Below are 115,343 nucleotides of genomic sequence, written 5' to 3'. Positions count from 1 at the left end.
CTCCCATCAGCCTCCTGCTGGGAGTCTTTACGGCGGGAAACCAGCGGTACCGGGCGGCTCTTGCGGTGCTGTACTTCCTTCCCCTACTGCTGTCCTCAGCCGCCGTCGCCATTGCCTTCAAGGCCCTGCTGGACCCGAATTTCGGACTGGCGACAGGCTTGGGCCTGCCCTTCCTGGCACAGGACTGGCTGGGGGTGCCCCACTTGGCCCTGGGCCTGGTCATCTTCGTTATCGCGTGGCAGTTCGTTCCGTTCCATACCCTGATCTACCAAGGCGGCGTCCGGCAGATCCCCAAGTCACTTTATGAGGCGGCCCAGATCGATGGTGCCGGAACGGTCAAGCAGTTCTTCCACATCACCCTCCCTCAGCTGAAGTACACGATCATCACGTCGTCCACGCTGATGGTGGTGGGTTCGCTGACGTACTTCGACCTGATCTTCGTCCTGACCGGCGGCGGGCCCGGCAACTCGACGCGAATCCTTGCCCTGGACATGTACCTGCGAGGATTCCGGGCCAACCTCATGGGCCCGGCCAGCGTCATCGCCGTCATTCTCGTCATCATCGGCCTTCTTCTCGCCCTGCTGCTCCAGCGCCTCGGCGGCAAGGACAAGCAGGGCAGCCAACTGGAAGGTTTATAGGGTGAGTACAGTCCTGAAAAGCAATGCCCGGGAGGACCGGACCGGTTCTGCCGGCAGTCCTTCCGCCGCCCCACCGCGGCTCGGCACCCGGCTAAAACGCCTGAACATACCGGGCGGGCTGGGTGGCTGGATCTGGCTCGCCATCATCATCCTGCCGGTCTACTACGTGGTGATCACCAGCCTTAAGACGCAGGCAGGGTACTTCGGGCAGAACCCCTTGGCGGTGCCCGCCTCACCCACCCTGGAGAACTACCAGATGGTTCTAGAGGCCGATTTCGCCACCTATTTCACGAACAGCGCCATCGTCACCCTCGGTTCCGTGATTCCCGCAGTACTCGTATCATTCATGGCCGCGTTCGCAATCGTCCGTGGCAGCGGCCGGTTCCTCAAGCTCGTCAACGGGATGTTCCTGATGGGACTCGCCATCCCGCTCCAGGCCACGATCATTCCCATCTACCTGATGATCATCAGGCTCAACCTGTATGACAGCCTCCTGGCGCTGATGCTTCCATCCATCGCTTTCGCCATCCCGCTGACCGTCCTGATCCTGTCCAACTTCATCCGGGACGTGCCGAACGAACTGTTCGAGTCCATGCGGCTGGACGGCTGCAGCGAATGGCAGACCATGTGGCGGTTGGCCCTGCCCCTTACCCGTCCGGCCATCGTCACGGTTGCGATCTACAACGGCCTGCACGTCTGGAACGGTTTCCTGCTTCCACTGGTCCTCACCCAAAGCCCGGGCCTGCGGGTCCTGCCGCTGGGTCTGTGGACTTTCCAAGGGGAGTACAGCGTCAACATCCCTGCCGTGCTTGCCTCCGTAGTCCTGAGCACGCTGCCCATCCTCGTCCTGTACATCATCGGCCGCAGGCAGTTGCTCGCCGGCCTGACGGCCGGCTTCAGCAAGTAGAAAGGACCAATGCCATGACTTCCGCTAAACCCCTCCGCGTGGGCATGGTGGGCTACGCCTTCATGGGTGCCGCCCACTCCCACGCCTGGCGCACCGCGCCACGGTTCTTCGACCTGCCGCTGCAGCCACAGCTCACCGCAGTGGCCGGGCGGAATGCCGACGGCGTCCGCGCCGCCGCGGACAAGCTGGGCTGGGAATCGGTGGAGACCGACTGGCGGCGCCTGATCGAGCGCGACGACATCGACCTCATCGACATCTGCACGCCCGGCAACACCCACGCTGAGATCGCCATCGCGGCCCTCGAAGCCGGCAAGCACGTGCTGTGCGAAAAGCCGCTGGCCAACTCCGTGGAAGAAGCCGAGCGGATGACACTGGCTGCGGAGACCGCCGCCAAGAACGGCGTCCTCTCCATGTGCGGCTTCAGCTACCGCCGCACCCCGGCCCTGGCACTGGCCAAGCGGTTCGTGGAGCAGGGACGGATCGGCGACATCCGGCACGTCCGGGCCCAGTACCTGCAGGACTGGCTCTCCGACGCCAACGCCCCCATGACCTGGCGGCTGGACAAGGCCAAGTCCGGATCCGGGTCCCTGGGCGACATCGGGGCGCACAGCATCGATGCCGCCCAATGGGTCACGGGCCTGAACATCAGCGGGGTCTCGGCGCTGCTGGAGACCTTCGTGCAGGAACGCCCGCTCGCCGGGGACCTGGTGGGCCTGGGCGGCCACGGCGACGTCAGCAGCGAGGCCCCGCGCGGGAAGGTCACCGTCGATGATGCGGCGGTCTTCAGCGCAAAGTTCGACGGCGGCACCTCTGCAAGCGCGATCGGCGTCTTTGAAGCAACCCGCTACGCCCTGGGCCGGAAGAACGCCATGCGGTTGGAGGTCAACGGCACCAAAGGTTCCCTCGCCTTTGGTTTCGAGGAGATGAACGTCCTGTCCTTCTACGACGCGGCCGAATCGCCCGACGCCGGATTCCGCCGGATCTTCGTCACCGAGCCCGAGCACCCGTACGTCGGAAACTGGTGGCCCACCGGGCACGGCCTCGGGTACGAACACGGTTTCACCCACCAGGTGGTGGACCTCGTCACCGCCGTCGGCGAAGGCCGGCAGCCTGAACCGTCCTTCGCGGATGCCCTGCAGGTGCAGCGGGTCCTCGCCGCCGTGGAGTCCAGCGCCGCGAATTCCAGCCAATGGCAAAAAGTCTGAGCGATCCACAGCTTCAACAAACCAAGGAACACCCTATGACACGACCAATCACGCTGTTCACCGGCCAATGGGCCGACCTGCCCTTCGAGGAAGTGGCCCGGCTTGCGGGCGAGTGGGGTTTTGACGGGCTGGAAATCGCCTGCTGGGGCGACCACCTGGACCCCCGCCGGGCTGCGGAGGACGACAACTACCTCCAGGGCCGGCTGGACATCCTCGAGAAGAACAACCTCCAGGTCTTCGCCATCGCCAACCACCTGACCGGCCAGGCCGTCTGCGACGACCCCATCGATGAGCGCCACCAGGGCATCCTGTCGGCGGAAGTCTGGGGCAACGGCGAACCTGAAGGGGTACGCCGCCGGGCAGCGGAAGCCATGAAGGACACCGCGCGGGCGGCCGCACGGCTTGGCGTCAAGACCGTGACGGGGTTCACCGGCTCCTCCATCTGGAAGGCCGTCGCCATGTTCCCGCCGGCCTCCCAGGCAATGATCGACGCCGGATACCAGGACTTCGCGGACCGGTGGAACCCCATCCTGGACGTCTTCGACGAGGCAGGTGTCCGGTTCGCCCTCGAAGTCCACCCGTCCGAGATCGCCTACGACTACTGGACCGCGAAACGGACCCTTGAAGTCATCGGGCACAGGGAGAATTTCGGCCTGAACTTCGATCCCTCCCACTTCATCTGGCAGGACCTGGATCCCGTGATGTTCCTGCAGGACTTCGCGGACAGGATCTTCCATGTGCATGTCAAGGAGTCAGTCCGGCAGCTGGATGGCCGCAACGGCCGGCTGGGTTCGCACCTCGCCTGGGCGGATCCCCGCCGGGGCTGGGACTTCGTCACGGCAGGGCACGGAGACGTGCAGTGGAACCGGATCTTCCGGACCCTGAACGCCATTGGCTACGACGGCCCCACCAGCATCGAATGGGAGGATGCCGGAATGGACCGCCTGGTCGGGGCCCCGCAGGCGCTTGCCATGGTCCAGAAACTGGCCCGCATCGCCCCGCCCGCAGCCGCTTTCGACGCCGCCTTCGCCAGCCGGTGACCAATGCTCTTTCCGGCCTGCAAAGCCGGTAGCCAAACAAAGGAAGTTCAATGACAGAACGCAAGAATGCACTGGTGGTCCGCGGCGGCTGGGACGGGCACCAGCCCTACGAGGCCACCGAGCTCTTCATTCCCTACCTCAAAGACAATGGCTATGACGTCCGGGTGGAGGAATCCCCCAAGGTCTACGCCGACGCCGCCTATATGGCCGGGGTGGACCTGATCATGCAGTGCATGACCATGAGCACCATCGAAAAGGACGAGTTCGCCGGACTCCGGACAGCCGTCGAGAACGGTACCGGCCTGGCCGGCTGGCACGGTGGAATCGCCGACTCCTACCGGAACACCTCCGACTACCTTCACCTGATCGGCGGCCAGTTCGCCTGCCACCCTGGAAAGCACGCGGACGAGTGCGTCGGCGAGCAGTCCGACAACTACGTGCCCTATACCGTCAACATGCTGCCCGCGGCCGCCGAGCACCCCATCACCCAGGGCATCACGGACTTCGACCTGGTCACCGAACAGTACTGGGTCCTCTCCGACGATTACATCGACGTCCTGGCCACCACCACCCAGAAAGTCCGCGAGTGGGACCCCTGGACCAGGGAAGTCACCTCCCCGGCCATCTGGACCCGCCAGTGGGGACAAGGCCGGATCTTCGTCTGCACCCCTGGCCACCGGGTGGAAATCCTCCAGGACCGGAACGTACGAACCATCATCGAAAGGGGCCTGCTGTGGGCAAGCCGTTGAACGTGGGGATTGTTGGCTGCGGAGCCATCATCGCCCAGTACCTCACCAATTTCCGCCGGTTGGACGGCATCCGGCTGGTCGCCGTCGCGGACCTCGATCCGGCGCGTGCGCAGGCCGTTGCGGATGATTACGACGGCGTCCGCGCCCTCACCGTCGAGGAGCTGCTCAGTGCCGGGGACGTGGACCTGGTCCTGAACCTGACCATCCCCGCCGCGCATGCGGAAATCGCCCTGAAGGCCATTGCTGCGGGCAAGTCGGTCTATGGGGAAAAGCCCCTTGCCGCCACCACTGCCGAGGCACGCCAGGTGCTCGACGCGGCGAAGGCGGCCGGCGTCGTCGTCGGCTGTGCCCCCGACACCGTCCTGGGCACTGGAATCCAGACCGCACGCAAGGCCATCGATGACGGCCTGATCGGCGCACCTATCTCGGCCACCGCCACCATGGCAACTCCCGGGCACGAACGCTGGCACCCGAACCCGGACTTCTACTACCAGCCCGGCGGCGGGCCCCTCCTGGACATGGGGCCCTACTACGTCACGGCCCTGGTGACGCTGCTGGGACCGGTGGTGTCCGTAGTCGGTGCCGCCAGCCACACCCGGAACCAGCGGACCATCGGGTCCGGACCGCGGCAGGGCGAGCAGGTACCCGTGAACATCGACTCCCACGTCACGGGGGTCCTGGTCCACGCCTCCGGCGCACTTTCCACGCTGTTCATGAGCTTCGACGCGGTAAAAACCAAGAGCCCCAACATCGAAATCCACGGCGAACGCGGATCGCTGGTGGTGCCCGACCCCAACCACTTCGATGGCGACGTCAAGGTGTTTGCCCTCGGCGCCGAGGACTGGGAGACCCTCCCGGCCTCCGCCGGATACATCGAATCCGGGCGTGGTTACGGCATCGCCGACCTCGCTGCCACCCCGCCGCACAAGGAACCACGCGCAGGGGGCGCCCTTGCCTTCCACGTCCTGGAGGTCATGGAATCAATCCTCGAGTCGGCTCACAAGGGGACTGCGGTGGCCATCCAGAGCACCGTCAACCGACCGGAAGCCGTGGCCCTGACCCTCCTTGCCGGCCAGGCCGACGCCCTCCAGCCGCACTGACCGGTTGTCCGGAGCCGCGGCCGCCCTACAGCATCTCGTCGCTGCGGGCGGCGCGGTTCCTGCCCAGCGACTTGGCCCTGTAGAGGGCGGCATCTGCCGAGGCGATGAGGCTGTCCACGCTGGAGGTGCCGGCGTCGTAGACGGAAATCCCGTAACTTGCCGTGGGCAACTCCAGTCCGCCCGGCGCGGCAGCATCGGCCAGCCGCCTGCTGATTTCCTCGGCAATTGCCTCCGCCCGCTCGGCGCTGGCCCCGGGAACCAGGATGACGAACTCCTCCCCGCCGTACCTCCCGGTCAAGTCCGTGGAGCGCACGGTAGCCACGCAGGCGTCGGCGAACGCCTTCAGGGCGAAGTCCCCTGCAGCGTGCCCGTAGGTGTCGTTGACCGTCTTGAAGTGGTCCAGGTCGGCAAGGATCAACGCCCCGGATCCGCGGGTGATGGCACGGTCGGCGAGCTGCTCGGCAGCAAGGTCAAGGAACGCCTTGCGGTTCAGGAGCCCGGTGAGGTCGTCGCGGGTGGCCACCACGCGGAGGGCGCGCGTCTGCTGTTCGCTGCTCAGCGCCGCCATGCTGAACGAGACCACCACCAGCAGCACCATGGTCACCATGGTGGTCACGGCGGAACCGAAGACCGTGACGAACACCGGACCATCCTGGCCGTCCAGGAGGAACGCCGCCCAGCGGAACAAGTAGAAGACCGAAAGCCCTCCCGCGGCCACGGCCATGGGGATGCGGACCCTCGAGTAGCCCGGTTCCAGGCGCCAGAGCTCATGGGATGCCAGCCCGATGGTGGCGCTCATGGCGGCGAGGAACACGGCGCCGCCGGACCACGTGTTGGTGGCCGGGTGGTCCAGCAAGGAGGCAACCAGCGTGACCAGGGGGATCCCCGTAAAGGCCCACTTCGGCGGCCGCGCCGTACGCAGGGAACGTGCCCCGGCCCAGACCGCCACCGCACCGTACACCAGCACCGCGTTCCCCAGCGGGTTGGCCCATGCCTGGTGGGGGGTGCCGTTCAGCAGGAAGCAGCCCGACCCCGCCAGGAAGAACACCAGGGCAACGCACCACCAGCCGCTGTACGGCGAGCGCGTCACCCGGTAGGCGGAAAAGTAGAAGAGGACCACCAGCGCAAGGGCCATCAGGCCAAAGGCGATGCGCAGGGTTGCGGTGTCCAGAACCATATGCAGGAAGTCCCCCCGAAAAGCCCGAATGCTGCCGCAGCCAGTATCACATCCCGCTGCGCCGCGCAGAAGAACCCGCGCCGTGAATAAGCGCTGCAGGCCACACTGGACGGCAGCTGGAACCCCGCCGGGAACTTCGCCGCAGGCAGCGGAGTTGAACCGGTTATGGACGACCCTCCTTCACATATGCCCTGGCCCCTCTGCCGCCTGACCGGATCACCGGCCACCACAGGAGAGGGGCGCCCCAATGTATGAATGGATCATGCTGGGCATCGGCCTGGTCCTGACCGTCGGTACCGGCTTCTTCGTCGCTTCCGAATTCGCCCTGGTGAATCTTGACCGGCACGACCTCGAGTCCCGCCAGGCCCGCGGCGAGAAGCGCTTGGGTCCCACCATCAAAGCGCTGCGGATCACCTCAACCCACCTTTCAGGTGCGCAGCTGGGCATCACGCTGACCACCCTCCTCACCGGCTACACCTTTGAACCGGCCATCAGCCGGCTGCTCAGCGGGCCGCTCACCTCGCTCGGCGTTCCCCAAGCGGTGGTCCCCGCCGTCGGCTCCGTCGCCGGGATCTTCCTGGCCACGGTCTTTTCGATGGTGGTGGGAGAGCTGGTCCCCAAGAACTTTGCCCTGGCGCTGCCCCTGGCCACCGCCAAGGTGGTGGTCCCGTTCCAGGCCCTGTTCACCGCCGTCTTCAAGCCGGTGATCCTGCTCTTCAACAACACAGCCAACCGGATCATCCGGGGGTTCGGGATCGAACCGAAGGAGGAGCTCTCCGGTGCCCGCAGCGCGGAGGAGCTGAGTTCCCTGGTGCGCCGCTCCGCCGTCGAAGGTGTCCTGGACCTTGACCATGCCACCCTGCTGCACCGCACCCTGCGTTTTTCGGAGTACAGCGCAGCGGACGTCATGACCCCGCGCGTGCGGATGGCGGCTGTCGGTGCCGGCGACACCGCGGAGGACATCGTGGCCCTGGCCACCGCCACCGGCTACTCCCGCTTCCCCGTGATCGGCCGCGACCGGGACGAGGTGCTGGGCCTCCTGCACGTCAAGCAGGCGTTCGCGCTGCCCCTGGAACGGCGCGCCAAGACCACCGCGGCCGGGCTGATGGTCGAACCGCTGCGGGTCCCGGAGTCCATGGGCGTGGACACCCTCCTGGGCCTCCTCCGCCGGCAGGGGCTCCAGGTGGCAATCGTGTCCGACGAGTACGGCGGTACCGCCGGCATCGTCACGCTGGAAGACCTGGTGGAAGAGATAGTGGGCGAGCTGGAGGATGAACACGACCGCGCGCGGGCCGGCGTGGTCCGGGTTGGCCGGTCCGTCACCTTCGACGCCGGGCTGCGCCCCGATGAACTGCTGGACCGCACCGGCATCGAGGTTCCGGACGGTGAGGAGTACGACACTGTTGGCGGGTTCGTCACGGACCAGCTGGACCGCCTGCCGGAGCTGGGCGACGACGTGGCGGTCGACGGCGGCACCCTCCGCGTGGAGCGCGTGGCGGGGATGCATGTGGAGCGGCTCCGCTTCACCCCTGCCGGGGCCGCCGAACCGCCGCGGAGCCCGCATGACCGGATTATCGACAACCTGACCCAGGAGCTGTCCCATGAGTGACTACCTTCCCGGCATCATCTGGCTGGCGGTGCTTCTGGTGGTGAACGGCTTCTTCGTGGGTGCCGAATTTGCCGTGATTTCGGCCCGCCGCTCCCAGATTGAACCCAAGGCGGAGGCAGGGAGCAAGGCGGCCAAGACCACCCTGTGGGCCATGGAGCATGCCACCCTCATGCTGGCCACCAGCCAGTTGGGCATCACTGTCTGCTCGCTGGTGATCCTGAACGTCTCCGAGCCCGCCATCCACCACCTCCTGGAAATCCCGTTGGGCCTGACGTCCCTGTCCTACGAGGCGATCAGCATCATCGCGTTCGTTGTGGCGCTTCTGCTGGTGACGTTCCTGCACGTGGTGGTGGGGGAAATGGTGCCCAAGAACATCTCCTTCTCGGTCCCCACCCGGGCGGCCCTTTTGCTCGCTCCCCCGCTGGTCCTGGTGGCCCGGGTGTTCAAACCGGTGATCTGGTCGCTGAACGGGATTGCCAATGCCGTCCTCCGGCTCTTCCGGGTGGAGCCCAAGGATGAGGCCACCAGCGCATACACGCTGGACGAGGTCGCCACCATCGTGGAGCAGTCCACCAGGGACGGGATGCTGGCTGACACCAGCGGCACCCTGACCAACGCGTTCGAATTCACGGCCAAGACGGTGGCAGATGTCCAGGTCCCGATGGCGGAGATGGTGTTGCTGCCGGAGTCGGCCACGCCTGCGGATATCCAGCAGGCAGTGGCCGGGCACGGCTACTCCCGGTACATCCTGACCAACGGGGCCGGGGAGCCTGACGGCTACCTCCACCTGAAGGACGTCATGGACCTGACCACGGCCGCAAAGTTCCACCAGCCTGTGCCGGCCAAGCGGATCCGGCGCCTCGCCTCGGCTTATGCCGGCGCCGACCTTGAGGACGCACTGGCCGCCATGCGCCGGACGGGGGCCCACGTGGCCCGGGTGTTCGACGCCGATGGCAGGACCACCGGGATGCTCTTCCTTGAAGACATCATCGAGGAACTGGTGGGCGAGGTACAGGACGCCACCAGCGCCTAGCGTGCCGCGAGGGGGTGCGGATCCACGGGAATCCGTGCCCCTTTGCGTTCCTGGCCTCTGGTGCCCGACGCCGGCGGCCACTAAAGTGGGTCCCGGCCCCGTCCTGCCGTTCCCAGCAGGGTGACGGGACCCGCACGAGGGAGAGGAGGTGGTTTTGATGACTGCAGTTGCCGCGCGCCGTGAGCGCCCCGCATTAACACCATCAACCATCCTTTCCCGTTGCACGCGCCTTTCCTGAGATACCTGCCCGGTACCTCGCGCCTGCCCTGGGAATCTTTCCGAGGAAACCAACGTGCATATTCCTTCAGGCAACGCCCTGGACAACCCTGGCATCAACAACCCTGCAAAAGCTGAGGGCCCTTTCGCCTACGGCTACACACCCGCCGTCGCCCGCCATTTCGCCGCGCACCCCAACCCCGGGGCCACCGGCACCGGCCGGGTGGTGCGCGTGGACCGAACGCTGCTGCTTGTCGCCGTCGCTGACGGGCTGCTCCACCTGCCCTACCCGCTCACCGGCGACCAGCCCGTCACCGGTGACTGGGTCTGGATCGGCCCCAACCGCGCCGGCGGGCGGCAGATCCTGGCCATCCTGCCCCGCAGGTCCGAACTAAGCCGCAAACGTGCCTTCGAGGACTCGTCCGCCGAGCAGGTCCTTGCCGCCAACATGGACACCGTTGGCGTGGTGGTGCCCGTGGACCGGCCGCTCACCCACAACCGGCTGGAACGGACCCTGGTGGCGGTATGGGACTCGGGCGCCACTCCCCTGGTGATCATCACCAAGGCTGACCTTGCGCAGGTGGCGGACGACGTCGTCGGGAAGGTGGTCCTGCAGGCGGCGGGCGTGGACGTGGTGACCACCTCGGCCGAAAACGGCGACGGCATCGACGAATTGATCGGCCGTATTCCGGCCGGAGGCACCATTGTGCTCCTGGGTCCGTCCGGAGCCGGCAAGTCCACCTTGATCAACGCCCTGGCGGGGCGGGAAGTCCAACAGACCGGTGCGGTGAGGTCCGGCGACTTTAAAGGCAAGCACACCACCACCGCGCGCGAACTGGTGCCGCTGTCCAACGGCACGGTGCTGATGGACACCCCAGGGGTCCGCGGCTTCGGACTCTTCGACGCCGGGGAGGGGCTGGGCGGGATGTTCGGCGACGTGGAGGAACTGGCCGCCGGCTGCCGGTTTGCGGACTGCGCGCACGGAAGTGAGCCGGGCTGCGCGGTACGGGAAGCGATTGACGGAGGCGTCCTGGAGGAGCGGCGCTGGAATTCGTACCTGAAGATGCAGCGTGAACTCGCAGCCCTTGCCCGCCGCTCCGACGTTGCCGCCCAGCGCGCTTACCACCGGGAGTGGCAGCAGAAGGTGGTGTCCGCGGGAAAGTCGCAGCGCTCCGCTGAGCGCGAGGCTTTCGAACGCGGCAGCCGGAACGCCGGGAAAGGCCGGAACCGGAAGCAGTAGCGAGCGCCCGCTACTGAATCGGCGTAACCCTTGCGCACGGCACATCCACCTCCCATAATAAATGAATGTCATTCATTTATCCGACTGCCGTTGGGGCCACCGCAGCCCCCAACCACGTTTCCCCGACCGCCGCCACCTGGATGCCCGCCGAATGGGAGGCCCACCAGCGCACCTGGATGGCGTTTCCGCCGCCCAACGAAACCTTCGGTTCCGCCGGCAGCCCTACCCTTGACCGCGCCCGCGCCGCGTGGACCAGGGTGGCGCAGGCCATCGCCAGGTACGAGCCGGTTGCCGTGGTGGCCGATCCCAGGGACGCCACCGCCGCTAGGGAGTGGCTCGGCGCGGGCATCGACGTCGTGGAGGTCCCCCTCGACGATGCCTGGCTCCGGGACAGTGGACCCACCTTCGTGCACCAGCCGGACGGTTCGCTGGCCGCCGTGGACTGGATCTTCAATGGTTGGGGCGCCCAGGAATGGGCGGCCTGGGGCAAGGACGAAGCCGTGGCAGGCGCCGTCGCCGCCGCAGCGGGTGTTCCCGTCCGGGAAAGTTCGCTGGTGAACGAGGGCGGCGGATTCCACGTGGATGGTGAAGGGACGGTGCTGCTGACCGAGACCGTCCAACTCGATCCCGGCCGCAACCCCGGGGCCACCAAGGAATCGGTCGAAGCGGAGGTTTCCACGGCCCTGGGGACCAGCAAGGTCATCTGGCTGCCGCGCGGACTCACGCGCGATTACGACGAATTCGGCACGCGCGGCCATGTGGACATCGTGGCAACGTTCGCCGGACCCGGAACCATCCTGCTTCACCGCCAGGACGACCCCGCACACCCGGATCACGCCGTCTACCTGCAACTGAAGGCGGTTCTGTCCGGCCAGGTGGACGCCCAAGGCCGGCCGCTGCGGATCATCGATGTTCCCGCACCCACCACCCTCAAGGACGATGAAGGCTGGGTGGACTGGTCCTACATCAACCACTACGTGGCCAACGACGTGGTGGTGCTGTGCAGCTTCGATGATCCCAACGACGCCATTGCCGCAGGCATCCTCGAACGCGCCTACCCAGGCAGGACGGTGGAACTGGTGGATGCCCGCGACATTTTCGCCTTCGGCGGCGGCATCCACTGCATCACCCAGCAGCAGCCGGCCCCGAGGGAGGAAGCCGCGTGAAACTGGTCGAGGAGCAGAGGCGCGCACCCGCGGCCCGCCCGTTCAACGTCGTCGAGGCCGGCATCAGCCTGCTTCGTGCCGCTCTCGAATCCGGCGAGGTCACCAGCGAGGAACTGGTGGGGCTGTATCTTGAGCGGATCCGAAAATATGACTCATCGGGCATATGTTTGAATGCCCTGGTGGTTATGAACCCGGAGGCGGTGGCAGAGGCGCAGGCGTCCGACCGGCGCCGGGCGGCCGGCTTCACACTGGGCCCGCTGGACGGCATCCCGTACACGGCGAAAGACAGCTACCAGGTCCGCGGCCTCACCGTGGCCGCCGGCTCCCCGGCGTTCAGAGACCTGGTGGCGCAGCAGGACGCGTTCACCATTGAACGCCTCCGGGCCGGCGGCGCAATCCTGATCGGGCTTACCAATATGCCTCCCATGGCCAACGGCGGGATGCAGCGCGGGGTCTACGGCCGGGCAGAGAGCCCCTACAACGCGGACTACCTTACGGCCGCGTTCGCGTCGGGGTCATCCAACGGCTCCGGGACCGCCACCGCCGCCAGTTTCGCGGCGTTCGGCCTCGCGGAAGAGACCTGGTCCTCCGGTCGCGCCCCGGCGTCCAACAACGCCCTCTGCGCCTACACCCCCTCGCGCGGGGTGATCTCCGTCCGCGGGAACTGGCCCCTGGTGCCCACCATGGACGTGGTGGTTCCGCACGCCCGGACCATGGCCGACCTGCTCGAAGTCCTGGACGTCGTGGTGGCGGACGACGCCGAGGCACGCGGGGATTTCTGGCGCGTCCAGCCGTGGATTGCGGTGCCCAAGGCATCAAGTGTCCGCCCGCCGTCGTACGTTGACCTGGGCCTGCGGGACGCTTCAGCGGCCGCCGAGGTCCTCGCGGGCAAGCGGCTGGGTGTTCCGCGGATGTACATCAACGCCGACCCCGACGCCGGAACGTCGGCCCATCCGGGCATCGGTGGTCCCACCGGGCACCGGATTGATACCCGCGCATCGGTGCTGGACCTCTGGAACGCCGCCAGGCGCGACCTCGAAGCCGCGGGTGCGGAGGTCATCGAGGTCGACTTCCCCGTGGTCTCCAACTACGAAGGAGACCGGCCCGGCGCGCCCACCATCGCCACGCGGGGATTGGTGTCCCCGGAGTATCTGCGGCGGGAGATCGTGGACCTGTCGGCCTGGGCGTGGAATGACTTCCTTGATGCCAACGGTGATCCGCAGCTGAACCGCCTTGGCCACGTGGACGGCTCCGCCATCTTCCCCGCCCCCCAAGGTTCGCTCCCGGACCGCTACGACGGGTTCGATGACGACATCAGCGACTATCCCGCCTGGATCCGGGAGCACGGCATTCCCGTCCTGGCCGACATTCCGCACCTGCCCGAAGGATTGGCGGGACTGGAAGAAACCCGCCGCGTGGACCTGGAGGAATGGATGGACCGGCTGGGCCTGGATGCCGTGGTGTTCCCGGCAGCCGCCGACGTTGCACCCGCGGATGCCGACACCAATGAGGCCTCTGCAGACGTCGCGTGGCGCAACGGCGTGTGGGTGGCCAACGGAAACCTGGCCCCCCGGCACCTGGGCATCCCCACGGTCACGGTCCCAATGGGAATCGCGGCTGACCTTGCCATGCCCGTGGGCCTGACAATCGCCGGCAAGGCTTACAGCGACACGGACCTGCTCCGCCTGGCCGCGGCCTTCGAAGCCACGGGCAGCCGCCGTGTTCCGCCGCCGCGCACCGCGCAGGCAGGAGTAACAGAGGCCTCCTGACAGAGCATCGCGGCAGTAGGGATGCCGGGCACCGCCCCTGGCTGTTTCGGCGCCAGGCCGTCAGCCAGGGGCTGTTCCGAGGGAGCAGGCGGCCGCCGCCCGTACAGCGGAAGTGCCTTGACAGCCCACTTTGTTAGCGCTGACAGTGGGATGACCCCAATACCAAGCGAAAGCCACTCAATGAAGAACTGGGCAGGAAACCTCGAATACTCCTCCGCCGATGTCCGGCGGCCGGAATCGGTCAGCGAACTGGCGGCCATCGTCGCCGAATCGACGCGGGTCAAGGCCTTGGGGTCACGGCACTCCTTCAACAGCGTCGGCGACACGGACGGTGTACACGTCCTCCTCGATGCACTCCCCCAGCAGGTGGAGGTGGATTCGGACCGTTCAACGGTCCGGGTCAGCGGCGGGGTGAGCTACGGGGCCCTGTGCCGGAAGCTGGAAGAGGCCGGCGTTGCCATCCACAACCTGGCGTCACTGCCGCACATCTCGGTTGCCGGCGCGGTGCAGACCGGCACGCACGGTTCCGGCGTCAACAACCCCGCACTGGCCGGCGCCGTGGAATCGATTGACCTGGTTCGGGCCTCGGGCGAGCAGGTCACGCTGTCCCGGAAGGACGGGGACGATTTCCTGGCCAGCGTGGTGGGCATCGGTGCCCTCGGCATCGTCACCGGCCTGGAACTGGCGGTACGGCCAAGCTTCACCATGCGCCAGCGCGTCCTGGAAGACCTTCCGTGGGACGCCGCGCTGGAGGACTTCACCGCCGTCGTGTCCAGCGCCTACAGCGTCAGCCTCTTTACGGACTATGCCGGTGACACCGTCAACCAGGTCTGGCTCAAAGCCCTCGCCGGGGAAGAGCCGCTGGCCAACCTGTACGGTGCCACGCCGGCCCTGCGCCCGCGCCATCCACTGCCGGACATGTCCGCCGAGAACTGCACCCTCCAGCTGGACCAGCCCGGGCCCTGGCTGGACCGGCTCCCGCATTTCCGCCATGAATTCACGCCGAGCAACGGGGACGAACTGCAAAGCGAGTTCATTCTGCCCCTCGAGCAGGCCCCCGCGGCCCTCCAGGCGGTCCGGGCCCTCGCGGACGGGCTCGCACCCCTGCTCTTCGTCTCGGAAATCCGCACCGGCGCCGCCGATGAGTTCTGGCTCAGCCCGTTCTTCCGCCAGCAAAGCGTGGCCCTGCACTTCACCTGGAAGCCGCTGCAACCCGAGGTGGAGGCTTTCCTGCCGGTCCTCGAGGAAGCCTTGCGGCCCTTCGGGGCAAGGCCGCACTGGGGCAAGCTGTTTACCGCGGACGGTTACAACTGGGAGAAGTTGTATCCGCGCTTCGCCGACTTCCGGGCCTTCGCCGCCGGGCACGATCCGGAGGGCAAATTCCGGAATGGGCTGCTGGACGGCATCCTGGGGGTTCCCGCCCGCCGGTAGGCTGGAACCATGATCCGCCGCCACGCAGCCCTCACCGCCGTCCTGTCCGCAGCTTTATTGTTGACCGGATGCGGCGCGGCAGGGGACGCGGCAGGCAACGCGGCCAGCGCCGCCGCTTCCCAGGCCGCCTCCGCCGTCGCCCAGGAGGTCACCAAGCAGATCTGTGCCAGGGTCCAGGACGGACTTGTCAGCGTGGACGATAAGAAAGCGCTGGCAGGGTTGGTGTCCGCGGCCCGGGAGGCCGGGGTCCCTGCGGAAATCACGACGCCGCTCGGCGAGGTGGCAGCTTCCGGGGACCAGGTGCCGGCGGACTCGGTCAAGGCCCTCAAGGACGCCTGCCCGGCCTGACCAGCAAGAGGGTTCCGCGGACGTTCAGCACGCTCCCCGCGTGTCGTCAGTTCTGCCGGGGCTGGTCCCAGCCGCGCATGCCGCCGGCTCGGCTGGCCTGGCCGCGGTGTCCCGTTCGGTGTTCGGGCGGCGCGAAGGGAACCACTCCGGAGTCGTGGCCCGGCGGGACGGCGTGGACGAACTTCGTCAGCTCCTCCCGAAGGGCTTTCCACGAAATGTCGGAGTCGTGCGGGTAGGCGTTGACCTCCGCTTCCCGTGCGGCTTCGACCGCCGCACTGCCTGCGTCTGTCAGTTCCACCATTAGCTGCCGGCGGTCCGTGACCTGGCGGGTCCGGGTAATCAGGCCGGCGGCTTCGAGCCGCAGGAGGACCCGGCCCAGCGTCTGGCTCTGGACCCTGATTTCCTCGGCTAGTTGTTCCTGGTTCAGCGGGCCGTCCGTCAACCCTTCCAGGGCAATGACGGCGGCACGGGTGAGGCCAAGGTGGGCCAGGGCATCGTCCTGGCGCCGCTGGATCAGGCGCGCCGCCAGCGCAATCAGGCGGTAACTGCTCCGGGCATCAGGGTCGAGGTTGCTGGTCATCGGGCCGCGGCCTTCCTGCAGGTGGCAAGGTGCTGGTCACCCCGCGTCGCTACCCTCCTACAATAAGCATGCTTAGCAACATATTCGCAAGTAGACTTATTATTTGCCCGCCACGGACCCGTAAGTGGTTATCTTTGGCCTTTTTTCCGCGAGCCCCTGCCACGGCCCTTGTCCGGGTTGGGAGCATAGCGCTGGGCCACTTTAGGGGCCTTTTTGGTTCCGGTTCCCCGCCGGTCCGGCTTGGGGGCCTTCTTCTCCTTGACCGGCTGGGCAGAGGGCTGCCGCGAACTGTGGGCAGTGCGCCCGCGGACGATGCCGATGAACTCCTCAAGGACCTCGTCCGTGGCCTCGGCGGGCCAAGCCAGCGCGATTTCCGTTCCGTCCATGCCGGTCAGCCGCCGCGCCACCGTATCTTTGACGTTGAGGTGGCGCGCCACCGGCGTGGGGATAATCACCAGCCCGGCGCCGGCGGCAACCACCTGGAGCGCCGCCTCGGGTCCGCCCAGTGCGGCCACATCCAGGATCGATTCCTGTTCCAGGTCGGCAAGCGCCACTTCCTCGAACACGGAAATCTCGTGGCCTTTGGGGGCCACCACCACGGGCTGCTCCTCATACAGCGGGATGACGCTGAGGCCGTCCCGGTCCACCGGAAGCCTGACGAAGGCCATGTCGGCCCTGCCGTCGCGGAGCACCTCAAGCTGGTCGCCGTCGTCCACCATGGAGGCCAGCAGCGGAATATCCTGCATCCGCTCCTCCCACCGGCGGATCCACTTACCGGGCGTCACTCCTGCCACGTAGGAGATGCGAAGCATCCGCGGCTCTGCGCCGGCAACGGCATCCGGGGCGTCAGGGGAAGGGGTATTGTCGGCGGGCACGTCTTCACAGTACCCGCCGCCCGGATACCCTTGAAGCATGACCTCTGCAAACTCCCAGTCCATGAAGCCGGCCACCGTTGCCCAGAAACTTGGCATCTACCTGCCCGCTGCGCCGCAGGAGTTCCAGGATTCAACGATCACCCGCGAGGAATTCGCCGAGCTGCAGGCCAACCCGCCGGAGTGGCTCGCCGAACTCCGCCGTAACGGCCCGCACCCCCGCCCGGTGGTGGCACAGAAGCTGAACGTGTCCATCAGCGGCCTGGCCCGCGGCGGCGTGGAGGAAGCGCTCACGACGGCGGAGATCACCGCCCTGCTGCAGGCACCGCCGCAATGGCTGGTCACCGAGCGTTCCACGCACGCAGCCGTCCGAGCCGAGGCCCAGCGGGTCAAGGACGAGGCCACGAAGAAGCAGGCCAAGAAGGACCGCGCGAAGGCGGAGTAGCCCTCAGTCCTGGTGGATCTGGATGTAGTTGCCGCAGCCGTCGTCGAACACGGCACTGGTGCCGAACGGATCCGTGGTGGGCGGCGTCTTGAAGGTGACGCCGGCAGCCGTCAGCCGTTCGAATTCGGCCTGCACGTCCTGCACGCCGAAGACGATGGCGGGCAGCCCCGCTTCACGCACGGCGTTCATGTAGTCCGCGCCGATCGGATTGTCGCTGGGCTCCAGGAGCAGCCCCGTGGAACTGTCGTCCGCACCGGGGTCTTTGATGATGTAAAGGTTGTACTCAGGCATGGCCATGAGTGTGTCGAAGCCCAGGGTCCCGGTATAGAAGGCATGGGCGGCGGCGGGATCCTGGACGTGGATGCTGCACATTTTGATACGCATGGGTCCACGCTACCCATGTCCTAACGCTTCCCAGTACCCCCTGTGGCCATTCCCTGACGCCATTGACGCTGTGCCCGGAAGAGGGTGCAATGGAATGACCAGCCCGGGCGTTCCGGCCCGGGGCCTGCGGGCGCTGGAGGTGCAAAATGTCAGCCATGGCCGAAGTCCTGCTCCAAGGACTGCATCAAGGTGCGTGGGCGGTCCTGTTGTGCGGTCCGGTCCTGGTTGCCAGCGTGGCCGCCACTGTTTTTGCCGTGCGACGCCGGGCGCTGGGCCGAAAGGGCCGCGCGGCGGAGGTGCCGGACCAGCTGTTCTGGGACCTCTTCCTCGGCTCGTGCGTTGCACTTCCGGCCTTGATCATTCCTGCGATGCTGTCCCCGTGGTCCGGGCTGGTCATGGCGGGCGCGGGTGTGGCCGCGGGCTTTGCCGCCCACCATGCCACCCCCCGGTACCTGGCATGGCATGCGGGCCGCCGTGAGCACCGGCAGCAGCACTCAGCCCATCAGGCCGCCACGGCGCGCCACGACGAGCTCTTGCTCCGCTGGCGCCGCTATGAGCTCGATCCGGCCAACACCATCGACTACCCCGCACTGACCGACGTGCGCCTGCCGGAGACCTCGGCACTGATCAAGGCGATGCGCACCGCGGACCAGCTGCGCACTGCCGCGCACGCCGCATACCCGGACGCCGTCGGGAGCCTGGCGGCAACCCTGGTGGCCGCCGAACGGGCTGCGGGAATTCCGTCCCGCCAGCCGGCCGACCAGGCAGGCTGACGTTAACTGCTGTGTCGTGTGCGGTGGATCGGCCGCAGCACCGGCGATAGCATCCGAGGATGAAGCCTGAGGAAGTGCCGGTCCATGACAAGTTCGGCCGACTGTTGGAGGACCGTGGAGTCTGGCGCCAAGCCACCACCCTTGAGGCCGCCGGGGAACTGACGGCCCGGTGGCTGGAGGGCGGGAGTTCCTACCAGCCCGGGCACTTTGCCCCGGGCTCCGACGATGAAACCAGGCCCATCGCCGGAGCCCTGGCCGAGCTGAACCGGCACGGGCTGTTCACCAAGGAATCCCAACCCGGCATCCGGGACGGCGCGGCGGCGCAACGGGAATACGTCACCGGGTTCTGCAGTGCCGATACCGCCGGTGAACTGCTGGCACTGTCCACACGCACCGAACTGGTGACCGTGGCACACGCACCGGGCGAGGCAAGCAGCGCAGCCATCCCCGTCACCCTCGCCGGATCGGAAGTGACCACGGTTCTGGGCTCCAGCGAAAACCCGGTGGAGGAGGAACAGATCCGGGACTGGGCCGTGGAAACCAACGATGCCCTGGCCCTGCTCCTCGCGGACTCCTGGTACGTGGAGATCCTGGATCCGCTGTGGGGCCGCAATGACGTGCTGCTGCCGGCCGTCCTGCAGGCACTGAAAAGGGCGGAGCAGCCGTAGCCGCTCCGCCCCGTCGTACTGCTAAAGTTCCACGGTTCCGCTCTCGCCAACACTCATTCGGCTGTTGGTGACCTTCGACTTCACCCACTGCAGCACGGTGGCCGCCCTGCCACCCGGGCTGGTCCAGTATTCCGCGGAGTCCGATTCGACCCGGAGCAGGCACACCTCGGGGGTGTCCGGACCGTCCGGGAACCATGCTTCGACCACCTGGTTCCACATTTCGTGGATCTTGGCCCGGTCCGTGACCACCTCGGCGGTTCCGGCAACGGAAACCCATTCGGTGTTCTTGCCAAAGGCGACGTTGATGCGCGGATCGGCCCGGACGTGCGCAACCTGTGAGGTGCCCAGGCCGGTGAAGAACCACATGTCGCCGTCGTCCATGACCTCCTGGACTGCCAGCGGCCGGCTGACGAGGGCGCCTGCTTCGTTGATGGTGGTGACCATCCCGATCCTGGCATCGTTGATGATTTCAGTAACCTTGCTGATGCTCTGGGCGTCAGTCATGCCTCACCTCGTTCGTCTGGAGTCGGGGACGCTCCCCGTCGCCAGCCTATTAGTAAGCATGCTTATTTACCAGCCGGCAGCGACCGGAACCTTCGCCACTTCAGTTATGCGCGCGGCGGTCAGGCGGCCCATGCGTACGGCACCGTCGACGTGCTGATAGCCTTCGGCAGCCAGGTCGGACGAGGACCAGTAGATAGGACCCACGGGGGCCAGCTGGTCCTTGCCGTAGCGGTGCAGGCCGCCCAGGTCGTAGCTGGCAGCATAGGCGCCCCGGGTCCACTCCTCCGAACCCCAGTCGGATTCGTAGTAGACCTCCGGAGCCAGGGCTTCGTCGCCAAGGAAGCCGGCAATGGATTCCAGGATGGCACGCTTGCGGTCCCCGGCACTGAGCTCGAAGAGGGCATCTGCCTTCTCATCGGAAACAAAACCCACCAGGGTGCCGCGGGAATCTCCGTGGTTGGTGTTGTCGTAAACCTCCTGCACCACGGCATCCGCGCCAAAGCCGGTACCCGAAAGCCCCTTGTCCCGCCAGAAAGGAGTGGCGTAGACGGCATGGACCTTGATGACCAGGCCCAGGGACTGGTGCTGGTGCATCTGGTGCTGGCGGCGCGGCAACGGCGGGTTGAAGGAGACGCGGGAGTAGAGGTTGGGCGGCACGGCCATGATCACAAAGCGGGCGTTGACGCTGGCGCGGTCCGACTCGACGGCGACCCGGTAACCGCCGTCGGCATCCGGCTCCCAGTTGATGGTGCGCACCGGGGAGTCCAGGACGACGTCGTCGCCCAACTCCTGCGCCTGGAGCAGCGAAACCTGCTGCATCCCGCCCACCACGCGCCGGTCCAGGATGAAGTCCTCGTCCGTCAGGTGGGTGAAGGAGCCGGCGGAGGCGGCCATCAGGACCGCCTGCAGGGCGGAGAAGGCGTGGGCCGGCTTGGTGAGCATGCCCCCTGCGATGAAGAGTCCGATGTTTTTGCAGGCTTCCTCGTTGGCGGAGTGTTGCCGCAACCAGTGATGGAAGGAGATGGTGTCCAGGTCACGGGCTTTCGGGTGGGCCCACGGCTCCGTGGCACCGATCTCGGCAGCCAGGCCGTCCAGGAGGGACACCAGGCGGTCCATTTCGACGGCGGTGTCCGCGTCCACGGGAAAGGAGTCTCCCGTGTAGCGCACGGGCGAACCGTCCGCACCGATGTAGATGGACTCGCCGTCGCGGTAGCGCGGGTAGGTCTCCAGGTTCAGTTCCCGGAGGAGTTCCAGAAGGGCGGTCTGGTCCGGGGAAACCCACTGGCCGCCAATCTCGAGCATGGCGCCGTCCACGGTGTCCGTCCAGGTGCGGCCGCCCACGCGGTCGCGGGCCTCAAGCACGGCGACGGTGAGGCCGGCCTTCTTCAGTTCACGGGCGGCGGTGAGTCCGGACGGCCCGGCTCCAACGACCACGACGTCGCGGTTCAGGTTCAGCATGATGTCCTCTCTTCGGCTTCCCTGGTGATGGAAACCACTAAATGAATGTCATTCATTTAGTAGAACTATAGCCGGTGGCATCGGGGAGCGGAAGTCCCGGATGGAATAATGCTGGAGACCACCGACGAAAGGGCAGGAATGCCGGCAGTATCAGCCGCACAGGGACGCACCGCCACCAGCGGGGGCGCGCAGAGGAGGCGGGCGGGCCGGCCGTCGGCGGCGGTGCTGGACAAAGCGGGGATTACCTCGGCCGCACTGAAGCTGGTCAGCCGCAAGGGCTATGACGGGTTGACCATGGCCGCCCTGGCCAAGGTGCTCGACGTGGCGCCGTCCGCCCTCTACAACCACGTGGCGTCCAAGCACGACGTCCTGCTCCTGGTGGAGGACCACCTGATGTCCCTGGTGGATGTTTCCGGATTCGGCGGCAGCAGCTGGGAAGACGCCGTGCGGACCTGGGCCTGGAGCTACCGGGATGTCTTTGCCGAACACACCCCGCTGATTCCCGTCATCGCCGTCCTGCCTGTGACGGATGCCCCGCAGACCCTCGCCATGTACGAAACCGTCAGCAGGGGATTTTCCGACGCCGGGTTCCCCCAGGACCGGATCGTGCCGTCCATCGTGGCACTGGAGTCCTTTATCTTTGGCTCCGCCTACGACGTCACGGCGCCCGAGGATATCTTCGACGCCGGTTCATTGGCGGAATCCACACCTTATTTCACGGCGGCCGTGCGAAGTTCGGCATCAGGGCAGGATGCGACGGCCGGGCAGGAACGTGGCCGCCCGGCCGACACCGCCTTCGGCCTTGGACTCGAAGCACTGATTGCAGGCTTTGGGGCAATCAGGAAGTAACGCCCCGCTGGCGGACTCAGGCGGTGTGATCCACCGCCACGATGATCTTGCCCCGGGTATGTCCCGACATGTTGATTCCTGCCGCGGCCGCGGAGTGGTGGATGCTACAGAGCCCACACTACTTGTAATACAAGTTTGTGACTTATATCCTAAGGGGGTGGGCGATGGAGCCCAGCCACGCCCCTAGGAGAATCAATGAGTACCGTCGACCTGATCCGGCACGTCAAGCTGTCCACTGCGCGCCTGCCCCTCACCGTTCCCATCAGCGACGCCAAGGTCTTCACCGGCCGGCAGAAGCCCATGACCGAGGTGGTCTTCCTGTTCGCCGAGATCACCACCGAACTCGGGCATTCGGGCATCGGCTTCAGCTACTCCAAGCGGGCCGGCGGACCGGCCCAGTACGCCCACGCAAAAGAGGTCGCCGAAGGCCTGATCGGCGAGGACCCCAACGACATCGCCAGGATCTACACCAAACTCCTGTGGGCCGGCGCCTCCGTGGGCCGCTCCGGCGTCGCCACCCAGGCCCTGGCCGCCGTCGACATCGCCTTGTACGACCTGAAGGCAAAACGCGCGGGACTGCCGCTGGCCAAGCTCCTGGGCTCATACCGCGACTCGGTGCGGACCTACAACACCTCCGGCGGCTTCCTCAACGCCACCCTCGACGAAGTGAAGGACCGGGCCACCCGGTCCATCGAGGAAGGGATCGGCGGCATCAAGATCAAGGTAGGCCTGCCGGACAGCAAGGAGGACCTGCGCCGGGTCGCCGGCATCCGGGAGCACATCGGGCCTGACGTTCCGCTGATGGTGGACGCCAACCAGCAGTGGGACCGCGCCACCGCCCTGCGCATGGGGCGCCGCCTCGAGGACTTCGACCTGGTCTGGATCGAGGAGCCGCTGGACGCCTACGACTTCGAAGGCCACGCCCACCTCGCGCAGGTCCTGGACACGCCCATCGCCACCGGTGAAATGCTCGCCTCCGTCGCCGAGCACAAGGGCCTCATCGCCGCCAACGGCTGCGACATTATCCAGCCCGATGCCCCACGCGTCGGCGGCATCACCCAGTTCCTCCGCCTCGCCGCCCTGGCCGACGAACGCGGCCTGGGTCTTGCCCCGCACTTCGCCATGGAAATCCACCTCCACCTCGCCGCGGCCTACCCCCGCGAGCCCTGGGTGGAGCACTTCGACTGGCTGGATCCGCTGTTCAACGAACGCCTGGAGACCAAGGACGGCCGGATGGTCGTCCCGGACCGCCCCGGCCTCGGCGTCACCCTCAGCGACCAGGCGCGCGCCTGGACTACCGAGAGCGTGGAATTCGGCGCGTAACCTTGACCCATGAGCCGGAACCTCACCGCGGATCTCGCCGCTGACCTTCGCAACCGCATCGTCGACGGCGTCATCCAGCCGGGCGAGAAGCTACCCAGCGAGAACACGCTCATCAGCGACTTCGGCGTCAGCCGGACGGTGGTCCGCGCAGCCCTGACCCGGTTGCAGGCCGAGGGACTCGTCGAAACCGAGCGGGGGCGCGGCAGTTTCGCCCTCACGCCGCCCTCGGACGCACCGCCGGCCACGCCGGGTGGACGGCCCGTGGCCAGCACGGAGGACAGGCTCCACCTGCTGGAATTCCGCATGGGCGTGGAGACGGAGGCCGCGGCATTGGCTGCCCGCAACCGCACGGACAGGCAGTTGCGGGCCGTCGGCACGGCACTGGAGGCCTTCGCCGGAAGCTCAGGACACCCTGCCCACGCCATGAAGTCGGACTTCGAATTCCACCGGGCCGTGGCGGCGGCATCCGGCAACCCCTATTACTCCGACTGCCTGGCAGCCCTGGGGCAGACCATGATCGCGATGCCGCGCACCCGCCTGATGACCGGCGTCGAGCATTATGCGCGGGACCATTTCGACCAGGTGGTACTGGAGCACCGCTCCATCCTGGAGGCCATCGCGGATGGTGACGGGGCTGCCGCGGCGGCCGCCATGCGGAGCCACCTGGCCAATTCACGACGCCGGTTCAAGGCTTCCGCGCGCCCGGCCGCACAGCGGGACGCTTCGCCGTCGGATTCCTAAGCTTGTTCGCGCCTCCGGTCTTTGTAGGGACGGATCCGCGAACCAGCCCATGATTGGCCAGGAACGCAGAAGAGCCCCGGTCCAAGACCGGGGCTCTTCCATTTTGCGTGCGCGAGGGGGGATTTGAACCCCCACGCCCTTTCGGACACTGGCACCTGAAGCCAGCGCGTCTGCCGTTCCGCCACTCGCGCGCAACTTCTTCCACTCAGCCGGCCCGGATTCCCGTTCCTGCACCTCGTAAAAGCAGCGAGATCAAGCATAACGGACATATACGGCAAATTACCAATTGACCGCCGGGCAGCCGCCTTTCCCACCCCGGAGCCGGTTGGCGGCAGCGCAAAAACAGCGCTGGAACGGGCCGGGGAAGCCACCGAAAGCCGGGTCGGCGGCGGGGACACCCGGTTGTGAAAACGAATCTTTGCCGGCGCCCGGCCGTTGTGGATTAAGGTCATTCACAGGGCTGGCCAGTAGTATCGGATACAGGAGTGGCTGCCGTGTGCGGCCACCCCACAATGCGGCGCACTGCACCGCAGGTGCTGGTCAGGAACTACCACTGCCCCGGAACCGGGGGGAAAGGAGAAGAACCATGGGTCTGCTGGACAAGGTCGAACGCGGCATTGAAAAGGCCGTCCGCGGTGTCTTCTCCACCGGTTCCAAAGCCCAGGTCGAGCCTGTGGAGATTGCCAGCAGGCTCCGCCGCGAAGTGGACCACAAGGCCCTCACCGTAGCTGCCGGCCGCACATTGGTGCCCAACGTTTTCGACGTCCAGCTCAGTGATGAGGATTTCCGGCGCGCACAGGAGTGGGGCACTCCCCTCGCCGAAGAACTTTGCGACGTCGTCATCAACCACGTCCGCAGCCAGGGCTACGTCCTCCAAGGGCCGGTCAGGATTTCCTTCCGACGGGAGTCCGGGCTTCGGGCCGGTGACTTCGAGATCGCTTCCTCGACCGAGAAATCCCAAGGCTCCCCGGCTCCGGCACCCGCCCAAGGGCGGCCCAATGTTCCGGCAGCACCGAGCCGGCAGCCGGCAAGGCTCCAACCGGTGCTCGATATCGACGGCCAGCGCTATTCGCTGAATGCCCCGTCCATCGTCCTGGGCCGGTCCTCCGAAGCAGACATCCACATCGAGGACACGGGCGTTTCGCGCCGCCACCTCGAAATCCGCACGGCCAACGGCGTAACGAATGCGGTGGACCTGGGTTCCACCAATGGCAGCTACGTCAACGGGCAAAGGGTCTCCGGAAGCACCGAACTCACGGACGGCTCCACCATCACGATGGGACGGACAAAGATTATCTTCCGCCTGCTTCCTGCCAACCCGGGTGGCCGCGCATGAGCGACCTCACCATCACCGCACTGCGGTTCGGCTTCCTGCTGCTCCTCTGGGTGCTCATCTTCAGCATCGTCTCGGCCATGCGCCGCGACCTCATGGTGGGCCGCAAGGCAGCGGCCGGCGCACCCACGGCACGCCAGGTCCGCCGGAACCCGGAACTGGCCGAGCCACCGCAACAGCCCGTGAAGCAGCAGGCCCGGCAACTGGTGGTGGTGGAAGGCCCCCTCAAGGGCAAGACCCTTCCCCTGGCCGCCAGCCCCATCCTGCTGGGACGCGCCCAGGAAGCCACCTTGGTCCTGGAGGACGATTACGCTTCCGGCCGCCACGCCAGGCTGTTCCCGCAGGGCAGCCGGTGGTTTATCGAAGATCTCGGCTCCACCAATGGAACTTACCTGGGAGACCAGCAACTGACCCGCGCCCTGCCGGTTGAGCCAGGGGTACCCGTGAGAATCGGCAAGACGGTCATTGAATTGAGGCCGTAACCGTGGCCGTGACTGACAAGCCCGCACCCGGATCCAATCCGGCCGAGCGGCCCCTCATCATGCGCTACGCAGCGCGTTCGGACGTGGGCCGGATCCGCTCAAAGAACGACGACTCCGCCTACGTGGGCCGCCACCTCGCCGTGGTCGCCGATGGCATGGGCGGGCATGCAGGTGGTGACGTTGCCTCCGCCGCCACCGTCCTTGACATGATCCACCTGGACCGGCCGGACTACGGTGACGATGCCGGCACCATCCTGGCCGACGAAATTCAGACCGCCAACTCCCTGCTCTCCGAGCTGGTGCACATCAACCCCAAGCTCGCAGGGATGGGCACCACCGTCACCGCCCTGCTGCTGGCCGGCGGGAAGCTGCACTTCGCCCACATCGGCGATTCCCGCGCCTACCGGCTCCGTGACGGCGAATTCAAGCAAATCAGCGTGGACCACACCTTTGTCCAGCGGCTGATCGACGAGGGCCGCCTCCGGCCCGAGGAAGCCGAAACACACCCGCACAAGAACGTCCTGATGCGTGTCCTGGGTGATGTTGACGCCAGCCCCGAGCTGGACCTGGACACCCTGGAAGCACGGCAGGGCGACCGCTGGCTGCTGTGCTCGGACGGATTGAACTACGTTGCCGGGCATGCCGTGGAACGGACTGTCAAGGAAACCAAGGACCTGCGCGAGTGCGCGGAAACCCTGGTCGACCTGACCCTTGAGGCCGGTTCCCCGGATAACGTCACGGTGGTGGTGCTGGACATCGTGCCGGAGACGCCCGACGACGTCAGCACGGCCGCCGTCGAGATCATCATGCCGCCGCCGGGCAGCAAGCCCGCTGCCGCCGCAGCGGCCGGCACCACCCCCAAGCCGGCAACCCCCGCTTCGGATCATGCCAAGCAGGCTCCCACACCAACGGATACCGGCACCGGCGACGCCGGTGAAGGCCCCGCATCCACCGAACCCGGAGGCGGCGGCGCTGCGGAACCAGGCTCAGGTTCCGCAGAGCCCGGCAGCACGGACCCGCACCTGGGCGAACACCTGTCCGCCGAGGTCCTCCGCGAAGAACTCGCCTCCCGCCCGCACGAACTGGTGGGCGCAGCTGCTTCCGCCGCGGAATCCGGGTCCATCCCCACGGTTGCCGGGCGGACGGTGGCCAGGCGCGCAGCAACGCTGCTCACCCACAAAGCGGACCCGGCGGGCGACACCGCAGACACCCTTGTTCCGCTTCGTCCCCGCCGCTGGATCGCGTGGTCGGTTGCGGCCGCAGTGGTGGTCGTGGTGGCGATTGGCCTCTGGCTGGGCTACGCCTGGACGCAAACCCGTTATTACGTGGGCGAGTTCGATTCCCGGGTGGCCATCTACAACGGGGTTTCCCAGCGGCTGGGCCCCATCCAGCTCTCCTCCCTCGAAGCCGTGACGGATATCCGGATGGATTCCCTGCCGCCCTTCTCGCAGCAGCGCGTCCGCCAGACGGTGCCGGCCAACGACCTCTACGACGCCCAGCGGATCGTCAAGAACCTGGAACTGACGGGCAGCACGTCTCCGGAAGAGGAGTGCCCCAAGCAGTCCGCGTCCGCGTCTCCGCCCGCACCAACCGACAGTGCGGCTCCCCCGCCGGCGTCAGGCGCACCTGCTCCGGCACCCGCGCCCACACCGACGGCACCGTCACCTTCACCCACACCCACCATCACCTGCCAGGGGGCTAAATGAGCCAGGTCAACACCGCCCCCAAGCCCCGCCGCAACGTTGAACTCATCCTGCTGCTGCTGGCCCTGACGGTGGGCATCGGCGCCAACATGTTGGTGGGCGTGGACCAGCAGAAGGCCTTCGACTCCGATTTCTGGTTCCAGTCAAGCCTCCTGGCCGTTGCATCCCTGGCGTTCCACGGCGTCCTGCGCTTCCGCGCGAAATATGCGGATCCGGTAATACTTCCCCTGGTGGTTGCCCTGAACGGCCTGGGCCTGGCCATGATCCACCGGCTGGACCCTCCCGGCGGTGACACCGGGAACAACCAGCTCCGCTGGACGCTGATCGCCATGGCTGTGGCAATCGCGGTCATCTGGTTCCTCAAGGACCACAGGGTGCTGCGTCGATTCACGTTTATTTCCCTGGCGGCCAGTGCAGTCCTGCTGGTGCTCCCGCTGGTTCCCGGCATCAGTGCGGGTGAGATCCTCGGTGCCCGCGTGTGGATCCGGATCGGCCCCATGACCTTCCAGCCCGGTGAGATCGCAAAGATCACCCTTGCCATTTTCTTTGCCGGCTATCTCTCCTCCAACCGGGACCTCATCCTGCTGGCAGGCCGCAAGGTGGGACCGCTGCAGTTCCCGCGCTTCAAGGACCTCGGCCCCATGATCGCCGCCTGGCTGGTGAGCATCGGCGTCCTTGTCTTCCAGAGCGACCTTGGCTCGTCCGTCCTCTTCTTCGGCCTGTTCATCGTCATGATCTATGTCGCCACCAGCCGCATCAGCTGGGTAGTTATCGGCATGGCGCTGTTCCTGGGCGGCGGCCTTATCGCCTCGCAGGTCTTCTCCCATGTGGGCCTGCGGATCGACGGCTGGTTGAACGCCTTCACCGATGAGGTCTACGGGCGGCAGTACGGCGGCAGCTTCCAGATCGTCGAGGGCCTCTTCGGCATGGCCAACGGCGGCCTGGTGGGTACCGGCCTGGGACAGGGGCGCCCCGACCTGGTTCCGTTCGCCAACAGCGACATGATCATTGCCTCCCTCGGCGAGGAACTGGGCCTGATTGGCCTCTTCGCGGTGGTCCTGATGTACCTGCTGCTCTTCACCCGCGGGTTCCGGGCCGCCCTGGGTACCCGGGACGCCTTTGGAAAGCTGCTGGCCTGCGGGCTGTCCTTCGCCGTGGCACTGCAGTGCTTCGTGGTGATCGGCGGTGTCACGCGGCTCATCCCGCTGACCGGCCTCACCACGCCCTTCCTGGCGGCGGGCGGCTCGTCGCTGCTGGCCAACTGGATCATCGTGGGGCTGCTCCTGATGATCTCGCACACGGCCCGGGGACCGGTGGATACCACTCCGCTGCCACCGTCGGCCGGGCCCGAATCCACTGGTATTGATACTCCAACCGAGGCGGTGAAGCACGCATGAACCAGGCAATACGGCACTCATGGGTCGCGGCCATCGCAATGTTCGCCCTGATCTTCGGGGCCATCAGCTACGTGCAGGTGGTGGGCGCCGACGAGCTTAAGGACAACCCGTGGAACAAGCGCGCCATCCTCCAGACGTACTGCAATGACCGGGGCTCGATCATTGTCGGCGGGACTCCGGTGGCGGAGTCGGTGGAGAGCAACTCGGAAACCTGCAAATTCCAGCGCACTTACACCCAGCCCGAGCTGTACGCGGGACTGACCGGGTATTTCTCCAAAAATTATGGCGCCACCGGGCTGGAACAATCCATGGGTGCGGAACTGGCCGGCAACTCAGACCAGCTCTTCCTCGACCGCGTGGGCCAGCTCTTCCTGGGCAACCAGCCCAAGGGCGCGTCGGTGGAACTGACCATCGACCCCCAGATCCAGCAGCTGGCTTACAACCTCATCCCCGATGGCCAGCGGGGCTCGATCGTTGTCACCAATCCCAAGACAGGCGCCATCCTTGCGATGGTGTCCAAACCGTCCTACAACCCGAACCTGGTGGCCACGCAGGATCCCACCGCGGAGAGCGCCAACATCAACGAGCTGGTCAAGGTGCCGGGCATTAACCTGAACCAGAACGTCAGCGGCCCCACCGGCGCGTTGCTCGCTCCGGGATCCGTCTTCAAGCTCGTGGACACGGCGGCCGCGCTTGCCTCGGGGAAGTACAACAAGGACAGTGTGCTGCCCAACCCCGCTGAGATGCCGTTTGACGGCATCCAGTACAAGTTGCCCAACTACGCCGGCGGCAACTGCTACACCCGGGACACCGCCACGTTCGCGTTCGCGCTCCAGCAGTCCTGCAACACGCCGTTCGCCAGCATCGCGTTGGACCTTGGCCGCAACGCCATCGCCGACCAGGCCAAGAAGTTCGGGTTTGGCGAGGACGTCGGGGACCAGCTGAAGCTTGGCCACGCCCAGGGCAACGTGTTCCCTGACAACCTGGACGCACCCGGCCTGGCCCAGTCGGCGATCGGCCAGAAGGATGTCCGCGCCACGCCGCTGCAGATCAACATGATGACGTCCGCGATTGCCAACGGCGGCGTGCAGATGCAGCCCAAGCTCGTCAAGACCCTGCGTTCTCCCGACCTGCGCGTCATCGATGAACCACAACCGCAGCAGCTGCGCACGTCCACCACGCCGCAGATCGCCAGCCAGATCACGGAATGGATGGCAAGCGCCGTCAGCGACGGCATCGCAAAGGGCGCCGCGGTTCCCGGTGTCCAGGTGGCCGGAAAGACCGGCACCGCGGAGCTCGGAAACGGAACGAACAATTCCTGGTTCACCGGTTTCGCCCCCGCGAACAACCCGCAGGTGAGTGTCACGATCGTCATGGAAGGCACCAACATCATCAACGGTGCGCAGCTGACCAGTCCCAACGCGAAGAAGATTTTTGAGGCGGTGTTGAATAAGTGAGGCCTACAACCGGAATCACCCTCGGCGGCAGATTCCAGCTGACCACGCGGATCGCGATCGGCGGGATGGGCGAAGTCTGGAAAGCCAAAGACCTCGTCCTGGGCCGCATCGTCGCGATCAAGGTGCTGAAGGAGGAGTACACCGGTGACCCCGGCTTCCTGCAGCGTTTCCGCGCCGAAGCCCGGCACACGGCCCTGCTGAACCACGTGGGCATCGCCAATGTCTTCGACTACGGCGAGGAGGAGGGCTCCGCCTACCTGGTCATGGAGCTGGTCCCGGGGCAGCCGCTGAGCAGCATCATCGAGCACGAGCACGTGCTCTCGCCGGACCGTACGCTCTCGATGATCGCCCAGACCGCCCGGGCGTTGGCCGTTGCCCACGCGCAGGGACTGGTCCACCGCGACGTCAAGCCCGGAAACCTGCTGATCACCCCCGACGGCCGGGTGAAGGTCACCGATTTCGGCATCGCCCGCCTCGCCGACCAGGTCCCCCTGACCCAGACGGGACAGGTCATGGGGACAGCGCAATACCTGGCGCCGGAGCAGGCCACGGGGCAGACCGCTACCGGTTCATCGGACATCTATTCTCTGGGCGTCATCGGCTACGAGTGCCTCACCGGCCACCGGCCTTTCTCCGGTGAATCGCAGATCGCCATTGCCCTGGCCCAGGTGAACGACGCACCGCCCCCGCTCCCGGAGTCCCTGCCCACCCCGGTCCGCGCCCTCCTGATGTCCATGCTGGCCAAGGATCCGAAGAACCGCCCGGCCAACGCCATCAAACTGGCCGAAGCCGCGGAGGCCATCCGGAACGGCGACATCAACGCAGCACGCGCCGCAGTGCCGGGCATGCTGCTGTTCGATGCCGAGGCCGGACCCATCACCGCCCCCGTGGACACGGCTACTGCTCCCACCGGCGTGATCGGCGCGCAGCGTGATTCAGCTCCCACCGCAACGTCGGCATTGCCTGTCCTGGGCGCCGGTGCCGCCGGTGCCGCGGCCGGGGTGGCTGCGGGCGCAGCGGCGGCAGGCGGGGATGGCCCGCAGGGGCCGCTCGCCCGAGCCAACGCGCTGGCGGCGGAGCGGAACTGGGACCAGGAGGAGGAAACGTACGACGACGGCCCCGCGGACGAGCCACGGCGCAAGGGCCGCAGCCCCTGGACCTGGCCTTTGGTCGCCTTGATCCTGCTGCTCCTGTTTGCCCTGGTGGGTTTCCTGCTGAACCAGGTGGGCCTTTTCTCGCCCGCCGGCAACCCGACGTCCGGCACCAGCACCACCGCCAGCAGCAGTCCTTCCCCGTCGGCCACACCCACCCGCACCACGCCGTCGGCCACGCCCACGCAGACCCGCAGCACACCGACTCCCACCCCCACACCCACGCAGGACACGGTCAATGTGATCCCCGCGGCCTACCTGGGCAAGGATTACCGCCAGGTCCAGGCTTCCCTCGCAGGCCTGGGACTCCAGGTGACGGTCCTTCCGCAGGAGAGCACCGCAACCCCGGGTACTGTCCTGGAGCTGAACCCCACCGGAACCGTGCCCAAGGGTTCGCTCATTACCGTCATCTACGCCACCGCTCCTAAACCCGCCCCCACCACGGCGGCACCGACGCCTGCGCCCACCACCTCGCCCGTGGCGGGGCCGACGCCCATCTCACCGCTGCCAACCTGTGCGGCCGGCCAGACGCCCGGAACGCCCCCAACCTGCACTCCCTGACCGCCGGGACCACCAGTGAATGAGTCATCGCGCACACCGTTGCACCGGGAGGACAACCTTCCGGTGGATAACCGGCGTGTCCTGAGCGGCCGCTACGAGCTCGGCGGCCTCATTGGCCGCGGCGGCATGGCTGATGTCTACCGGGGAACCGATACGCGCCTCGGCAGGACGGTTGCCATCAAGCTGCTCCGCCCGGACATGGCCAGGGACCCCCAGTTCCAGGCACGCTTCAAGCGCGAGGCCCAGGCGGTGGCTGCCTTGAACCACCCCTCCATCGTGGCCATCTTCGATACCGGCGAACACTTGGTCCACGACGGCTCGGCCGAGGACGTGCGGGTGCCCTACATCGTGATGGAATTCGTTGAGGGCAAGACGCTGCGCGATATGATCCGCGCCAAGGAAGTGACCATCGATCACGCCATCGATTACTGCCTTGGCGTCCTGGGGGCCCTGGAATACAGCCATAAAGCCGGGATCGTCCACCGGGACATCAAACCGGCCAACGTGATGTACTGCCCGGGAACCAATTCCGTGAAGGTGATGGACTTCGGCATTGCCCGGGCCATCGCCGATTCGTCCGCCACCATGACCCAGACCCAGGCGGTGGTCGGCACGGCGCAGTACCTGTCTCCGGAGCAGGCCAGGGGCGAAACCGTCGACGCCCGCAGCGACCTTTACTCCGCCGCGTGCCTGCTCTACGAAATGCTGACCTCACGGCCGCCGTTCGTCGGGGACAGCCCGGTCTCCGTGGCGTACCAGCACGTTCGGGAAATTGCCGATCCACCCAGCAGCCTGAACCCGGACGTTTCTCCGGCCCTGGATACGGTCATCGCCAAGGCCCTGCAGAAGAACCGCGACGACAGGTTCCAGGATGCCGCAGCCTTCCGGCGCGCCCTGCGGGCCGCGAAGGCCGGCGTGGCTGTGCCCGCCGTGGCGGCGTCCGAGGCGCCGACGGACCCCAACGACCACGTTCCGGACGCCCAGCCACGCACCGAGGCTTTCGCGGCAACGGGCGCAAGCTTCCTTGATGACGCTCCCACCGGACGGCTGGCTGCCGCCGGCCTGTACCACGACGACGGCGGGGCCGGTCCGCTGGACGTGGCGGACGCGCACACGGCAGCTGAGCCGCTCCCGCTTGTCCTCCCTCCCGAACGCGAGCCCAGCAGGCGGCAGAAGTCGCGTCGTCGTGCGTGGATTGCCACCCTGGTGATCTTCACCCTGCTGGTCCTGGCCGGGGCCGGCCTTTGGCTTTACGAAACGGTCAACCGGCCGGCGCCCGTGACCAAGGTGCAGATACCCTCGGTGGCGGCAATGACGGAGAGCGCCGCGCTGCAGACGCTGTACAACGCAAACCTGCGTCCCAAGATCACCAGGCTGCAGAACGATACCGTCGCCAAGGGAACGGCCATCGGCACAGACCCTTCGGCGGGGGCCTCAATGGATCCAGGTGCCGAGGTGGTCCTCAATGTCTCCGATGGGCCCAGCGCGGTGAAGATTCCTGACAGCCTCCCGGGCAAGACCGAGGCCGCCGCACGGGACATCCTTCGCCAGGTGGGCCTGGTGGGTGCTCCGTCAACCACCACGGCCAACAGCGCTACGGTGCCGGCCGGAATTGTCATCACGTCGAACCCGGCCCCGGGACAGAGCGTCGGCGTGGGCACCAGCGTCGAGCTGGTGGTATCCACGGGCAAGGTGGTGGTTCCTGAACTGCGGGGCCTGACACGCGAAGAAGCCGAGGCCGCGCTGAAGGGGGTCGGGTTGGTCCCCCTGGTGGTCGAGGTGGAGAACTCCCAGGTGGAGCCGGGCAAGGTGACGGATCAAAGCGATCCCGTCAACGCCGCCGTCGAGCAGGGGAAGACCATCACGGTGGTGGTTGCCAAGGCTCCCGCCCCGGCGCCGTCTCCGACGCCGACCCCCACCGACACGCCCACGCCCACGCCCAAGCCCACCAAGAAGGGCTGAACCCGCCGCCTGGCGGGTCCGGCTAGTGCTGGATGAGCGGGCTTAGCTTCGCCGCACGCGCGGCGGCGCCGTTCATGCCCAGGGACTCGAGCCAGTTGCCAAGCATCTGGTACCCGCCCTCGGTGAGGACCGATTCGGGGTGGAACTGGACGCCGCAAAGCGGTGCGGTCTTGTGCTGCAGTCCCATAACCACCCCGGAAGCGGTTTGTGCCGTGACTTCCAGGACGTCGGGAATGGACTCCCGGACCGCTGCCAGCGAGTGGTATCGGGTGGCCGTGATGGGGGAGGGGAGGCCGGCGAACACGCTGGTGCCGCTGTGCTCCACCTGCGACGTCTTGCCGTGCATCAGCTCCGGGGCGTGGGTGACCGTTCCGCCGAACGCTTCCGCCAGTGCCTGGTGGCCCAGGCACACGCCGAACATCGGAACACTGTGTTCACCGCACCACTTGATCAGCTCGATGCAGACCCCTGCCTCCGCAGGGTTGCCGGGTCCGGGTGAGATCAGGACGCCATCCCGGGCGCCGGCGAGTTCGATCGCCTCGGCCAGGGTGACGTCGTCGTTGCGGACCACCGTGGTCTCGGCGCCGAGCTCCTGGAGGTAGCCCACCAGGGTGTAGACAAAGCTGTCGTAGTTATCCACTACGAGGATCTTGGTTGTGGTCATGGCTGGTCTGCGGAACCAATCGTCGAGTCGGTGAATTGGGTGAAATGGGACATCCAAGGGAAGAGGAACTGGACCATCAATACCAGGGCAATGACGATCAGTGCCATCGAGAAGGCAATCCGCAGCCAGAGCGGGCCAGGGAGGTGGCGGAAGATCCAGGCGTACACGGTCAGCCCTTCCCTGTGGCGGCTGCTACCTGTGCCGCGATCTCAGCCGGCGGGCCGGCAGACGCCGGACGCCAACTGTCCAGCAGGGCGTAGGCGATGATGCGTTCTTCGGCGCCGAAGCGCGGGTTGCAGCTGGTCATGGTCAGGTAACTTTCCGTGGGCGCCACGCCCGGCTGGGTGGGTACCGGCTCCAGGACGTCGGTGCGGGAGGGCAGCACGATCTGGTTGTTACGGAAAACGTAGACATAGTAGCCATCCCTGGTCTGGACGTAGATCTTGTCGCCAGGCACCAGCGTGTGAATGTTGTCCAGCACGGCGCCGTGCGTCTGGCGGTGGCCGGCCACGGCGAAGTTGCCCACGGCACCGGGCATGGCCGTGTTGCTGTAGTGGCCCAGCCCCAGGGTGTCCAGCACATCCTGGCTGGTCCCCTGCACGATCGGACGGGTGTAGGTGGCGCCGAACCGGGGGATGTACATGATGCCGATCGTGCCTGCGTGGCCCGGGGCCGTTGCCACGACGGGCTTTCCGAAGCCGTCACCGGCGGCCGGTGGCGTGGCAGGTGCCGTTGCTGCCGGGGAGGGCGCGGCGGTGCTGAGGTCCTGGGCAAATTCCTTGATGACCTGGGTCTGCTTGGCGTCGGATTCAACATTGGTCCACCACAGCTGCCACGCCACAAAGAGCAGGAGGATGATGCCGGCGGTAATCAAAAGTTCGCCAATGACCTGGATGGTTCCACGTAGCAGGGAGCCACGGGGGGCGGGCGGGGCCACTGGCCCGGCCTTCTCCTGCAATACCACGCGTTCTCCTCCGGGCGTCCACCCCGGGCACCGGGTGCCCATCAACTGCGGCTAGAATTGGCTGCTAGTAAGTATCCAGATTTGACCAAGATCGCGCAGGCCGCTGGCAATTTCCTTCTTGCAGGATATCAAGCCCGGGCCGCCGAGCTTGCCCAGCCTGCCAAGGAGAGCCAGTGCCCGAGTCGAAACCTCGCAAGAAGACCGCCAGCACCTCCCAGCCGGCTTCCACGGAGGCCTACAAGCCCAACCCCGTATGGTTCAAGCCGGTGATGTTCGGCCTGATGATCATTGGCCTCTTCTGGATCATCACGTTCTACATCAGTGAGGGACGCTTCCCGGTCCAGGCGTGGCAGTCATGGAACATCGTGGCGGGCTTCGGCATCGCCATCGTGGGGTTCCTGATGACCACCCGCTGGCGTTCCTGACGCGTTCGTAACGCTTCTTTCGAGGAGGATCCAACTGTCTCCCGATTCCGCCGGCGTGATTATTGGCGACGACGGCCTGGCCCGGCCCGCGTGGGCATCCACAGATCCGTTGATGCGCGCCTACTACGACCAGGAGTGGGGGCTGCCCGTCATCGACGAGCAGGGCCTCTATGAACGCATTTGCCTGGAGGGATTCCAGGCCGGGCTCTCCTGGGCCACCATCCTGCGCAAGCGTCCCGGCTTCCGTGCGGCCTTTGCCGGTTTCGATCCCGAGGCCGTGGCCTTGTTTGGCGACGCCGACGTGGAACGGCTGATGCAGGACCCGGGTATCATCAGGAACCGCCTGAAGATCCATGCCGCCGTCAAGAACGCCCGGGCCACCTTGGAACTTCGCAACGACGGCGGGCTGGTGGACTTTGTCTGGAGTTTCCGCCCGGCGAGCACGCCGCGGCCCCGTGTAGCCGCGGACATCCCCACCCAGTCCGCGGAGTCGGTCGCGTTGTCCAAGGCTTTGCGGAAGCGGGGCTTCTCGTTCGTTGGCCCCACCACCATGTTCGCCCTGATGGAAGCCGTGGGAATAGTGGACACGCACCTTCTGGCGAGCCACCGTCGGGGTTCCTCCGGGATCTGGGCCGACTAGCCCCGCACCGGCGGCTGCGGCTTTCCCCAGCTGTTGGCAAGGTTATCCACAGTGTGGATAACGTTGGCGACATTCACCATCACCGGTCTCTTGTGGCGCGCGGCAGCCCAAACGGGCGGAAATTTGCCCGGCAGATGTGGTTATTAACAGTGTGGAATACCTGTGGATAACCATCCTTGCGGCTGGACCCGATGCTACGGACGGGTGCGCCTGACGGGGTGGTGGCTGGTGATGGACACCCGGTTGAAAGCGTTCATGGTGACCGCCACCCAGCTCACCGCGGAAAATTCATCCGCCGTGAGGTATTGCCGCGCAAACGCTTCTTCCCTTTCGCGCGATTCCTGGTCGGGGAGTTCGGTAATGCTTTCCACCAATGCCAGCGCGGCCCGTTCCTTGTCTGTAAACAGGGCAGTGTCCCGCCATGCCGGCAGCACCGCGACCCGCTGGGAACTCTCGCCTGCCTCGGTGGCCTTCCGCACGTGCAGGTCCAGGCAGTAGGCGCAGCCGTTGATCTGCGAGATCCGCACATTGAGGAGCTCCACCAGGCCAGCCCCAAGACCGGCGGCTTCCGCTGCTTCCTGAACCTTCAGTCCGAGCCCGCTGATCGCCCTCCACAGGGCGGGATGTTGTTTGTCCAGGTACAGGTGCTCGGTGACGCTCACGGGAGTCCTTCTTGGTCGAACGGCTGGGCAGGCAACCATCATAGGCGGAGTCGCCGGAGCGGCCCGCCGGCCCGGTTATGCACTTAACAACATCCGGATACCCACAAGTTATCCACAACTGTGGGTAACGGCGTGGAAATCGCGGTCCGTCGGGCTGTTTGCCCTACTCGCGCCGCAGTTCCGGTGCGGGAAACTACAGGGCTGTTACTTATTAACAGTGTGCATAACGCTGTCAATAAGTGCGGACAAAGCCCCCGACTGGGCATCCCAGGTGCCCTTTTGGGGACGGTTATCCACATGGGGGCCCTCAACCGTCCGCTTATCCACTTACACACACCCCTATCCCCACAGGTTATCCACAGGTGTGGAAAAATCAGGGTTGTTCGGGGTCGTGATGGAAATTGAAGGCCAAGGGGCGGGAAACAGCGTCTGAACTACACGCATGTAAGTTACCAACACTGTGGATAAGGTCTGTGGAAAACACAAAATGCCCGGCACCGTGGGTGCCGGGCATTCAGCGTTGCTGGTGGGCCGCAGGGGCTACAGGGTGACCCGTACCCACGCCAGGCCTACAAGCAGGACCACGACCGCAGCGAGCCCTGCGGCCTGGATCAGGCCCTGCCGGGGTCCGCGCGGAGTGTAGGCAAGGACGGCAGCACAGAGCCCGCCGGTGATCAGTCCGCCCAGGTGCGCCTGCCAGGCGATCTGGGGGACCAGGAAGCCGATGACGCCGTTGATGGCAATCAATACCCAGAGCTGGCGGGTATCGCCTCCGCGCTGGCGCTGGACCAGCAGCATGGCGCCGAAGAGGCCGAAGATTGCACCGGACGCCCCCACCACCCCAGAGAGTTGCTGGCCGGGAACGTAGAGCGGTGTCAGCAGCAGGTATCCAACGGAACCGCCCAAGGCCGAGACAAGGAACAGCGCGAGGAACCGCAGCCGGCCCAGCATTGGTTCCAGGGCCTGGCCGAAGATCCACAGCGTGTACATATTGAGCAGGATGTGGAGGAGGTTGCCCGGCGAGTGCAGGAATGCCGAGGTGAGCATCCGCCACGGTTCAAACTCGCCGTATTTCGGTTCTGCATAAATGTTGGCAAAGGCCAAGGCCTGGTAGACGCCTTCATTGGGGATGATGGACTGCAGGAGCTGGAGGACCGCGCAGACCGCAATGATGGCAAACGTCACCATCGGCCTGGCGGTGGCCACGGCCCCGCCGTATACCGTCCGCACTTCGGGCGTCGTTCGTCGTGTTTCGTTGACGCAGTCAATGCACTGGAATCCGACGGCGGCCGCCCGCTGGCAGTCCGGGCACGCCGGGCGGCCGCAGCGCTGACAGCGCACATAGGAGGGCCGGTCCGGGTGCCGGGGGCAGACCGGAACCTGCGCGGACGGCTCAGCCGACGGAATCCCGTAACTCATGCTGTGGTGTTAGAGCTGTTCGATGTCGATGCTGTTGATGGTGACATCCTCCACGGGGCGGTCACCCATGCCGGTGCGGACACCCTCGATAGCGTCGACGACCTTCTTGGAGTCCTCGTCCGCCACCTCACCGAAGATGGTGTGCTTGCCCTGCAGCCAGTCCGTGGGAATGGTGGTGATGAAGAACTGTGAACCGTTGGTGCCCTTGCCCATCTGGATGCCGGCGTTGGCCATGGCGAGCTTGTAGGGCTGGTTGAAGCTCAGTTCCGGGTGGATTTCGTCATCGAAGCGGTAGCCGGGGCCACCGGTTCCGCGGCCCAGGGGATCGCCGGCCTGGACCATGAAGTCCTTGATGATGCGGTGGAAGATGGTTCCGTTGTACAGCGGAGTACCGGTCTTGTCCTCGCCGGTTTCCGGGTGGGTCCACGCCTGCTCGCCGGTGGCAAGGCCTACGAAGTTCTTGACCGTCTTGGGCGCGTGGTTGCCGAAGAGGTTAACTACGATGTCGCCGAGGCTGGTGTGGATGGTTGCTTTTGCAGTTGCGATGGCAGTCATAAACCTCATTCTTCCATGTCCCCTATGGGCGGGAACGGCTGCGGCAGCAGTTCCGCGCTGGGTGAAATCGGCCTAAAATCCGCAGAGTGAATAGCCCGGGGTGGTCCGGGCACGTAGGCTAGCGACAGAACCGTCACATTAATCGGGAGGTAGTTGTGAAGAAATCGGATCGTATTGCCCGTGACCTTGAGCAGTCGGTCACCAGTGCGGTGGAGAATGCCAAGGATTGGGCGGCCCCCCGGGTGGAAGCAGCGGTGGACTGGGCTGTTCCCCGGCTCCAGCACAGCCTGGATACCGCATCTCCCAAAATCCAGGAAGGCCTGAAGACCGCAGCGCACAACCTGGCCGACGGTGTTGCCACCGTGACGCCCAGGATCCAGGATGGTCTGGCCCAGCTGGCGCCCAAGATCAACGACGTCGTGGAAAGCGCATCACCCAAGCTGCACGACGCCCTGGACAAAGCCACTCCGGTGGTCCTGAATGCCCGTGACCGCGTGGTGGTGGATTATCTGCCCAAGCTCTCCGACCAGATCGGTGTGGCTTCGGAGGCCGTGCACCGCACCCTTGAAAGCGCACCTGCCCGTGTCGACGCCGTCGCCCAGAAGCTCGGCGACGCGGGAATCGTGCATGCCATCCAGGAGCAGGCACAGGCCACCGGCACGCAGCTGAAGGCCGCCGCGACCGAGGCCGGCCGCACGGTTGGCATCCAGCTGTCACAGCCCGAGCCCAAGAAGAAGCGCGGCTGGCTGGTCTTTGGCGTGATTGCCGCCGCAGTGGCGGCGGGCGTTGCCGCCTGGAAGGCTTCCAAGCCCGTGGAGGACCCCTGGAAGACTCCGTCGCCGGTTACCCCCACGCCTGCTCCTGTCCCGGCAACCACCGTAAGCGAGGTCAAGGAGCACGTCGCGGACGCCGCCGGTAAGGCTGCAGATGCCGCCGGTTCCGCAGCGTCCGCCGTCGCGGACAAGGCAGCGGACGCCGCCGAGGCAGTCCAGGACAAGGCTGCAGACGCCGCTGACAAGGCCAAGCACGTGGCCGACGACGCCGCGGATGATGCATCCACCGCCGCGACCGACGCCAAGACGGCCACCAAGAACATCGCTTCGAATATCGGCAACGACGGCAAGGGCACCACCCAGGCCTAGTTCTTCGCCATACACGGGGGCTCCGTTTTCGAACGGGGCCCCTTTTGTGTGCCGGCACAGGCCCTGGGCCCGGCCGCGGCAGGACGCTGCATGGATGCTAGATTTGAACTGATGTCAGCCGATCGATCCTCTGGGGATGCCTTGAACGACGCAGCCGAACAGCTCCGCGTGTCCATCGTTATCCCGGCGTACAACGAGGAAAGCGTCATCAGGCAGTGCCTCATCGCCGCGATCTACCAGTCGGTTCCGGCCCACGAGATCATCGTGGTGGACAACCTCTCGAGCGACCGCACGGCCGCGATCGTCAGCCAGATGCAGCTCGAATACCCGGAAAGCCCCATCATCCTGCTCAGCCAGGACCGGGAACAGGGCCTGATCCCCACAAGGAACTTTGGGCTCGATCACGCCACGGGAGATGTGCTTGGGCGGATCGACGCGGATTCCATCGTCGAACCCGACTGGGTGGAGCAGGTCCAGAAGGCCTTTGCGGATCCCGTCGTCCAGGCCGCCACCGGGCCTGTGGTGTATTACGACATGCCCATGCGCCGTTTTGGACTCAAGGCGGACGACAAGATGCGCCAGCTCATGCTGAAGCTGGCCAAACACCAATACCACTTCCTGTTCGGCTCCAACATGGCCCTGCGCGCCAGTGCCTGGGAAACCATCCGGGCCGAGACCTGCCGGGACGAAAAAGACGAGATGCACGAGGACATCGATTTGTCCTTGCACCTTGCCGACCATGAGCTGCCAGTCCGCTACTGGCCGCAGATGGTGTCCGGCATGTCTGCCCGCCGGCTTGAGGACTCTCCGCGGGACTACCGCTACTACGTCACCCGGTTCGACCGTACCTACAAAGCCCACAATGTGCGCAAGATGGCATTGAAGGCCCCCATGGTGGTCTTCTTTTCGGTGTACTTCCCGGCGAAGCTCCTGCGGGCCATCCACACCGTCAACACAGCCCAGCCTGTCCGCCGCGGCGGACAGGCTGGGCCCAGCGGGGGCAGGCTTCCTGTCAGTCCGTTCCCAGTTCGGCCAGCGGACGGCCCGACGGCGGTTCCTCTCCCGGCGGCAGTGGCCGCTTTCCCGCCCTCCCGGACCGTTGCCCCAGGACGACGACGGCGAGTCCCACCAGGATGAGGCCCAGCCCCGCGTAGGTGCCCGCCGGAAGGGTCTCGTGCAGGAAGACGGCGGCCAGCAGCGCGGCCCCTGGGATTTCCAGCAGGATGATCATGGAGACGATGAGGGGACTCATGGTGGCCAGCAGGTGGTTGAAGGCCGTATGGCCCACCAATTGGGCGCAGACGGTGATGGCCGCGATGCCCAGCCACCCTGCCGGCTCGAACCCGGCCAGGGGCTGGCCGGTCACCAGGGCCAGCACCGCCACGAGGGCCGCGCACATCCCATAACAGAGCGTGGTGTACGTCCCCGTGGTCATGCTCTGCCGTGCCTTGCCGCCTGCCAGCGTGTAGAGCCCCGCCAGGGCGCCGCCCGCCATCGCCAGCAGGTCTCCGGTCAGTGCCTGCGGAGACGTTCCCAGGTCAAAGCCGGTTATCGCGACAACGCCGCCGAAGGCAATGCCCAGGCCGGCAAGGACCTGCCAGCGGTGCCGGGTTCCCCGGATGAGCTGGAACACGGCAATCCAGGCGGACTGCAGGCACACCAGGGCTGTGGCGGCCGCGACGGAGGTCAGCTGCAGCGAGGTGATAAAGCAGGCAAAGTGCAGGGCGAGGGCGACGGCGGCCAGCAGGGACCAGCGGAACTCACGGGCAGTTATGCTGCCAAACTGGCGGGGCTCCCGGATGAGCGTGGGCGCAGCCATGACCACGGACCCGATGGCGTTGCGCCAAAAAGCGATCGCGAGGGCGCTGACGCTTGTGGCGCCCAGGGTGGCCGCGATGAGGGGCCCCGACGAGGCGACTCCAAGGACACCCAGGGCCGCGAAGAAGAAGTTCATTGAATACCCCCTGGGGCCGTCCCCGGAGGGAAAAGAGAATAAAAAATCCCGGCCCGCGTTTCCGCTGACCGGGATTTTCCTATGGTGGAGGCACGGGGACTCGAACCCCGAACCCCCTGCTTGCAAAGCAGGTGCGCTACCAATTGCGCCATGCCCCCATAAGAAGCAACCCGTCCATCATACCCCAGGAACCGGGAGGCCTTGACGGCTTCCGGGCCTGGCGTCCAGGCTAGTCCACCGTATCGGTGGACTTGCTCCAGACTGTTTTCCGGGCTTCGGATTCCTGTGCTTTCCGGAAGACCAGGAAGCCTGCGATCGCCGCTGCGAGTACCAGCAACTTCTTCACATGCTCCCCGTTCCGGCCGGGTACCGGATGAATCCGGACCAAACCTCCGTTTGAAACCTGCACAGGTTCCGTGGGCGTACCAGGACTTGAACCTGGGACCTCTTCGTTATCAGCGAAGCGCTCTAACCGCCTGAGCTATACGCCCCGATGCCTCATCGGGCCGAGATATGACTTTACAGCACACCCCGGCCCGATCTCAAATCGGGCATTTCCACCGGATTACCGCCGGCGAAAACGGGTTCTTAATCGTCCGTCAGGGTGACGCCGATTCCGCCGACCAGTGTGGCGGAAATGTTGTAGAGGACGGCGGAGAGCATGGACAGCGCCGTCAGCAGCACAACGTTGACCACGGCGATGATGGTGGCGAATGAGGCTACCTGTCCCAGCGATGCCACCTTCTTCAGTTCAAAGCCGCCGCTTTCGGAGCCCGCGAGCGTTCCCAGCAGGCTGTCCACCTGGTCGAAGATTCCGGTCAGGTCCAGGACCGTCCACAGGACGATTGCTGCCACCACCGTGACGATGCCAAGTGCCACGGAGAGCAGGAATGCCATCTTCAGCACGGACCAGGGGTCCACTTTGCTGATCAGCAGCCGTGCCCGCCGGACCTTTGCCTTTGGTGCAGGCTTCACCAGGCCGGGGTTGCCCTGTCCCTGGGATCCCTGGGCCGGACGCTGGCCGGGGGCTGCTGCGCGCTGTCCGGGCTGCCCCTGGAAGGGACGTTGGCCGGGCTGCACCGGGCGGTCGCCCTGTTGCGGGCGCTGGCCCGGAACAGCGGGACGCTGGCCGGGGGCACCTGCGGCCGCTGCCGGTCGCTGCTGCGGACGGACGGGGGCGTTCACGCGGGGCGCCGTTGAAGGGCTGTTCCCGTCGGGAACAGTGCTGTTCGGCTTGGGAAATGAGTCGGAATTACTCACTCGTTACCTCCGTGTTGTCTTCGTTCGGCCCAGCGTCGCCCGAGGCGTCCTCTGACTCAACGGCCGGTGATTCTTCTGCCATTACTGGCGCGGCGGAATCCCCAGCGGGCCCGCCATCTTCAGCCAACGTTACGTCATCCTCGGCGGATTCATCGTCCTCGAGGCCCCGTTCGCTGTTGCGCGCCACCTCAATAATCCGGTCATTCTTGTCCGGCTTGGCGAAGATGACGCCCATCGTGTCACGGCCCTTCGCCGGAACACCCGCCACGGAGGACCGCACAACCTTGCCGCCCTCCATGACCACCAGGACTTCATCCTCTTCCTGGACAATAAGGGCTCCCACGAGGTGGCCGCGTTCTTCCTGGTACTTGCCCACCTTGATGCCGAGCCCGCCACGGCCCTGGAGGCGGTATTCCTCCACCGCCGTGCGTTTGGCGTAACCGCCCTCCGTCACGATGAAGACGAACGAGCCGTCAGTCACCACATCGGCGGCCAGCAGTTCATCATCCTCGCGGAACTTCATACCGGTAACGCCGGAAGTTGCCCGACCCATGGGGCGCAGGGCGTCGTCCGTTGCCGTGAAGCGGATGGACTGCCCCATGCGGGAGACCAGGAACAGGTCGTCGGTTTCCGAGACGAGCTGCGCCGATACCAGTTCGTCACCGTCGCGCAGGTTGATCGCAATGACGCCGGCTGAACGGTTGGTGTCGTAGTCCTCGAGCCTGGTCTTCTTCACCAGGCCCCGCTTGGTGGCGAGCACCAGGTACGGCGCCTGCTGGTAGTCCTTCAGGTCCAGCACCTGGGCAATATGTTCGTCGGGCTGGAACGCCAACAGGTTGGCCACGTGCTGGCCCTTGGCATCCCGGCCCGCTTCCATCAGCTCATACGCCTTGGCACGGTATACGCGGCCGAGGTTGGTGAAGAACAGCAGCCAGTGGTGGGTGGTGGTGACGAAGAAGTGTTCCACGACGTCGTCGCCGCGAAGCTGGGCACCCTTGATGCCCTTGCCACCGCGCTGTTGCGAGCGGTAGTTGTCGCTGCGCGTGCGCTTGACATAGCCGCCGCGGGTGATGGTGACCACCATTTCCTCTTCGGGAATCAGGTCTTCCATGGACATGTCGCCATCGAATCCCATGAGGATCTTGGTGCGGCGGTCGTCGCCGTGCTTGTCCACGATTTCGGCCAGTTCGACGCTGATGATCTCGCGCTGGCGCTGCTCGGAGGCCAGGATTGCGTTGTACTCCGCGATCAGGGCCTCAAGTTCGGTGTGCCGGTCCTGGATCTTCTGGCGTTCCAGGGCGGCGAGGCGGCGCAGCTGCATGTCCAGGATGGCGCGCGCCTGCAACTCGTCGATATCCAGCAGTTCCATCAACCCGTCGCGTGCGGCTTCTGTGGTGTTGGAGGCACGGATCAGGGCGATGACCTCGTCGAGCATATCCAGTGCCTTCAGCAGGGCGCGGAGGATATGGGCTTCCTCCTCGGCCTTGCGCAAGCGGTACCTGGTGCGGCGCGCAATCACGTCCATCTGGTGGGTCACCCAGTGCCGGATGAACGCATCGAGGCTGAGCGTCCGGGGTACGCCGTCAACGATGGCCAGCATGTTTGCGGAGAAGTTGCTCTGCAGTTCGGTGTGCTTGTAGAGGTTGTTCAAGACCACCTTGGGCACGGCGTCCCGCTTCAACACGATCACCAGGCGCTGGCCGGTGCGTCCTGAGGTTTCGTCGCGAAGGTCGGCGATGCCGGAGATCTTGCCGTCCTTGACCAATTCGGCGATCTTGATGGCCAGGTTGTCAGGGTTGGCCTGGTACGGCAGTTCCGTTACCACCAGGCAGGTGCGTCCCTGCAGTTCCTCCACGGCAACCACTGCACGCATGGTGACCGAACCGCGGCCGGTCCGGTAGGCGTCTTCAATGCCTTTGTGTCCCAGGATGGTGGCGCCCGTGGGGAAGTCCGGGCCCTTGACCCGCAGCAGCAGTTCTTCGAGGAGTTCCTCGCGGGTGGCGCCGGGGTTCGACAGGTACCACTGGACCCCGTCCGCCACTTCACGCAGGTTGTGCGGCGGAATGTTGGTGGCCATGCCGACGGCGATACCGGAGGAGCCATTGACCAGCAGGTTCGGGAACCTGGCCGGCAGGATGGTGGGCTCCTGGTTCTTGCCGTCGTAGTTGTCCTGGAAGTCGACCGTTTCCTCGTCGATGTCGCGGACCATTTCCATGGCCAGGGGCGCCATCTTGGTTTCGGTATACCGGGGTGCGGCGGCCCCGTCATTGCCCGGTGAACCGAAGTTGCCCTGTCCGAGCGCCAGCGGGTAACGCATGGTCCAGTCCTGGATCAGGCGGACCAACGCGTCGTAGATGGCGGTATCGCCGTGGGGGTGGTACTGGCCCATGACCTCGCCCACCACACGGGCGCACTTGTTGAAAGAACGGTCGGGGCGGTAGCCGCCGTCGAACATCGCGTAGAGCACGCGGCGGTGCACCGGCTTGAGGCCGTCGCGGACGTCCGGGAGGGCGCGTCCTACGATGACTGCCATGGCGTAGTCCAGGTAGGAGCGCTGCATTTCCGTCTGCAGGTCCACCTGCTCCACGCGGTCGACCAGCACGTCGCCTTCAAGAACGGTGTCCGGTTCTCCGGCCTCGGGGGCGGGAATCTCGGGGGTTTCGTCGCTCATTCTTTATTTTCCGTTTCAGGTATATGTCTGGTTCCGAATACTTTGGAGCGGGTCCTTAGATGTCCAGGAACCTGACGTCCTTGGCGTTCTGCTGAATGAAGTTGCGCCGTGACTCCACGTCTTCGCCCATGAGGACGGAGAAGATCTGGTCGGCGGCGAGGGCGTCATCCATAGTCACCTGCAGCAGGGTGCGGTGGTCAGGGTCCATGGTGGTGTCCCAGAGTTCGGTGTAGTCCATCTCGCCCAGGCCCTTGTAGCGCTGGATGCCGTTGTCCTTGGGGATGCGGCGCCCGGCAGCCTGGCCCGCCACCAGTTTGGCGTCGCGTTCGCGGTCGCTGTACACGTAGTCGTGCGGCGCGTTGGACCATTTGATCCGGTACAGCGGCGGTTGTGCCAGGTAGACGTAGCCGTTCTCGATCAGGGGCCGCATGTAGCGGAACAGCAGGGTCATCAGCAGGGTGGTGATGTGCTGGCCGTCCACGTCGGCATCGGCCATGAGGACGATCTTGTGATACCGCAGCTTGGCGAGGTCGAATTCCTCGCCAATCCCGGTTCCGAAGGCGGTGATCATGGACTGGACCTCGGCGTTGCCCAGGGCTTTGTCAAGGCGGGCGCGCTCCACGTTCAGGATCTTGCCGCGCAGGGGCAGGATGGCCTGTGTTTCGGGGTTCCGGCCGCGCTTGGCGGAACCACCGGCGGAGTCACCCTCCACGATGTAGACCTCGCACTTTTCCGGGTCCTTGGAGGAGCAATCGGAAAGCTTGCCCGGCATGCCGAACGATTCCAGCGGGCTCTTGCGCCGTGCGTTGTCGCGGGCCTTCCGCGCAGCCATGCGTGCCTGGGCCGCCGAGATGGCCTTGCGAATAACGTCTCGGGCGGGTCCCGGGTTGCGCTCCAGCCAGTCGCCCAGGCCGTCGGTGACCACGCGCTGGACGAATCCCTTGACCTCGGAGTTGCCCAGCTTGGTCTTGGTCTGGCCTTCGAACTGGGGCTCGGCAAGCTTGACGGAGATGACCGCGGTGAGGCCCTCGCGGATGTCGTCGCCCGTGAGGTTGTCGTCCTTTTCCTTGATGATGCCCTTTTCCCGGGCATACCGGTTGACCAGGGACGTCAGTGCGGCACGGAAGCCTTCTTCGTGGGTTCCGCCTTCATGGGTGTTGATGGTGTTGGCGTAGGTGTGCACGCTCTCGGAATAGGCGCTGGTCCATTGCATCGCCATTTCCAGGGCAATCCGGCGTTCGGTGTCCTCGGTTTCGAAGGCGATGACGTCTTCATGGACCACCTCCACCTTCTTGCCCGAGTTCAGGTGCTTGACGTAGTCCAGCAGGCCTTCGTCGTACTGGTACACCACGGTGCGGTGTTCTGCGCTGATCTCGCCGTCGGTACTAAGGTCGTCAAGGTCGAGGTCGCCGTCGGCTTCGTCGCCCTCGGCCGCACGCTCATCCGTCAACGTGATGCGCAGTCCCTTGTTAAGGAAGGCCATCTGCTGGAAGCGGGCGCGGAGGGTCTCGAAATCGAATTCCGTGCTTTCGAAGATTGCCGGGTCCGGATAGAAGGTCTGGGTGGTGCCGGTGGCATCGGTCTCTTCGCCCTGGACCAGGCTGCCCTGCGGCTTGCCGCCGTCGGCAAAGGACATCCGCCAGACGTGGCCCTGGCGCCGTACCTCGGTGTCCACCCTGCTGGAGAGGGCGTTGACCACGGAAATACCCACACCGTGCAGGCCGCCGGAGACCGCATACCCGCCGCCACCGAACTTGCCGCCGGCGTGCAGGATGGTCATCACCACTTCGACGGTGGGCTTGTGCTCGGTGGGGTGCATGTCCACCGGAATTCCGCGGCCGTCGTCGACCACTTTGACCCCACCGTCGGCCTGCAGGACCACCTCGATATGGCTGCAGTAGCCGGCGAGAGCCTCATCCACGGAGTTGTCCACCACCTCATAGACCAGGTGGTGGAGTCCGCGGGGACCCGTGGAACCGATATACATGCCCGGGCGCTTGCGGACAGCTTCGAGGCCTTCAAGGACAGTGATGTCGCTGGCGCCGTACTCCCTTGGGCTGGTTGACGCAGCCGGGGTGTCAGGGGTCCGGCCATCTTCGACCGCTGTATCTGCTGCCAGAATATCTGTATTGTCGTTAGCCACAGGCGCTGCGACTCCTCTGTTCTCGATGATGGCCGGCTGATTTCTTTTCGCAGGGAAAAGTGACCCGCCAACAGGCACAAACTTATGGCGCCGGTGACTCGATGACGGTCGGTGATCCGCGCTCTGCGTGCGGGACGCGCGCGGAGAACGGACTGAAGTCAACGTTTCATCCGCGCCCAGTTATCTCGGTCAATTCTACCGCGAACACGCCCATATCCCCGCATTCCAGGGGCGTGGGCGGACGGTGAATGTGCCTGTGCGAGGCTCTTGGCCGCGCCTAGGGCGGCCCAGTGGTACGCCCTCCGGGTGCCTATACACGCCGCAGTCCTTACCGGCCTCTATACGCCTTTGGGCGAAGTTTCAAGAGCTGTGGCCCGGCTATCCGTACGTGTCCCGGGGGCCGCGGCCGTTGACGCTGCGTCCGCCCTTGCGCCAGCTGGGCGCTGTGGGGCCGAGGACCTGGATCCTGGTGACCACGCCGTCACCCAGTTCCCGGCGGAATTTCTCCAGCAAGCTGTTGCTCAGCAGCCTGAGCTGGGTGGCCCAGGCCGTGGAGTCACACCGGACATGCAAGGTTGTGTCGGTGAAGCTTTCGGGTGTGCAGTGGGCTGAAATCTCCGGGCCCACCAAGGTGGCCCATTCCGCCATGACGGAACCTACCGCTACCGGCGAGGTCCAGCCGCGCTCAGCAACCAGCCGACCAACAACCTTGCCCAGGCCGAGCGGGTCCCGGCCGGTGGCGTGGAACTGGCTGAAGCCTCGGGTGTCACGGATGCTGCCCTTGGCCTTCTGGGAACCGGGCCGGGGCGCCTTCCTGCGGACTTCGCCGCGGGCGGCGGCCGCCTCCCGCATCCGGTTCAGTGCCGCCTGCGGGGCATCGATGTGGTCAGGTTCGCGGCCGGGCTGCAGCCCGGCATCCTCGTCACTGCTCATCGATTCCTCCCGGGATGACCTTCACCCGCCGTCCGGACAGCTCTTCCGGAATATCGGCGTCGACGGCGGCGGTCACCAGGACCTGTTCCGCGCCGGAGACTATAGCCGCCAGTTTACGCCGCCGCTGGACATCGAGTTCGGCAAAGACGTCGTCCAGGATGAGGATGGGGGCGGAACCTCCGGTGCGGGCGTCATCGAGCATCACGTAGTACGAAGCCAACCGCAGGGAGAGGCACATGGACCAGGTTTCCCCGTGCGAGGCATATCCCTTCGCAGGTGCCTGGCCGAGGATGAGCTCCAGTTCGTCGCGGTGCGGGCCGACGAGTGAGATGCCCCGTTCCAGTTCCTTCTTCCGTGATTCCGCGAAAGCCTGGATGTAGCGCTCCGTCAGCTGTTCGACACTGAGCAGGCGCAGGTCCTCCTGCCCGGCGGAGGAAGCCCCGGCCGTGGTGCGCTGGGCAGGTGCGGCCGGAAGGCCGTCGTCGTCCATCTGGTTTTGAAGCGTTGAACGGTAGGTGGCATCGGCGGGCTTGGAAGCGTCCGTCAGCTCGGCGTAGGCACGGGCGAGGTGCGGCCGGAGCCGTTCCACCAGTTCCAGCCGGGCGTGCAGCAGCTGTGCTCCGGCGCGGGCCATGTGCTGGTCCCAGACATCCAGGGTGGCTTCATGGGCAGTGGTGAACCGTCCGGCCCGCGCTGATTTGAGCAGGGCGTTGCGTTGTTTCAGGACCCGGTCATAATCGCTGCGGGTAGCTGCATGGTGCGGGACGAGGCTGGCGAGCAGTTCGTCCAGGAAACGCCGGCGGTTGGAAGGATCCCCCTTGACCAGTGCCAGGTCCTCGGGTGCGAAGAGTACGGTCTGGCAGATGCCCAGCAGGTCACGGGCACGGACCGGGTTGCTGCGGTTGATCCGGCCGCGGTTGGCCCTGCCGGCGTTGATTTCCAGCTCAAGCACCGTGGTCTGCTCTCCGCGGACCAACCGGGCACGGACCAGGGCGCGCTCCGTGCCGAACCGGAGCAGGGGGCCGTCGGAGCTGACGCGGTGGGAGCTGAGCGTTGCCAGGTAGCCGATGGCCTCCATCAGGTTGGTCTTGCCGATGCCGTTGTATCCCACCAGGACGGTGACGCCCGGGCCCAGGCTGAGGTCAACCTGGGCGTAGCTGCGGAAGTCTGTCAGTGAAAGATGTTCAAGGTACACGCGGTGGTCGGCAATTCTGGAACCCGTAGCGGCTCCCGGTGGGTGCTACTTGGCGGGACGGGTTGCATGGCCGCCGAACTGGTGGCGCAGCGCAGAAACCATCTTCATCGCGGGGGACGTGTCCTCCCGGGAAGCAAAACGGGCAAACAGTGCGGCCGTGATGGCCGGGGCCGGAACCGCATTGGCGATGGCCTCTTCAACTGTCCAGCGGCCCTCGCCCGAATCTTCCACGTAGTCGTCGATGGACTCCAGACCTGGATCTTCATCCAGGGCCTTGACCATGAGGTCCAGCAGCCAGGACCGGACCACGGTTCCCTTCTGCCAGGCGCGGAACGTGCCCGGCAGGTCCGTGACGATGTCCTTGGCGGCAAGCAGTTCGTATCCTTCGGCGTACGCCTGCATCAGGCCGTATTCGATCCCGTTGTGGACCATCTTGGCATAGTGTCCTGCGCCGATACCGCCCACGTGGACAAAGCTGTCAGCCCTGTCGCCTTCGGGCCGCAGGGCATCAAAAACCGGCATGGCGCGTTCAATTTCGCCGGCGTCCCCGCCTGCCATCAGGCCGTAGCCGTTCTGCAGGCCCCAAACGCCGCCGGATACCCCGCAATCGGCGAACCGGATGCCCTTGGCGGCAAGCACCTCACCGTGTTTCTGGTCTTCCGTGAACCGCGAGTTTCCGCCGTCGATCACCAGGTCGCCGGGCTCAAGTTTGCTGGCCAATTCGGTGATGACGGCGTCCGTGACGGGGCCGGCCGGGACCATGACCCAGATGATCCTCGGCGCCGGGACGGCCGTGATCAGGTCATCGACGCTTGCGGCATCGGTGACGTCGGGATTCCGGTCATAGCCGGTGACCTCCACGCCGCCCTTGCGCAGGCGTTCACGCATGTTGAAACCCATTTTGCCGAGGCCAATCAGTCCAATGTGCATGGTGGAACTCTTTTCTGCGCTGGTGGGAGGGTGGGTACCCCAACTGTCTGGGCCCACACCGCCAGGGTTCCCCGGCCGAGATTGCGGCTGAGGGTGGCGGTGGGGACTAGTTGGGCAGGCGGACAGGCATCACCAGGTAGCGGTAGTCATCCTGGTCTTCACCGTCGGCATCTGCCTGTGCCGTGATCATGGCGGGCTTGGGTGCCGTGGTGAACGAGAAGCGGACAAACTTCGTCTCGATGACGCTGAGGCCTTCGATCAGGTAGTGCGGGTTGAAGGCCACCGTGATGTCTTCGCCGGACAGCTGCGCCTCAAGCTCCTCAGACGCCTGCGCGTCTTCGCCGGTACCGGCATCGAGGTTGAGCAGCCCACTGCTGAACGCCAGGCGGACCGGGGTGTTGCGTTCGGCGACCAGTGACACGCGGCGGACGGCTTCCACCAGCTCCTGGGTTTGGACCGTGGCGTGGATCGGCGTGGACTCCGGGAACAGGGACCGGATCTTCGGGTAATCACCGTCCACCAGCAGCGACGTGGTGGTGCGGCCGCCGCTTTCGAATCCGATCAGCCGGCTGTCATCGTCGGAGAGGGCGAGGTTGATGTCGCCGCTGTTGCCGAGGGTTTTGGCGACTTCGTTGAGGGTTTTTGCCTTTACCAGGGCGCTGGTGGAGATGCCCGGGGTCACAGGCTTCCAGGGGACTTCGCGCATGGCGAGCCGGTAACGGTCGGTGGCCAGGAGGGTGATCAGGTCATCCTCGATCTCCATCCGCACGCCCGTGAGGATGGGCAGGGTGTCATCCTTGCTGGCGGCGATGATCACCTGGGAAACAGCCTGTGCGAAAGCGTCGCCGGGCACGGTGCCGCTGATGGCGGGAAGGGCAGGCAGCGGCGGGTACTCGGCTTCCGGCATGGTGGCCAGGTGGAAGCTGCTGCGACGGCAGGTGAGAGTGACCTTGTTGCCGTCGGTTTCGACATCCACCGGTGCCGAGGGCAGGCTGCGGCAGATGTCCGCGAGCAGCCTGCCGGAAACCAGGATGGTGCCTTCGTCCCTGATGTCGGCGGCGATCTCCAGCCGTGCGGAGGTTTCGTAGTCAAAGCTCGAGAGGCTGACGGTTCCGGCTTCGGCCTTCAGGAGCAGGCCGGAAAGGACGGGCACCGGCGGCCGCGGAGACAACGAGCGGGCTGTCCAGGTGACGGCTTCTGCCAGGACGTCCCGATCGACTCTGAACTTCACGGAAGGGTGCCGCCTTTCATTGCTGCTGCCATGTGGACCCGGGAACTTCGCAGTGAAACTCCGGAAGATGTTGCGCGCGCCGCGGCCGGTGCATGGTCCGTGGAGACGGAAACCACACGAAACCCGGGGATGGGAGCGCTGCTGACAGCTTAGCCGGAAGATCCGCGATTAACCCATCCCCAAGACCCCGGCCCGGCCCTTCCAGGGACCGGAGGGCCCGCCCGGTGGACGTGCGGATGGATCTTGTTGTTTGAGGGAATTCAATTTTTTGGGATTCGTAGTGTTAATAACTGCTGTGGAAACTGTGGATAACCCGATCCTGACCCGCGTTTCCGGGGTTAAGCCCTGTTCACGGACTGTGCGTTACCTGGGTTTTAAACAGGGTGTGGATGGGGACAACCCAAAGGGCCATTTTTGATGATCCACAGACGCCTTAAGGGTTTTAAGCCCATTAATCACGCTTGTCCCCTTAAGTATCCACAGGCTTATCCACATGCCCCTGTTAATAAGGTATAGAGTGCGCGGCCCGGTGTGGATTCAGGAGTCGCGTTGCTGCTGTTTGATCCGGTTGGTCAGTTCCGTCACCTGGTTGTAAATCACACGGCGCTCGGCCATCAGCTCACGGATCTTGCGGTCGGCATGGATCACCGTGGTGTGGTCGCGGCCGCCGAGTTCCTGGCCGATCTTGGGCAGCGACATGTCCGTCAGCTCCCGGCAGAGGTACATGGCGATCTGGCGGGCGGTGACCAGGGTCCGGGTCCGGGACTTGCTGCAGAGCTCTTCCATGCTGAGCTTGAAGTAGTCAGCCGTTTGCTGGAGGATCTGCGCGGACGTGATTTCCTGTGCGCCGTCATCAGTGATCAGGTCCTTCAGGACCATTTCCGCCAGCGCAACATCCACCGGCTGCCGGTTCAGGCTGGCGAAGGCGGTGACGCGGATCAGTGCACCTTCAAGCTCGCGGATGTTGCTGGAAATCTTGGACGCGATGTATTCCAGGGCGTCATCAGGCGCAGACAGTCCCTCGCTGAGCGCCTTCTTCCGCAAAATCGCGATACGCGTTTCAAGTTCTGGCGGCTGGATGTCCGTCAGCAGTCCCCACTCGAAGCGCGACTTCATGCGGTCCTCGAACCCGGCGAGCAGCTTGGGCGGCTGGTCCGAGGTGATGACCACCTGCTTGTTGTTGTTGTGCAGCGAATTGAACGTGTGGAAGAACTCCTCCAGCGTCCGGTCCTTGCCGGCCAGGAACTGGATGTCATCGATCAGCAGGACGTCCACGTTGCGGTAGGTGGTCTTGAAGCTTGCGCCTTCGTCGTCCCGGATGGAGTTGATGAAGTCGTTGGTGAATTCTTCGGAGTTGACGTACCGGACCCGGATGCCGCTGTACAGCCGGCGGGCGTAGTGCCCGATCGCGTGCAGGAGGTGCGTTTTGCCGAGGCCGGAGTCGCCGTAGATGAACAGCGGGTTGTAGGCCTTGGCTGGCGCCTCGGCCACCGCGACGGCGGCTGCGTGGGCAAAGCGGTTGGAGGAACCAATCACGAACGTATCGAAGACGTACTTGGGGTTCAGCCGGCCGAATTCATGCGAAGTGCTGGGCAGCATGGGCTGCGGCTTTTGTTCGATCAGCTGGTCCGGCGCGAAGGCAGGTTCGACGACCGGCTCGGGCTCTGCGTGGATGGGCACCAGATCGGTGTCGACGTCGATGGCGCAGCGGATGTCCTCGGAGAAGACGTTGTGCAGTGCATCGTCAAGGGCGTCCTTGACTTGGGTCTGGAGCACTTCACGGGTGAGTTCGTTGGGGACAGCCACCAGGAGGGTGGAGCCGATCAGGCCCTGGGCCTGGGCGAGGATGACAAACCCACGCTGGCGCGGTGAAACACGGTGGTCCTGTTCCAGCAGGCTGACAACCCGGCGCCAGGAACTTCCGACAGTATTGGCGTGGTTGGCTTCGTCTACTGTCATCAATCGGTTCCCTCAAAACTTGCTATGCCTGCATTGCCTGCAGCCCAAGTCCGGAACCAGGATGCTGGTCCAACTTAATCCACAGGGTTATGCACAGTCCGTGGATAATCGGCTACTGGGACACTCTAGGGGATCAAAAGCCTAGAAGATAGCTGGCTATCCGGCTGTGGATAATTACATGGTTGTGGTTCCCGGGGAGCCCCTGTGAGCCACTTCATCCACAGCCTGTTGGGGATACTTAGGCACAGCTGGGGATAGCACCGCAGGGGCCTCCCGGTTTGACTCCGGGCGTTGGATTGCCCTAACGTTGTGAAGTCCTTTGTGTCCGCTTTTTGGCCCCATCTGAACTTCCAGGCGCACTGCGCTTGGACAGCCGGGGGAAGCGTGCATATACAAAACTTAGCGTCGGCCAGTTCTTCCCCATATTGATCGGGTGGGCGCACCTTTGATCCACTGGAGTAACTAACGTGAGCAAGCGGACTTTTCAGCCGAATAACCGCCGTCGAGCCAAGAAGCACGGCTTCCGCCTTCGTATGCGTACCCGTGCCGGCCGCGCCATCCTGGCAGCCCGTCGTGGCAAGGGCCGTACCGAGCTTTCGGCCTAAATAACTGACTTGTCGGTAGACATCCCTTTGCGAGTTTAAGGTGCTGGCCGCCCGCAACCGCCTGAGGACTGCAACCGATTTTTCAACAACCGTACGTTCCGGTGTCCGCAATGGACGCCGGAACGTAGTGTTATATGCGGCAGCCATCGCTGCCGACGAACCCAGCCGGATCGGGTTCATTGTTTCCAAGAGTGTAGGGAACGCCGTGGTCAGGAACCTCGTTAAGAGGAGACTGAGGGAAGCGGCTGCCGCCTCACTGAGCGAACACGCAACTGGACTCGCCATCGTGGTGCGGGCACTGCCCGCCTCCGCGTCTGCCAGTTGGGATCAACTGCGGGCGGATTACAACGCAGCACTGGAAACAACGCAGAACCGGCTGGCCGGACGGCCATCACGGCCAGCCGCCAAAGGTTCGGCCGGTACAACACGGGAGGGGACAACGCGTGCCTAACGCCACTGCCGTCGTCGCCCGTATCCGGCACGTGGCTGCCGCCGTTGCAACGTTCCTCTGGAACCTGCCCCGGAACATCCTCATCCTCCTGCTGATGGCCTACCGCAAGGTGGTTTCTCCCTTGTACGGCCCCGTCTGCCGATTCTTCCCTTCATGCTCGGCCTATGCCCTTGAAGCGGTCACCGTCCACGGCGCTGTCAAGGGATGCTGGCTCGCAGTCCGCCGCCTTGGCCACTGCCACCCATGGAATGCCGGCGGAGTGGACCACGTCCCCGCCGGCGGCCGGGAATGGCCCGCGGGCCGAACCCCCACAATTGTTGTGCTGAACAATCCGGACAAGTACCTGGTTGCTCGGACTGATGAAGAAGGCCGCAGTGCGGCCTGACGAATAGGGATAAGTATGGACATCTTTGGAGCAATAATCGGCCCGTTCAAGTGGCTGGTTTCGTTCATCATGGTGGCGTTCCACGACGGGCTGAGCAGCATCGGCATGCCCGCCGCGAACGGCTGGACCTGGACGTTGGCCATCATCGGGCTGGTGCTGGTGATTCGTGCCGCGCTGATCCCGGTATTCGTCAAGCAGATCAAGGCCCAGCGCGGCATGCAGCTGCTGCAGCCGGACCTGAAGAAGCTGCAAGAGAAGTACAAAGGCAAAACCGACCAGCTGTCCCGCCAAGCCATGGCCCAGGAACAGATGGCCATGTACAAGAAGCACGGGACCAATCCGTTCTCGGCCTGCCTCCCCATGCTGATCCAGATGCCGTTCTTCTTTGCCCTGTTCCAGGTGCTCTCGGGCATTTCCCAGGCGAAGGACCAGGGTGCCGGCATCGGTGCGATGAGCCACGAACAGGTGGTGGAGTTCGATGCCTCCAGCATCTTCGGCGCGCCGCTGTCCGCGTCCCTGCTGCACGGCGGCGGCGGCGGAAATCAAACCGCGGTGTGGATCCTCTCGATCGTCATGATCCTGGCCATGACAGCCTCGCAGTTCATCACCCAGAAGCAGATCATGGCCAAGAACATGTCGGAAGACGCCATGGCCAGCCCGTTCATGCGCCAGCAGAAGATGATGCTCTACATCCTGCCGCTGGTCTTCGGCGTGGGTGGCATCAACTTCCCCATCGGCGTCCTGATCTACTGGACCACCACCAACCTCTGGACCATGGGACAGCAGTTCTTTGTGATCCGCCGCATGCCGACGCCGGGATCCCCCGCTGCCAAGGCCCTCGCCGAACGCCGCGCCGCCAAGGGCCTGCCGGCCCTGTCCGTCCTGACCGGCAAGCGGGATGAAGCAGCCGACGCTGCCGAGGCTGCCGCAGTGGAAGCCAAGGGACAGCGCGTCCAGCCCCAGCGCAAGAACAGGAAGAAGAAGTAATGTCAGCCGAGAGCACCGAGCACGTCCTTTCCGAAGAAATTGCAGACCAGGACGAGTCCGTGAACCAGGACGCTTCCCCCACCAAGGCCTCCGCCGCCAGCCGCCTCGAAGAAGAGGGCGACGTCGCCGCCGATTACCTGGAGGAACTGCTGGACATCGCCGACATCGACGGCGACATCGACATCGAGGTCCGCAACGGCCGCACCTACATCTCAATTGTCGCGGAGGATGAAGCCGAGGGACTTGAGGGCCTGGTAGGCGAAGACGGCGAAGTGCTGGAGGCTCTCCAGGAGCTCACCCGGCTGGCCGTACTCTCCGCCACAGAGAACCGTTCACGGCTTGTGCTGGACATCAACGGCTACCGCCAGGAACGTACCGGCCACCTGCAGAAGATTGCCGAAGACGCCGCAGCATCCGTCAAGGAAACCGGTAAGCCGGTTGCCCTCGAGCCGATGAGTGCCTACGAACGCAAGATTGTGCACGACGCCGTGGCTGACCTCGGATTGGTCAGCGAATCCGAGGGCGAGGGCTCCGGGCGCCACATTGTTGTTTCCGCAGACTAGAGAATGCCAGCACGATAACCATGGTTGATATCACGGCAGCAGAGCTTCGCGCTGCTGAGAAGATTTTTGGCGACCGCCTGGACCTGGCCAAGCGCTATGTGGAGCACCTGGCCACTTCCGGGACCGAGCGCGGGCTGATCGGGCCCCGCGAGGTGCCCCGCCTGTGGAGCCGTCACGTGCTCAATTGCGCGGTCATCGAAAGTGAGATCGCCCAGGGAAGCCACGTGGCCGACGTCGGAAGCGGGGCAGGCCTGCCTGGACTGTGCCTTGCGATTGCCCGCCCAGACCTCGAACTGACACTCATCGAACCCCTCGAACGCCGGGTTATTTGGCTCCAGGAAGTGGTGGATGACCTGGGCTTGGACAACGTCACCGTCATGCGCACCAGGGCCGAACTGGCGGTGGGGCAGGTGGACGCTGACGTGGTCACGGCCCGTGCCGTCTCGGCCCTGACGAACCTTGCAGGCCTGACCATTCCGCTCCTTGCCGGACACGGTGAAGTGGTGGCGATCAAGGGCCGCAGTGCCGGGGAAGAGATCGAAAAGGCTGCGAAGGTCATCCGCAAGCTCGGCGGTGTGCAGACATCGGTGGTCACCGTTGGTGACAACCTGCTCGAGGAGCCCACCACTGTGGTGCGCATCGTAGTGAACAAGTCCCAAAAGAAGTCCTAAAGTGGGCCCGCTGACGGCGGTCAGACGGGTGGAGCAGTTAGGCTAGACAACGGCAGCAAAATTGGCTGAACGAGAGTGAGTGTGCCCCAGTGACGAGTAGTGAAGCCTCCGCACAACGGATCCCGCCGTTTGTGTCTCTGGGGTCGGCACGTTCCGTCGCTGGATCCGGGTTGACCGGTTTGGGAATGGCCCCCGCCCGCGGAGGTAACCATCCACGGCCGGCCACTGGTGCAGTCGGAACCGGAGTTTCACGTGAAACAACCTCTTCCGGTAGGTCAAACGTTATCGATGCCATTGATGATTCGAGTCCTATCGCCCGTGAGCTCGCACACGAGACCAAGCGCCGGGAACGCCTGATGGGACGCGAGCTCCCGCGTCCGGAGCAGACCCGGATCTTCACCGTTTCAAACCAGAAGGGCGGCGTGGGCAAAACCACGACGACCGTGAACATTGCCGCAGCCCTTGCAGCTGCCGGACTCAACGTCCTGGTCATCGACATCGATCCGCAGGGCAACGCCTCCACCGCCCTGGGTATTGAACACCACGCGGATGTGGACAGCATCTACGACGTCCTGATCAACGACGTCCCGCTGGCAGATGTTGTTGCCCCCTGCCCGGACATTGGCAAGCTGATCTGCGCGCCCGCCACGATCCACCTGGCAGGTGCCGAGATCGAGCTCGTGTCCCTGGTTGCCCGGGAACAACGGCTGCGACGCGCAATCGACGTCTACGCGAAGACCCGCGAAAAGAATGGCGAAGAGCGGCTCGATTACGTCTTCATTGACTGCCCGCCCAGCCTTGGCCTCCTGACGGTCAACGCCTTCTGCGCCGCCAGTGAAGTGCTGATTCCCATCCAGTGTGAGTACTACGCCCTGGAAGGCCTCAGCCAGCTCCTCAAGAACATTGAGATGATCCAGAAGCATCTCAACGCGGACCTCGTTGTTTCAACGATCCTGCTCACCATGTACGACGGCCGTACCAACCTTGCTGCCCAGGTTGCCGCGGAAGTACGCCAGCACTTCCCTGACCAGGTGCTCTCCGCCGTCGTGCCCCGCTCGGTGCGGATCTCTGAAGCTCCCAGCTACCAGCAGACGGTCATGACCTACGACCCGTCCTCAAGTGGTGCCCTGTCCTATCTGGAAGCCGCTGCTGAAATAGCGGAACGCTAGAATCTTCAATACCGCAACGCATGGAGGCCTGGGTCATCCTGGCTTCACCACTGGAGGGATTTACCCATGAGCGAGAAGCGACGGGGCTTAGGCCGCGGTCTTGGCGCGCTGATTCCAAGTTCCGCCGCAGCCAATGGTTCTGCCAACGGTGCAGCGGTATCGCGGCCAGTGGATCTGTTTTTTCCGGAAGGCCGGAAGAAGACTGAACCCGTACAGCAGCCGGAACCGCCGGCCGCAACCAAGGCTCAGGAGACGGCAAACCCGGCTCCTGCACCCCGGGCTTCCGCAGCCAAGACAAGTACCGCCAAATCCGCAGGCAGCGACAAGCCCACCACTGCGGCCGCGGCCGCCAATGGGGCAGCCGGGAAGAAGGCTCCCGCCACGAAGGCTCCTGCTGCGCGGTCCAAGACGGCCGATACACCTGTGCCTACAGCGGTACCGGCCGAGGCCGTCCAGCCTGCTGAGGCGGAAGCTGTAGCGGCTGCGGTGGAACCCGCCGCGATCCCGGACTCCGGCGTCGAGTTGGTTGAAGTACCCGGCGCACGGTTCGCAGAACTGCCGGTGGGTGATATCCACCCCAACCGTAAACAGCCCCGAAACGTCTTTGATGAAGACGACATGGCCGAGCTTGTCCACTCCGTGCGCGAAATCGGAGTCCTGCAGCCCATTGTTGTCCGTACGTCAACCGAAACCGGTAGCGAACCCTATGAGCTGGTCATGGGTGAACGCCGCTGGCGGGCCGTCCAGGCTGCCGGACTGGAGACCATCCCTGCCATCATCCGCGACACCACGGATGATGACCTGCTGCGGGACGCCCTCCTGGAGAACCTGCACCGCAGCCAGCTGAATCCCCTCGAAGAGGCAGCGGCGTACCAGCAGCTCCTTGAGGACTTCGGGACCACCCACGAGCAGCTGGCAGACCGGATCGGCCGCTCCCGGCCCCAGGTGTCCAACACGCTGCGCCTGTTGAAGTTGCCCCCGCTGGTACAGCGCCGCGTCGCCGCGGGCGTGCTGTCCGCCGGCCACGCCCGCGCCCTTCTCTCGCTTCCGGATGCTGCTGCCATGGAACGGCTCGCCCAGAAGATCGTGGCCGAGGGAATGTCCGTGCGCGCCACCGAAGAGGCAGTCACGCTTTACCAGGATCCCGCCAAGCCGGCGAAGAACAATATCCCCCGTCCCGGCGCGCGGCATGAGCGCCTCGACTACCTAGCATCATCGCTTTCAGACCGGCTGGACACCAACGTGAAGATCTCCCTCGGTGTTCGGAAAGGCAAAGTCAGTATCGAGTTTGCCAGCGTAGAAGATCTCAACCGCATCATGGACGTGCTGGCACCGGGATCCACCAACTAGCGCTCCCAACTGACAATTCAACGAGAGGCCCGATTCACTGCGAATCGGGCCTCTTTTGGATTCTTGTCCAACCCCCAATCCTTGACGTTCTGCGACTTCACCGCGTTGATGGGAGTGGTCTTGCTTGGAGTGGGACTCGTCGTTGTCCTATCCCCTCTGTCTTAGCCCTGGTGATCCCTTTGCGCGGAACCATCGAGGGTGCAGCAGGCGAACCGAGCCCAAGGCCCGCATCACCGTAACCGGTCCCCTCTGAGGTTTATGGATGCCCGCATTTCTTCCCAGATTCACTACCTTCTAGCTGACAACCGCTGCTTGTCGTCGTTGGATGCTGGCGATTATGGGCAATCGACTAAGTCGGCGCCGTCTGCGGCCTCCTCGTAGGGCTGCAGGCCTCGCACGTAGGGGCCGAGACAGTGACGATGAAGTGTGTAGTTCGCCCCGCCAGGGGCTCTCCAGGCGGCACGGAGCGGATGTTCCGGGGCCTTCTGCGGTGTCCCCTGTCGATGACAGTTGAAGTGTAGCCGCTGGCCGCTTCGACTTGGTCTGCCAAGCCGGGATCCCCCTCCACAGACGCGTGTGTGTTTCACGTGAAACGAGCCTTCCCGGTGTTTCGGTGCCAACAATTCCACGGACGCTGGCTCCCGCATCATCTTCCGCGTGCGCATGCTGGGTGTTCCCCCAGCAAATTCCCGCCCCCAAGGAACTAAGTGGCATAGGAGCCTGCCTAATTGAAATCCCCGTGCCAAGTGGCGCGGTCCTACCAAGTGACAAATGATGTGCGTGCGGAACACTTGCCTGAGTGCGTCGGGCGGGAAAGTCTGTGGCCGTCGAAACGCGGATCCTCCCGAAATCCTATGTCACATCTTGTGCGTAGGGGCGATGTTGAACTGGGATTCGCTTCAACTAAGTGGCAGTCTCCGCTTTACTGACCCCCTCCCCATCGCATACGCTCGGCCACGGTGTTTTATGCTGGACCGTCATTCGGAACTACCGGGCACGCACTTGGCCTACCAACGGCGTCCCGCTACAAGCTCATGAATTACAGATCCGGCATCGAGGATAAACCAGCAGCCGCGGCACCGCTCATGCAGTTGTATCCAGGTGTTCTGCGGAGATTGCCTCCAAGCACGCGTCCATTGCACGGTCCGTGGCTCGCATGGTTCGTTCGTCGCCGCGAGATGTGAAAGGTCTAGAGAATGCTGGTCCGTCTCGTGGGAAGCTTCTGAAGATTGTGAATGTGCATGCACTGGAGTCTCGGAGGTTCGCTCCAGTCTTGGAGCGACATCTCACGTGTTTGGGGTGGACGCCTCGCAGTTGTCCGATGCTGCAGGGTCTCTGTTTCACGTGAAACATCGATGGTGACGGACGAGTCAGCCGCGGATGCCCTCCCGGCGGCGTATTGCCAGGGAGGACAACGGGGTTGATCTGGGTACCGAGTTGCATCGGTCTTAGGTCTATTTCACTGGCGTTCGCAGTCCAAGACCATAGTGCGTAGCACTGATCCCCCGGCCTCCGTTACCGATACGAACTTCTTAGGCGGAGGAATGCTTCGTTCCCGCCCGATCGAGCCGGCCGGCTTGGTGGATGTCCCCTGGGCATGAATTGGTACCGCTCTCGTATGGTGCAGCAACCTGCCTCATCGTCGGGCCCAATAATTCATCCGCGTCGATAGGACGGAATGGGTGTGTAAGTGACAACTAAGAGTCCCGGACGACGCCTAGGCAGTTGCACGCTTTTACGGCGGGGTACGCTGCGACGACCTGTCGGGGCATGCTCCAAGCCTGCCCACGCTGCCCCAGGGACAACCAGGGACCGGTTCGCCCTACTTATCCAAACTACCGACTACTCTCGTCAGAGCGCCCTTCGAGAATGCAGGCATGTGGCCGGCTACGTCCGCGCCGATCCGCAAGAGACAGGGCGTGTCGATAAATTGAAGCAGTGCACCGCCAGACCACCGGAGTGGGAGTCCGGATAGTTTGGGGCGATGGGGCAAACTTGATGTCTCCGCGGATCCCCGGGGGTCTCAGCGCCGCATGAATTGTGGCCCACCTCCAGCGTCAGTATTGCGGCCGGATCGGTCCCGTAATAGCTGCCCTGGAAACCCCGAAGCCGCCCCGCCTAACGGAGCTGTGGCCCGCGATGGTGCTGCAGCCCTCCCCAGCCAAAGGCTAGGTCGCGGTGGATATCGCTGTGGATAACTGTGTGCATAACCAAGGCGCGAAATCCACAGTTGTACGGAGATGTGGATGATCATCGGGCAGCATCCGATCGACGTCCTCTGGGCCAGTACGACTGCCGGGGCTGAGGCAGCTTATTATGTTTCACGTGAAACGTGATATAAAGGATCCGTTCAGCGGTAATAGTAATGGTTTACGTAGAAATTCGGCTGTTTCGCCCATCAATTTTGAATGTGGAGCACTGAAGGGCCGCCCCAATGGAGAACCAGGGTTGCCTCCCTGGAGGCTGGCAAGGGAAATGGGGCCCGCGGCTTGCTTGACGTGGACCTAGGGTTACGGTGCCGATCCCCCTTAGCCTGTGGATATCTGTGTGGAAAACAGGACGACTTCCCTGTGGATAAAGTGTGAACAAGTTCACCTTAGGGCGCAGCAATTCAGTTCGTATTCCCCTGGGGAACGGCTGGCGTGGGCGCTGGTTTGCACCGCCTGTGAGGCTGTAGTGGGTCCACCTGACTGCGTACGACTCCCAGGGAGGAGTCCTGCGTCCGTGACCTGGGTCTTCGTGTCTGCTGGTCCAGAAGGCGGGGATCCGGCTCCTACTTCTCTGGCTCACCCCGAAGTCCAGGTACTGTCTCCAGGAGGGTCCAGCCCCCTACAGTCGTGACTTCAACCAGGGCTTCGCCCCCCATGTCGCCATCTCCCAGCAATGAACTGAGATTCACATCGTTCTGAGTCTCCGAGCTCCCGTCGGCTCTCATCATCAGTCCCTCTCATTGTCAGCACTGGGACTGCTGGCGCACAGCTGCCACCACGCGGCGTCTAATACTCCAGGGAGGAGATGAGCGATTTAGTCTCGGGGAGTACCACAATGTGACATCAGCCGAGGGCCCATTACAGTCGACCACGAGCCGCGAAGAGCAGTAGGTAGCATCGAGCGTGGATGTTAGGCGGCAGCAGCGGTCAGCAGCTGCCCGGTGGGTTCTGGGGCCATCCCATCCCGGGCGACTGGATGGCCCGGTGTTGGACGGGCGTGGGATAGAGTCTGCCACTGTCTGTTTCACGTGAAACATGAATCCGACCCTGAAGGTGAAAGCGGCGATGCACCCGCCCGTCCTGAAGGCCTACAGTGTCCACAATCATCGATGCCGTTCATACTGTGGGTACGAGAACTGATCGCTGAGGTAGTCTGGGGTGCCCGGGTGCGGGAAAGGCACGGACCGACTAGCACATCGGCCGCTGAGCCGGGCGGCCTTGTTCGTACAGTCCGATGCCGTCCTCTATGTGGCCGGGGGTGAGCAAAACCCGAGCCAGGTGCGCTCGAAAGGTTCAGCCACAGCTAGACATGCGGCTTGTGCGCCGACGCACTGTTCCCGGAGAAGGCCTACTGGCCGAACTGTGCGAAACCGTCTACGGAGTCTCGACGTTGGGACTGTAGTGTCAGAGGGAAGCTTACGCGGGGACATCCGGCCTTGGACGCGGTGGGCTCCTCCTGCTTGGAATGGCCAGGGGCCTACTTGGCTGGTTGTTACTTCCAGCCCCTTGTTGCCGCTGCACAGCCGGATGGCAGTGCAGCCGAACAAGTATGGGGCTTCTGCGGTACTGGCGCGCATTGCGAGGAACTGCCGGCTCTTAGCTGCTGTCGCGTAAATATCCTGGTCTGTGAGCTCCTTTTTACGGAGCTACCAAAGCCACGTATGGTCCCCTGTTCCAGGGCCCTACGCACTCTTACCTTGCGACGGTGGCGTATAACGAGGTTGGGTACTGCGGGACGGATTGTGGGCAAGCCTCATCGGATCGAATCGGAAGCTTATGAACATACACACGGTCACGTCCCAGGACCAATAGAGCGCCGCACTGGTGGGCAGCCGAGGGCTGGTCAGCGGTGCGAGTGAATCTTTGAATCTACAGGCCCGTAGGGCGCAGAGGGCCCGCCGTGTTTCACGTGAAACACGTATCCCTTTGCGACGGAGCCGCCATTTTGTCCTGGGAGAGGGCCGGTCATCCCACACTGGAGGCTGCGGGCTCGTGTCATGGCCTGCTCGGCCCCGGGGTCATGTTGAAGGAACCCTGGGGGTAAATACATGAAGAGAGACGATCCGTCGAAGGGTTGCGATTTCATCTCCCCCGCGTATGTGCTGCCACCCAGCTGTCCAAAACTGATGGTCCAGGTCTGCAATCCGTGGGCGGGTGAGACGGGACGGTATACAAGGATGTTTCACGTGAAACGTACTTGTCCTCTGAAGACACCGGCCACCCCCTACAACGAATTTCGTTCACCTGGAGGCCGAGATGGCCACCGCCGTACATTTCCGCATCAAGAACGGCACAAAAAAAATGGCCCCCGCCTGGCGACGGGAGCCACTTCCAGCCTATCTCTTGTTCAGCACCAAGAGTGCCGCAGATCAGGACAGAACGTCAGAGAATTCCTTCTCAAAGAACTGCTTCGGCTTTGCACCGATGACCGTGCTCTTTACTTCGCCGCCCTGGAAGAGGTAAACGGCCGGAATAGAGGTAATGCCGTATTCGGCGGCAATTGCCGGGTTGTCATCCACGTTGACCTTGACCACGTCAACCTTCTCGCTGTATTCGACCGAGATCTCATCGAGGATCGGGCCCAGCTTACGGCAGGGGCCGCACCACTCGGCCCAGAAGTCTACGATAACCGGCTTGTCAGCGGACAGGACATCGGTGCCGAAACTTGCGTCAGTTACATCTTTTGCGTTGCTCATAACCTTGTCTTTCTCTTCGGATAATAGTGGCGCGGATTATGCGGGCAGGTCGGCCAGATAGTGTTCGACGTCGATAGCCGCAACACATCCGGAACCGGAAGCAGTGATTGCCTGGCGGTAGGTCGGGTCAACAACGTCGCCGGCCGCGAACACACCCGGAAGGCTTGTGCGGGAGCTCCGGCCCTCCACGGCGATGGTTCCCTCGGGCGTCAACTCCAGGACGTCCTTGACGAGATCGGTGCGCGGATCGTTGCCGATTGCGACAAAGACACCCGTGACGGCAAGCTCAGACTCGGATCCGTCCAGCAGATTCTTCAACCGCAGTCCGGTGACTTTGTCATCCCCGAGGACATCGTCCACGGTGCTGTTCCACGCAAAGGTAATCTTCTCGTGGGCGAGTGCCCGGTCCGCCATGATCTTGGAAGCCTTGAGCGAATCACGGCGGTGTACAACCGTTACAGATTTCGCAAACTTTGTGAGGAAGAGGGCTTCCTCCATTGCGGAGTCGCCGCCGCCAATGACGGCAATGTCCTGGTCCTTGAAAAAGAAACCGTCGCAGGTTGCACACCAGCTGACGCCATGACCGGACAGCCGCTTTTCATTCGGCAGTCCCAACTCCCTGTACGCCGAGCCGGTGGAAAGGATGACAGCCTTCGCCTTGAAGGTCTCCCCCGTGCCGATGGTGACTGTCTTCACCGGGCCTTGGAGGTCAAGCCCGGTGACATCCTCAAACTGGATTTCAGTGCCAAACCTGGCGGCTTGCTTCTCAAAGTTTTCCATCAGGTCCGGCCCCATGATTCCCTCGGGGAAGCCGGGGTAGTTCTCCACATCCGTGGTGTTCATCAACTCGCCGCCGGCAGTCACTGAACCTGCGAGCAACAGGGGCTTGAGGTTTGCCCGAGCGGTGTACACGGCTGCCGTGTAGCCTGCCGGGCCCGAGCCCACGATGATGACATCACGTACGTCGGACGCCGTGTTTTCTTCGATGGTCACTGGAACGTGAACCTCTTCCTTGTTCGACTCGCCTCCCCTTGGAGGCCGGCCACATGGCACAACCGTGCCCGCGTGCTGAATATTCCAGCGCCCGGACAAGGTGAACCACCGCAAAAGGTACAGGACTAGCCTTCGCAGGGCGCTCTTTCCAGACTACATTCCCCGCCTGGGACACCTGGCGCGGCTGTAACAACCGCGGTGTGGGGGCGGTTTACTGGACCTTGATTTCCGCCAGGCGGAGGCCGTAACCGTAACGGGTTTTCGGAGCCGCCAGCTTGGGAAGCGAATTGATGGAAACAATCACGTACTGCGCCTGGACCGGCTCGGGAAGCGGCATGTTCAGGTCCGTGGACGTGAAACTGCTGGTGCCAATGGACTTGGCGCCGTCCAGGGACGGCTGGTCGTTGGTGTAGACGGTGATGTTGCCGCCCGATCCGCCAAGCTGGGAGAGGGTAACGGAAGAAACAGTGGCCTTGCTCTTCAGCTTCACCACCAGCGGAACGCCCTGCGGGGCCAAGCCTCCCCAGTTTTCAGTGGCGAACTCCATGTCGGACCAGTAGCTGGCGTTGTTGCCGTCATATGCCTTGACCAGGTCGCCATCGAACGTGGCAGCAAAGTCGAAGTTCCCCTGCCGGGTCACACTTTCAATAGCGGGCGGCACCGCCGGCGGAGCTGACGGGGCTGCCTGCGTGGCCGGCGCGGACGCCTGGGGTGCGCTGGTGCTGGCGGCCGGAGTCGACTTGGCCTGGGGCTGGGATGGGGTGAAGAGGCTGCCAAGGTTGGTGACGGCGAAGATCAGGCCTGCAATCAGCACAACCGCCAGGAGGCCGCCAACCAGCCAGCGCATGGAACGTGGCTGGCTATCGGACTCATCACGGTCGTCGTCGTCATCGTCGCGGTCGGCAAATGCGGTGCCGGCGGCAGCCGGGGCCGCAGCACGGGCAAACAGGGCGGACCTGCCGCTGCCGCTGCGGGGCTCGTGCGGGGCGTCGCCGTCCTGGTGGTCGTCGTCGTCGCCCGATTGCGCGTAGTCGTCATCAGACCACAGGGAAACCTTCGGCTTGCCGTCCGAAACGGACTGCCGGGGCTGAGCCTGCGTGGTGTCGGTAGGGCCAGTGTCCGTGTCCGCAGTGTCTGCCGGCTCGAAGCCGGCGCCGCGCTCGGCTGCAGGCTGTACGGGCTGGGCGGCAGTGGCATCCGGATCAACGCTGGCGGGCCGTCGACCCGCTACCGCGGCCCCTGCACCAGCTGCTGCGGCACCTGCGGCCGCGGCACCTACAGCACCGGCGCGGCCGGAAGCCGGAGGCACCGAGGGTGCCTGGCCTGCGGGCCGGACCGTGGGCCTGGGCGGCGCAGCCGGCGCGGAAGGATAAGGATCAACCTGGCTCGGGTGCGAATCGGCGTAGTTGATGTACCCGGCGTCGACGTTGTCTTCCTCGTCGTAGGGCTCGGGTTCGCGGGAACGCGCCTGGCCGAAGATCTCACTGCCCAGCGTGTCCGTGAAGAAGGGTTCGACGTAGGGCGGATTGGACGCCACCACAAGGTCAAGGAGGTCTGCTGCGGAGGTGTGGTTGGTGATGAGGTAGGTGGTATCCTCCGTGACGCCGAGGTCCAATACCTGTACCGTGCCGGGGCGTTCGCCGGTGGCCACTTCGCGGGCGCTCTGGGCTACCTGCTCCGTGTTCTCCGGGCCTGCAACCAGGATGCTGACCGGCCGGTTGAGGACCTGGTCCACGCCGTCAAGCACCAGATCGTGGTCGTGGGAGGCCAACACCGTGGCTGTGACCTTGTAACGGCCGCCCAGTACTGATCCGACATCGATCGGGTTGGACACGTGTTCCTCCTAGACTGTCCGGGATTGCCGGCCTCAATGACGCAACCGCCGTTCAGGCGCCGCGCACGGCCGAACCCTGAATGCAACTACCCCTGTACCTGTTCGATCCTAGCCGATCAGCCCCGGACGGCCGTGGAGAAGACCGGCGCCAAACCGCAGCGGCATCACTTTTTCCGTGGGCGGCGGTTCTTGAAGTACGGGTTCTCGCCGGCCTTGCCTTGGTACGTCCGGCGACCGGGAAGGGGAATCTGTTCGCTGAGCAGGCCTCCGCGCGCCGTGGCGGGCTGTTCCTCACCGGGCAGGTAGTCGGCCGCCGGCGCCTGGTGGCTGCCGTCGTCGTTCAGGTCCTGGCGGCGCACTCCGCGCTCCGGATCCGGGCCGGCGCGGAAGGAGACGGCGTCGAACTCCCCGGAAATCCGGGGAATGAGGCCGGTGTCCACGGACGTGGTGGCCCGCTCCGGACGGTGAACGCGTTCCCCGTCCGTTCCCCCCGAGTCAGAGGGCGGCGGCGTGGTCCCCGTCGGCGGAGCACCGGCAGGGCCGCGGCCCAGCCGGCCCAGCAGCGGCCGGAGCATGTCGCCCAGTTCAGTGACCCGGAACAGCCGAAGAAGGACGAAGTAGACGGCGAGCATGACAGGCCCGACGACGACGACCGTCACCAGTGCAGTCCCCCGGTTCTGCCAGGCGAAGCCGTCCGGGTTGTAGCTGCCCATGAGCCACAGGCCGCCCGCACCGGCGATCGCCGAGCCCAATGCCGCGTACCCCATCCGGATGTAGGAGTTGGCGATCCGGGCGCCATCCAGGTGCCCCAGGAGGCGGCGCAGGAAGACCGCGCTGATCACCACCGAGAGGATGTTGCCCACCATATAGAGGACGGCGATGGCGTAGATGATCCGGCCGACCGGCAGGAACTGGATGGCGAAGGCGCCTGCCACGTATACGACGGCCAACAGCAGCTGGACGTAGAACGGCGTGCGTGCGTCCTCGTTGGCATAAAACACCCGGGACATCATGAAGTTGGCACTCATGAAGGGGGTGCTGAGGGCAAGGATGGTGAGCGTCTGGGCCAGCATGACGCCGTCCTGGCGCGAGCCGCCGGAGAAGAACATCCCCAACGGACCGGCCAGGGCAAAGAGCGCCAGGGCGCCAAACACAGTGGCCACCGCCATGGTGCGCAGGCCGTGCGAGAGGGCGTCGCGCAGTTCGGCGCGGTTCCCTTCCTGCGATGCGCGGGTCATCCGGTTGAACAGCACCGTGGCCAGGGACAGCGCAATGATGGAGTGCGGCAGCAGGTACAGCTGGCTGGCCACCTCCAGGACCGCGTTGCCCGGAAGGATGGACGCCGCGGGATCCCCCGCCTCCTGCAGCCGGATGCGTTCCGCGCCGGGAATGGTGGCGATGCGCATGACGTACAGGAACGCCAGTTGTCCGACGGCGGCCGTCAGGAGTGTCCACACGCTCAGCTTGGCAGCGTGCCCCAGTCCCACGCCCCGCCAGCCGAACCGGGGGCGGAGGCCAAGCCGCAGCCGGAACACCGGAACCAGCAGGATGGCCGTCTGGGAAAGCACGCCAATGGTGGAGAATCCGGCGACCAGCAGCGTCTGCGTGGAGCCCCAGTTCTCCAGCGTATGACCGCTTACTTCATTGCTGCCGAAGATCCAGATGAACATGCCCAGGCCCGCGATGGCCACCACGTTGTTCAGGATGGGTGCCCACATGGCTGGACCAAAAGCGCCGTTGGCGTTCAGCACCTGGGTGAGCAGGGCGTAGAGGCCGTAGAAGAAGATCTGCGGCAGGCACCAGAAGGCGAACGTGACCGCGAGGGCCTTCTGCTGCGGCGAATATCCCTGTGTGGTCAGCTCGATGACCCCCGGTGCGGCCAGTGTCACCAGCGCCGTCAGGCCGAACAGGAGCAGGACGGCGAGCGTCAGCAGCCGGCTGATGTAGTCCGCTCCCCTGTCCGGAGCCTTGCTTGCCTTGATGATTTGCGGAACCAGTACGGCGTTGAAGACACCGCCGGCCACCAGGAGGAAGATCAGGTTGGGCAGGTTGTTGGCATTGATGAACGTGTCGTTGACGGTCGAGCCAAGGCCCAGGGCGGTGCCGAGCATCCAGGTTTTGCCGAAGCCCAGGAAACGGGAAACGAGCGTCCCTGCGGCCATGATGGCGCTGGAACGGGACTCGCTGGGACCCGCGGCCGCGGGCTGCGCGGTCTCCGGTGCCGGCGCCTCGGCGGTTGCATCGCCGGGTGCGGCATCATCGGGCCGGCCGGGCCGGTCGGAAGGAAAGTTGGTAGCTGACATCGAGTTCATCGTCTCACCCACCGGCCCGTAACACCGCAATGACGACGGCGGCGTCCGGGCCTAGAGGTGTCCGGGCAGGACCTCGCGGGCGAGGTCCGCGATGCGGCGTTCGTTGGGGAAGGACAGCTTCCGGGCGAGCTCCTGGATGGGAACCCAGGCCACATCCACGGCTTCCTGGTCGGGATCGTTCTCGATGGTGAGCTCGCCGCCTGTGGCGCGAAGGAGGTAGTGGTGCACGGTTTTGTGGACCCGGTGGCCGCTGACCGTGAACCAATAGTCGATGCTGCCCAACGGCGCCAGGATGTCTCCCTCGATGCCGGTTTCCTCGGCGATCTCGCGGACGGCCGCTTGCTCGTTGTTTTCCTTGCCCTCCGGATGCCCCTTGGGCAGGCACCATTCCAAACGCCCGCCGCGATTGAGGCGGGCGATGATCGCAACCCTCAATTCGGCGTCGGACGTGTCCACCACAACGCCGCCAGCCGACACTTCCTCAACCGTTGGCAGCGAGGCCGGTGCCGATTGCTGGGCAGGGGCAACGTGCGCCCCGATTGCCGATGGCAATGGTGCGTTCGTCCTCCTGCCGGGAGCGCTCGGTACTGGATGGGCCATGGAGTCCACTCTAACGACTGTTGCCCGTTCGTGATGACCGGAACATGACACCAACATGGACGGGATGTGACGCAATTTGAGACCGGGAACGTCAATCAGCGCTGATCTTGACGCTTTTTTGGACTGCCGCGCCGCTGGTTTCTGCCAAGCTTAAGGAACTATGTCGCACGCACATCACAAGATTGATTCCCACACCGTTGACTTCAAGGTGGACCCGGTGGTCCTGGAGCTCGGACAGCGGTTCGTGGATGCCGGCCACGAGCTGTCCCTTGTGGGCGGGCCAGTGCGCGACCTTTTCCTGGGCCGGGTTTCTCCCGACCTCGACTTCACGACGGATGCCACGCCGGACCAGACGGTGGCACTGATCAAGAAGTGGGCGGACAACTTCTGGGAGATCGGGCGTGCGTTCGGCACGATCGGCATGCGCAAGGGCGGCTTCCAGATCGAGATCACCACCTACCGGGCGGAGGCCTACGATCCCGACTCCCGCAAGCCCGTGGTGGCGTTTGGTTCCTCCCTCACCGACGACCTGCTGCGGCGCGACTTCACCATCAATGCCATGGCGCTGAAACTGCCTTCCCTGGAACTGGTGGATCCGTTCGGCGGGGTGCGGGACCTACACGCCTCCTTGCTGGCCACGCCGGGGGCGCCGGAGGCCTCCTTCTCCGATGACCCGTTGCGGATGATGCGGGCGGCCCGCTTCGCCGCGCAGCTGGGCGTCTCGGTCCGCGACGACGTCCGGGAGGCCATGATCCACATGGCTGACCGGATCAGGATCATTTCCGCGGAGCGGGTGCGGGACGAACTGGTCAAACTGATTTGCGGTGCCCGGCCTCGCGTGGGCGTGGATCTCCTGGTGGACACGGGGCTGGCCGAGTACGTGCTGCCCGAGGTCTCCGCCCTCCGGCTCGAAGCCGATGAGCACCACCGGCACAAGGACGTCTACCAGCACTCCCTCCAGGTCCTGGAGCAGGCAGCGGAGCTTGAAACGGACGCCGAAGGTCCAGTTCCGGGCCCTGACTTCGTGCTGCGCTTCGCAGCGTTGATGCACGACGTCGGCAAGCCGGCGACGCGCCGCTTCGAACCGGGCGGCGCGGTGAGCTTCCGCCACCACGACATGGTGGGTGCCAAGCTCACCTCCAAACGGATGAAAGCCCTTCGGTTCGACAATGACACCACCAAGGCCGTTGCACGGCTGGTGGAACTCCACATGCGTTTCTATGGCTACGGCGATGCCGGCTGGAGCGACTCTGCTGTCCGGCGGTACGTCACCGACGCAGGCCCGCTGCTCGAACGGCTGCACCGGCTCACCCGGTCCGACGTCACCACCCGAAACCAGCGCAAGGCCGACAGGCTGTCCTTCGCCTACGACGACCTTGAGTCCCGCATTGCCGCGCTCCGCGAACAGGAATCCCTGGAGGCAGTGCGCCCGGACCTGGACGGAGCCCGGATCATGGAGCTGCTGGGGCTCAAACCAGGCCCCGTGGTGGGCCGCGCCTACAAGTTCCTCCTTAACGAACGGATGGAACACGGACCATTGCCCGCGGAAGAGGCCGAGGCGCGCCTGCTCCGCTGGTGGGCCCAACAGCCGGAATCAGCACCTGCCGGGCCCGCACCCGGAGCCTCTCCCGCCGTCGTCGAACCTTCACCCGCTGAGGAGTCCAAATGACCAACCCCGCCTTCGCTCCGCGCCCCCAGCTGTGGATCCTCCGTCACGGTGAAACTGAATGGTCCAAGAGCGGGCAGTACACGGGTCTCACCGACCTCCCCCTGACCGTGGAAGGCGAACAGCAGGCCGTGGAGGCACGCAAGGTCCTGGACGGCGTCGACTTCGACCTGGTGCTCACCTCGCCGTTGCGGCGTGCACGGCGCACCGCCGAGCTCGCCGGGTTCCCGGATGCCCGGCACGAACCGCTTGCGGTGGAGTGGAACTACGGGGACTACGAAGGCATCAGCTCGGACCTGATCCGCAAGGACAATCCCGACTACCTGATCTGGACCCACGGCGTTCCCAACGGGGAAACCCTTGATGAGGTGGCGGCGAGGGCGGACAAGATCATCGGCCGGATCCTGGAATCCGGGATGGACAACGTGCTGATCGTGGCGCACGGGCATTTCTCCCGGATCCTTACCGCGCGCTGGCTGGAATTGCCGCCCACGGAAGGCCGCCACTTTATCCTCGGCACCGCCAAAGTATGCACCCTGGGCTGGGATAAGAAGACGCCCGCTATTGTGCGCTGGGGCCTGTAAATCCCTTTTACCAGAAAACTTTTCCGCATTTCCCGGGAATTGCTGGCCTTTCCCGGATTCCTGGGGTACCTTTATTCCTGACCCCACGGCAATCTGCCCGGGTCCAAGACCGCATTGCACACCACGCAGCGGACAGCAGAAAAGGAGGTTGGGAAAATGATGACTTTGACTGGCGAATGGAACACCCCCATCAATGCGTTCCCGGCCTCTGCTGATGCTGCGCGCGTGGCTTCAATCGGTACCGGGTGGCGGTCTGCCGCTTTCCCCGGTTCTCCGCGGCGCCGCTAACCGGAACCAAGTCTCCCGGTAACCGGGCCCCCAGGGTCCGTTCCCGGGAGGGGCGCCGGTACGCCGCACATCCTGCGCTGATTCCCCGGAGCAGCACCTGCCCCAGCCGACGCTTCGCTGACGCCTGAAATTGCGTCCGCGCCATCGAGCGTTCCGGCCCTGCACCAGGTGCTTTTCCTCCGGAATTATCGGCGTCTCCTGGAATTGTATTCTTTCCTGCAATTCACCCTTGCCTAACCGTGAATTCACGTGCCCTTTTCCGCGCTTTTGCGCGCCGAAAAACGGCGCTAATTCGTCATGCACTTTTTGTGACCTAAGAGAGCGAAAGGAGGTGCCTTCTTTGATGCGAAAAATCCTGGGACTCCTGTCCCGCCCCCTGCAGCGACGCAGTTCGTTCAACAGCGACCTGTTGGAGCAGCATCGAAACGAAGTTTTCGTGCTCATGCACCAGCAACTCGGTGGCCTGCGCTGACTGCCGGCCCCCGCGCGTTGCGCAGGGGCCGGCTGTAAGCTCGACTCCATGCACGAGACCCAGCCGCCGGAGGGTGGACGACGGCCCCGAATCGTGGTGCCAAGCCGCAGCGACGCGCTGCTCCGGAATTTCACGGAGGTGATCGGCGGACCGCTCGGGACCAGGGCGGATCCCGGTGTTGCCTCCCCCGGTATCTACACCGTGGAACGGGTGCTGGTGGTCCTGACGGCAGTGGCGGCCCTGGTGGGCATCCTGCTCAAAGGCTATTGCCGGGTCAACGGCTGGGAGACACCGAGCCAGTTCTATGCCACCTGCTACTCGGACTTCCCGGAGCTGTTCCGGAACCGCGGCTTGGCACAAGGCGTCTTCCCCATCCTTGGCAGCGGCAGCCAGTTCGAGTACCCGGTGATCATCGGATTGATTGCGGGGCTGACGGCCTGGCTGGTTCCCGGTGGAGACGCCAACGCCCGGGCCCTGGCCTACTTCGACATCAACGCCGGGCTGCTGGCGGCCGTTGCCATGCTCACTGTCCTGGCAATTGCGCGCATGCCCGGCCGCCGTCCCTGGGACGCCGCCATGGTGGCGGCCGCCCCAGGGATTGTCCTTGCCGGAACCATCAACTGGGATCTCTGGGCGGCGTGCCTGCTGGCTGTCGGCATGTACTTTTTCGCCCGGAACCGGCCGGTGCCTGCCGGCATCCTGATCGGGCTGGCCACGGCAACCAAGCTCTACCCGCTCCTGGTCCTTGGGGCCATCCTGCTGCTTGCCGTGCGTACCGGGCGGTGGCGGCCGCTGCTGGTGACCGCCGGCAGTGCCGCCGCCACCTGGCTGGTGGTCAACCTGCCGTTCGCAGCGGCCAACCCCGCCGGCTGGGCCTATTTCTTCCAGTACAGCGCGGACCGGGGCGCCGGGTACAGTTCCCCCTGGTTCGCCTACAACCTGGTGGCCGGAAGGCTGGGCTGGTCCGGGCTGGCACCGGACGCCGTCAGCGTACTGTCAGCCGGGTTGTTCGTCCTGCTGTGCGCCGCAATAGCCGCCGTTGCACTGACCGCTCCCCGTCGCCCCCGCCTGGCGCAGCTCGCTTTCCTGATCGTCGCGGCCTTCATCCTCACCAGCAAGGTCTACTCGCCCCAGTACGTCGTGTGGCTGATCCCGCTGCTTGCCCTCGCCAGGCCGCGGTGGCGCGACTTCCTGGTCTGGCAGGGCATCGAAGCCCTGCACTGGGCCGCGATCTGGTTGTACCTTGGACAGGTGACCAGCGCAGGTTCGTCGCAACACAACCTGGACATGCCGTACTACGTCCTCGCCGTTGCCGCTCACATGGCCGCAGTGGCCTACCTCATGGCGCGCATCGTTTGGGACATCTACGACCCCGCCTATGACCCCATCCGCCGCCACCACATTGATGATCCGCACGGCGGACCCTTCACGAACGCGCCCGACTGGTTCCGGCTGGATCCCGCGCGGCCCTCGGAATCGGCTATCCCATGGAAAGCAGGGTCCCGTGCCTGACGTGGCGGTAGTAGGCTCCGGCCCCAACGGACTTTCTGCAGCGGCCGTCATGGCAAGGGCAGGGCTGTCCGTGGAAGTCTTCGAGGCAGCTCCGACCATCGGTGGTGGCACGCGCACCACCGAACTCATGCAGCCGGGATACTTCCACGACGTATGCTCCGCGGTGCATCCCATGGCGCTGGCGTCCCCGTTCTTCCGTGCCTTCGAGCTGCCCCGGAGGGTGGACCTGATTACCCCGGAGGTGTCCTTTGGTTCCCCGCTGGACGGCGGCCGGGCCGCCTTGGCCTACACTTCGCTGGAGCGGACTGCGACGGAACTGGGCCGGGACGGCGCGGCGTACCGCCGGCTCATGGAACCGCTGGTCCGGCATATCGGCGACATTATGGATTTCACCCAAAACCAGCTCCTGCGGATCCCCCGCAATCCGGTGATGGCGGCCGTTTACGGACTGCGGACGCTGGAACAGGGAACCGGTTTGTGGAACGCACGGTTCAAGGAAGATCTTGCACCAGCCCTCCTGAGCGGAGTTGCCGCCCACGCCATCTCGCATTTGCCGTCCCTGGCGGCGTCCGGGGCCGGCCTCATGCTCGGTGCCCTGGGGCATGCGGACGGATGGCCCATTCCCCGCGGCGGCTCCGCCTCCATCGCGGCAGCCCTCGCAGACGACATCCGTGCCCACGGCGGCGTCATCCACACCGATGCCCCTATCGACCGGCTGGAACAACTGCCGGCCACCAGGGCCACCCTGCTGGATGTGGCACCCCGCGGCCTGCTGGACATGGCGGGCGGCGCGCTGCCGGGCCACTATCGAAGAGCCCTCGAGGCGTTCCGGTACGGAAACGGCTCCTGCAAGGTGGACTTCATCCTGTCCGGTCCGGTGCCGTGGCAGGCCGCCGGACTTGCCGACGCCGGCACGGTCCACGTGGGCGGGACCAGGGCCGAGCTGGCGGCTTCGGAGAACGAGGTCAGCGCCGGCCGGCATCCCGAGCGGCCGTATGTCCTGGTGGCCCAGCCCTCCCGATTCGACCCCGGACGGGCGCCGGACGGGCGGCACACACTGTGGACCTACTGCCACGTCCCTGCAGGCTCCACGCGGGACATGACCGGCGAGGTGATGGCGCAGCTGGAACGGTTTGCCCCGGGATTCCGAGACCTCGTGGTGGACTCGCACGCCATCACCGCCGCGCAGCTGGCCCAGTACAACCGCAACTACGTTGGTGGCGACTTCAGCGCCGGCGTCATGGACGTGCGCGGCCTGGTCCAAAAGCCCGTGGTGTCCCCCGTTCCGTGGCGGACACCGCTGCTGGGCGTCTATCTCTGCTCCTCGTCAACGCCGCCGGGCCCGGGTGTCACGGGAATGCCCGGGATGCACGCGGCGACACAAGCCCTGAAGGACATCTTCAAGCTTCGGGTTCCGGACCTTTCCCTCAGCTAGGTCCCGGCGGCCGGCGGCCCTGCCACAACCGCCTGGCCTGCGACGGCACGGCGCAGCACGGTGCCGGGGCGGGGGATAATGGCCCCATGGGGAAATCAACAAAACTTTCGCTTGCCGTAGCTGCGCTCGTCCTGGGTACCTCCCTGGTGGCCTGCGACGACGGAAAGAGCGGGGCTGAAGCCGCCGCCCAGCAATTGGCCGGCGCGGTCTCATCGCTGGACGTTGGCTCGGTGGCCTTTGACGGCAAGGACGCCGCCGCGGCCAACGACCAGCTGCACCAGGTCTTCGCGGCCCTGGATCCGCAGAAGCCCGAGGTCCAGGCAGGCGGACTCACCCTCGACGGCGATAAAGCGTCCGCGCCGCTGAGCTACACCTGGAAGTTCGGCGACGCCGAGTGGAAGTACACCAGCTCGGCGAACTTCAAGAAGTCAGGGGACAAGTGGCTGGCGGTGTGGGACCCGGCCCTCCTGGCACCCGGCCTGACGGACAGCGAGATTGTTACCAAGGGCTCCCAGTCCCCCCAGCGGGCCGATATCCTTGGTGCCGGCGACGTGCCGCTGGTGACCTACCGTCCCGTGGTGAATGTGGGCATCGACAAGCCGCAACTCGGCGCCGCAGACCCCTCCGATTCCGCCGGCAAACTGGCCGCGCTGGTGGGCGTGGACCCGGCCGCCTACGTCCAGCAGGTCAAGGCTGCCGGCGCACAGGCCTTCGTTTCGGCCATCACGCTGCGTGAAGAAGGCCGGACCATCTCGGACCAACAGATCCAGGCCATCCCCGGCGCCCGCGGCATCCCCGCCTCCATCCCGCTGGCTCCCAGCAGGACGTTTGCCCGCGCCGTGCTCGGTTCGGTCGGCGAAGCCACCGCAGAGCAGATCGATGCATCCAATGGTGCGCTGGACGCCGGGGATGTCACGGGCATCGGCGGGCTCCAGCAGCAGTACGACGCGCAACTTCGCGGATCAGACGCCGTCGTCATCCGGGCGCAGCGGGCAGACCTGACGCGCGAACAGATCCAGTCCGCCGGGACGGACCCCCGGCGCGTCCTTTTCGAGGTGGCACCCAAGCCCGGCACGCCGCTGAAGACCACCCTCGATCCGCGGCTCCAGACCCTGGCAGAGTCCACCCTGGAGGGTGTAGGCCCGGCGTCGGCCATTGTGGCACTGCGGCCCTCCACCGGCGCCGTGCTCGCCGCGGCCTCCGGCCCGGGCAGCAACGGCTACAACACGGCCATGCTGGGCCAGTACGCCCCGGGCTCGATCTTCAAAATGGTTGATTCCCTGGCCATGTTCCGGAACGGCATGAACCCCGACTCCACCGTCCAGTGCACCCCCACCCTCACGGTGGACGGGCGCACCTTCAAGAACTCCGAGGGCTACCCCGCCACCTCCCTTGGCGCGGTGACCCTCCGGGATGCCTTTGCGCACTCCTGCAACACCGCCTTTATTTCCCAGCGCGACTCGGTATCGCAGAGCCAGCTCGAAGCCGCAGCCACCTCCATGGGCGTCGCGGTCGAAGCACCGAAACTCGGGGCGGAAGCGTTCCTGGGTTCCGTGCCGGGGCAGGCCCAAGGCACCGAACACGCGGCCTCCATGATCGGCCAAGGCAAGGTTCTGCTCTCACCCCTGGCCGCGGCGATCATGGCCGGCTCGGTTGCCAAGGGCGCTCCCGTTTCGGCGCAGCTGGTCCTCAACCCCGACGCCGCTGCCCCTGCGGCGGGAACCACCGCAGGGTCCACCGCTCCGGCTGCCGCACCAACGGCCACGGCCACAGCCGAAGCGCCGTCCACGGCATCGGACAAACCAATCACGGCAGCGGAGGCGGCATCGCTGGCTGACATGATGCGCGCCGTGGTCACCTCCGGCCACGCGGGATTCCTCGCCAGCGTCCCCGGGGCTCCCGTAGGTGCGAAAACGGGAACTGCCGAGTTCGGCACCGAGAATCCGCCCAAGACGCACGCCTGGATCGTGGCCGTGCACGGTGACCTGGCCGTGGCAGTGTTCGTGGAGGACGGCGGCCTGGGTGCCACCACCTCGGGTCCGCTGCTGAAGCAGTTCCTCACCGCCGCCGGCTAGGTTCCGCCGTGGGAGGATTGACGGCGTGGCCCATATTGACGTTTCCGGCATCGACTACTTCCTCTCCGACGGTACCCAACTCCTGAACGGAGTGACCTTCAAGGTCCCGGACGGCACCAAGACCGCCTTGATCGGGCCCAACGGCACAGGAAAAACCACGCTGTTCCGGATCATCGCCGGAGACCTGGTCCCGGATGAGGGCGCCATCGGGCGGTCCGGGAACATGGGCATCATGCGCCAGTTCGTAGGGCAGGTGCGTGACGGTTCAACTGTCCGGGATCTTCTGGTGTCCGCTGCTCCCCCGGCCTTGGCGGCCGCTGCCCGCGAGGTTGACGAGGCCGAGCTGGCCATGCTGGAGCACGACGACGAGCCCACCCAGATGCGCTACGCCCAGGCCATCGTGGACTGGGGCGACGCCGGCGGCTACGACGTCGAGACGGTGTGGGACGAAGTCTGCATAGCCGCGCTGGGACTGCCCTTTGACCGCGCACAGCACCGCGCGGCGTCGACCCTTTCCGGCGGGGAGCAGAAACGGCTGGTCCTCGAAGCACTGTTCGCCGGCCCGGACGACCTCCTGCTCCTGGACGAACCGGACAACTACCTGGACGTTCCGGGCAAGCGCTGGCTGGAGGAAAAGCTCAACGAGTCGAAGAAGACGGTCTTCTTCATCAGCCACGACCGCGAACTGCTGAACAACGCTGCCGGGCGGATCGTCACGCTCGAACCCGGGATCAACGGCGCCGCGGCCTGGATCCACGGCGGCGGGTTCGGATCCTACGTGGAGGCCCGCGCGGACCGGAATGCCCGCTTCGAGGAATTGCGGAAGCGCTGGGACGAGGAGCACATCAAGCTCAAGGAACTCGTCAACATGTACAAGAACAAGGCGGCCTTCCGCTCGGACATGGCCAACAGGTACCACGCCGCCCAGACCCGGCTGGCCAAATTCCTCGAAGTGGGGCCGCCGGAGGCGCTGCCGATCGAACAGAACGTCCAGATGCGGCTCAAGGGCGGCCGCACCGCCAAGCGCGCCATCGTTGCCGAACGGCTGGAACTGACCGGACTGATGAAGCCGTTTTCCACCGAGGTCTGGTTCGGCGACCGGGTGGGCGTTCTCGGCTCCAACGGCTCCGGCAAGAGCCACTTCCTGCGGCTGCTCGCCACCGGCGGCACCGACCCGGAACGCGAGCACCTCCCCGTCTCGGACGTTGAGATCGCGGAGGTCCCGCACGAGGGCACGGTGAAACTCGGCGCCCGGATTCGTCCGGGCTTCTTTGCCCAGACCCACGTCCGGCCCGACCTGCTGGGCAAGACACTGCTGGAGATCCTGCACCGCGGCGACGAACACCGCTCCGGCTTGGGCCGGGAGGCAGCCGCCGGCGCGCTGGACGGTTATGGCCTGGCAGGACAGTCGGAGCAAAAATACGAATCCCTGTCCGGTGGCCAGCAGGCGCGTTTCCAGATCCTGCTGCTCCAGCTCAGCGGCGCCACCCTGTTGCTGTTGGACGAGCCGACGGACAACCTGGACCTGCACTCCGCCGAAGCACTGGAGCGGGCCATTGACCACTTTGAAGGCACGGTGCTCGCCGTCACCCACGACCGCTGGTTCGCACGGACATTTGACCGTTTCCTGGTGTTCGGATCGGACGGGAAGGTGTACGAATCAGCGGAGCCGGTCTGGGACGAACAGCGGGTGGAACGAGTCCGCTGAGGACGCGGTGAGCAGCTTTATGAGCAAATGATCATCAATTGATAGCATTTGATCATGAAGACGGATGAGCGGCACAGGACCATTGCCGAAATCCTCAGGCGGCAGGCCGAGGTGACCGTCGAAGAGCTGATGCTGGCCTGCAACGCTTCCGGGGCCACGATCCGCCGCGACCTCGAGGCATTGGCGGGCAACGGCGTCCTCCGGCGGATCCACGGCGGAGCCAGGAGCCTGATCGGACAGGGACAGCACCCCGGCTACGGACTGCGGGAGCTGGAGGACCGGGACGCCAAGAGGCGCATCGCCGCCGCCGTCGCCGGGCTGCTGGTGGAACGCGAACATGTCTGGCTGGACAGCGGGAGCACGGCAACAGAGGTGGCCCGTGCCGTGGCCGGCCGGGAACTGACCCTGATGCCGATGTCACTGCCCGGACTCAATGCGGCCGCCGGCGGGGACGCCGCCGCGGGCTCGCGGCCTGCACTGTTGCTGCCAGGGGGGAGCCTGGTGCCCGGTGAGCTGTGTTTTCGCGGGCCCCTGGCGGAGTCCAACATCAGGTCGCTGCGCTTTGATACCGCCGTGCTCACCCCATGTGCCGTTGACTTCACTGATGGCCTCCTGGCCCACGACCTGGACGATGCCGCGGTCAAGAGGGCCGGCCTGGACGCGTCGGCGCGGGTGGTGGTTGCTGCCTCCGCGGCAAAGTGGCAGGCGCACGCGAGGGTCCTCATCGGCGGCCTGGACCGGGTGGACGTGATCGTCACCGACCGGCAATTCAATGGCCAGGAACAGGCCCAACTCGACCAATACTCTGTGGAAGTAGTGAACGTATGAGCATCAACGCCGGCACCGAACAGCATGCTGGACTGAAAGCAGCGGCCGCGGCCACGTTTGTGGTCTTCGGCATTAACGGGCTCGTGTTCGCCAGCTGGGCAGCACGGATCCCGGCCGTGACGCAGACGCTGCACATCACCTCCGGCCAGATGGGCACTCTGCTGCTGTGCACGGCCGTAGGGTCGCTCCTGGCACTCCCCACGGCGGGCATGGTGGTGGGCCGGATCGGAACAGCCAGCACCGTCTGCTTTGCCGGCCTGCTGGCTGCCGCCGCGGGCATCGGCATCGCCCTGTCGCTGTCAGCCACCTCCATACCCGGAACCGCCGTGTCGCTGTTCTTCTTCGGAATCGGCATCGGCCTGTGGGATGTTGCGCAAAACATCGAAGGCGCCGACGTCGAACACAAACTCCGCCGGACTGTCATGCCGCAATTCCACGCGGCCTTCAGCGGTGGTGCGTTCGTGGGCGCACTGGTGGGCGCCGGACTGTCCAGCCTGGGCGTGGACCTTCCCCTGCACCTGATGGTCATTGCCGGTGTGGTGGTACTGGTGGCCCTGACCGCGCCGCGGTTCTTCCTCCCCCACATTTCCAGCGCGGCCACGCCCGGGGAAACCAAACCCGCCAAGGGCCCCTCGGCATGGCGGGACAGCAGGACGTTGCTGATCGGCGTCGTGGTGCTGGGAGCCACCCTCACGGAGGGGGCCGGCAACGACTGGATCGCCAAAGCTTCCGTGGACGGCCTGGCCACCTCGGAGTCCACGGGCGCCCTCATGTTTGCCCTCTTCGTCCTGGCCATGACGGCCATGCGGTTCCTCGGCGGCCGCGTGATCGACAAGTACGGGCGGGTGGCCGTGCTGCGGGCCAGCATGGGTGCCGCAGCCGCCGGGCTGGGCCTCTTCGTCCTGGCGCCGAATATCTGGCTGGCCGGTATCGGTGCGGCTCTTTGGGGCATCGGCGCCGCCCTGGCCTTCCCGATGGGGATGTCCGCCGCATCGGATGACCCCAAACATTCGGCAGCACGCGTATCGGTTGTATCCACTTTGGGGTATATATCATTCCTGGCCGGTCCACCGCTGCTCGGCTACCTCGGCGACCTCACGGGCATCCACACCGCGCTGCTGGCGATCATGGCACCGATCCTCGTGGCACTCCTGCTGGCTGGCGCCGCCAAGCCCTTGAAGGGTGACGCCACCGAACCCTGACGGGAGCAAGGTCGCCGCGCAGGGAAAGACGGGGAGCCTCACGAGTAAGGGACCCGGGTTTAGGGTGATCACATGCAAAGCATCAGGCACCGCCGCCGGAGTTGGCCCAGCCGCGTCGACAGATACTTTCTCCAGCATGTTTCGAACCTTCCCGGCGGCAGCCACGACGCGTTCTTCCGGCGGCTTTCGGCCTCAGCGAACCAGGGCAAGCTCTGGATCGGCATCGCCGCCGTCCTGGCGCTGTTCCCCGGCAAGACCCGGCGGGCCGCCGTTCACGGGCTGATCGCCCAGGGCGTTGCCTCAGCCGTCACGAACCTGGTGTTCAAGACCCTGCTCCCCCGGGCCCGGCCGCTGCCGGAACACCTCCCGGTGTTCCGCTTCGTCCATCCCCAGCCACAGAGCTCCTCCATGCCTTCGGGCCATTCGGCTTCTGCCGTCGCCTTCGCGGTGGGCGCCGGTCTGGTCCAGCCCGCCCTCGGGGCTGCCTTGGCGCCCGCAGCCCTCGGCGTGGCCTACTCGAGGGTCCACACCGGCGCGCACTGGCCCTCCGACGTGATCTTCGGTTCGGTACTCGGTGCGGGCGCCGCCATGGTCACCCGGCACTGGTGGCCGGTCCGGCCTCCCATCCCGCAGACAACCCGGGCCTGGGCCGACGCGCCCGGGCTGCCCGAGGGCGAGGGCCTCAGCATCGTGGTCAATACGTTGGGGGGATCCTTCAAGGAGGAAACAGCCGCCGCCCTCAAGGAAGTATTCCCGAAGGCTCATATAAACACGGTTCAGCCCGACGATGACCTGGTGCAGCAGATCAACGCAACCGCAGACGTCCCCGGAATCCGTGCCCTGGGCGTGTGGGGCGGCGACGGTACCGTCGGCGCTGCGGCCGCTGCCGCCGTCCACCGTTCCCTCCCCCTGCTGGTGCTGCCCGGCGGCACCCTGAACCATTTCGCGCGGGACGCCGGGACGGGAAACCTCAAGGACGCCGTGGAAGCGGCAACCAGGGGCGAAGCCGCACTGGCAGACATCGGCCTGGTGACCGCGGAACGCGGCCTCGCGGGCAACCCGGAAGTGACCGAACTGGTCATGCTCAACACCTCCAGCGTGGGGCTCTATCCCAATCTCGTGCGGCGCCGGGAGCACCTGCAACCCGCGCTCGGTAAGCCGTTGGCCGGCGTCGTGGCCATGTTCCGCACGTTCGCCGCGGGAACTCCCATCACCCTGTCCGTGGACGGCATCCGGCACAAGGTGTGGATCGCCTACCTTGGACGCGGCCGCTACTACCCCCGGGACCACGCGCCGCTGATCCGGCCCGTCATGGATGACGGCGTATTGGACGTCAGGCTGATCACCGCCGACGAGTCCTTCGCCCGCGTACGGCTGCTCTGGGCCGTCCTGACCGGCACCGTGGCAAGCTCCAGGATTACGCACCTGCGTGAGGCCTCGGCGGTCACCATCGATGCCGGCGGCGCACCCATGGCCCTTGCCGTGGACGGTGAAGCACTGGCCGGGGTGCGCCGGGTTGCCTACACCGTGCGGCGCAAGGCGTTGATGTACTACTCCCCGCGCCGCTGAGCAGGGACGGCATTGTTCCGGAGCAACCCTGATTCTCCCCTGAATCATCCCTGAGTACGGCGAAAAGCGGAGACGGCCCCGTTAGCGTAGGGAGTGAACTCCCACAGAACGCCATCCGCAGCCGCGCGCTGCCGTCAAAAGGAATATTCATGATCGAGGCAAACGGGCTGACAAAGGTCTACGGGGCGAAGACCGCCGTAGCCGGTGTCAGCTTCACCGTCAGGGCAGGGCAAGTCACGGGATTCCTGGGCCCAAACGGGGCAGGAAAGTCCACCACGATGCGCATGATCATGGGACTGGACCGGCCGACGTCGGGCTCGGTCACAGTGAACGGCCTCCCCTACGTCAAGCACACGGCTCCGTTGCGGCAGGTGGGTGCCCTGCTGGATGCGAAGGCGGTCCATACCAGCCGCAGCGCCTACAACCACCTGCTGGCCATGGCCGCCACGCACGGGATTCCCAAATCCCGGGTGCACGAAGTGATCGAGATGACCGGCCTCGACGCGGTGGCTCGCAAGAAGGCCGGGGGTTTCTCGCTGGGCATGGGCCAGCGGCTGGGAATCGCTGCGGCGTTGCTCGGCGACCCGCAGACCCTGATCCTGGACGAACCCGTCAACGGGCTGGACCCGGAAGGCGTGGTCTGGGTGCGGAACCTGGTCCGCTACCTCGCCGGGCAGGGACGCACCGTGTTCCTCTCCAGCCACCTCATGAGCGAGATGGCCCAGACGGCCGACCACCTCATCGTTATCGGCCGCGGCCGGGTGATCGCCGATGCTCCCATCCGCGACATCATCACCGGCAAGGGCCAGGCCCGCGTCCGGGTCCGTACCGACCAGCCTGACCGGCTGCGCCAGTTGCTTGCCGGCCGCGGCGCCTCCATCGAGGTCCCGGAACGGGAACTGCTGGAAGTGACCGGCCTCGAGCCAAAGGCAATCGCCGCGGCGGCCCTGGAAAACCAGGTCATGGTCTATGAACTCACCCCCCTGACGGCCAGCCTCGAGGAAGCGTACATGGAACTGACCAAGGACGACGTCGAATACCACTCCCTGCCCGCCGCGGAGGTAAGCAAATAATGAGCGCCATGACCACAGAATCCACGGCTTCGCCCGATCCGGCATCATCCCCGGCAGGCCACGGCAACGGCCACGGAAGGTCCTTGCCCGGACCCACATTCTTCCGGGTGCTCAACTCGGAGATCATCAAGTTCCGGAGCCTGCTCTCAACGCTGATCCTGCTTGCGGCAACCGCGGTTGTGGTGGTGGGCTTCGGTGCGCTGTCCGCATGGGGCACCGGCCAGTTTGCCAACGCGGCCTCGCGGGATCCGCAGGCGGCTGTCAGGGCGGCTTCCCAGGGCGGGGACCTCGCGATCAGCGTGCCCACCTCCGGTATCGCCTTCGCCCAGCTGATCCTTGGCTCCCTGGGCGTGCTCCTGATGAGTTCGGAATTCACCACGGGCATGGCGCGGTCCACGTTCGCGGCTGTACCCAGGAGGCTGCCCGCGTTCACTGCCAAGCTGGTGGTGGTCATGGTGGTGTCCTTCGCGGTCACGGCCATCTCCACCTGGGTGGCAGGATTGGTGGCGGTTCCCATCCTGGACAACTACGGACTCAAGCTGGACCTGTCCAGTTCCGAATCCGTGAAGCTGCTCCTGGTCAACAGCATCTACGTGGCAGCCGTAGCCGCGATCGGCATGGCCCTGGGTACGCTGCTCCGGAACTCCGCCGGCGGCATCATGAGCCTGGTGGGCATCTTCTTCGTGGCACCCATCGCGTTCCAGCTCATTCCCGGCGACTTCTTCAAGGAAGCCCGGAAATACCTGCCCGGCAACACGGTTGAGCCGCTGACGGCCGCGCAGCACGTGCCGGACACCCTCGAAGCATGGCAGGCAGCACTGGTGCTGGGCGCATGGGTGCTGATCCCCGTCGTGGTCGCCGCCGTCCTGTTGAAGCGCCGGGACGTGTAAAAGGATTGCCCTGCGCCGGCCACCCGGCCGCGACCGGCGCGTGGTTTCCGGCACATTACAAAAGTGCCTGGCAGGCAACATTATTTGCCCTCGGTGGTTCCTGCTTGGAGTGCTGTCCTGTTGGACGCAACCAGATCTGTTGGAGTGCACAAAGCAAGGCGCATAATGGCGGACCTAGGGTGAAACGACGATGTGGTGCACCACACGGCCCGCCGGTGGTACATCAACTAACGTCGCACAACCTCTGCAATTTCCCAACAGGACGGCACTTCCATGCATGCTGACCAGCAACTCTCAAAGTCCCTGAAACCCAGGCACCTGTCCATGATCGCCATTGCCGGCGTGATCGGTGCAGGGCTCTTCGTCGGCTCGGGGGCCGCGATCCAGCAGGCCGGCCCGGGCATCCTCGTCGCATACGCAGCCGCCGGCCTCGTGGTCATCCTGGTGATGCGCATGCTGGGGGAGATGGCCGCTGCCAACCCGGAAACGGGCTCCTTTTCCACCTACGCGGACAAGGCCTTGGGCCGGTGGGCAGGGTTCAGCATCGGCTGGCTCTACGCTTGGTTCTGGATCATCGTCCTGGGCATCGAGGCCACCGCAGGTGCAGCCATCATGCACCGGTGGGTGCCAGGCATCGACCAGTGGGTCTGGGCCCTGGCCCTCATGGTGCTGCTGACCCTGACCAACCTCGGCTCGGTGAAGTCCTACGGCGAGTTTGAGTTCTGGTTCGCCTCCATCAAGGTGGCCGCCATCGTCCTCTTCCTGGTCTTCGGCGCCGCCGCCATCCTGGGCCTGGTTCCCGGCGTGCCGGCTCCCGGCCTGAGCAACCTGCTCAACAACGGAGGGTTCATGCCCAACGGGCCCGGCGCCGTCCTGGCCGGCATCCTTGTAGTCGTCTTCTCCTTCTTCGGCGCCGAAATCGCCACCATTGCGGCAGGGGAATCCGAAAACCCCGTGGACGCCGTGAAGAAGGCCGTGAAATCCACCGTATGGCGCATCCTGGTCTTCTACATCGGCTCCATCGCGATTGTGGTGACCCTGCTTCCCTGGAACTCGGCGTCCGTGGCCAAGAGCCCCTATGTTGCGGTCATCGAACTGTTCGGCATCCCCGGCGCCGGCACCATCATGGACGTCGTGGTCCTGACCTCCGTCCTCTCCTGCCTGAACTCCGGCCTCTACACCGCAAGCCGCATGCTGTTCTCGCTGTCCACCCGCGGTGACGCGCCGCGCTCATGGACCCGCATCTCCCGCCGCGGAGTCCCCGCCGCCGCCGTGCTGGCCTCCACCGTGGTCGGCTTCGTCACGGTTGGCCTGAACTACATCGCCCCGGACACCGTGTTCCTCTTCCTGGTCAACACCTCCGGCGCCATCGCCCTCTTCGTCTGGCTGGTCATCTCCGTGTCCCAGTTGATCCTCCGCCGCCGGATGGGCGCTGCCGCACAGGACCTGCAGCTGAAGATGTGGCTCTTCCCGTACCTCACCTGGGCAGCCATCGTCAGCATCGTGGCACTGCTCATCGGCATGGTGATCGTGGAATCAACCCGCGAATCACTGCTGCTCTCCATCGCGTTGGCTGCGGTGGTGGTTGCTGTTGGCGTGCTCCGCTACCTTCGCAAGGACGCGGCCACGGCGGCTGGACCGGCCGTGGCATCCGAGGCTGCCGCGGCACCTGTGGAGTAGCCCGCACTAGACTCGGGACCATGCCTTTGACTTCCTCTGCCGCAGACCACATCCAGGACCTTGGCGCGTATGTCAGCGCATCGCCGTCGAGCTTTCACGCCGCCCACGAAGGCGGCCGGCGGCTGGAGGAAGCGGGCTTCCTCCGCCTGGACGAGCTGCAGCCGTGGGAGGGCGGGCCCGGCTCCTTCTTCATGATCCGCGACGGCGCACTGATCGCCTGGGTGGTTCCCGAAGGAGCCGGACCTGCCACCGGCTTCAATATCCTTGGCGCGCACACCGACTCGCCATCATTCAAACTCAAGCCGAAGCCCACCACCGGCGCCCACGGCTGGCTCCAGGCCGGGGTGGAAATCTACGGCGGGCCGCTGCTCAACTCCTGGCTGGACCGGGAGCTCCGGCTCGCTGGCCGACTGGTGATGCTCGACGGCACGCAGCACCTGGCCGCAACCGGGCCGCTGCTCCGCTTCCCGCAGCTGGCCATTCACCTGGACCGGGCCGTGAATGACGGGCTCACCCTGGACAAACAGCGCCATATGAACCCGGTGTGGGGGCTGGGAACCCCTGCCGACTCAGACCTGTTGAGCGTCCTGGCCGCGTCCGTTGACGGCGCCTCCGTTGATCCGGGCGGCATTGGCGGGTACGACGTCGTCATTGCTGACACGCAGGCGCCTGCGGTTTTCGGGGGCAAGGGGGAGTTCTTCGCCTCCGGGCGGCTGGACAACCTTTCTGCCACGCACGCCGGGCTGGCTGCCCTGGCCGCGCATGCCGCGTCCGGCACGGCCGGCGGACCAATCGCCGTGCTCGCAGCGTTCGACCACGAGGAAATCGGCTCCAACTCCCGCTCCGGCGCCTGCGGACCCATCCTTGAAGACGTGCTGGTGCGCATCTCCGACGGCCTGGGTGCGACGGTGAGCCAACGACGGCAGGCCCTCGCGGCGTCGTTCTGCCTGTCAGCCGACGCCGGGCATGCGGTCCACCCCAACTACGCCGAGCGGCACGACCCCGCCAACCACCCCGTGCTCAACGGGGGACCGCTCCTGAAGATCAACGCCAACCAGCGCTACGCCACTGATGCCTTCGGCGCGGCCTTCTGGGCCAGGCTTTGCGGCGAAGCGGGCGTGCCCTACCAGGAATTCGTCTCCAACAATGTGGTCCCCTGCGGTTCCACCATCGGACCCCTCACGGCCACAAGGCTGGGCATCCGGACCGTGGACGTGGGCGTGCCGCTGCTGTCCATGCATTCCGCGCGGGAACTGTGCGGAGTGGAGGATCCCCTCCGCCTTGCCGCCGTCGCGGAGCTGTTCTTCCGGACTGCGGCCTAGCAGCTAACAGCGTCTTCAGTATTTGTACTGCCCGTGCTCGATCTCGTGGGCGGGCACGCCTACCCACGTTTCGCCGTCGGGGACGCTGCTGAGGACTGCAGCGCCCATGCCTATCGTCGCGTAGTCTCCTACCGAAGTTCTTTCCCTGACGCTCGAATTCAACCCAAGGTAGGCGCCCCTGCCTATCCTGACACCGCCCCCCAGCGAAACGCCGGCGGCGATTGTGGCAAAGTCGGAAACGTCGTCGTCGTAAGAGAACGTCACGGAGGGCATGACCACCACGTGCGAACCCAAACTGACGGCCGTAGTGAGGGTGACGTTGCGCAGCAGGATGCTTCCGCGGCCGATGCGGCAACCTTCCGGGTACTGGACTGAAGGGTCTACGGCAGTGGCAAATCTTGACTCGCCGATCCCCAGGGATGCAAGGCGCGCCACCACCGCTTCACGGTCCCTGCTGGAGGTGACGCAAACCAGGAGGAAGGCATGCGTGTACCGTGGCGCATCGTCAACTCCTCCGAGGACAGGGGCACCGTCGACGGTGACGCCGGCCATCTCCATATCGTCGTCGAGCAGGCCGACCACGTCATACTGGCCGCTGCTGCGAACCATTGCCAGGACTTCACGCGCCAGGCCACCGGTGCTGATGAGGATTAGCTCGCTCACGTGATCGCACTGACTTCAACCTGGTGCGGGCGCATTCGGGGTATCTCGGCCACGTGATCCCTTTCCGGCCTTGCTTAACGTCCTTTGGGCGTGATCCACGCTATTTCGCAGGCACTGCAATCGCAGATCGGACGCCGGGGTCTTGTGGTTCCGAAGGGCGGAATATGTGGGTACTGCGGATATTCGCGGAGTTACAGGACGGGCAGGACATACGGCTCCAGGGCCGGGCTTCCCTTCCCAGCGGCGAGGGCAGTCAGCTGCGCCCGGGATTCAACACCAAGCTTGCGATAGATGGCGGTGAGGCGCACCTCGACCGTACGGACGGAAACATAGAGGGTGGCGGCTATTTCCTTGTTGCGCATGCCCCGGGCCACCATCGTTGCCAGCGACCGCTCATGATCTGCGAGCAACAGCATCCACGGATTGTCCTGCGGGACGGCAGTCTCCGCTCGTCCGTCCAGCAGGAGGGCGTCCACGCGCTGGGTCCATGCGTCCGCACCTGCCTCGTCAAACATCACTTTGGCGCGAAGCAGGGCTTCCCGGGCATCGCGCAACCGCCCGAAGGCACGCAGCCGCTCGGCGTAGCACATCAAGGTCCTGCCGCGCTCAAGCCTGTTCCCGTTCCTGTCCTCAAGCGCCTTGCTGAAGAACAGCAGGGCCTGCTCACCATCCGCAAGCATGGCGCGACTTCGCGCAACAACCATCAGCAGCCACGGTGAGCGCAGCCCCTCGGAGCGGTTCCCCAGGCGCATAAAGGCCTGGCTGGCCTCGTGGTGGCGCCCAAGGCGGACCAGGACCTCCACCAGATCAGCCTCACAGCGCAGCAGGCTGGGATTGACCAGACCCATGCCGATCTCCGCGGCCCTGGACAACTGGGCAATCGACTCTGTCAAATCACCGCGCAAGAGCGCGAATTGGCCTTGACAGGCCGCCAGCTGTGCCGTGGCGGCAATGTGGTTGCCCGACTGAAGGCACCGTTGGGCTTCGGCGGCGTGGGCCCGCGCCTGTGCGTCATCGCCCAGCGAGTAGGCACGCCAAACACGGAGCAGGTGCCGCGTCCCGCGGTGGTGGCGCATGTCAGGCTCGCAGAGCTCAAGATCGTCGATAAGCCTTACTGCTGTTCCTACGTTGCCTGCACGGATCTCATTGTCAACGGCCATGAGCGCCGCGGCTTCCCGCCAGATAGCGTGATCGGGTCCGGAGGAGCTTTGGAGCATTGCGAAGGCTTCGCGGGCGTTTCCGTAGTGCTCCGCATAGGTGAGGGCGCGGCCACGCACCAACAGGCCTTCTACCCTGGCGGCACTGCCGGTCTGCTGGTCCCTCCGTCCGAGGTTCGTCCCATCGCCGCTGATGCATTCGACCAGCAGGTTGGCGTAGTCGGCAATAGCCCTGGACTGCGCCGATGCGGAACCGCGGAAAGCGCTGCCGTGGCGGAGAAGCCGAGCGGCATCTGCCAGTTCCCACCGCTCGGCATAATAGAGGGCGGCGACGGCCAGGAGGCCTGCTGAATATGCCGGGTCGTGATGGCCAAACTCCTTCACCAGCCGTTCCACCATGCTGCTGCGAACGGCAGTGCCTTGGACAAACTGGATTTTGTAGGACAGGCCGGTCAACCGCAGAATCAGCACGGAGTTCTGCGTCAGACCCTGCGCCCATTCCAGGTAACGCCGCGCGTACACGAGCTCACCGCGGTTGAACAGCAATTCGGCCAGGCGGGTCAGACGCGCCGCCGTTTCCGCGCTTTCCCATCGGTTGATGGCCAAGGCCCTTTCGATGCACTCCACGGCGAAGGAGAGCTGACCACTCCGAATAAGGCCTATCGCTTGACGGAGAAGTCGATTCGGAGTTTGGTGGTCCGGCGCGAGGAAACTGATATGCCAGGTGATAGCACTGGGATCCGTCCCCACCGCCGCTTCTGCGAGGGCCCGGTGGCCGGCGGTGCGGAGCCCCGGGGTCATGGCACCGTAAATGTACCCGCGGAGGAGTTGATCACCGATTCCCAAGTGCGGCCCTGACTGTTTCACGAGGCCAGCAGCCAACAGTTCGTCCAAACCGGTCCAGGCATCACACTGAAGGTTCTCAATGGTCGAAATGTTGCTGCGGAAGGAGAGGGCCACCAGGTCCAGGACCCTACGCGCGGCAGGGGACAGGGGAGCCACCGCGGACGCAAACTGTGAGTCAAAACTGCTGATGGTGGCAGTCAGCGGCACGGGCAATGCGTCTCTGGCTCCAACGTGCCGTTCCATCTGCCTGACGTAAATCTTGACGGCCGCCAGCGCATTGCCGTCTGTTGCAGCGGCAACGGCGTGGGCGGCCGCAGTCATGGTCCGTTTGGTTGGGAGACCCTCCAACATCCGCACAGTGTCGCCGAAGCTCAACGCAGGCAGGTGGAGGGTTGGAAGGCCCGTGAAAGGGCTTTCCGGGTGGTCCTCCCGGGCCCCGACGAACATGACGACATCAGTCCCGGCCAAACGCCGGGCCAGGAACCCGATCACTGTCTGACTGCTGCGATCCAGCTGGTCTGCGTCATCAATCACGACGACAGTCCGCGCCGAAGAGCGCTGGTGCAGGCCGGAGAGCAACTGGTCGGAAAGGGAGAGGAGGGTCAGGGCCCCGGTCGTGTCCTGATCGAACCTATCCGCAATCCGGTGCAGGACAGGATCGTCCAGCCCATTTAGCAGTGAGGTCAGTCCGGACAGTTGCCAGTCCGATTCTGCCGGGGCGGCCGCAAAGAAGACAGTTCGGTAATCGGAAATAGCAGGAATTTCAGACAGAAGGGCTGATTTTCCCGTACCACGGCGGCCGACAACTGCCAAAGCTGATTCTTTGGGACCACGGATGGCGGAAAGAATTCGCTTGATTTCTTTGTCCCTGCCCACGAGCGGCATGGTGTCCCCAATCGTCGAAGAAGGAGACCATATTTTGTACTGCCGCGCAAAGGCTGCCACGCACCCCAATGCATTGGCCATTACACGCGAATATAGCTCCTAACCCAACCCGGAAGCCATCTGATTTGCACTTTATTGCATCAAGATTTTATGCTGCTTTTGCTCAAGGCCGCGGCCTGCGGTGCTCGCGGCAAATGCATCAAAGGCACTGAATCATCGGCGCGGACCGGCGTCTGGCGGTATACCCTGATGGCGCAGGACATGTGGAACATCGATTTCCTCCCATCGTCAGCAGTTGGTATGCCAGAAACGGCCAATGCCTGGTCAGCTGGGATTGGCTTCGTCCCCTGTGGCCGGTTCGCGAGGGTCATTCCCCATCACGGCAGCGTCGGGGGCACTTGAATCCCCTATACCTAACGGACGCCGCAATCCTGGAGCCCTTTACTTGCCTAACAGGGAGTGAACGCCAGATTAAAACTGAGTACCCACTACTCGTGATACCTGCATTAGGTAGGAGATAGTCTTCCGGATACGGCCAGAGGATTGGCGATGGGTTGCTGGGGGTCAGCGACCAGACCATGACCGGATTGAGCGTTAGTGCCGCCGCCACAACGGCCGGCGGCATTGTCAAGAATCCGAACTGTCATGAAGTGGTGAGGCAATTGTCGATTTCGCCCCAACTTCCAGCTCTTTTTTCCGAGCCGGGACCTTTATCTCCGCAAGCATCAATCAGCGTAGTCATTCCCACGCTGAATGAGGAAAAGAACATACCCTGGGTTCTGCGACGGATGCCTTCTTATGTTGACGAGGTGATAATTGTCGACGGCCGCTCGCAGGACAACACCGTTGAAGTGGCAAAAGCCCTGCGGGCCGGCGTGGTGATCGTTAACGAAACCCGAAAAGGGAAGGGCGTGGCCCTCCGATCCGGCTTCTCAGCAGCATCCGGGGACATCATCGTCATGTTGGACGCGGACGGAAGCATGGACCCCCGCGAGATCGGATGGTTCGTTGCGCCCCTCCAGCATGATTTTGATTTCGTGAAGGGCTCCCGGCATGTCACTGGCGGCGGGTCGGAGGACCTGACCCGGCTCCGGAAGGCAGGCAACAGGGCCCTGACGGGGTTGGCGAATGCTGTCCTGCACAGCAACTACTCAGATCTCTGCTACGGCTACATCGCCTTCCGGCGGGAATGCCTTGAGGTGCTGGAGCTGCAGTCCGACGGTTTCGAAATCGAGACAGAACTCATCGTCAGGGCGGCCAAGGCGGGGCTGCGGATTGCCGAGGTCCCCAGCCTGGAGTTGGACCGGATTTCCGGGGCGTCCAATCTCCAGACATTCCGGGACGGTTGGCGGGTGCTGCACACGCTGGCAAGGGAGTGCACGGTGTGGGAAGCTCCGACGGCAGGAGCCCGTCCGGAAGCTCTCCGCCGGGTGAAGTACACCTACTCCAATGTCCGTTTCCCGCGGCTGCCCGTGGATCCGCACACCGTTCTTACGCCGGTGGTGAGCCAGCATGCTTGATCGCATCAAACCCCTGTCGGTGACCGTGGTCATCTGCGCCTACACGTCGTCACGGTGGGGCATGCTGCTGGATGTGATCGAATCAGTTCGCCACCAGACCATGGCGCCTGACCAGGTGCTCGTAGTCATTGATCACAACGAGGACCTGCACGAGAGGCTCGTAGAAATCGTAGATGACGTCACCATCGTGGAGAGCACCGGACTGCCAGGTCTGTCCGGTGCCAGGAATACCGGTGTTGGGCTGGCCGGGTCCGACATCGTCGCCTTCCTTGACGACGACGCGGAGGCGGCACCGGATTGGCTCGAACGCTTGGTCGCGCTGTATGACGATCCGGACGTCCTTGCCGTGGGAGGGAAGGTTGTTCCGTTGTGGGAGTCCGGCCGGCCGGGCTACTTCGCGGAGGAGCTGGACTGGATTGTTGGGTGCAGTCACCGCGGATTGCCTCGTGTGGCCTCCGAAGTCCGAAATGTCATCGGAGCCAACATGTCGTTCCGGCTTGAGGTACTGCGGCAAGTGGGAGGCTTCAACCAAGCCCTCGGACGGAAGGGCACGCTGCCGCTCGGCTGCGAGGAAACGGAAATTTGTATCCGCTCCACGATGGGCGCGCCTGGATCCCGCATCGTTTACGAACCGGCCGCTCTGGTCCGGCATCATGTACCGGCCGAAAGGGCCACCGTGCGCTATATGCTCTCAAGGTCTTGGTCCGAGGGAATTTCCAAAGCGCAGGTCAGCCATATCGTGGGACATAAGCGTGCCCTCGGCCCTGAACGGCGCTACGTCCGCAGCACTCTGCCCCGAGCGGTGTTTTCCGGAATCCGCGATTGGGGCCGTGGCACCAACCCCCAAGGTCTTGGCCGGGCAGGGTCTGTCATCGCAGTGCTCGCCTTCACCTCCGCCGGTTATATCCGTGGACGCCGGATGGCCCATGGATCCCCAAGCCAGCTGAGTGAGCTGACCCTCCAGGGCGCACCGTGGCGGGAAGTTCAGTGACGGCGACTGGCCGGACAAAGTAAGACCCTCAGCCACAAGGGCCTGGGCACGGTCTAGCACCGGACCCGGGCCCTTGTGCTGCGTCGGCAGGGGTCCGTTGTAAGGCGGAACGCGTCCTAGACAACCAACGGGTGCCAGTAACGCAGGCCACCATTGATGACGCCGGCGTCGTCGACTTCGATAATGGCATAGGGAAAGGCCTGGCGGTCCGCTTGGTCGGGCCCTTGACCGCGGACGTCCGAGGACCAGGTGCCAGTGTTGATGTAGCGGGTTGGAGAAGCGTCGAGCGATGCTTCGAGGGCACGGTGCGTGTGCGCTGAGATGTACCAAGCCACCGGGGACCGGTGGTTCTCGAGGATTCCGGCCACCTTGCCTGCTGCAGCAGGGGGTTGGCTGCCATTGACGTTGCGTCCGGTGGACGCCAGCACCATGCGGGTGGCAGTACGTGGGAGCGCGGAGACTGTCCGAAAACGGGACAGGCGCGCCAGTTCGCGCACGGCCGTCCCGTCGAGCGTGAGCCGCCGCGACTCGGTTTGCAACAGCTCGTCATAGGCGGGCTTCCGGGCACGGCGTTCGGCCCGCTCCGACGCCAGGCAGGCCCGGGCCACGGCTCCGGCACGGCTTAGCCGTGAGCTTGTCGGGTGTGCGTGCAGGGCGGCCAGCGGGGGAAGGTCCAGTTCGTCCGTGCCGTTGATGGCAGTGCGGAGCACCTCCGGAATCCGATGCAGCGCGTGGTGCAGGTGCCCGTGCTCAGCCAGGAGCACGTTGGGGACGTAGAGAAGCCACGGGTGCACCTGAACCAGCGCGGGATCGGCCGGTGACAGCAGCTCGGACAGGCGGGCTGCCACCGAGGGGCGCGCCAATTCCACGTCATGGTTGCCGCTTACGAAGTGCAGCTCAGCGCCATGTGCCGAGCATGCTTGCAGGGCGTGCCAGGTGTCCGGGTGGCTTGCAAGAATGGACTCGAGCCGCGCAAGGCTCTCGACCTCGGTCAGGTCAGCAAGCTCGAAAGTGTCGCCAAGGAAGACGATGTGCTGTTGCGGGCCCAAATCGGCGAGGACGGTCCGGCGCAGGAAGCCGGCCAGCATTCTGCCGGCGTGCCGGGGATCGTCGTCCGACCCGTCCAAGTGGAGGTCGCTGACGAGTAACCATCGCGCGCCAGGGCTCACGTGAGCAGTCCCAGCACGCGGGGAAGCAGGAGGGCCAGGAACAACACCCACATGACGACGACAACGATCCTCATGTTCACGGTTGAGCCGAGGATCGTCGGATGGAGCGGCTGCGCCGCGTTTGGTCCGGCGTGCCGGACCTCAAGCGCGATGAGGGTGACGAGCAGAACGGCGGCCGCGACAAGTCCGGCTACTTCGATCATGATGCTGCCTCCTGCCGTGCGCGTGCCAGGCACGCGAAGATGGTGATGGCTCCCATGGCGACAACGCATGCCTGCCAGGACCAAACGGTGAGGTAGAACATTGCCGTGGACACCGCGGTGAGTGTGGCAAGGCCAAGCGCCACGACGAGCAGAGCAGCGAGTGCGAGGTCGGTCACCGGCGTGAGCCGGGCCATTGCCTGCCCAGGGAGCAGGACCAGCACCGCTGCCGCCGCGAGTGCCTGGAGCGGTACCGGCAGGCCGATCAGCAAGATCAGCGACAACACAGGGGCTGCAATGCCCAGGGCCAGGGTTGGCCGGCTTACTCTGTGCAGTTTCATGACCCCACCCGGTATACGCGCGCGTCGCTGTTACTGAACACGAGGTTTACTCCGTCCTGATCAGTGAGCCAGTTCTCCAGCTCATCAAAGGCCTTCGTGGTGGTTTGACCCTGCACTATCAGGCTCGTCGCGGACGAGCGAAGGAGCAGAAGGTAACCGCCGGCGGAATTGTGCCGGGCATAGCCGTAGATGAGGGGCCCGCAGGTCCGGGCTGACAAGTCGGAGGGGCACAAGTCCTCGACAGTCCGGTACCGGTGGCCGAGGTAGTCCGCGCTGCGCCAAGGAGTTGGATGGGCCGCCGAGATGATGGCGGCGCCTGGCGGAGCGATACGGTCCACCATGCTGACGGCGTCGATCTCACTGCGGGTGAAGACGTCATATTGCGCGTTCCCGAACCGTCCCGTGACCGTCATGACGGCCAACAGGAGGAAGGTGAGCACAAGTGCTCCGGAAGTCCGGGCTGAAGGCCGCCTGATCCGCAGTCCCTCTTCCGGGAGCATGGCGGAACACGCCTGAAGGGCGACGAACGGAAGCGCGAAGAGGGATATGCGGATCAGCATCTCCCCGCCATAGGACTGCGCGGGAAACAGCAGCAATGGGGTGACAGCGAGCAGGAGCACGCGGATGTCCACGTGGCCCCTGCGCCAGTCGCGGACTACGCCTATGGAAGCCAAGGCCCAGAGCAGGAGGGTAAGGGCCATCCGGATCTGCACCACGAGCACGTGTCCAGCGGTTCCGGTTGTACGGTCCACGACGTTCGCTTCGATGGCGTTCTGGAGCCCTGCGTCCGCCAAGGGCGGGTGCCCGGCCAGGTAGGTGCTGGCCGGGTAGGCGAGCCAGAGGACCAGTACGACGCCGGCAATCAGCGCCAGCCGGCCTGGCCAGACGCGTCCGGCCAGGGTCAGGGCAGTAACGGCGATGAGCACCATGAAAGGCGTCAGCTGGTGGCTCGCGCAAATGACCACGATGAGCAGGAGTGTAATGGCCAGGGCGCTCACCCGATGGCGTGGACGGGGATCGGCGGGTGTGCGTCCGCGCCACCACGCCGTCAAGTCGGCGCGGCGGAAGCCGCCGAAGCGGGGGGCGTTGGCGGCCAACGGGCCCAGGATCAGGGCGATGACAACGAGGTACAGGAAGAAACCGAAGGCCTGGGGGGAAAGATAGTCCTGGTCCTGCCAGTTTCCGAGGCAGAAGAGCCAGAGCACGAGCCAGCGCCGGCGGGGATCCTTGGTCAGGAATCGCGTCACTACGGCCACGGCCATGAGCCACAGGGCTACATTAAACACGGGCGCCCAAAGGGCAACGGACACCGGGTCCAGGCCGGAGGCGCGCAGGAGGGTGGCCAGGAGGCCAAAGAAGCCCGGCCAGTTGAAGTACGCGTCGATGTTGGGGTCGATCCCCGTGTTTTGCGAAAGGGCGTCGGCGATTCCCAGATGGCGGAATGCGACTTCACCCCGCGGGACGTCCGTGACAAAGGCTGCGGTGCCGAAGAGAACGAGCACTTGCACCGCGACGAGCCACACCATGACGGGGCTGCGAGCGGGGCCGGCCGCGTCCCCCCGCAGTGCCACGACAAAGGTGATGTTGAGGATCAGGACCGCTGCCCAGAAGGGATAGGGCAGCACGCCGATGAGACCCAGGTCACTGTTGACGGGCAAAGTAACTGTCGAGGCGGCCCACGCCGCAATCGCGAGTGACACTGCGCCCGCCACTGCGCACCAGACATCGCGGGCCTTCCATCGTGCCAGCGGAGGGATGGTCTCCTTGAGCGTGCTTGTCATGATGCCTCCTTTTTATGACGGCGGAGAATGGCGAGAAGCCGGAGGCCGACCACGACAGCCCCGAGGGAGAGCACCACCAGCCAGGCAAGGGCCATGGCGCTGGAGCCCTGCTCGGCGGCCAATAAAGCCGAGACGCAGAGTGCGGCTCCGAGGACCACGCCAACCATGATTGCTTCTGTATAAAGTCCGAGGACCCTGCATACGGAGTTGTACGCCTGAAGCACGGCGTATGCCACAAGCCCGGCAGCCAACAGCCGCAGGGCGTCGGTGGATGCATTTGCGTACCTGTCCCCGAGCAGATGAAGCAACGGGTGGGCGAAGACGATGAGGACGGCTGCAGCGAGGATTCCGATGACAAGCGACCAGCGGAAACTTGCCCACGTGGTCGCTGCGAGGCGCTCCGGCTCACGGACACCCTCGGAGAATTGGACGATGCCGATCAGCATCGGAGCCGTGTAGGCGGCCCAGGCCATCATCCATGCCGGGTACCAGTAGGCCGCGATCTCCGGTGACACCAAGTGCGCTAGAAGCAGCGGCAGCACCAGCCCCGGGGCGCGCTCGGTGAGCGTGAGGAGTTGGTTGGGGATACCAAGCATGAGCAACGAACGCCCGTGTGCGGGGTGCAGGGAAGGTCTTGGCCGGTAGCCGACCAGTCTGCGCAACTGGATGAAACCGATGACGCATGAAACGGCCGATCCCAGAGTCCAGCAGGCCATCAGCACGTCGGCCCCGGCGCCGTTCGCCAGCCAGGCCACCAATGCCGTCGCCACAAGTGGGACCAGTCCGCCTACGGTGTACCTCATCGTCGCGCTCCCACCGCGTCCCAGCGCCACGAGCGCTTGGTCCAACACGGTGCACATGGTCCCTGTCACGGCGGCCATGATGAACACGAACCAGAAAAGAACGGTCAGCGATGCTACGTCCGGTGACACAGCAGTCTCCAGCACAAGATAGGCCAGTGCAAGCACGGTGCCGGCGACCCCCACGAGGCCAAAGGCGGCATCGAGCACCCGGGCCGGCGGCTCCCCCCTTCCGACAGAGACGATCACCGCCGAGCCCGTGCCCAGCACAGCAAGCTGGGTGCAGATCATCACCGCGGAGACTGCCGCGGTGGTGAGCCCGACCTCACGGTCCAAGGTCGCGTGCGCGGCCAGGATCCAAAAGGCGAAGCCCGTCCCTGTCTGTACGCCCTTGGCTATGACGAGGCCAATCGAGCTGCGTAGGGGAGAGTGCCTTACGACGGGCAGAGCCTCAGAAGGAGCGATTTCCCGTTCAGCCGTCACGACCTAAACCCCTCGCCATCCCCGCATAGTTGTACCAGCAGAAGGCGATGTAGTAACGCAGCCATTGAGGCTGGCCTGCAGCAAGGCTCAAGGCGCTTCCCCGAACTGCCGCCGCGGCGGGCAGGAGCGCCAACCTCGCACCGCTCCATCCGTGTTTGCGGACCATCCGCCCCAGCCCCGTGCCGTCCATGAGGAACTGATCCAGGGCGAAGTCAAAGTCATCAGCCGCGAACCTGTGTTCTACAACGACCCGCTGTGACACCCCGGTCTTCATGCCGGACTGCCGCATCCGCCAACGTAGTTCGATGTCCTCCCCGGACTTGAATGAGTCATCGAAACCCAGGCCCAGCATCAGGTCCCGGTCGACGAGCGTTGCGACGAGTCCGAACCAGTTGCGGCTGCGCCCGGTGCGATGGTGGTGCGCAAGTGCCTGCCCCCAGTAGCCTGGCCCAGCAACGCTCTCAAGGCCGGCTTGGAGAGCGTCGTATCCATCCTCCACAAACTCGATGAGCAGGTCCGCGACGCCTGTTGCGCCGAAGACGACATCGGCATCCACCAGCAGGACCCAATGGGTCCTGCTGTTTTGGACCCCCAGCGTCCGGGCCCACGGCAGACCGCGCCCCTCGTCACTAAGGACCCGGGCCCCGGCCGCACGGGCGATTTCGACGGTGCGGTCGGTGGACAACCCGTCGACCACGATGATCTCGGCGACACCGGACTGGCGCAGCGCTTCCAGGCAGCGCGGAAGCAACTGCTCTGCGTTGCGGGCGGGAACAACTGCGGTGACGTCTGCTGTACTGAAGCCCACTTTTTCCTCCTAGGCCGGCTCGTCGAGAAGCGACGGCAGCAGCTCTTCAAGATGCCGGACGATATCGTCCGAAGCCTCGTCCGCCGAGTAAGCGGCCGGAACCTGCAGCAGGTGGCAGGGACGTCCGTCGAGGGCCTTGCTCAAAACCAGCCCTTTGGACGCAAAGTGCTCCCGCCAAGGGAGTACTGACGTGGCCGCGAGGCCTGTCACTACCCGCTGGGAGAAGCCGGCCATCTCGATGTGGAAGTTGCCGATCATGCGGTCGACCATCCAATCGCGTGTCTTCTCGACAGCCCGGGTCCGAGCGCCGTCGTACCGTTCGATGTAGACGGCAGCCGCCAGCGGAGCATTCGTAGTTATTTCCCGGCCAGGGAATGCAGCCTGGGGGGTGACCATGCGGTGCTCCGGCGACCAACGACGGGAGAAATCCGCGAGCCGTGGGTAACGGATGACGTACGGATGGACCACGGTGGTAAGACGCCCCACGGTTCCGGAGAGCTGCGAGGGGACCAGCGGCTTGCGGGCACCTTCGAACAGGTGCGGGTAGATTTCCCGGTGATGCGGCTTGATGAACATGGGTTTTGCGTAACCGAGCAAAGTGGCATCCTCAGCGAGGAACGCCCAATCGTCTCCCATGAACGACCAGCCGTCACGGCGCATCAGCTTGGCAGCAGTGCTCGTCTTGCCTGTCCCGCCTGCAGCGGGAAGGGCGATCGCGTGGCCCCGGTACGCCATGGTTGCCGCGTGGAACATGGCGGCTCCCCGGGCGACCATCGCGGCATCGAGAACAGGCACTACTGAGGTCAGCAGCTCGCCCGGTCCGTGAATACGCCAGTGGTCGCCGTCCCTTACTACCTGGACCCGATCGGCCTGGAAACGCACGCTGTTGTCTGTATAGGCCAGCTCGTGCTCGACGTGACCTGCATCCGGCATCGCTTCCGGTTGGTCGTCGACGATGATTTCAGCTTGCCCTTCCGCCTCCGAGGCAAAACATGCCAGCATGCTCTGAAGCTGCCTCGCTGCCGGGGCGGCCGCGTCGACGCTGATCGTGACACGGCCGTGAATGTCGAAGTGCAGTGCCTTCGTCCGCCTGGTGCTCATAGTCCTCCCCTGTCTGATTGGTGTCAGCCGAATGCTGCTCCGGCCTGGGCCAATCCACCCAGTGCCCGTAGACGGATTCGAAGCCCCCGGCTGTGAAACTCCGCCGGCAGAATTGAGCGTATGGTAGGCCGGTCCGGTAAGCACCGGTAGTCAGTACTCGCCTTTTGCATCGCCTGCTACGTGGGGAATTCGGTGTTTTCGGCAGTGCTGGGGGTGGAGGGGCAGCCGTGCGTCCCGGGTTAAGTACATTGGGGGGTTGTCCCATCCGGGGGCCAGGTAGGAGGGGTACCCTGCGGGTGAACGGTTACCTGTATGCCGCGTATACGCGGACCCAGTCCACCCGCATCTCGCCAGGGCCGTTGGAAGTGCCGTCCGGGAACCAGTCCAATTGCAGCGTTTGGTGCATCGAGCCGGGAGGCTGGTGTGTGGGATCGCTGTCTTCAAACCATTTCACGCCATCGATGTAGCCAACGATGACACTGGGAGACCAGTCAACTGCGTAGTTGTGGAACTTGGTAATATCCAGGGCCTTGGATACAGACGTCTTGAGGTTTGAACAGCCGTAGTGATGGAAGAAGTTAATGATGTTCCAGTCGCCCGTAGTCTCCGCGTAGTCGACCTCGCCGTCACAGGGCCAGTTACCACTGTCCGGCCACAGGATCGCAACCATGTGGTACTCGTCGTCGCCCGAGCCGGCTGCCCGGACTTCCCAGCGGCCATATTTCTGGAGGCCGAACTTGGCGCTGATGCCGGCGGAAGTTCCGTCAGCTGTCCCGGTAATGACCATCTGGGAACCGTTCACGGTGACTTGCCCGGGACTGCGGGTGCCGTTCCCTGCATGTCCGGCACTGTCGTAGACGGACCACTTCGTGGCGTCGGGTACACCGGTGTAGTCAAACTCGTCTCCGGCGATAGGCGGGCCCCAGCCAAGCGCTGTCGCGGCCGAGTCTGTCACTGGTCCGCTGCCCTCCGGCGCAGCTGCGGCTGAAGCGGAGGTGGGGCCCTCCCCGGTGACAGCCGGCTGGGATGAAGGAGCTGAACAGCCATTCATCAACAGAGCCACCACGGCAATGGCGGTCAGATGGCGACGCATACGTCAGATGATAGGGCTACGACGGCGGGCTGGGCTATGTGCCTCCGGTCGCGGGAACGGGGGATGTCCAGGAAATTTTTGAGCCGGCCGACTGGAGTTTTTCCACATAGCCACGAGCCCAGCTGATTCCCCTCCACAAGGACCTTAGCCTTGAGTCAAGCGCGAGTCGCCTATCGGGCCCAGATGCACTAAGATGTTGAAGTCTGTGCTGCGTCCTGCCTCCCTACCGGTGGCAAGGCACTGCACGGAATCGCAAATGAACCTCCTGTTACGGAAATGCCGTAACCGCTTAGCCCAAAGGAGGTGGGTTCACATATGCGTCCTTACGAATTGATGGTAATCATCGACCCCGAGGTCGAAGAGCGTACCGTTGAGCCGTCGCTTCAGAAGTTCCTGAACGTCATCACCAACGATGGTGGAACCATCGAAAAGGTTGACATCTGGGGCCGTCGCCGTCTGGCTTACGACATCAAGAAGAAGTCCGAAGGTATCTACGCCGTGGTGAACTTCACCGCCAAGCCGGAAACCGCCAAGGAACTTGACCGCCAGCTGTCTCTTAACGAGACCATCATGCGCACCAAGATCACCCGCCCCGAAGAGCAGAAGGTTGTTGCTGAGTAATTCAGCACCAAAATTCATTCTTTACCCCGCAGGAACGCACTCTTCACCCAGGATCGAACAAGGAGGCAGTAGATGGCAGGCGAGACCACCATTACGGTCATCGGTAACCTCACCAATGACCCGGAATTGCGGTTCACACCGTCCGGTTCCGCAGTAGCGAACTTCACCATCGCTTCCACCCCCCGCACCTTTGATCGCCAGTCCAACGAGTGGAAGGACGGGGAGACCCTGTTCCTCCGCGCCGCTGTATGGCGTGAAGCTGCCGAGAACGTCGCCGAATCCCTCACCAAGGGCATGCGCGTGATCGTGACCGGCCGCCTGAAGAGCCGTTCCTACGAAACAAAAGAAGGCGAAAAGCGCACCGTCATCGAGCTTGAGGTCGACGAAATCGGCCCCAGCCTGCGCTACGCCAACGCCAAGGTCAACCGCACCCAGCGCTCCGGCGGACAGGGTGGGGGCGGCTTCGGCGGCGGCAACGGCGGCGGTGGCTTCGGAGGCGGCAACCCTGGTGGAAACCAGGGCGGCAACTCCGGTGGAAGCTGGGGCGGCGGCAACCAGCAGGCTGCACAGGACGATCCCTGGGCCACGCCCGGCGTGTCCAATGCAGGCGGCTGGGGCAACGGCCCCGATTCCGAACCTCCCTTCTAAAACCCAAACAACGGCCCGACGCCGGGACTGCACGGGAGCCGCAAGGCACCCAAGGTTTTGCCGCCGTCGGACCACCACCATCCCGTGGATCAATATCCACGGGCTCCCTAGAATAGGAGCTCCACGATGGCTAAGGCTGAACTCCGTAAGCCCAAACCAAAGTCCAACCCCTTGAAGGCCGCTGACATCACTGTCATCGACTACAAGGACGTAGCATTGCTGCGCAAGTTCATCTCCGACCGCGGAAAGATCCGCGCCCGTCGCGTCACTGGCGTGACGGTGCAGGAACAGCGCAAGATCGCCCAGGCAATCAAGAACGCCCGCGAAGTTGCTCTGCTGCCTTACTCCGGCGCTGGCCGCGGCTAAGGAAGGGATTAACTAACATGGCAAAGCTCATTCTGACCCACGAAGTAACCGGTCTCGGTGCTGCTGGCGATGTTGTCGAGGTCAAGGACGGTTACGCACGTAACTTCCTGCTGCCCCGCGGCTTCGCCCTGACCTGGACCAAGGGTGGCGAGAAGCAGGTTGAGTCCATCAAGGCTGCCCGCGCCGCCCGTGCGCACGCTTCTGTTGAAGCTGCACAGGCCCAGGCCCAGGCTCTGTCCTCCAAGAAGGTCAAGCTCGAGGTGAAGGCCGGCGAGTCCGGTCGTCTCTTCGGCACCGTCAAGCCTGCTGATGTCGCTGCCGCTGTTGAGGCCGCCGGCCTCGGAGCCATCGACAAGCGCAACGTTGAACTGCCGAACCACATCAAGTCTGTCGGTTCGTACACGGCCAACGTCCGCCTGCACGAGGATGTTTCCGCTGTCATCGACCTTGAGGTCGTTGCCGGAAAGTAGTTTCCGCACCGCAGTGGATGGCCCCCGCCCGGGATTCCGGTGCGGGGGCCATTTGCGTTCAAGGTCACTGCCGGAGCTCCCCGCCGCCGGTTGCGGGCACCATAAGCTGGCGGGATGCCGGACCTCCGTTCCTGGCGGGCACCACTCCACCTTTTCCCACGGAAGGTCACCCAGCATTGCCGTTCCTCTTCGTCAGCTGCATCCTCCTGGTCGCCGCAGCCATCAGTTTTGCGACCGACCGGAGGCGCCTGCGGAACGGGGTCTTCCTCGTCTCCGCGGCGGTCCTGGGCTGGCTGGGGCTCCTCCTGGTCTCCGGCAACAACTCCGTCCCCGTCCTCCTGTCCCTGGCCCTGGGCCTCCTGCTCATCGTCTCAGCGCCCGTCCTGGCCGTGTTCCTGGTCCTCAACGGCCTCATCATGCTGCGCCGCGAAGGCCGCAGCCTGGCAAACCTGCTGTCCCTGTTGGCAGGCCTGGCCGTGGTGGCAGTTCCCCTCGTCCTGGCCGCGCTGCAAACGGCCGTACCCGGGCTCAGGGGGCTGACGTCGGTGGCTGCCCTGCTGGCCGGCTATGTGGGCTTCGTGTTCGTCAGCTACCTGGTCTATTCCCTGATCTACTCGAACCTGCCGCCGCGCCGCCATCCCGAATACGTGGTGATATTGGGTTCCGGCCTTGCCGGCAGCTCCGTTCCGCCCCTGCTGGCCGCCCGGCTTGACGCGGCGGTGCGCCTCTACCGCGGCAAGCATGGCGGTTCCATCAGGGCGCTGATTCCCAGCGGCGGGCAGGGAGCCGATGAACTCCTCCCCGAAGGGACAGCCATGGCCCGTTACCTGCAGGAGAAGGGCATTCCTGCCAACAGGATCATGGTGGAGGACCGGGCCACCACCACCATGGAGAACCTGGACTTTTCCCGCGCGCTGATGGAGCGGCCGGACGCGCCCGTCACGGTGGTCACCAGCAGCTACCACGTGTTCCGCGCGGCCATGTTCACCCGGCGCGCGGGGCTGCGCGCCCACGTCACCGGGGCCAGGACGGCGGGCTACTTTATCCCCAGCGCGTTCCTGCGGGAATTCATCGCCATCCTCGCAACCTACCGGTGGATCAACCTGGGCTTCTGCGCGGCGCTCGTCGCCGTTCCCTTGGCAGCCATGGCCGTGCCGCTGCTCTCCTTCTAGGACCGGCAGTCCGTCGGGTGCGCCGGTGATAGCCTGCTCCGGTGAACCAGACACCCAGCAACCGTCCCTTCCACCAGGTGGATGTTTTCGCCGGCAAAGCCTACCGGGGCAACCCGCTCGCCGTCGTCCTCGATGCCCAGGGCCTTGACGCGGCAACAATGCAGCACTTCGCCAACTGGACCAACCTCTCGGAAACCACCTTCCTCCTGCCCGCGGAGGATCCCCGTGCCGACTACAGGGTCCGGATCTTCACGGCGAGCGAGGAGTTTCCGTTCGCGGGGCACCCCACGCTGGGATCCGCGCACACCTGGTTGCAAGCCGGCGGAGTTCCCAAGTCCGGCAACTACGTGGTGCAGGAGTGCGGCGCCGGGCTGGTCAGGATCAAGCGCGACGACGGCCGGCTGGCTTTCGCCGCACCACCCCTGACCCGCTTCGAGGCAGTGGACGAGCCGGTGCGGCAACAGCTTGCCGACGCCCTGGGGATCCCGGCCGGTGACATTCAGGACGCATCCTGGCTGGTCAATGGCCCGGAGTGGATTGGCGTCCTGCTGGGCTCTGCGGAGCAGGTGCTGGCCCTTGCGCCGGATCCGGTGGCCATGGGGAGCCTGAAGGTCGGGGTCCTCGGGCCGCACGCTCCCGGCGGGGACGCTGACTTTGAGGTGCGGACGTTCATCCCCGGCGACGGGTTGGTGGAGGACCCGGTGACGGGCAGCTTTAACGCAGGGGCCGCCCAGTGGCTCATTGGAAGCGGCAGGGCGCCACGGCGCTACGTCGCTGCGCAGGGCACCGTCCTGGGCCGGGCAGGCCGCGTGCACATCACTGCCGAGGATGGTGATGTGTGGGTGGGCGGAGAGTCCAGTACCTGCATCCAGGGCAACGTCCTGCTCTGATCCAGGACTCCGGGGAATACTTCCGGCGCTGCCACCGTTCAGGGATATAGATGCAAATGCATGTATGATGAAGTGAACGAGCACCAGGAGAATGCCATGGAAACCCGCCGTATTACAGTCCTCTCCGCCGGCCTTGGCGTCCCGTCGTCCAGCCGGCTGCTGGCCGACCAGCTCGCTGCCGCGGCCGGGCGGCGCCTCACCGAGGGCGGCTATGAGGTGGTGGTTGACGTCGTCGAACTCCGGGACCTGGCCGTGGACATCGCCAACAACTTTGTCACCGGTTATGCCGCACCCCGCCTGGCGGAGGTTATCGCCGGGGTGGAGGCCTCGGATGGCATCATCGCCGTGACGCCGGTGTTCAGTGCCTCCTACAGCGGGCTCTTCAAATCCTTCTTCGACGTCCTGGATCCCAAGTCCCTTGACGGAAAGGCGGTCCTGCTGGGCGCCACCGGAGGCACCGACCGGCACCAGATGGTGCTGGATTACGCCCTGCGCCCGTTGTTCAGCTACCTGCGTACCCGCACGGCCGCCACGGGGGTCTTCGCCGGGCCGCAGGACTGGGGCACCACGGAAGACGGCGGCTCCTCGCTGGCGGACCGCATCCAGCGCGCCGCCGCTGAATTTACCCTCTTGCTGGAGGGGCCCCAGCCTGGCCGGAAGTCCGCACCGCTGGAGTCCCTGCCGTTCGAGCAGCTGCTGGCCGGAATCGCCGGATCCCGCTAACGGACGGCTGATTGATCGTTCGGCCAGTGCGGGAGGCCTGTGCAGTTGAAGTCCGTGGGCGCCGGGACCCGCCCATTCGGGATTAGGGGATCGGGCCCTCCGGGTTTGGGGGGTCGGCCGGGGATTGCTTTTGCTGCTTACACCGCCAACACTGAGCAATCTGGGGGTTGACTGCTAATTCAACACCGGGGAGTGAAGCTGATGGACCATCCAATATCCAACACGGACGAGCATTATCGAGGTGCCGGGAGTTCCTGGCCTTTTTTTAAATGGGGAACGTCCGCTGATCAGGGGCCCCGTCGGAGCAGGTTGCGGCTGGGATTGCCAGCACTGCTGACGGCCCTCCTGGTGGTGCTGGGTGGTCTTGTAGCGCCGGTCGCGGCGTCGGCCGCCGCTGGTGATGTCGGCGTCGAGGGCCTTTCCCACTCGGGCACCGGGACGCCCACAGGTACTAAACGGCAGTCAAACTCCCTGTGGTTCAACGACGGGATCTGGTGGGGGAACCTTTGGGACGCCGGCAGTTCCAGCTTCCGCATTTTCCGGTTCAATGCCCCTACGAATTCGTGGACGAGTACGGGGGTGGTTACGGAGACCCGCGCGAACACCCACCATGACGTGCTGTGGGACGGGAAAACCTTGTATGTGGCGAGCCACCGGTTCGTCAACGACGGCCTCCCGGCCGAACCGAATTTCCCCACCATCATGCGGCGGTACAGCTACAACCCAAGCACCAAGTCATATACAAGCCTGGGATCCAGCCAGATAAACAACCAGAAAGTGGAAACCCTCTCAATTGATAAGGATTCGACCGGGCGGGTCTGGGCCACCTGGCAACAGGGAAATCGGATCTATCTGAACGTCACTGGCACGGACGGTGCAACCTGGGGGACACCTTTCGCGCACCCTGCCTCTTTGGGCAACGTGTCCGTAGACGATAACTCGGCTGTGATCGCCTTTAGCGGGACCAAAGTCGGCGTGATGTGGAGCCGGCAGGTCGGGGATGCCACCGACGGCATGTACTGGAGCTACCACATTGACGGAGAGCCGAACTCTTCCTGGACCACTCCTGTGGCAGCGGTGAAAGGGCAGCGCAGCGGTGACGACCACATGAATTTGAAATGGCTGGATGCTTCATCAGATCGGGTTTTTGCTGCGATCAAGACCTCGTACACGTCAGCGTCCCAGCCGCTGATCCAGTTGCTGGCCTTGAATACTTCGACCTCGACGTGGTCTGCCCACACGATTGCAACTGTGGCGGAATGTCCCAACCGGGTGATCGTCCTGATTGACGAAAGCACGCAGAAACTGCGGACCTTTGCTACCTATCCGAAGCCGAGCGGAACGACCAACGCGGGTGTCTGCACAAGCACAGGAGGGGCGATCTATGAAAAATCCACACCCTTGAACACCATTAGCTTCACCACTACCAAGACCCCCCGGATCGTCGACGCGGACCAGTATGTCCACAATGTCACGTCCACCAGGCAAAACCTGAACAGTTCCGCCCGCGGCACGGCCAACAGCGGCTTGCTGGTGCTTGCCGACGTGAACGCCACCAGCCGGTACTGGCACTATTACGATGGCAGCGGCGGCAGTGGCGGTGGTACCCCGGACACGACGGCACCGACCGTGACGGCTACGTCACCGGCAGTTGGTGCCAACGGTGTGGCGGCGGCAGCGGACGTGACAGGGACCTTCTCGGAGCCGATGAATACGTCGACGATTACGTCGAGCACCTTCACTTTGACGGGTCCCACGGGGATAGTGCCGGCAACGGTGACCACTGACAGCGCGGCCAAGGTTGCGACCCTGAATCCATCCGCCGACCTCGCTGGGGCCACAACCTACACGGCGACCATCAGAGGAGGGTCCGGCGGAGTAAAGGATGCCGCCGGCAACCCTTTGGCATCGGATAAAACGTGGACGTTCACGACGGCTGCCACCGGAGGCGGCCCGCCACAGACCGTTACGCTAACGGCGACTGCTGACACCTACGCCTCGAACGGGGCGGCGGGAACCAACTACGGTACCAGTACCCTCCTGGGCGTCGACAACAGCCCGGCTGAGGTGACGTACCTGAAGTTCGATTTGTCGCCGTACGCCGGCAGAACCCTGCAGAGCGCCACGTTGCAGTTGCGGAGCGCCGGGAGCGGGTCGACAGGCACACAGAACGTCAAGCTGGTGGCCGACGACAGTTGGACCGAGACTGGTATCACGTTCAACTCCCGGCCCGTGCTCGGGACCAGCGTTGGCACGTTCGGTCCGACCGTCACCAACACCAACTACAACATTCCACTGGCCGTCAACGGCCTCGCAGGAGAGCTCGGCCAACAGCTCTCACTGGGGTTGGATACCGCCAGCAGTGATGGCTTGGACCTCAATTCCAAAGAAGCCGGTATTACTGTGGCACCTAAGATGGTCCTCACCTTCCAGTAGTTGGCCGGGAAGACTGAGCCGGCCGGGACTGCACCCGCAATGATGGAGTCCCGGCCCTCGCTGGGGCCTGCATTTGAGTGGCAGGTGGCCCAACGGGTTTGAAGCAGCTGTCAGTCGTCCAGCAGGGCGATGAACTCCCGGGCCTGGACCGGTGAGATGTCCGAGTGCCGCGTCAATGCGGTAACGGCAGCCTCGGTGTCCCCGCTGCGGGCCAAGGAGCGGATCCGGCCGTAGATTTCGTCGTTGAGCATATTGCTGCTCACTTCACGGGTCACGTCACCCTTGCTGGCGATGGCCCGGTAGCGGTACGGGAAGCGTTGTGGCTCGTCGTCCTCCGGCACCGCCTCCACCGGCTCCTGGTGGCGGTAGGGCTGGGGGTGGGCCGCCAGGGCGTCGACGGCGTCACGCGAGGCCCGGAGTCCCTCGCCGGTGACCTCCCGGTACAGCCTGATGGCGGCCAACGGCTGCCCTTGCGCGATCATGGCGTACAACCGCCGGTGTTCGCTTTCGGACAGCTTGCCGGCCGCGGCGCGGGCCAGACCCTGTGCTGACTCCTGTTCCCGGCCGGCCGGACGGGACGGTGCTCCTCCGACTGCCGCCTTGCGCCCCCGCGTGGCGCGGTAGGCAACGATGACCCCCGCAACAACGGCGAGCAGGATAAGGACCGGGACCACCAGGGATTCCATTTTTTACGAGCCGTTCTGTGTACTTCCTGGCCGTCGCCAAGGCGGTTGGGTTGCCGGCTGTCCGTCCAGCCATGGCTATACCTAGAGCTTAATCCAGAACCCGGTTATCCACAGCAATATTCACCGCGCTGCATACTGCAGCGTTCCCCTGCCGGTCAAACTCCGCCAAGGGAATATGAGCAGCGCCACGCGGCCGGATGCGGGCATGGCGCGACCGGCCCCCTGCCGGTTCCGGCCCGCTGGTGCACGCGCGGACCTGTGGATGAAATTCCTGGAAAGAAATATTTACTCCACATGCTGGTGAAGATGTTTTCGCAGGTCAGTGCACTTTTGACCGATAAAAAAATCCTGTATCCACAGGCTTCCCCACAGGCTGTGCACAAGCTATGCCCCGTAGTGCACAGGTTATCCACAAGAGTCCCGGCCCACTGGCTTTGCGGCTGGACCGGTGGCGGCTACCGTAGCGGGGTACCTGTTTTCCACGGCCGAACCAAAGCCTGCACGCCTCGATCCAAAGCCTTTCCCGGACCTCGTTTCGAGCGCTCTGTGGAAAAGCTGTGGATAGTGGGGATAACTTCGGGCCGCTGGCGGCGTCCGGGCCCGCGGATGCCTCATTGTCAGAGCCTGCGGGTAGTACTGGACGCGTGGCGGGTCCTGCTTTGGATCCGCAAACAGGATGGATCGCCGGGCGCCTGGCCCGGCACAAATGGAGGACGGCAGCTTTGACAATCGCGCATCTGGACCCGGTGGAAACAACCCGCGGATCGGACGCGAGCCGGAAACCTCCCCAGGACATTCCCGCGGAGCAGTCGGTCCTGGGCGGCATGATGCTGTCCAAGGACGCCATTGCCGACGTCGTGGAGATCCTCCGGGGGCAGGACTTCTACCGCCCGGCCCACGAAACCATCTATGAAGCCATCATCGACCTCTACGGCCGCGGGGAACCGGCAGACGCCGTCACGGTGTCGGATGAACTGACCAAACGCGCCGAAATCAACAGGATTGGCGGCCCTGCCTACCTGCATGAGCTCATCCAGACCGTACCCACTGCGGCCAACGCCGGGTACTACGCCGAGATCGTCGCCGAGCGGGCCGTCCTTCGCCGGCTGGTCAACGCCGGCACCAAGATCGTCCAGTTGGGCTACGGCTCGGATGGCGAAGTGGAAGACCTGGTGAACCAGGCGCAGGCCGAGGTCTACGCCGTGGCGGAACGCCGCACCGCGGAAGACTACGTGGTCCTCAAGGACGTTATGGAATCCACGGTGGATGAAATCGAGGCGTCCGGCCACCGCGGTGAGGGCATGACCGGTGTGCCCACGGGCTTCTACGAACTCGATGAGCTGACCCACGGCCTCCACCCTGGCCAGATGATCGTTATCGCCGCCCGCCCCGCCGTGGGTAAGTCAACCTTCGCCCTGGACTTCGCACGTTCTGCGGCCATCAAGAACAACCTTTCCACCGTCATGTTCTCCCTGGAAATGGGCCGCAACGAGATCGCCATGCGCCTCCTGTCCGCCGAGGCCACCATTGGCCTGCAGGACCTCCGCAAGGGAACCATCAAGGACGAGCAGTGGTCCAAGATCGCCACCACCATGGGCCGGATGAACGATGCCCCGCTGTTCATCGACGACAGCCCCAATATGTCCCTGATGGAAATCAGGGCCAAGTGCCGCCGCCTGAAGCAGCAGCACGACCTCAAGTTGGTCATCCTCGACTACCTGCAGCTGATGAGCTCAGGCAAGAAGGTGGAATCCCGCCAGCAGGAAGTTTCCGAGTTCTCCCGTGCGCTCAAGCTCCTCGCCAAGGAGCTCCAGGTGCCCGTGATCGCCCTGTCCCAGCTGAACCGTGGCTCGGAACAGCGCCAGGACAAGCGGCCCATGGTCTCCGATCTCCGCGAGTCCGGCTCCATCGAGCAGGATGCCGACATGGTGATCCTGCTCCACCGCGAGGATGTCTACGACAAGGAATCACCCCGCGCGGGCGAAGCGGACATCCTGGTGGCCAAGCACCGTAACGGCCCCACCAAAGACATCGTGGTGGCGTTCCAGGGACACTACTCCCGCTTCGCCAACATGGCGGGCGACTCCGGCGGCGGAGGCTTCTAGGCCCGGTTCGCGGCGGTGGCTGCGGGCGCCGTGCCGGCCAGCAGGTGGTTGGGCAGCCGGTTTCCGGGCGCCGTTCCCCGGATCTCGAGGAGTTCGCGGGCGTGGGCGTGCAGCCGCTTGTCTTCGTCGCTGACCGGCACCCAGGGCGGGACGGGCACTGAGTTTCCCTCGTCGTCGCGCGCCACCATCACGGTGAGGCAGTAGGTGGTGAGGTTAAGCTCACGGCCCTTCGGGTCGCCGGAGCGGACGTGGACGGCAATGTGCATTCCCTTGTTGCCGGTGTACACCAGCCGGGCTTCCACCTCCACCACATGGCCGATCAGCAAGGGCCGGTAAAAGCGCACGCCGCCGGAGAAGACGGCTACGGTGTCCCGGCCGCAGTAGCGTGAGGCGCACAGGTAGGCGGCCTCGTCGATCCACTTCATCACGATGCCGCCGTGGACCTTGCCGCCCCAATTCACGTCGGTGGGGGCGGCCATGAACCTGAGCGTGACGCGTTCCGCCGTGCCGGCGTCGGTATATTCCTGGTGGTTCATAGCTTCCACGATCTGTTCGCGGACCTTGATCCTTGCCAGCGCGTGGTCGCGCTGCTCAACCTCGGCGGGGGTGGCGGGCTCGAACTGGGGTACCGGGATGGGTTTGCCGTCCGCCCCCACGGCCACGAAGATCACCATGCACTGGCTGCGCATGGTGGCCGGGCCGCCTTTGGGATCCCCGGATGAGACCACGGTGCGGATATGCATCGAGGAGCGGCCGGTGTAGACGATGGTGGCTTCCACCTCCACCATGTCGCCGCTGTTGACCGGGTCCGCGAAGTGGATGTTTCCCACATAGGCGGTCACGCAATAGGACTTGGCCCAGCCCACCGCCGCCGCATACGCGGCTTTGTCCACCCACTCGAGCACCGTGCCGGCATCCACGGAGCCGCTGTGTCCCACATCGGTGGGGGCAGCGAGGAAGCGGAGGGTCACGGAGTTGGGGTGGCCGGTCTCAGTCATGCTGCGATCTTACTGATGGCCCAGGTTACCGGCCGGTTCGCGCCGCAGTGGCCTGAGCCGGCGTCCACCCGCCGGGGAGCGCCACTTAACGGCCGACGGCGGCCGGTCACCATGGCGTGGCCGGCCGCCGTCGTGGCGTTGCTTGACTGAAGCGGCTAGGCCAGGACGGCCAGCCGTGAGGTGCGCCGCCCGAACAGGGCCCGGTCGACGGAGAGCCGGCCGGGGCCGGCCAGTGCCAGCGC

General features: G+C 65.0%; 102 protein-coding genes, 3 tRNA genes and 1 pseudogene (2 of these 106 cut by a window edge). 63 read left to right on the top strand and 43 right to left on the bottom strand.

Going from position 1 to position 115,343, the window contains the following annotated elements:
• The 6 genes in view from ACFVVC_RS12170 to ACFVVC_RS12145 are tightly spaced (at most 50 nt apart) and all read left to right on the top strand, a layout consistent with a single transcriptional unit that may run on beyond the window.
• A protein-coding gene (locus ACFVVC_RS12170) for a carbohydrate ABC transporter permease (protein ID WP_387453253.1) crosses the window boundary here: on the top strand, window positions 1-638 show its 3' portion. It extends 298 nt beyond the left edge of the window; 638 of the gene's 936 nt are visible here — the last part of the coding sequence; the start codon falls outside the window, past its left edge; it ends in the stop codon at window positions 636-638.
• Between the two features lies 1 nt (window position 639).
• Window positions 640-1,545, top strand: a complete 906-nt coding sequence (locus ACFVVC_RS12165) for a carbohydrate ABC transporter permease (protein WP_387453250.1) — start codon at window positions 640-642, stop codon at window positions 1,543-1,545.
• 14 nt (window positions 1,546-1,559) lie between these two features.
• Complete coding sequence (locus ACFVVC_RS12160) at window positions 1,560-2,750, top strand: Gfo/Idh/MocA family protein (protein ID WP_387453247.1); 1,191 nt, start codon at window positions 1,560-1,562, stop codon at window positions 2,748-2,750.
• Between the two features lie 35 nt (window positions 2,751-2,785).
• On the top strand, window positions 2,786-3,790 hold the full coding sequence (locus ACFVVC_RS12155; RefSeq protein WP_387453244.1) for a sugar phosphate isomerase/epimerase family protein: 1,005 nt from the start codon (window positions 2,786-2,788) through the stop codon (window positions 3,788-3,790).
• A 50-nt stretch (window positions 3,791-3,840) separates the two neighbouring features.
• Window positions 3,841-4,539 (top strand): ThuA domain-containing protein, encoded by a 699-nt coding sequence (locus ACFVVC_RS12150; protein ID WP_387453241.1) that lies wholly within the window; start codon window positions 3,841-3,843, stop codon window positions 4,537-4,539.
• The gene (locus ACFVVC_RS12145) at window positions 4,524-5,639 is read left to right on the top strand and encodes a Gfo/Idh/MocA family protein (protein ID WP_387453238.1); all 1,116 of its coding nucleotides are present in this window, start codon (window positions 4,524-4,526) and stop codon (window positions 5,637-5,639) included. Before ACFVVC_RS12150 ends, ACFVVC_RS12145 begins: the two co-directional genes overlap by 16 nt.
• Before the next feature lie 25 nt (window positions 5,640-5,664).
• Here the strand turns inward: ACFVVC_RS12145 and ACFVVC_RS12140 are convergent, their stop codons facing one another.
• On the bottom strand, window positions 5,665-6,816 hold the full coding sequence (locus ACFVVC_RS12140; protein WP_387453235.1) for a diguanylate cyclase: 1,152 nt from the start codon (window positions 6,814-6,816) through the stop codon (window positions 5,665-5,667).
• 247 nt (window positions 6,817-7,063) lie between these two features.
• Here ACFVVC_RS12140 and ACFVVC_RS12135 point away from each other — a divergent pair, with 247 nt between their 5' ends.
• From ACFVVC_RS12135 to ACFVVC_RS12105, 7 genes are all read left to right on the top strand, one after another.
• The gene (locus ACFVVC_RS12135; RefSeq protein ID WP_387453232.1) at window positions 7,064-8,425 is read left to right on the top strand and encodes a hemolysin family protein; all 1,362 of its coding nucleotides are present in this window, start codon (window positions 7,064-7,066) and stop codon (window positions 8,423-8,425) included.
• Window positions 8,418-9,458 carry a hemolysin family protein gene (locus ACFVVC_RS12130; protein ID WP_387453229.1) on the top strand — a complete coding sequence of 347 codons (1,041 nt, stop codon included), beginning with the start codon at window positions 8,418-8,420 and terminating at the stop codon, window positions 9,456-9,458. The genes ACFVVC_RS12135 and ACFVVC_RS12130 overlap by 8 nt, the downstream gene beginning before the upstream one ends.
• A 292-nt stretch (window positions 9,459-9,750) precedes the next feature.
• Complete coding sequence (gene rsgA, locus ACFVVC_RS12125) at window positions 9,751-10,914, top strand: ribosome small subunit-dependent GTPase A (RefSeq protein WP_387453226.1); 1,164 nt, start codon at window positions 9,751-9,753, stop codon at window positions 10,912-10,914.
• A gap of 65 nt (window positions 10,915-10,979) precedes the next feature.
• The gene (locus tag ACFVVC_RS12120) at window positions 10,980-12,080 is read left to right on the top strand and encodes an agmatine/peptidylarginine deiminase (protein ID WP_387453223.1); all 1,101 of its coding nucleotides are present in this window, start codon (window positions 10,980-10,982) and stop codon (window positions 12,078-12,080) included.
• Window positions 12,077-13,849 (top strand): amidase, encoded by a 1,773-nt coding sequence (locus ACFVVC_RS12115; protein WP_387453220.1) that lies wholly within the window; start codon window positions 12,077-12,079, stop codon window positions 13,847-13,849. Before ACFVVC_RS12120 ends, ACFVVC_RS12115 begins: the two co-directional genes overlap by 4 nt.
• Window positions 13,850-14,029: 180 nt before the next feature.
• Window positions 14,030-15,280, top strand: a complete 1,251-nt coding sequence (locus tag ACFVVC_RS12110) for a D-arabinono-1,4-lactone oxidase (RefSeq protein WP_387453217.1) — start codon at window positions 14,030-14,032, stop codon at window positions 15,278-15,280.
• A gap of 9 nt (window positions 15,281-15,289) precedes the next feature.
• Window positions 15,290-15,628: a hypothetical protein gene (locus tag ACFVVC_RS12105; protein ID WP_285246552.1), complete on the top strand. Its 339-nt coding sequence runs from the start codon at window positions 15,290-15,292 to the stop codon at window positions 15,626-15,628.
• Window positions 15,629-15,674: 46 nt separating this feature from the next.
• Here the strand turns inward: ACFVVC_RS12105 and ACFVVC_RS12100 are convergent, their stop codons facing one another.
• Entirely contained in the window at window positions 15,675-16,208 is a 534-nt protein-coding gene (locus tag ACFVVC_RS12100; protein ID WP_387453213.1) for a MarR family winged helix-turn-helix transcriptional regulator, read from the bottom strand.
• Window positions 16,209-16,336: 128 nt separating this feature from the next.
• Window positions 16,337-17,158: a LysR family substrate-binding domain-containing protein gene (locus tag ACFVVC_RS12095; RefSeq protein WP_387453210.1), complete on the bottom strand. Its 822-nt coding sequence runs from the start codon at window positions 17,156-17,158 to the stop codon at window positions 16,337-16,339.
• Between ACFVVC_RS12095 and ACFVVC_RS12090 the strand changes: the two genes are divergently transcribed.
• A complete protein-coding gene (locus ACFVVC_RS12090; RefSeq protein ID WP_387453207.1) occupies window positions 17,121-17,525 on the top strand; it encodes a DUF5997 family protein in 405 nt (134 codons plus the stop codon). The two genes, ACFVVC_RS12095 and ACFVVC_RS12090, sit on opposite strands and share 38 nt — an antisense overlap.
• A 3-nt stretch (window positions 17,526-17,528) precedes the next feature.
• Here ACFVVC_RS12090 and ACFVVC_RS12085 read toward each other — a convergent pair whose 3' ends face one another.
• Window positions 17,529-17,909, bottom strand: a complete 381-nt coding sequence (locus ACFVVC_RS12085; protein WP_387453204.1) for a VOC family protein — start codon at window positions 17,907-17,909, stop codon at window positions 17,529-17,531.
• A gap of 155 nt (window positions 17,910-18,064) precedes the next feature.
• Here ACFVVC_RS12085 and ACFVVC_RS12080 point away from each other — a divergent pair, with 155 nt between their 5' ends.
• Complete coding sequence (locus ACFVVC_RS12080) at window positions 18,065-18,682, top strand: hypothetical protein (protein WP_387453201.1); 618 nt, start codon at window positions 18,065-18,067, stop codon at window positions 18,680-18,682.
• Between the two features lie 59 nt (window positions 18,683-18,741).
• On the top strand, window positions 18,742-19,350 hold the full coding sequence (locus ACFVVC_RS12075; protein ID WP_387453198.1) for a DUF6919 domain-containing protein: 609 nt from the start codon (window positions 18,742-18,744) through the stop codon (window positions 19,348-19,350).
• A gap of 21 nt (window positions 19,351-19,371) precedes the next feature.
• Here ACFVVC_RS12075 and ACFVVC_RS12070 read toward each other — a convergent pair whose 3' ends face one another.
• Complete coding sequence (locus ACFVVC_RS12070; protein WP_387453195.1) at window positions 19,372-19,854, bottom strand: pyridoxamine 5'-phosphate oxidase family protein; 483 nt, start codon at window positions 19,852-19,854, stop codon at window positions 19,372-19,374.
• 66 nt (window positions 19,855-19,920) lie between these two features.
• Entirely contained in the window at window positions 19,921-21,312 is a 1,392-nt protein-coding gene (locus ACFVVC_RS12065; RefSeq protein WP_387453192.1) for a flavin monoamine oxidase family protein, read from the bottom strand.
• 108 nt (window positions 21,313-21,420) lie between these two features.
• Here ACFVVC_RS12065 and ACFVVC_RS12060 point away from each other — a divergent pair, with 108 nt between their 5' ends.
• The 3 genes from ACFVVC_RS12060 (at window position 21,421) to ACFVVC_RS12050 (ending at window position 24,225) form a co-directional block, all read left to right on the top strand.
• Window positions 21,421-22,161: a TetR/AcrR family transcriptional regulator gene (locus ACFVVC_RS12060; RefSeq protein ID WP_387453189.1), complete on the top strand. Its 741-nt coding sequence runs from the start codon at window positions 21,421-21,423 to the stop codon at window positions 22,159-22,161.
• A 195-nt stretch (window positions 22,162-22,356) separates the two neighbouring features.
• Window positions 22,357-23,484: a mandelate racemase/muconate lactonizing enzyme family protein gene (locus ACFVVC_RS12055; RefSeq protein ID WP_387453186.1), complete on the top strand. Its 1,128-nt coding sequence runs from the start codon at window positions 22,357-22,359 to the stop codon at window positions 23,482-23,484.
• A 9-nt stretch (window positions 23,485-23,493) separates the two neighbouring features.
• Complete coding sequence (locus tag ACFVVC_RS12050; RefSeq protein WP_387453183.1) at window positions 23,494-24,225, top strand: FadR/GntR family transcriptional regulator; 732 nt, start codon at window positions 23,494-23,496, stop codon at window positions 24,223-24,225.
• Between the two features lie 108 nt (window positions 24,226-24,333).
• Here ACFVVC_RS12050 and ACFVVC_RS12045 read toward each other — a convergent pair.
• Window positions 24,334-24,416: transfer RNA gene (locus tag ACFVVC_RS12045), tRNA-Leu, on the bottom strand.
• Window positions 24,417-24,811: 395 nt separating this feature from the next.
• Between ACFVVC_RS12045 and ACFVVC_RS12040 the strand changes: the two genes are divergently transcribed.
• The 7 genes from ACFVVC_RS12040 to pknB are packed head-to-tail and all read left to right on the top strand — an operon-like array spanning window position 24,812 to window position 34,271.
• Complete coding sequence (locus ACFVVC_RS12040) at window positions 24,812-25,561, top strand: FhaA domain-containing protein (protein ID WP_387453180.1); 750 nt, start codon at window positions 24,812-24,814, stop codon at window positions 25,559-25,561.
• Window positions 25,558-26,040, top strand: a complete 483-nt coding sequence (locus ACFVVC_RS12035) for an FHA domain-containing protein (RefSeq protein ID WP_285243413.1) — start codon at window positions 25,558-25,560, stop codon at window positions 26,038-26,040. The genes ACFVVC_RS12040 and ACFVVC_RS12035 overlap by 4 nt, the downstream gene beginning before the upstream one ends.
• A gap of 2 nt (window positions 26,041-26,042) precedes the next feature.
• A complete protein-coding gene (locus ACFVVC_RS12030; RefSeq protein ID WP_387453176.1) occupies window positions 26,043-27,746 on the top strand; it encodes a PP2C family protein-serine/threonine phosphatase in 1,704 nt (567 codons plus the stop codon).
• Entirely contained in the window at window positions 27,743-29,140 is a 1,398-nt protein-coding gene (locus ACFVVC_RS12025; RefSeq protein WP_387453173.1) for an FtsW/RodA/SpoVE family cell cycle protein, read from the top strand. The genes ACFVVC_RS12030 and ACFVVC_RS12025 overlap by 4 nt, the downstream gene beginning before the upstream one ends.
• Window positions 29,137-30,597, top strand: a complete 1,461-nt coding sequence (locus tag ACFVVC_RS12020) for a peptidoglycan D,D-transpeptidase FtsI family protein (protein ID WP_387453170.1) — start codon at window positions 29,137-29,139, stop codon at window positions 30,595-30,597. Before ACFVVC_RS12025 ends, ACFVVC_RS12020 begins: the two co-directional genes overlap by 4 nt.
• Complete coding sequence (locus ACFVVC_RS12015; protein ID WP_387453167.1) at window positions 30,594-32,309, top strand: protein kinase; 1,716 nt, start codon at window positions 30,594-30,596, stop codon at window positions 32,307-32,309. The genes ACFVVC_RS12020 and ACFVVC_RS12015 overlap by 4 nt, the downstream gene beginning before the upstream one ends.
• 15 nt (window positions 32,310-32,324) lie before the next feature.
• Window positions 32,325-34,271 carry a Stk1 family PASTA domain-containing Ser/Thr kinase gene (gene pknB, locus ACFVVC_RS12010; RefSeq protein WP_387453164.1) on the top strand — a complete coding sequence of 649 codons (1,947 nt, stop codon included), beginning with the start codon at window positions 32,325-32,327 and terminating at the stop codon, window positions 34,269-34,271.
• A 22-nt stretch (window positions 34,272-34,293) separates the two neighbouring features.
• Here the strand turns inward: pknB and ACFVVC_RS12005 are convergent, their stop codons facing one another.
• From ACFVVC_RS12005 to ACFVVC_RS11995, 3 genes are read right to left on the bottom strand one after another with little or no spacing between them, the layout of a single operon-like run.
• Window positions 34,294-34,935: an aminodeoxychorismate/anthranilate synthase component II gene (locus ACFVVC_RS12005; protein WP_387453161.1), complete on the bottom strand. Its 642-nt coding sequence runs from the start codon at window positions 34,933-34,935 to the stop codon at window positions 34,294-34,296.
• Window positions 34,932-35,102, bottom strand: a complete 171-nt coding sequence (locus ACFVVC_RS12000; protein WP_387453158.1) for a hypothetical protein — start codon at window positions 35,100-35,102, stop codon at window positions 34,932-34,934. Before ACFVVC_RS12000 ends, ACFVVC_RS12005 begins: the two co-directional genes overlap by 4 nt.
• Before the next feature lie 2 nt (window positions 35,103-35,104).
• Complete coding sequence (locus ACFVVC_RS11995) at window positions 35,105-35,899, bottom strand: class E sortase (protein ID WP_387453155.1); 795 nt, start codon at window positions 35,897-35,899, stop codon at window positions 35,105-35,107.
• Between the two features lie 173 nt (window positions 35,900-36,072).
• On the opposite strand from ACFVVC_RS11995, the gene ACFVVC_RS11990 reads away from it, so the two are divergent.
• Together ACFVVC_RS11990 and ACFVVC_RS11985 are read left to right on the top strand one after the other, a co-directional pair.
• Window positions 36,073-36,324, top strand: a complete 252-nt coding sequence (locus tag ACFVVC_RS11990; protein WP_387453152.1) for a cell division protein CrgA — start codon at window positions 36,073-36,075, stop codon at window positions 36,322-36,324.
• A gap of 34 nt (window positions 36,325-36,358) precedes the next feature.
• Complete coding sequence (locus ACFVVC_RS11985) at window positions 36,359-36,964, top strand: DNA-3-methyladenine glycosylase I (protein ID WP_387453464.1); 606 nt, start codon at window positions 36,359-36,361, stop codon at window positions 36,962-36,964.
• Between the two features lie 194 nt (window positions 36,965-37,158).
• On the opposite strand, the gene ACFVVC_RS11980 is transcribed toward ACFVVC_RS11985, so the two are convergent.
• The 3 genes from ACFVVC_RS11980 to ACFVVC_RS11970 all read right to left on the bottom strand — a co-directional run bounded on the left by ACFVVC_RS11980 (window position 37,159) and on the right by ACFVVC_RS11970 (window position 39,600).
• Window positions 37,159-37,626: a carboxymuconolactone decarboxylase family protein gene (locus tag ACFVVC_RS11980; protein WP_387453149.1), complete on the bottom strand. Its 468-nt coding sequence runs from the start codon at window positions 37,624-37,626 to the stop codon at window positions 37,159-37,161.
• 540 nt (window positions 37,627-38,166) lie between these two features.
• On the bottom strand, window positions 38,167-39,045 hold the full coding sequence (locus ACFVVC_RS11975) for a rhomboid family intramembrane serine protease (protein WP_387453146.1): 879 nt from the start codon (window positions 39,043-39,045) through the stop codon (window positions 38,167-38,169).
• Window positions 39,046-39,054: 9 nt separating this feature from the next.
• Entirely contained in the window at window positions 39,055-39,600 is a 546-nt protein-coding gene (locus ACFVVC_RS11970; protein WP_285243423.1) for a peptidylprolyl isomerase, read from the bottom strand.
• Window positions 39,601-39,755: 155 nt separating this feature from the next.
• Between ACFVVC_RS11970 and ACFVVC_RS11965 the strand changes: the two genes are divergently transcribed.
• Window positions 39,756-40,742, top strand: a complete 987-nt coding sequence (locus ACFVVC_RS11965) for a hypothetical protein (protein WP_387453143.1) — start codon at window positions 39,756-39,758, stop codon at window positions 40,740-40,742.
• 111 nt (window positions 40,743-40,853) lie between these two features.
• A pseudogene (locus ACFVVC_RS11960) lies at window positions 40,854-41,726 on the top strand (glycosyltransferase); the annotation flags it as partial.
• Between the two features lie 28 nt (window positions 41,727-41,754).
• Here ACFVVC_RS11960 and ACFVVC_RS11955 read toward each other — a convergent pair.
• The 12 genes from ACFVVC_RS11955 to dnaA all read right to left on the bottom strand — a co-directional run bounded on the left by ACFVVC_RS11955 (window position 41,755) and on the right by dnaA (window position 55,018).
• Complete coding sequence (locus tag ACFVVC_RS11955; protein WP_387453140.1) at window positions 41,755-42,696, bottom strand: DMT family transporter; 942 nt, start codon at window positions 42,694-42,696, stop codon at window positions 41,755-41,757.
• Window positions 42,697-42,778: 82 nt separating this feature from the next.
• A tRNA-Ala gene (locus tag ACFVVC_RS11950) sits at window positions 42,779-42,854 on the bottom strand.
• 71 nt (window positions 42,855-42,925) lie between these two features.
• Window positions 42,926-43,042 (bottom strand): DLW-39 family protein, encoded by a 117-nt coding sequence (locus ACFVVC_RS11945; RefSeq protein ID WP_240617712.1) that lies wholly within the window; start codon window positions 43,040-43,042, stop codon window positions 42,926-42,928.
• A gap of 71 nt (window positions 43,043-43,113) precedes the next feature.
• Window positions 43,114-43,187 (bottom strand) — tRNA-Ile (locus tag ACFVVC_RS11940).
• 97 nt (window positions 43,188-43,284) lie between these two features.
• Window positions 43,285-43,956, bottom strand: a complete 672-nt coding sequence (locus ACFVVC_RS11935; protein ID WP_387453137.1) for a DUF3566 domain-containing protein — start codon at window positions 43,954-43,956, stop codon at window positions 43,285-43,287.
• Window positions 43,949-46,627 (bottom strand): DNA gyrase subunit A, encoded by a 2,679-nt coding sequence (gyrA, locus tag ACFVVC_RS11930; RefSeq protein WP_387453134.1) that lies wholly within the window; start codon window positions 46,625-46,627, stop codon window positions 43,949-43,951. Before gyrA ends, ACFVVC_RS11935 begins: the two co-directional genes overlap by 8 nt.
• Before the next feature lie 55 nt (window positions 46,628-46,682).
• Window positions 46,683-48,770, bottom strand: coding sequence for a DNA topoisomerase (ATP-hydrolyzing) subunit B (gene gyrB, locus ACFVVC_RS11925; protein WP_387453131.1), 2,088 nt, complete (start codon window positions 48,768-48,770; stop codon window positions 46,683-46,685).
• A 378-nt stretch (window positions 48,771-49,148) separates the two neighbouring features.
• Window positions 49,149-49,703 carry a DUF721 domain-containing protein gene (locus ACFVVC_RS11920; protein ID WP_387453128.1) on the bottom strand — a complete coding sequence of 185 codons (555 nt, stop codon included), beginning with the start codon at window positions 49,701-49,703 and terminating at the stop codon, window positions 49,149-49,151.
• Window positions 49,693-50,898, bottom strand: a complete 1,206-nt coding sequence (gene recF / locus ACFVVC_RS11915; protein ID WP_387453125.1) for a DNA replication/repair protein RecF — start codon at window positions 50,896-50,898, stop codon at window positions 49,693-49,695. The genes ACFVVC_RS11920 and recF overlap by 11 nt, the downstream gene beginning before the upstream one ends.
• Window positions 50,899-50,943: 45 nt before the next feature.
• On the bottom strand, window positions 50,944-51,828 hold the full coding sequence (gene gnd, locus ACFVVC_RS11910; RefSeq protein WP_387453122.1) for a phosphogluconate dehydrogenase (NAD(+)-dependent, decarboxylating): 885 nt from the start codon (window positions 51,826-51,828) through the stop codon (window positions 50,944-50,946).
• 106 nt (window positions 51,829-51,934) lie between these two features.
• Window positions 51,935-53,059 carry a DNA polymerase III subunit beta gene (gene dnaN / locus ACFVVC_RS11905; RefSeq protein WP_018762813.1) on the bottom strand — a complete coding sequence of 375 codons (1,125 nt, stop codon included), beginning with the start codon at window positions 53,057-53,059 and terminating at the stop codon, window positions 51,935-51,937.
• 537 nt (window positions 53,060-53,596) lie between these two features.
• Window positions 53,597-55,018, bottom strand: a complete 1,422-nt coding sequence (gene dnaA / locus ACFVVC_RS11900; protein WP_387453119.1) for a chromosomal replication initiator protein DnaA — start codon at window positions 55,016-55,018, stop codon at window positions 53,597-53,599.
• 467 nt (window positions 55,019-55,485) lie between these two features.
• Here dnaA and rpmH point away from each other — a divergent pair, with 467 nt between their 5' ends.
• The 8 genes from rpmH (at window position 55,486) to ACFVVC_RS11860 (ending at window position 61,199) form a co-directional block, all read left to right on the top strand.
• Window positions 55,486-55,623 (top strand): 50S ribosomal protein L34, encoded by a 138-nt coding sequence (gene rpmH, locus ACFVVC_RS11895; RefSeq protein WP_003800212.1) that lies wholly within the window; start codon window positions 55,486-55,488, stop codon window positions 55,621-55,623.
• A gap of 40 nt (window positions 55,624-55,663) precedes the next feature.
• Entirely contained in the window at window positions 55,664-56,074 is a 411-nt protein-coding gene (gene rnpA, locus ACFVVC_RS11890; RefSeq protein ID WP_387453116.1) for a ribonuclease P protein component, read from the top strand.
• Entirely contained in the window at window positions 56,067-56,459 is a 393-nt protein-coding gene (gene yidD / locus ACFVVC_RS11885; RefSeq protein WP_387453113.1) for a membrane protein insertion efficiency factor YidD, read from the top strand. Before rnpA ends, yidD begins: the two co-directional genes overlap by 8 nt.
• Before the next feature lie 15 nt (window positions 56,460-56,474).
• Entirely contained in the window at window positions 56,475-57,446 is a 972-nt protein-coding gene (gene yidC, locus ACFVVC_RS11880; protein ID WP_387453110.1) for a membrane protein insertase YidC, read from the top strand.
• The gene (locus tag ACFVVC_RS11875; RefSeq protein ID WP_387453107.1) at window positions 57,446-58,009 is read left to right on the top strand and encodes a protein jag; all 564 of its coding nucleotides are present in this window, start codon (window positions 57,446-57,448) and stop codon (window positions 58,007-58,009) included. The genes yidC and ACFVVC_RS11875 overlap by 1 nt, the downstream gene beginning before the upstream one ends.
• A 20-nt stretch (window positions 58,010-58,029) precedes the next feature.
• Window positions 58,030-58,680, top strand: a complete 651-nt coding sequence (gene rsmG, locus ACFVVC_RS11870) for a 16S rRNA (guanine(527)-N(7))-methyltransferase RsmG (protein WP_387453104.1) — start codon at window positions 58,030-58,032, stop codon at window positions 58,678-58,680.
• An 89-nt stretch (window positions 58,681-58,769) separates the two neighbouring features.
• Complete coding sequence (locus ACFVVC_RS11865) at window positions 58,770-59,849, top strand: ParA family protein (protein WP_387453101.1); 1,080 nt, start codon at window positions 58,770-58,772, stop codon at window positions 59,847-59,849.
• Between the two features lie 66 nt (window positions 59,850-59,915).
• Window positions 59,916-61,199, top strand: coding sequence for a ParB/RepB/Spo0J family partition protein (locus tag ACFVVC_RS11860; RefSeq protein ID WP_387453098.1), 1,284 nt, complete (start codon window positions 59,916-59,918; stop codon window positions 61,197-61,199).
• Window positions 61,200-65,778: 4,579 nt separating this feature from the next.
• Here the strand turns inward: ACFVVC_RS11860 and trxA are convergent.
• The 5 genes from trxA to ACFVVC_RS11835 all read right to left on the bottom strand — a co-directional run bounded on the left by trxA (window position 65,779) and on the right by ACFVVC_RS11835 (window position 71,796).
• Window positions 65,779-66,105: a thioredoxin gene (gene trxA / locus ACFVVC_RS11855; RefSeq protein ID WP_387453095.1), complete on the bottom strand. Its 327-nt coding sequence runs from the start codon at window positions 66,103-66,105 to the stop codon at window positions 65,779-65,781.
• A gap of 36 nt (window positions 66,106-66,141) precedes the next feature.
• Window positions 66,142-67,098 carry a thioredoxin-disulfide reductase gene (trxB, locus tag ACFVVC_RS11850; protein ID WP_387453092.1) on the bottom strand — a complete coding sequence of 319 codons (957 nt, stop codon included), beginning with the start codon at window positions 67,096-67,098 and terminating at the stop codon, window positions 66,142-66,144.
• 211 nt (window positions 67,099-67,309) lie between these two features.
• Window positions 67,310-68,932 carry an ABC transporter substrate-binding protein gene (locus ACFVVC_RS11845; RefSeq protein WP_387453089.1) on the bottom strand — a complete coding sequence of 541 codons (1,623 nt, stop codon included), beginning with the start codon at window positions 68,930-68,932 and terminating at the stop codon, window positions 67,310-67,312.
• A 164-nt stretch (window positions 68,933-69,096) separates the two neighbouring features.
• Window positions 69,097-71,235, bottom strand: coding sequence for a murein biosynthesis integral membrane protein MurJ (gene murJ, locus ACFVVC_RS11840; RefSeq protein WP_387453086.1), 2,139 nt, complete (start codon window positions 71,233-71,235; stop codon window positions 69,097-69,099).
• Between the two features lie 60 nt (window positions 71,236-71,295).
• Complete coding sequence (locus ACFVVC_RS11835; RefSeq protein WP_018762826.1) at window positions 71,296-71,796, bottom strand: NUDIX hydrolase; 501 nt, start codon at window positions 71,794-71,796, stop codon at window positions 71,296-71,298.
• A gap of 208 nt (window positions 71,797-72,004) precedes the next feature.
• Between ACFVVC_RS11835 and ACFVVC_RS11830 the strand changes: the two genes are divergently transcribed.
• The 14 genes from ACFVVC_RS11830 to ACFVVC_RS11765 all read left to right on the top strand — a co-directional run bounded on the left by ACFVVC_RS11830 (window position 72,005) and on the right by ACFVVC_RS11765 (window position 90,148).
• Window positions 72,005-73,513, top strand: coding sequence for a CCA tRNA nucleotidyltransferase (locus tag ACFVVC_RS11830; RefSeq protein ID WP_387453082.1), 1,509 nt, complete (start codon window positions 72,005-72,007; stop codon window positions 73,511-73,513).
• The gene (locus ACFVVC_RS11825; RefSeq protein WP_018769863.1) at window positions 73,510-74,094 is read left to right on the top strand and encodes a histidine phosphatase family protein; all 585 of its coding nucleotides are present in this window, start codon (window positions 73,510-73,512) and stop codon (window positions 74,092-74,094) included. The genes ACFVVC_RS11830 and ACFVVC_RS11825 overlap by 4 nt, the downstream gene beginning before the upstream one ends.
• A gap of 631 nt (window positions 74,095-74,725) precedes the next feature.
• Window positions 74,726-74,854: a hypothetical protein gene (locus ACFVVC_RS11820; RefSeq protein WP_387453079.1), complete on the top strand. Its 129-nt coding sequence runs from the start codon at window positions 74,726-74,728 to the stop codon at window positions 74,852-74,854.
• Window positions 74,855-74,902: 48 nt separating this feature from the next.
• A complete protein-coding gene (locus ACFVVC_RS11815; protein ID WP_387453076.1) occupies window positions 74,903-76,366 on the top strand; it encodes a glycosyltransferase family 87 protein in 1,464 nt (487 codons plus the stop codon).
• Window positions 76,359-77,801, top strand: coding sequence for a phytoene desaturase family protein (locus tag ACFVVC_RS11810; protein WP_387453073.1), 1,443 nt, complete (start codon window positions 76,359-76,361; stop codon window positions 77,799-77,801). Before ACFVVC_RS11815 ends, ACFVVC_RS11810 begins: the two co-directional genes overlap by 8 nt.
• An 86-nt stretch (window positions 77,802-77,887) precedes the next feature.
• The gene (locus tag ACFVVC_RS11805) at window positions 77,888-79,876 is read left to right on the top strand and encodes a penicillin-binding transpeptidase domain-containing protein (protein WP_387453071.1); all 1,989 of its coding nucleotides are present in this window, start codon (window positions 77,888-77,890) and stop codon (window positions 79,874-79,876) included.
• A gap of 25 nt (window positions 79,877-79,901) precedes the next feature.
• Window positions 79,902-81,584 carry an ATP-binding cassette domain-containing protein gene (locus tag ACFVVC_RS11800; RefSeq protein WP_387453068.1) on the top strand — a complete coding sequence of 561 codons (1,683 nt, stop codon included), beginning with the start codon at window positions 79,902-79,904 and terminating at the stop codon, window positions 81,582-81,584.
• Between the two features lie 54 nt (window positions 81,585-81,638).
• Window positions 81,639-82,412, top strand: a complete 774-nt coding sequence (locus ACFVVC_RS11795; protein WP_387453065.1) for a DeoR/GlpR family DNA-binding transcription regulator — start codon at window positions 81,639-81,641, stop codon at window positions 82,410-82,412.
• Complete coding sequence (locus tag ACFVVC_RS11790; protein ID WP_387453062.1) at window positions 82,409-83,614, top strand: MFS transporter; 1,206 nt, start codon at window positions 82,409-82,411, stop codon at window positions 83,612-83,614. The genes ACFVVC_RS11795 and ACFVVC_RS11790 overlap by 4 nt, the downstream gene beginning before the upstream one ends.
• Before the next feature lie 72 nt (window positions 83,615-83,686).
• A complete protein-coding gene (locus tag ACFVVC_RS11785) occupies window positions 83,687-85,183 on the top strand; it encodes a bifunctional phosphatase PAP2/diacylglycerol kinase family protein (protein ID WP_387453059.1) in 1,497 nt (498 codons plus the stop codon).
• Between the two features lie 149 nt (window positions 85,184-85,332).
• Window positions 85,333-86,256 carry an ABC transporter ATP-binding protein gene (locus ACFVVC_RS11780; RefSeq protein ID WP_387453056.1) on the top strand — a complete coding sequence of 308 codons (924 nt, stop codon included), beginning with the start codon at window positions 85,333-85,335 and terminating at the stop codon, window positions 86,254-86,256.
• Window positions 86,256-87,146 (top strand): ABC transporter permease, encoded by an 891-nt coding sequence (locus tag ACFVVC_RS11775; protein ID WP_387453053.1) that lies wholly within the window; start codon window positions 86,256-86,258, stop codon window positions 87,144-87,146. The genes ACFVVC_RS11780 and ACFVVC_RS11775 overlap by 1 nt, the downstream gene beginning before the upstream one ends.
• 273 nt (window positions 87,147-87,419) lie before the next feature.
• Entirely contained in the window at window positions 87,420-88,826 is a 1,407-nt protein-coding gene (locus ACFVVC_RS11770) for an amino acid permease (RefSeq protein ID WP_387453050.1), read from the top strand.
• Window positions 88,827-88,846: 20 nt separating this feature from the next.
• The gene (locus tag ACFVVC_RS11765; RefSeq protein WP_387453047.1) at window positions 88,847-90,148 is read left to right on the top strand and encodes a M18 family aminopeptidase; all 1,302 of its coding nucleotides are present in this window, start codon (window positions 88,847-88,849) and stop codon (window positions 90,146-90,148) included.
• A gap of 15 nt (window positions 90,149-90,163) precedes the next feature.
• Here the strand turns inward: ACFVVC_RS11765 and ACFVVC_RS11760 are convergent, their stop codons facing one another.
• Together ACFVVC_RS11760 and ACFVVC_RS11755 are read right to left on the bottom strand one after the other, a co-directional pair.
• The gene (locus ACFVVC_RS11760; RefSeq protein WP_387453044.1) at window positions 90,164-90,811 is read right to left on the bottom strand and encodes a NeuD/PglB/VioB family sugar acetyltransferase; all 648 of its coding nucleotides are present in this window, start codon (window positions 90,809-90,811) and stop codon (window positions 90,164-90,166) included.
• 191 nt (window positions 90,812-91,002) lie between these two features.
• Window positions 91,003-93,699, bottom strand: a complete 2,697-nt coding sequence (locus ACFVVC_RS11755) for an AAA family ATPase (protein ID WP_387453461.1) — start codon at window positions 93,697-93,699, stop codon at window positions 91,003-91,005.
• A gap of 650 nt (window positions 93,700-94,349) precedes the next feature.
• On the opposite strand from ACFVVC_RS11755, the gene ACFVVC_RS11750 reads away from it, so the two are divergent.
• Window positions 94,350-95,219 (top strand): glycosyltransferase family 2 protein, encoded by an 870-nt coding sequence (locus tag ACFVVC_RS11750; RefSeq protein ID WP_387453458.1) that lies wholly within the window; start codon window positions 94,350-94,352, stop codon window positions 95,217-95,219.
• Window positions 95,212-96,210: a glycosyltransferase family 2 protein gene (locus tag ACFVVC_RS11745; RefSeq protein WP_387453041.1), complete on the top strand. Its 999-nt coding sequence runs from the start codon at window positions 95,212-95,214 to the stop codon at window positions 96,208-96,210. Before ACFVVC_RS11750 ends, ACFVVC_RS11745 begins: the two co-directional genes overlap by 8 nt.
• A gap of 116 nt (window positions 96,211-96,326) precedes the next feature.
• On the opposite strand, the gene ACFVVC_RS11740 is transcribed toward ACFVVC_RS11745, so the two are convergent.
• The 8 genes from ACFVVC_RS11740 to ACFVVC_RS11705 form a co-directional block, all read right to left on the bottom strand.
• Window positions 96,327-97,379 (bottom strand): hypothetical protein, encoded by a 1,053-nt coding sequence (locus ACFVVC_RS11740; protein WP_387453038.1) that lies wholly within the window; start codon window positions 97,377-97,379, stop codon window positions 96,327-96,329.
• Complete coding sequence (locus ACFVVC_RS11735; protein WP_387453035.1) at window positions 97,376-97,582, bottom strand: hypothetical protein; 207 nt, start codon at window positions 97,580-97,582, stop codon at window positions 97,376-97,378. The genes ACFVVC_RS11740 and ACFVVC_RS11735 overlap by 4 nt, the downstream gene beginning before the upstream one ends.
• A complete protein-coding gene (locus ACFVVC_RS11730; RefSeq protein ID WP_387453032.1) occupies window positions 97,579-97,920 on the bottom strand; it encodes a hypothetical protein in 342 nt (113 codons plus the stop codon). Before ACFVVC_RS11730 ends, ACFVVC_RS11735 begins: the two co-directional genes overlap by 4 nt.
• Window positions 97,917-99,701 (bottom strand): glycosyltransferase, encoded by a 1,785-nt coding sequence (locus ACFVVC_RS11725; RefSeq protein WP_387453029.1) that lies wholly within the window; start codon window positions 99,699-99,701, stop codon window positions 97,917-97,919. Before ACFVVC_RS11725 ends, ACFVVC_RS11730 begins: the two co-directional genes overlap by 4 nt.
• Entirely contained in the window at window positions 99,698-100,984 is a 1,287-nt protein-coding gene (locus ACFVVC_RS11720; protein ID WP_387453026.1) for a lipopolysaccharide biosynthesis protein, read from the bottom strand. Before ACFVVC_RS11720 ends, ACFVVC_RS11725 begins: the two co-directional genes overlap by 4 nt.
• The gene (locus tag ACFVVC_RS11715) at window positions 100,974-101,792 is read right to left on the bottom strand and encodes a glycosyltransferase (RefSeq protein ID WP_387453023.1); all 819 of its coding nucleotides are present in this window, start codon (window positions 101,790-101,792) and stop codon (window positions 100,974-100,976) included. The genes ACFVVC_RS11720 and ACFVVC_RS11715 overlap by 11 nt, the downstream gene beginning before the upstream one ends.
• A 9-nt stretch (window positions 101,793-101,801) precedes the next feature.
• Window positions 101,802-102,893: a hypothetical protein gene (locus tag ACFVVC_RS11710; protein WP_387453020.1), complete on the bottom strand. Its 1,092-nt coding sequence runs from the start codon at window positions 102,891-102,893 to the stop codon at window positions 101,802-101,804.
• Between the two features lie 304 nt (window positions 102,894-103,197).
• The gene (locus ACFVVC_RS11705; protein ID WP_387453017.1) at window positions 103,198-103,986 is read right to left on the bottom strand and encodes a glycoside hydrolase family 16 protein; all 789 of its coding nucleotides are present in this window, start codon (window positions 103,984-103,986) and stop codon (window positions 103,198-103,200) included.
• Window positions 103,987-104,301: 315 nt separating this feature from the next.
• Between ACFVVC_RS11705 and rpsF the strand changes: the two genes are divergently transcribed.
• The 8 genes from rpsF (at window position 104,302) to ACFVVC_RS11665 (ending at window position 111,312) form a co-directional block, all read left to right on the top strand.
• Entirely contained in the window at window positions 104,302-104,607 is a 306-nt protein-coding gene (rpsF, locus tag ACFVVC_RS11700) for a 30S ribosomal protein S6 (RefSeq protein WP_015939036.1), read from the top strand.
• Between the two features lie 72 nt (window positions 104,608-104,679).
• Window positions 104,680-105,255 (top strand): single-stranded DNA-binding protein, encoded by a 576-nt coding sequence (locus tag ACFVVC_RS11695; protein ID WP_387453013.1) that lies wholly within the window; start codon window positions 104,680-104,682, stop codon window positions 105,253-105,255.
• A 126-nt stretch (window positions 105,256-105,381) separates the two neighbouring features.
• Window positions 105,382-105,621 carry a 30S ribosomal protein S18 gene (gene rpsR, locus ACFVVC_RS11690; RefSeq protein ID WP_003800144.1) on the top strand — a complete coding sequence of 80 codons (240 nt, stop codon included), beginning with the start codon at window positions 105,382-105,384 and terminating at the stop codon, window positions 105,619-105,621.
• A gap of 17 nt (window positions 105,622-105,638) precedes the next feature.
• Window positions 105,639-106,091, top strand: a complete 453-nt coding sequence (rplI, locus tag ACFVVC_RS11685; protein ID WP_018762867.1) for a 50S ribosomal protein L9 — start codon at window positions 105,639-105,641, stop codon at window positions 106,089-106,091.
• A 176-nt stretch (window positions 106,092-106,267) separates the two neighbouring features.
• A complete protein-coding gene (locus ACFVVC_RS11680) occupies window positions 106,268-107,263 on the top strand; it encodes a YdcF family protein (protein ID WP_387453009.1) in 996 nt (331 codons plus the stop codon).
• A gap of 41 nt (window positions 107,264-107,304) precedes the next feature.
• A complete protein-coding gene (locus ACFVVC_RS11675) occupies window positions 107,305-108,153 on the top strand; it encodes a PhzF family phenazine biosynthesis protein (protein WP_387453006.1) in 849 nt (282 codons plus the stop codon).
• Between the two features lie 96 nt (window positions 108,154-108,249).
• The gene (locus ACFVVC_RS11670; RefSeq protein ID WP_387453456.1) at window positions 108,250-108,876 is read left to right on the top strand and encodes an FMN reductase; all 627 of its coding nucleotides are present in this window, start codon (window positions 108,250-108,252) and stop codon (window positions 108,874-108,876) included.
• A 321-nt stretch (window positions 108,877-109,197) separates the two neighbouring features.
• Window positions 109,198-111,312 carry an Ig-like domain-containing protein gene (locus tag ACFVVC_RS11665; protein WP_387453003.1) on the top strand — a complete coding sequence of 705 codons (2,115 nt, stop codon included), beginning with the start codon at window positions 109,198-109,200 and terminating at the stop codon, window positions 111,310-111,312.
• Window positions 111,313-111,422: 110 nt separating this feature from the next.
• Here the strand turns inward: ACFVVC_RS11665 and ACFVVC_RS11660 are convergent, their stop codons facing one another.
• Complete coding sequence (locus ACFVVC_RS11660) at window positions 111,423-111,998, bottom strand: hypothetical protein (RefSeq protein WP_387453000.1); 576 nt, start codon at window positions 111,996-111,998, stop codon at window positions 111,423-111,425.
• Between the two features lie 722 nt (window positions 111,999-112,720).
• On the opposite strand from ACFVVC_RS11660, the gene dnaB reads away from it, so the two are divergent.
• The gene (dnaB, locus tag ACFVVC_RS11655) at window positions 112,721-114,103 is read left to right on the top strand and encodes a replicative DNA helicase (protein ID WP_387452998.1); all 1,383 of its coding nucleotides are present in this window, start codon (window positions 112,721-112,723) and stop codon (window positions 114,101-114,103) included.
• Here dnaB and ACFVVC_RS11650 read toward each other — a convergent pair.
• Both ACFVVC_RS11650 and ACFVVC_RS11645 read right to left on the bottom strand, forming a co-directional pair.
• Complete coding sequence (locus ACFVVC_RS11650; RefSeq protein WP_387452996.1) at window positions 114,100-115,101, bottom strand: acyl-CoA thioesterase; 1,002 nt, start codon at window positions 115,099-115,101, stop codon at window positions 114,100-114,102. The genes dnaB and ACFVVC_RS11650 overlap by 4 nt on opposite strands.
• A 155-nt stretch (window positions 115,102-115,256) precedes the next feature.
• On the bottom strand, window positions 115,257-115,343 hold the final stretch of the coding sequence (locus tag ACFVVC_RS11645; protein ID WP_285243489.1) for a DoxX family protein. The gene runs 348 nt beyond the window's last position; the window shows 87 of its 435 coding nt (coding positions 349-435); the start codon falls outside the window, past its right edge; it ends in the stop codon at window positions 115,257-115,259.

The organism is Pseudarthrobacter sp. NPDC058196, from assembly GCF_042882685.1.
Classification (GTDB): domain Bacteria; phylum Actinomycetota; class Actinomycetes; order Actinomycetales; family Micrococcaceae; genus Arthrobacter.
Note: the sequence above shows the minus strand (reverse complement) of the source record. Positions and strands in the feature narration are given on the sequence as shown.

What these genes read in the sequence shown, in the direction of transcription:
- ACFVVC_RS12140 (WP_387453235.1), bottom strand. Translation starts at nt 6,816, where the DNA reads ATGGTTCTGGACACCGCAACCCTGCGCATCGCCTTTGGCCTGATGGCC.
- ACFVVC_RS12070 (WP_387453195.1), bottom strand. Translation starts at nt 19,854, where the DNA reads ATGACTGACGCCCAGAGCATCAGCAAGGTTACTGAAATCATCAACGAT.
- ACFVVC_RS11795 (WP_387453065.1), top strand. Translation starts at nt 81,639, where the DNA reads ATGAAGACGGATGAGCGGCACAGGACCATTGCCGAAATCCTCAGGCGG.
- ACFVVC_RS11660 (WP_387453000.1), bottom strand. Translation starts at nt 111,998, where the DNA reads ATGGAATCCCTGGTGGTCCCGGTCCTTATCCTGCTCGCCGTTGTTGCG.
- ACFVVC_RS11755 (WP_387453461.1), bottom strand. Translation starts at nt 93,699, where the DNA reads ATGCCGCTCGTGGGCAGGGACAAAGAAATCAAGCGAATTCTTTCCGCC.
- ACFVVC_RS11780 (WP_387453056.1), top strand. Translation starts at nt 85,333, where the DNA reads ATGATCGAGGCAAACGGGCTGACAAAGGTCTACGGGGCGAAGACCGCC.
- yidC (WP_387453110.1), top strand. Translation starts at nt 56,475, where the DNA reads ATGGACATCTTTGGAGCAATAATCGGCCCGTTCAAGTGGCTGGTTTCG.
- ACFVVC_RS12100 (WP_387453213.1), bottom strand. Translation starts at nt 16,208, where the DNA reads ATGACCAGCAACCTCGACCCTGATGCCCGGAGCAGTTACCGCCTGATT.
- murJ (WP_387453086.1), bottom strand. Translation starts at nt 71,235, where the DNA reads ATGTCAGCTACCAACTTTCCTTCCGACCGGCCCGGCCGGCCCGATGAT.
- ACFVVC_RS11745 (WP_387453041.1), top strand. Translation starts at nt 95,212, where the DNA reads ATGCTTGATCGCATCAAACCCCTGTCGGTGACCGTGGTCATCTGCGCC.
- ACFVVC_RS11970 (WP_285243423.1), bottom strand. Translation starts at nt 39,600, where the DNA reads ATGACTGCCATCGCAACTGCAAAAGCAACCATCCACACCAGCCTCGGC.
- ACFVVC_RS11735 (WP_387453035.1), bottom strand. Translation starts at nt 97,582, where the DNA reads ATGATCGAAGTAGCCGGACTTGTCGCGGCCGCCGTTCTGCTCGTCACC.
- ACFVVC_RS11770 (WP_387453050.1), top strand. Translation starts at nt 87,420, where the DNA reads ATGCATGCTGACCAGCAACTCTCAAAGTCCCTGAAACCCAGGCACCTG.
- ACFVVC_RS11820 (WP_387453079.1), top strand. Translation starts at nt 74,726, where the DNA reads ATGCGAAAAATCCTGGGACTCCTGTCCCGCCCCCTGCAGCGACGCAGT.
- rpsR (WP_003800144.1), top strand. Translation starts at nt 105,382, where the DNA reads ATGGCTAAGGCTGAACTCCGTAAGCCCAAACCAAAGTCCAACCCCTTG.
- ACFVVC_RS11920 (WP_387453128.1), bottom strand. Translation starts at nt 49,703, where the DNA reads ATGAGCAGTGACGAGGATGCCGGGCTGCAGCCCGGCCGCGAACCTGAC.
- ACFVVC_RS12160 (WP_387453247.1), top strand. Translation starts at nt 1,560, where the DNA reads ATGACTTCCGCTAAACCCCTCCGCGTGGGCATGGTGGGCTACGCCTTC.
- ACFVVC_RS11825 (WP_018769863.1), top strand. Translation starts at nt 73,510, where the DNA reads ATGACCAACCCCGCCTTCGCTCCGCGCCCCCAGCTGTGGATCCTCCGT.
- ACFVVC_RS12090 (WP_387453207.1), top strand. Translation starts at nt 17,121, where the DNA reads ATGACCTCTGCAAACTCCCAGTCCATGAAGCCGGCCACCGTTGCCCAG.
- ACFVVC_RS11705 (WP_387453017.1), bottom strand. Translation starts at nt 103,986, where the DNA reads ATGCGTCGCCATCTGACCGCCATTGCCGTGGTGGCTCTGTTGATGAAT.
- ACFVVC_RS12110 (WP_387453217.1), top strand. Translation starts at nt 14,030, where the DNA reads ATGAAGAACTGGGCAGGAAACCTCGAATACTCCTCCGCCGATGTCCGG.
- ACFVVC_RS11975 (WP_387453146.1), bottom strand. Translation starts at nt 39,045, where the DNA reads ATGAGTTACGGGATTCCGTCGGCTGAGCCGTCCGCGCAGGTTCCGGTC.
- ACFVVC_RS12150 (WP_387453241.1), top strand. Translation starts at nt 3,841, where the DNA reads ATGACAGAACGCAAGAATGCACTGGTGGTCCGCGGCGGCTGGGACGGG.
- ACFVVC_RS11830 (WP_387453082.1), top strand. Translation starts at nt 72,005, where the DNA reads ATGTCGCACGCACATCACAAGATTGATTCCCACACCGTTGACTTCAAG.
- ACFVVC_RS12075 (WP_387453198.1), top strand. Translation starts at nt 18,742, where the DNA reads ATGAAGCCTGAGGAAGTGCCGGTCCATGACAAGTTCGGCCGACTGTTG.
- ACFVVC_RS12120 (WP_387453223.1), top strand. Translation starts at nt 10,980, where the DNA reads ATGTCATTCATTTATCCGACTGCCGTTGGGGCCACCGCAGCCCCCAAC.
- ACFVVC_RS11860 (WP_387453098.1), top strand. Translation starts at nt 59,916, where the DNA reads ATGAGCGAGAAGCGACGGGGCTTAGGCCGCGGTCTTGGCGCGCTGATT.
- ACFVVC_RS11790 (WP_387453062.1), top strand. Translation starts at nt 82,409, where the DNA reads ATGAGCATCAACGCCGGCACCGAACAGCATGCTGGACTGAAAGCAGCG.
- ACFVVC_RS11650 (WP_387452996.1), bottom strand. Translation starts at nt 115,101, where the DNA reads ATGACTGAGACCGGCCACCCCAACTCCGTGACCCTCCGCTTCCTCGCT.
- ACFVVC_RS12085 (WP_387453204.1), bottom strand. Translation starts at nt 17,909, where the DNA reads ATGCGTATCAAAATGTGCAGCATCCACGTCCAGGATCCCGCCGCCGCC.
- ACFVVC_RS12005 (WP_387453161.1), bottom strand. Translation starts at nt 34,935, where the DNA reads ATGACCACAACCAAGATCCTCGTAGTGGATAACTACGACAGCTTTGTC.
- ACFVVC_RS12135 (WP_387453232.1), top strand. Translation starts at nt 7,064, where the DNA reads ATGTATGAATGGATCATGCTGGGCATCGGCCTGGTCCTGACCGTCGGT.
- rplI (WP_018762867.1), top strand. Translation starts at nt 105,639, where the DNA reads ATGGCAAAGCTCATTCTGACCCACGAAGTAACCGGTCTCGGTGCTGCT.
- ACFVVC_RS11765 (WP_387453047.1), top strand. Translation starts at nt 88,847, where the DNA reads ATGCCTTTGACTTCCTCTGCCGCAGACCACATCCAGGACCTTGGCGCG.
- ACFVVC_RS12035 (WP_285243413.1), top strand. Translation starts at nt 25,558, where the DNA reads ATGAGCGACCTCACCATCACCGCACTGCGGTTCGGCTTCCTGCTGCTC.
- ACFVVC_RS12080 (WP_387453201.1), top strand. Translation starts at nt 18,065, where the DNA reads ATGGCCGAAGTCCTGCTCCAAGGACTGCATCAAGGTGCGTGGGCGGTC.
- ACFVVC_RS12050 (WP_387453183.1), top strand. Translation starts at nt 23,494, where the DNA reads ATGAGCCGGAACCTCACCGCGGATCTCGCCGCTGACCTTCGCAACCGC.
- ACFVVC_RS12020 (WP_387453170.1), top strand. Translation starts at nt 29,137, where the DNA reads ATGAACCAGGCAATACGGCACTCATGGGTCGCGGCCATCGCAATGTTC.
- ACFVVC_RS12065 (WP_387453192.1), bottom strand. Translation starts at nt 21,312, where the DNA reads ATGCTGAACCTGAACCGCGACGTCGTGGTCGTTGGAGCCGGGCCGTCC.
- ACFVVC_RS12060 (WP_387453189.1), top strand. Translation starts at nt 21,421, where the DNA reads ATGCTGGAGACCACCGACGAAAGGGCAGGAATGCCGGCAGTATCAGCC.
- ACFVVC_RS11875 (WP_387453107.1), top strand. Translation starts at nt 57,446, where the DNA reads ATGTCAGCCGAGAGCACCGAGCACGTCCTTTCCGAAGAAATTGCAGAC.
- ACFVVC_RS11670 (WP_387453456.1), top strand. Translation starts at nt 108,250, where the DNA reads ATGGAAACCCGCCGTATTACAGTCCTCTCCGCCGGCCTTGGCGTCCCG.
- ACFVVC_RS11955 (WP_387453140.1), bottom strand. Translation starts at nt 42,696, where the DNA reads ATGAACTTCTTCTTCGCGGCCCTGGGTGTCCTTGGAGTCGCCTCGTCG.
- ACFVVC_RS12130 (WP_387453229.1), top strand. Translation starts at nt 8,418, where the DNA reads ATGAGTGACTACCTTCCCGGCATCATCTGGCTGGCGGTGCTTCTGGTG.
- ACFVVC_RS12040 (WP_387453180.1), top strand. Translation starts at nt 24,812, where the DNA reads ATGGGTCTGCTGGACAAGGTCGAACGCGGCATTGAAAAGGCCGTCCGC.
- trxA (WP_387453095.1), bottom strand. Translation starts at nt 66,105, where the DNA reads ATGAGCAACGCAAAAGATGTAACTGACGCAAGTTTCGGCACCGATGTC.
- ACFVVC_RS12155 (WP_387453244.1), top strand. Translation starts at nt 2,786, where the DNA reads ATGACACGACCAATCACGCTGTTCACCGGCCAATGGGCCGACCTGCCC.
- dnaA (WP_387453119.1), bottom strand. Translation starts at nt 55,018, where the DNA reads ATGACAGTAGACGAAGCCAACCACGCCAATACTGTCGGAAGTTCCTGG.
- ACFVVC_RS11710 (WP_387453020.1), bottom strand. Translation starts at nt 102,893, where the DNA reads ATGAGCACCAGGCGGACGAAGGCACTGCACTTCGACATTCACGGCCGT.
- ACFVVC_RS12025 (WP_387453173.1), top strand. Translation starts at nt 27,743, where the DNA reads ATGAGCCAGGTCAACACCGCCCCCAAGCCCCGCCGCAACGTTGAACTC.
- rsmG (WP_387453104.1), top strand. Translation starts at nt 58,030, where the DNA reads ATGGTTGATATCACGGCAGCAGAGCTTCGCGCTGCTGAGAAGATTTTT.
- ACFVVC_RS11815 (WP_387453076.1), top strand. Translation starts at nt 74,903, where the DNA reads ATGCACGAGACCCAGCCGCCGGAGGGTGGACGACGGCCCCGAATCGTG.
- ACFVVC_RS12055 (WP_387453186.1), top strand. Translation starts at nt 22,357, where the DNA reads ATGAGTACCGTCGACCTGATCCGGCACGTCAAGCTGTCCACTGCGCGC.
- ACFVVC_RS11785 (WP_387453059.1), top strand. Translation starts at nt 83,687, where the DNA reads ATGCAAAGCATCAGGCACCGCCGCCGGAGTTGGCCCAGCCGCGTCGAC.
- ACFVVC_RS12105 (WP_285246552.1), top strand. Translation starts at nt 15,290, where the DNA reads ATGATCCGCCGCCACGCAGCCCTCACCGCCGTCCTGTCCGCAGCTTTA.
- ACFVVC_RS11725 (WP_387453029.1), bottom strand. Translation starts at nt 99,701, where the DNA reads ATGACAAGCACGCTCAAGGAGACCATCCCTCCGCTGGCACGATGGAAG.
- rpsF (WP_015939036.1), top strand. Translation starts at nt 104,302, where the DNA reads ATGCGTCCTTACGAATTGATGGTAATCATCGACCCCGAGGTCGAAGAG.
- ACFVVC_RS11775 (WP_387453053.1), top strand. Translation starts at nt 86,256, where the DNA reads ATGAGCGCCATGACCACAGAATCCACGGCTTCGCCCGATCCGGCATCA.
- ACFVVC_RS11695 (WP_387453013.1), top strand. Translation starts at nt 104,680, where the DNA reads ATGGCAGGCGAGACCACCATTACGGTCATCGGTAACCTCACCAATGAC.
- gyrA (WP_387453134.1), bottom strand. Translation starts at nt 46,627, where the DNA reads ATGAGCGACGAAACCCCCGAGATTCCCGCCCCCGAGGCCGGAGAACCG.
- gnd (WP_387453122.1), bottom strand. Translation starts at nt 51,828, where the DNA reads ATGCACATTGGACTGATTGGCCTCGGCAAAATGGGTTTCAACATGCGT.
- ACFVVC_RS11805 (WP_387453071.1), top strand. Translation starts at nt 77,888, where the DNA reads ATGGGGAAATCAACAAAACTTTCGCTTGCCGTAGCTGCGCTCGTCCTG.
- ACFVVC_RS11730 (WP_387453032.1), bottom strand. Translation starts at nt 97,920, where the DNA reads ATGAAACTGCACAGAGTAAGCCGGCCAACCCTGGCCCTGGGCATTGCA.